The sequence below is a fragment of the Blautia sp. MSK20_18 genome (assembly GCF_020553125.1).
In the GTDB taxonomy this organism is placed as follows: Bacteria; Bacillota; Clostridia; order Lachnospirales; family Lachnospiraceae; genus Blautia_A; species Blautia_A fusiformis.
This window is the reverse complement of record NZ_JAJCGR010000003.1, coordinates 1-115,343: the sequence shown is the minus strand read 5'-3', so window position 1 is coordinate 115,343 and position 115,343 is coordinate 1. Positions and strand designations below refer to the sequence as shown.

Below are 115,343 nucleotides of genomic sequence, written 5' to 3'. Positions count from 1 at the left end.
ATTATTACTACCGGAAAAAAATATCCGAGGGTGAAAAAACAACTCCTCTGTGTACCGGATTTCAGATCGATCCCCAAAAGATCGATGATACTTATAGGGACAGCATTAAGGATTTTGAGATCAATGTTTATGAGGAAGCTGTACAGGCAGAAGGATTTTCAGATTATGAAAGTGCGTGGAGGTATTTTTCAGATCCGGTTTCTGCTCAGGCAGAAAGGAGGGGGAATGCTTGAAAAAACACCTTAAAGCCCTGCTGGCAGGTGCTGCTGTGGCAGGCAGTATCCTGGCGTGCACGGCTACTTATGCCAGATTTTCAGATTCCGTGACAGTGACCAATCACATATCAGTGGGAGATATCAATATTTCTCTTCGGGAACTGGAAAAAAAGGACGGCCGAGAAATGAAATATCAGGATCGCCGGATCGTTCTTCCGGGAGATGAGATATCCAAGATTCCCAGGATCACCAATCACTCAGAGCCATGCTGGGTAAGGGTGAAGATCTCTTATACAGATGATCTGGAAGGTTTGGATGGTCTGGATGACAGGAATCTTACAGGAATGTCACCGAGATGGATCCGGAAGGGAGAGTATTTTTATTATACCAGGAAGCTGGAACAGGGAGTCAGCGTGGATATTTTTACCGGTGTGACTGTACCATCCCAATGGGATGAATCCTACCAGGATAAGAAGCTGGGGATCACCATCGTGGCGGATGCTGTCCAGGCGGCAAATTTTGCACCGGATTTCCGTGCCATGTCACCCTGGGGAAATCAGAAGATCTTAAGATGTATCCACGATACCGATGGTCTTGTGGTTCAGAAAAAAAGTCCGGTGGATCTGAAGGTGGAGTTTGAAGGAAATGCGCACAAACTGATCGCGGCTCCGGAAGACTTTTTTTCCGGATTTTCCACGGCAATGCCGGGAGATGTTTTTCATGATTCTGTAGAGATCCGTAACACAACGGAGCATGCTGCAGAGATCTTCTTCCGCACATCACCGGAATGTAAATCGGTAAAGGATCAGGAATTTCTGAAAAATCTGAAGCTGGTGATCACCATGAATGATAAAAAGCTGTATTCCGGGGATCTTCTGGCTGCATCTCTCAATAAGGCCGTGTCCCTGGGGGAATTTTCCAGCGGAGAAAAAGGAAACATGAGATTTGAGGTTACGGTTCCGGCAGAGCTGGATAATTTATATGCTCTTCGAGCTGCAGATGTGAAATGGATCTTTTCTGTGGAGGAGGATCAGGAGACGGCAGATACCAGCCCTGTTCCACGCCGGAATGGCAGGAAAGAAGCCACAGAAAGAGCTTCCGGAAATAACAGTTCTTCGGTAAGGACAACACCAGTGAAGACCGGAGATGAATCTCCTGTGATCCTGTTTGCACTGATGGCTGGTATGGCGCTGCTTACCTGCAGTCTGACGCTATGGAAAGGAGGACGAAAAAATTGAAAAGAAGAATGATCGGTGCATGGATGGCATTGATGATCACAGCTTCTTCTCTTGTGGTTTCGGCCAGTCCTGCAGCAGATATGAGTTCGGTATCAGCAGATCCGCAGCAGGAACAGACAGAACCGGAGGAAGAAGAGGAGGCCCCGGATATTCCGGTAACAGATCAGCCTGGGGAGGCTGAGATGCCGGTTCCGACAGCCTTGCTTGAACCGGAACCGGTGGAGGAAGCTTTTGAAGAAGGTAAAGATAATACTGAAAATACGGATAGTGATGAGCTGATCGAACCGGAAGAAGAACCGGAAGCTGCTTCAAAAGAAGGAGAAAATATAGCTCTGACAGAGATACCGGAGCAGACAGAGGATCCGGGATTTACTGTATTCACGGAAGAAAATGCGGAAATCCTTACAGGAGAAAGTGAAGAGGATCAGGAACTGATCCAGGATATCGAAAACGGAGAGATCATTGCTCTTTCTGCAGCACTTCCCGGGGAGTTCCGGGAAGCTGGCAGTGCGGAAGTAATCTCAGAAGGAGAGGATGCTATCGCAGCTACAGCACTTTCCCCGTCCCAGTATTATCTGGACAGCTGGACCAGGGTTTACTGCGATGAGATCTGGACAGCTGCCAATGATTTTCTTGGTCCCGGAAATAAAACCCGTATGGGATGTACGTATCGTTCTGTACATTATATCGATGATACAGGAGAGGAAAAGGTTTCACCTCTCTATTGCCTGAAAGCAACTCAGGATGGACTGGACAGTATGACGCTGAAGAATGAGGCAGTAAAAGCACTGACTAATTCTGTGATCCAGAAGCTTTTGTACTTTGGTTACGGAGGACCGGGGGATCTGGGGACCGGATACGACCCCTCCTGCAGTCACATAGACTGGTCAAAATGGCAGAACCGTTATGTATTTACGCATATTGCGCTGTCAAAGGTATATTTTAATGACTGTGGATATGCCACAGCAGCAGAAGTAGAACATACAGGAATAAACCGTCTGATCGATAAGATCCAGACATTGACGATCCCTGCAAGAAACAAAGCTGCCGTTTATGTTTCCGAAGACGGTTCCTGGGCAGCAGCATCCGGAAAGACGATCCCGTTAAGTGTATTTCGAAGCAGACCTGCAGGTTTTCCCTTTGTTCCGGACAGTATGAAGGACGGATTTCAGATGAGTACTCTTATGAAAGTGACGGATGGAGCAAAAGCAGGAAACGGGATCACCATAACAAGAGGATCCGCAGAAAAATGGCAGCTGGCCTACTGGACAAGTGCAGCGGATTATAATTCTCACAAAACCAATCCCAAAATGATGTCGGGGACAAGCCTGAGCCTTAAGGATGGAGCATATTTTTTTCTGATCTTTCCGTTAAATGCATCTGCAACAAAGAAGTTTTCCTGCAAAATGCTACTTCAGCCGGTTTCCTATATCCTGGTTGACGGAAGTGCCCAGGCAGGAAAAGATGGAGTACAGGATTTTGGCGCTTACGTATACCAGGGAACAAGAGGAAGCCTTTCCTTTTCAGTAAAGCCATCGGTTTACGGCAATGCAAAGCTGGTCAAGAAGGAACCCAACACGGGAAAACTGATCCAGGGAGCGCAGTACGGACTGTTTGCAGCAGAAGCTCTGACCTCCGGATACCGGACTATGTACAGTAAGGATCAGAAGGTTTCAACCGGAACAACAAACGCCAGTGGAGAGATCCTTTTTTCAAAACTGGTTCCGGGAAAATACTATGTGAAAGAAACGAAAGCCGCTGCAGGCTATAAACTGAACACCGCTATCAAAAATCTTACAGTAACCGGTGGAAAGACAACAACCGTCAACGTAACGGATATCATGGATATCAGCGGAACAGTATCCATCAGAAAGAAAGACGGAAATACCGGTGATCCACTGGCAGGAGCTGAATTCACCCTGTATCAGTGGAGTAAAAAAAGCAAAAGCTATGTAACCTTAAAAAAACTGACTTATGATGGACAGAAACGTACCTATAACTCCGGGAAATTTAATTATACCGAAGACAATCAGGGAAAATTCCGTGTGCGTGAGACAAAAGCTCCTCCCAATTACACCGGAAACTGGCAGAAGAATTTTACGCTGGAAAAGCCGGGAGAAAAGCAGGAATTCCTGTTTGAAGCAGTGAACTACCAGAACGAAAAACGAAGGATAGAGGTTCGTAAGATCGATGCGAAGACCGGTGAGGTCCTGAAGGGTGCGGAATTTACACTTTATGAATACAGTGCAGCCAAAAAAGCTTATAAAGAAAAAGGAACTCTTCTGGATTATGACATCTCCAGTGAACTTTATGTAAGTGGTGAACTTTTGAAGACTTCGGACAATGAGGGAAAATATAAGATCGTGGAAACAAAGACTCCGCCCGGATATACAGGAAACTGGGAAGAAGAGGTGGATATCACAGACAAGGATGCACGCCTTTCCTTTGAAGTTGTCAATGAACATGAAAAGGAATATACAGGGGTGATCCGTCTGAGAAAAACAGATATCTATACCGGGGAAGTTCTGGAAGATGCGGAATTTACCGTGCTTCAGTGGAATAGAGGGAAGCAGACTTACCAGAATGACCTGGGCGGGCAGAGCATCCTGAAGTTTGACATAGAAACCGGATGGTACTCTACGGAAGAGCTGGTGCTTACAGATGCTAATCAGGGAAGGTTCAAAGTAGTGGAAACAAAAAATCCGGAAAACTATACAGGCAAATACGAAAAGGAGGTAATCTTCCAGAAAAAAGAAAATACAGATACGGATACTGTGGATCTGAAAGCAGAGAATACTCCGGTGACACTTCCACTGGGAAGCATCACCATCATAAAAAAGATCAAAGAGGAGGATATTACCTGGGCTCATGGAAATCCAACCTTTTCCTTTGTGGCAGAAGGTACGGATCTATCCGGAAATCCTCACAGATATGAGGATTATGTGACCTTTACCAGAGGAAGCTATGAAACCGATAAAAATGGCTATGCAACATTATCGGTCACTCTCAGGAATATCCCGCTGGGGCAGTATACGGTCTGGGAAAAACCGGTACTACGCTACTATCTGAAAGATGTACGGGCAAATACAGAGAATGTCCGCATCATAAAAGGCGCTGCACCTGCATATGGTACAGATCCCCGGAAGATTGCTTCCGGTACGGCTGCTCTGACAATGCAAAACAAAAATGCATCGCTGACTTTTGTAAATGAGAAATCCAGATATGATCGATATTCCCATAATGACAGCATAAAAAATACCATACCTGTATCATTTTCCTGAAAAAATACAGAGGGGCAGGAGTAATCCTGCCCTTAGCTGCGTATTTTATATAGTAAAAAACAAACTGTAAAAAGAAATAAAAGAACTACATATATACCCAAATATATGGTATACTTTTTACAAATATTGTGAACTCAAGAACTCTCTGGGAGGTCGATGATGAAAACAGACGAAAAAAATCCTGTTTTTGATATTCGGGATACATTGGAAAAATACGCTTGCATTTATCGAAATACTACACTGAAGCTTTTTCAGTACTGTCAGGAGACGGACATATATGAACGTTTGGATGAATACCTGAGACCTGTAAAAAATATTACGGATTTTAAGACCAGTGGACAGAAATACAGCAATGTTTATAAAGACGACTGGAAGTTTCTGACGGATTTTCTGACATCCCGGGAAGGCGGGACGATAGAAGTGCGGTGTATCAATAAAGACGGTAATGCGAGTCTTCTGACAGTACGGGGATTTATAGCACAGGATAAAAATACCGGATATCATTATTTCATAGGAAGCTCCAGAGATATCACCAGGGAGAAGCTGCAGGAAGAATTTCTTGAGGAACGTGCCCAGAAAGATCCTCTGACCGGAGTGTATAACCGCTTTTTCGGAAAAGAACTGATCGATGAATACCTTGCATCCAGAAATCCCTATGCAGGATGCGGGATGATGGTGCTTGATGTAGATTATTTTAAAAATGTAAATGATACTTACGGACATATGTTCGGTGATGAAGTCCTGAAACGTTTTGCGGAGCTGTTTGTGGCTTTGTTCGACATTAATGATGTGATCATGCGTCTGGGTGGCGATGAATTTGTGATCCTTTTGAAGGATATCAGCCATGCAGCGATCATGAAAAAGGCAGGAAAACTGATACGGGAAGTGCAGAAACTTAAATTTCCGGGAACCACGTATCTGGCAACCTGCAGTGTGGGGATCTGCTTTCTTCCGGAAAATGTTTCCGGATATACATATCAGCAGCTCTTTGAAAATGCAGACTGGGCACTTTACCAGGCAAAGAAAAATGGAAAAAACCGCTATGCTTTCTGTGATAATCTGAGACATTTTGAGGATAAGGCCGGAAAAGAGCAGAAATTTTACGAAGGTGTGGATATCGATGCCAGATATCTCCACAATGACATTGTTTCTTCCGCATTTGAAATATTTGAAAAAATGAGCAGCTTTCAGGCAGCGATTGAACTTCTGATGAAAGTGATCGGTCTGAAATTCCGGCTTAACCGGATCACAGTCCTGCATACCAAGGTGGCAGAGCAGAAAATAAACAAGGTTTTTCAATGGGTTTCGGAAGAAGAATACAGGCTTTTGATAGATGAGATACATTTCTCAAAAAGTGATTTTATCACATTGTTTCGCCGCAATGATGAATATGGTACTGTGGTGATTCAGGAGAATGATCTGGCTGAATATTCGGAACAGGGAAGAAAGAATGTGTTACAGTGCGGAGCAAAAACTGTAGTCTGTGCTGCTATGTATTGCGAGGGAAGCTATACAGGGGCCATTGCATATGTGACCTGCCAGGAAAAAAGGCTCTGGTCCAGAGAAGATCGTAAGCTGTTGGGAGAAGTGACCAAGATCATTTCCGCGCATTATGCCAAGAACCAGGCATTTAACAGTGCTTATCGTAGCATTGCTGCAGAATCCGGATGGGATCAGCTTACCGGATTGTCTTCTTTTTCAAGATTTCGCGAAAATGTGGAGAAAATGCTGATCGGAGGTTACGGGCCGGGACATGCAGTGATATATACCGATTTTGGAAAATTTAAACGTATCAATGCAAAATACGGATATCGTGTGGGAGACCAGATCCTGCGGCAGTTTTCCGAGTATGTGATAAGCGTTCTAAAAACAGATATGGATGTATATTTTACTAGGGCGATCTCTGATCATTTTATCCTTTTCACTCCATGTGATATGGATGTTGATCCGGAAACAGCTGTTTTAAAGACCAATCAGGAGTTCTTACGGCAGATGAAAGAGAAATATCCGGATATGGAGCTCTGTGTCCGCACTGGGATCTATCTGATCACCAAAGAATGTGACAATGCATCTGAGGCGATCGATGCAGCGAATTATGCAAGAAAATATGCTGCTGGAAATTGTGAAACAGGTGTTAAGCTGTATGACGAAGAACTGAAAAAGCAAAGCGATGCAGAGTGAAAGATACAGGAATACGGACCGGAATCTATGCTTTTTCAGAATTTCAGGAATAATCTTTCAGGAAAGCTTTTACAATAGAACAGAGATGTTTGCGGCAGGAGTGAGCTTATGAACAGAAGTGTTCCGGAAAGTCTTTTAATCTGTATTTTAGTCTTATGCCTGGCTCTGACACCCGTTGGTGTCAGGGGAGAAACGGAAGATAGTGGAAAAGCACAGCAGCTGATCGAAGCGCCGGGTGCAGTCCTTATGGAAAAAGAAACCGGTACAGTGATCTATTCCAGGGATCCTGACACCCGAAGAAGCCCGGCCAGTATTACAAAGATCATGACATTGATCCTGATCTTTGATGCTATCCGTGAGGGAACCCTGCATCTGGAGGATAGCATTACCACCAGTGCTTATGCCAGATCCATGGGAGGGTCTCAGGTATTTCTGGAAGAAGGAGAAAAGCAGACAGCAGAAACCATGATCAAATGTATTGTGATCGCTTCCGGAAATGATGCCAGCGTAGCTATGGCGGAGCATGTTGCGGGAACAGAACAAGCCTTTGTGGAGAGGATGAACGAGAGGGCGAAGAATCTTGGAATGAAAAATACCCATTTTGTGGATTGCTGCGGGCTGACGGAATCACAGGAGCATTATACAACTCCCTATGACATTGCACTTATGAGCAGGGAGCTCATCAGCAGATATCCAGAAGTTCTTACATATTCATCTGTCTGGATGGAGGATATCACACACGTTACCAGAAAAGGATCCTCGAAATTTACACTGACCAACACAAATAAACTGCTGCGCAGCTATGAGGGGTGTATGGGACTTAAAACAGGCAGCACCAGTATTGCAAAATACTGTTTCAGTGCTGTGGCAGAACGAAATGGGATTACACTGATCGCCTCAGTGATGGCCGCACCAGACCCGAAAACAAGATTCCGGGATGCAGCAGCTCTTTTAAATTACGGCTTTTCTAAATGCACATTGTATCTGGATGATGCTCTGGAGCCACTGAAACCTATGAAGCTCCGCAAAGGAGTCAAAGAGCAGGTTCCGCTTGTATATAGAGGGAAATTCCGATATATCAGCACAGATGGAACGAAACCTGACAATGTTAAGAAAAAGTTGATCCTTCCCAAAGAACAAAGTGCGCCGGTGAAAAAAGGGCAGAAAGCAGGGGCACAGGAATACTATCAGGATGGGAAAAAGATCGGTAGTCTGGATATCCTGTACGGGGAAACAATAAAAAAGGCCGGATACCATGACTGGCTGGAAAGAACCTGTCAGGCATTTCTTTTGTGATGCCTGCAACATATTTTGACAAAAAGGGCAGACTGGATGTATAATACAACGGATTGAAGAAATAACAGAACAGGGAAGGGATTTTGGATGAAAGAGATCAGAACAGAAGATGCAGTGGGACACATTCTGTGCCATGATATCACGCAGATCATAAAAGATGAGAAAAAAGGCGTTCTTTTCAAAAAAGGGCATGTAGTGAAAGAAGAAGATATACCACTGCTGCTTTCTGTAGGAAAAGAACACCTTTTTGTGTGGGAGAAAAACCCGGGGATTCTTCACGAAAATGAAGCTGCAGAGATCCTTTACAAAATCTGTGCTGGAAACTCTTCCAAAGTACATGGAACTGAGATCAAAGAAGGTAAGATCGAGGTGGTATCAAAGATCGATGGTATTCTGAAAATACGTCGTGATGCACTTGGGGCTGTGAATTCTCTGGGAGAAATGATGATCGCTTCCAGACATGGCGATTTTCCGATAAAGAAAGGTGATAAGGTTGCAGGAACCAGGATCATTCCGCTTGTGATCGGGAAAGAGAAAATGGATGCAGCAGAGAAGGCAGCAGGAAATCTTCCGATCTTTGACATTCTCCCTTACCAGCAGAAAAAAGTAGGGATCGTCACAACCGGAAGTGAGATCAAAAAAGGACTGATCCAGGATACCTTCACACCGGTACTCCGGGAAAAGCTTTCCGGGTTTCCGACAGAAGTGACAGGCCAGGTGATGCCGGGAGATGATAAGGAAGAGATCACAAAGGCAATTCTTTCTTTCGCAGATGCAGGAGCAGATCTGATCATCTGTACCGGCGGAATGAGTGTGGATCCCGATGATCGTACTCCGGGCGGGATCCGGGATACCGGAGCAAAGATCGTAACCTATGGAGCACCTGTACTTCCGGGAGCTATGCTGCTTGTGGCATATCTTGAGAGGAACGGAAGATCCATACCGGTACTTGGACTTCCGGGCTGCGTCATGTACGCAAAAAGAACAGTATTTGATCTGATCCTGCCCAGAGTGATGGCAGATGATGAGATCAAGGCAGAGGAGATTGCCGCGCTGGGAGAAGGCGGACTATGTCTGAACTGTCCGGTTTGTACTTTCCCGAACTGCGGATTTGGAAAATAATATGAAAAAATTCAGAATCAAACAATATGAGATCCATACGGACAAGATCCATGCTCCACAGGGCGTGCGGATGATCCTTCTTGCAGATCTTCACGGAATATCCTACGGAAAAGACAATATCCGGCTGACAGAGACGATCCGAAAGCTTGCCCCGGACGTGATCCTTTCTGCCGGCGACATGGCTGTACGCACAGAAACGAATACTCTGGTAACTGCATGTAAGCTGCTGACAGAGCTTGCCGGAGATTTTCCCGTGTATTATGCACTTGGCAATCATGAATATAAAATGTTCCTTTCCGAAGAATACCGGCCATATTATGCAAAATACGAAAGAGCACTGAAAAAAGCCGGTGTGCATATTTTAAGGAACGGACGTGAAGATATGGTCCTGCAGGGAGAACACTTCTGTTTCTGGGGATTGGAGCTTCCCATCGAATATTATCACAAACCAAGATCACCGAAGCTAAAAAAAGAAGTGATGGAAGAAATGATCGGAAAACCTGAAGATAAAGGGATGCAGATCCTGCTGGCACATAATCCGAAATACGGAAAAACCTATTTTGAATGGGGCGCGGATCTGATCCTGTCCGGACATTATCACGGAGGCGTTGTCCGTCTCAGCGAACATTACGGCCTTTCATCTCCTCAATATCTGTTTCTCCCGCCGTTTTGCTGCGGAGACTTTCACAAAGGGGATCAGCATATGATCGTCAGTGCTGGACTTGGCGAACATACCATCCCCCTTCGGATCCATAATCCAAGGGAACTGCTGGTGATCGATATAAAACCTTCCGAAAAAATGAAATGAGGAAACCCTATGGCATTATCTGTTAAGCTGAATGTATTTGAAGGCCCTCTGGATCTTCTGCTTCACCTGATCGACAAAAACAAGATCGATATCTATGATATTCCCATTGTGGAGATCACAGATCAGTATATGGAATATCTGCATTCCATGGAAAAAGAGGATCTGGGAATCATGAGCGAATTTCTTGTCATGGCAGCCACTCTTCTGGATATCAAATGTAAAATGCTTCTTCCGAAAGAAGTGAATGAGGAAGGAGAAGAGGAGGACCCCAGAGCAGAGCTTGTGCAGAAGCTGCTGGAATATAAAATGTACAAATATATGTCCTATGAATTACGGGACAGGCTTGGAGATGCGGCAGGGGTTTATTACCGAAAACAGGATCTTCCGGAAGAAGTGCTGCAGTATACTCCACCGTCTGATCCCCAGGAACTTCTCCGGGGTCTGACACTGGAGCGGATGAGTGCGATCTATCAGGCTTTGATCCGCAGACAGGAAAATAAGATCGACCCAATCCGAAGTAAATTCGGAAGGATCGAAAAAGAGGAAATATCACTTTCCGATAAATTGCTGGAAATGAAGGAATATGCAAAAGCTCACCGAAAATTCAGCTTTCGCAGGCTGATGGAAAACCAGCATTCCAAAATACAGCTGATCGTGACCTTTCTGGCGATTCTGGAACTGATGAAGATGGGACATGTTCATGCAGAACAGGAAGAGCTTTTTGATGATATTCATGTGGAAGTTATCACGGATCCGGACACATGGAAGAATCTGACAGAGTTCGCAGATGAATAATATAGTAGGAATGAGGATAATAAGTGGAAATCAAACGAATTGAAGGAGAAATCGAAGCCATCCTGTTTGCAATGGGAGAAGCTGTGGAATTACCCCGTATTGCCAGAGCGATCCGTCAGGATCCGACAACAACGGAAAATATCATCCGAAATATGATGATCCGTTATCAGGAAGAAGAGCGGGGGATCCAGATCATAGAGCTCGAAAACTCCTTTCAGCTTTGTACAAAAAAAGAATACTATGATTCTCTTATCCGGATCGCAGCGCAGCCAAAGAAACCCACGCTGACAGACGTTATGCTTGAAACCCTTTCGATCATTGCCTACAAACAGCCTGTTACAAAAGCAGAGATTGAAAAGATCCGAGGGGTAAAATGTGATCATGCCATCAATAAGCTGATGGATTATGATCTGGTGAGAGAACTTGGACGTCTGGATGCTCCGGGTCGCCCGATCCTCCTGGGAACCACCGAAGAATTTCTGCGCTGCTTTGGTGTCCATGGGCTGGAAGACCTTCCGGAAATGGATCCGGTCCAGCTGGAGGATTTCAAGGCGGAAGCAGAGGAAGAGATCCAGCTGAAGCTGGACGTATAACAAATAACACGGACAGATGCCGGTTTACCGGGACCTGCCGGACAGATCAGAAAACAGAAGAGGAGTGACGAAAATGCCCACAACATACGCACATGATCTTTTTGGAAAAAGGGTTTACCGGAAACTTTCCGCAAAATTACAGCATCTGATCCGAAGCAACGGAAATCTGTACCGGATCGGACAGCATGGTCCGGATATCCTGTTTTATTATTTTATATCCAAAAATCCGGTGACACAGTACGGAGTGCAGATGCATGGACGGAAAGCAAGAGAATTCTTTGAAAAGGGCATGGCGAAGGTCCGGGAGGAAAAAAATCCTGCACTGATGGCTTACCTGTTGGGGTTCGGATGTCATTATATCCTGGATTCTACCTGTCATCCTTACGTCAATCAGGTAGCTGCCGAGGGGAAAATCTCACATACGCTCTTTGAGAAGGAATTTGACCGTATGCTGATGTATGAAACCGGCAAAGATCCATTGCGTTTTTATCCGTCGCATGGGATCCGTGCCAGTTTTCTCAGTGCATGGACGATACACCAGGTACTGCCGGCGATCCGTACCTGGAACATTTATCTGTCATTGAAAATGATGAAGATATTCACCTGTATTTTGGTATGTGATGATGGAGGAAGGAAGAGACGCCTTTCGGAACATGCCCTTTCCCCCGCAGGAAAAAAGATATCTGCGTTTATTACCGAATTTTTTATGAGCCCGGAGCCGGAGATCGACTGTAGGGAGGAGCTTCTTAAGCTGGACAGTCTGATGGAAGAGGCACTTGCCAAGGCGCCGGATATGCTGGAAGAGCTTGCTGCACTTGCAGTCAGGCCAGGACATCTTTCTGACAGATGGGATCTGACCTTTAACGGATGATCGATCCCGGCAGACAATAGATACAAGTGATATCTGAATGCTATCCCCGCATAAAATTAAATATAACAGTTACTGTAAACAGTTATATGAACCGTGTACGGGGTGATGCATTATGAGCAAACGGCGTATGGCCGCTGTCGTGCTGGTGACAGCGGTCCTTATTATTTGTCAGATCTTTCCGGTAAAGGCGGCAGATGACGAAAATCTATATGTATATGCACTTTCTGCAGTTCTCATGGATGGGGAGACCGGCCGTGTGCTGTACGGAAAAGAAGCATACAAGGGACGGCCGAATGCCAGCACCACAAAGGTAATGACCTGTATTCTTGCTCTGGAGCTGGCAAAGGGAGATGATTACGTACAGGTTTCCGGGAATGCGGCATCTCAGCCACAGACACGTCTTGGCATGCGGGAGGGCCAGCAGTTTTATCTGGAGGATCTTCTCTATTCACTGATGCTGAAAAGCCATAATGATTCCGCAGTGGCCATCGCGGAACATATCGGCGGCTCCGTAGAAGGTTTTGCAGAGAAGATGAATGAAAAAGCAAAAGAGCTGGGATGTAAGGACACACATTTTGTTACACCCAATGGTCTGGATGGAGAAGATGAAGGCGGTATCCATCATACAACAGCCCGGGATCTTGCCTTGATCATGGCGTATGCAATAAAAAATGCAACATTTGTCCATATTACCCAGACTAGAGATTATACTTTCACGGATATCTCAGGAAAAAAGCATTATTCGGTACATAATACCAATGCTTTCCTGGATATGGAAACAGGAGTGATCTCCGGAAAAACAGGATTTACAGGAAATGCCGGATATTGTTATGTCTGCGCAGTCCGACAGGACGAGCGATTATTTATCGTGGCTCTTCTGGGATGCGGATGGCCCAGAAATAAAAATTATAAATGGAGCGATACTAAGAAGCTTCTTTCCTATGGCAGGGAAAATTATCAGTATGTGATGCTGCCGGAGCTTCCGCAGCTGCCTGAGATCCCGGTAATAGAAGCAGCACCGGGAAAAGAAGATCCATATCCGCAAAAGTCCTATCGTTCCGGATATCCTCCCAAACAGGTTATGCTGAAAATACACGCAGTACTTTCTGAAAAAGATCGTGAGAAAAGATATCTTCTGAAAAAAACAGAAACGATCACATGGGAAACGGAGCTTCCGGATAAGCTCCCGGCACCAATACAGAAAAACCAGAAGATCGGTACACTCCATGCAAAGCTCAACGGAAAAGAACTCCTTTCCTGCCTTGTAACCGCCGATGACAAAATCGACAGAATTACCTATAAATGGTATGTGGATAAAGTATTTAAGGATTATTTCCATTAATTTAGCGACCCCTGGCATATGTCAGGGGTTAATTTTTTAACGTTCGTGACGAAAAGTATTGAATTTTCTGCAAAAAAAAGGTACAATTATACTCGGCTGAATTTTTGGTTATATTAATAAAAAAATGGAGGGCATAGTATAATGAGTAATGCGACACAAAGCGTAGCGGCTGCAAGGATCGATTCCCTGCTTGACGCCAACAGTTTTGTTGAGATCGGACAGGCTGTCACAGCCAGAGCTACGGATTTCAACATGACTGAAAAAAAAGCACCTTCAGACGGTGTGATCACCGGATATGGTGTGATTGACGGCAGTCTGGTGTATGTATACAGCCAGGATGCATCTGTACTGAACGGAACAGTTGGTGAGATGCATGCCAAAAAGATCGCCAAAATTTATGATCTCGCTCTGAAAGTTGGAGCACCGGTTATCGGTCTTGTAGACTGTGCGGGACTTCGTCTTCAGGAGGCTACCGATGCACTTGAGGCATTTGGTGAGATCTATCTGAAACAGACACTGGCATCCGGTGTTATTCCACAGATCACTGCTGTTTTCGGAACATGCGGCGGTGGAATGGCAGTTGTACCGGCTCTTACAGACTTTACATTTGTAGAGGAGAAGAAGGGCAGACTGTTTGTAAACACTCCAAATGCACTGGAAGGAAACAGAGTGGAAAAATGCGATTCAGCTTCCGCACAGTTCCAGAGCGAGGAGACAGGACTTGTTGACGGCATCGGAACAGAAGAGGAGATCCTTGGACAGATCCGTACACTGGTCAGCATGCTTCCGGAGAACAATGAAGACAATGACAGCTTCAAGGAATGCACAGATGACCTGAACAGAGTATGTGATGATATTGCAGGCTGCACAGGCGACACAGCTATTGCGCTTTCAAGAATCGCTGATAATGGTGAGTTTTTTGAAACAAAGGCAGCTTACGGCCAGGATGTCGTAACAGGCTTCCTTCGTCTGAACGGAGCTACCGTTGGCGCTGTTGCAAACAGAAGCGAATCTTACGATGCTGATGGCAATAAGACAGAGATTTCCGACGGAACTCTTTCTGCAAGAGGTGCAAGAAAAGCAGCAGACTTCGTAAAATTCTGTGATGCTTTTGAGATTCCGGTACTTACTCTTACTAATGTAACAGGATTTAAAGCTACACTCTGCAATGAGAAGATGATGGCTAAATCTGTAGGTGAGATGGTACATGCTTATGCATCTGCAACTGTACCGAAGGTAAATGTTGTAATTGGTAAAGCATACGGAACTGCATACGTTGCCATGAACAGCAAATCTGTCGGAGCAGATATGGTTTATGCATGGGATACAGCTGAGATCGGTATGATGGATGCTTCCCTTGCAGCAAAGATCATGTATGAGGGAGCTGACGCTTCTACACTGAATGAGAAGGCAGCTGAGTACAAAGAACTCCAGAACGGTATCGCATCTGCAGCAGCAAGAGGATATGTGGATACTGTGATCAAAGCAGAAGATACAAGAAAATATGTAATCGGTGCTTTTGAGATGCTGTTCACAAAAAGGGAAGACCGTCCATCCAAAAAGCATGGAACAGTCTAAGTGAGGTGAGCGTATGAGACAGTTTTATAAAAAGATCTCTTCTGTCTGCATGGCACTTCTTTGCATAGCTGCACTTCTGATCGGATGCACAGCTACTGCATGGGCTGCTGATAAGATTGATGATTCTGTAAAGAGTCAGCTTGTCACAACAACCAAGGGCCTGACGGATGCGATCATCGCAATGTCCGAGGATGATATCCAGGGATATCTGGAATCAGAGGATGCTTTCACACAGAGCGCAGCAAGTGCATGGGATGGCTCCAGAGAAGAGCTTGGTGAGAAAAAAGGTGATATCAATGAGAAAGATATCACAGTAGAGTATTCCGATGATCAGTATACTGTTGTTGTTCCGGTATCCTTCGAGAAAAACAAAGCGAATTTCACTTATGTATTTGATAAATCAGGAACCCCGACTTCTCTTACAGTTGATGTGAATTATACACTGGCACAGAACATGGAGAAGGCAGCGATGAATACAGTGATGGGTCTCGGAACTGTATTTGTGATCCTGATATTCCTGATCTTCGTGATCTCTCTTTTCAAATATATTCCCGGACTTGTGGAAGGAAAGAAAAAAGAGAGCACACCGGCTCCGGCAGCCGCAGCACCGGCTCCGGTTGCAGCACCAGTTGCTGAGCCTGCTGTTGAGGATGTGACAGATGATGGTGAGCTTATTGCCGTGATCGCCGCAGCGATCGCTGCTTCTGAAGGCAAAACAAGCACAGACGGATTCGTGGTACGTTCCATTCGCAAAGTCAACCGCAGAAAAAGATAATCATTATTTAGGAGGATTTTAAAATGAAGAGTTATACAATTACTGTTAACGGAACAGCATATGAAGTTACTGTAGAAGAGAACGGAAACGCAGCAGCTCCAGTTGCAGCAGCACCAAAAGCAGCAGCTCCGGCTCCTAAGGCAGCTCCGGCAGCAGCTCCTAAGGCAGCAGCTCCGGCAGCAGGCGCAGGTTCTGTTAAAGTTTCCGCAGCCGTTCCTGGAAAAGTTGTAAAAATCGTTGCATCTGTTGGACAGAGCGTAAAAGCTGGTGACAGCGTAGTGATCGTTGAGTCCATGAAGATGGAGATCCCGGTTGTTGCTCCTCAGGACGGAACAATCGCCAGCATCGATGTTGCAGAGGGTGCTGCCGTTGAAAATGGAGATACTCTTGCAACAATGAACTAAACAGGAGGTAGACAAATGTCTTATGTAACAAATACCCTGTCAAACCTGATCCATCAGACAGCATTTTTCAACCTTACCTGGGGAAACTACCTGATGATCGCAGTGGCATGTGTGTTCTTATATCTTGCCATTAAACATGGTTTTGAGCCGCTGCTGTTGGTTCCGATCGCTTTTGGTATGCTTCTGGTAAATATTTATCCGGACATTATGCTGAGCATTGAGGATTCATCCAATGGCGTTGGCGGACTTCTTCATTATTTTTACTTAATGGATGAGTGGAGTATTCTTCCTTCACTGATCTTCCTGGGTGTCGGTGCGATGACAGACTTCGGTCCGCTGATTGCAAACCCGATCAGCTTCCTGATGGGAGCAGCTGCACAGCTTGGTATTTACCTTGCATACTTCCTTGCAATTTTCCTTGGATTTAATGGTAAAGCAGCAGCAGCGATCTCTATCATCGGTGGTGCTGACGGCCCGACTTCCATTTTCCTTGCAGGTAAGCTTGGACAGTCTTCTCTTATGGGACCGATCGCAGTAGCAGCATATTCCTATATGTCTCTGGTACCGATCATCCAGCCTCCGATCATGAAGGCTTTCACAACAGAGGAAGAGCGTAAGATCAAAATGGCGCAGCTCCGTCCTGTTACAAAACTTGAGAAGATCCTTTTCCCGATCGTTATCACAATCGTTGTTTGCCTGATCCTTCCGACAACAGCTCCCCTTGTTGGTATGCTGATGCTCGGAAACCTGTTCCGTGAGTCCGGAGTTGTTAAACAGCTTTCTGAAACAGCTTCCAACGCTCTTATGTACATCGTAGTAATCCTTCTCGGAACATCTGTAGGTGCTTCCACAAGTGCTGAGGCCTTCCTGAACGTAGATACACTGAAGATCGTAGTTCTTGGTCTTGTTGCCTTTGCCTGCGGTACTTTTGGTGGTGTTATGCTTGGTAAGCTTCTCTGCAAGGTTACTCACGGAAAGATCAATCCTCTGATCGGATCAGCCGGTGTTTCTGCCGTTCCTATGGCAGCCCGTGTATCCCAGAAGGTTGGTGCTGAGGCAGATCCTACAAACTTCCTGCTGATGCATGCGATGGGACCGAACGTTGCTGGTGTTATCGGTACAGCGGTTGCTGCCGGTACATTCATGGCGATCTTTGGTGTCTAACCCATTGTCTTATAAAAATTTGTAAGGAGAATAATTATGGCAGAAATAGAGAAAAAACCTGTGAAAGTTGTGGAAACGATCCTGCGTGACGCTCATCAGTCCCTGATCGCTACACGTATGAGCACAGAGCAGATGCTTCCGATCATTGAGAAGCTTGACAAAGTCGGCTACTATGCAGTAGAGTGCTGGGGCGGTGCTACTTTCGATGCTTCCTTACGTTTCCTGAAAGAGGATCCGTGGGAAAGACTTCGTAAACTTCGTGACGGTTTCAAAAACACAAAGCTTCAGATGCTGTTCCGTGGACAGAACATTCTTGGATATCGTCCATATGCAGATGATGTAGTAGAGTATTTTGTACAGAAATCCGCAGCTAACGGTATCGATATCATCCGTATCTTTGACTGTATGAATGACCTTCGTAACCTTCAGACAGCTGTAAAAGCAGCAAACAAGGAGAAAGCACATGCACAGGTTGCAATGGCTTACACACTTGGTGATGCTTACACACTTGATTACTGGACAGATCTTGCAAAACGTATCGAAGATATGGGTGCAGATTCCATCTGTATCAAAGATATGGCAGGACTTCTTGTTCCGTACAAAGCTACAGAGCTTGTTCAGGCTCTCAAAGAGACTGTTAAGATCCCGATCGATCTTCATTCTCACTATACATCCGGTGTTGCTTCCATGACATATATGAAGGCAGTAGAGGCAGGTGTTGACATCATCGACACAGCAATGTCTCCGTTTGCTCTTGGAACATCCCAGCCTGCAACAGAGGTTATGGTTGAGACCTTCAAGGGAACACCATATGATACAGGATTTGATCAGCAGCTTCTCGCTGAGATCGCTGACTACTTCCGCCCGATGCGTGATGAGGCTCTTGATACAGGTCTTCTCAATCCGAAGAACCTTGGTGTAAACATCAAGACTCTTCTGTATCAGGTACCAGGTGGAATGCTTTCCAACCTGACATCACAGCTGAAAGAGCAGCATGCCGAGGATAAATTCTACGAAGTACTTGAGGAAGTTCCGCGTGTACGTAAAGACCTTGGTGAGCCACCGCTTGTTACACCGTCCTCTCAGATCGTTGGTACACAGGCTGTATTTAACGTGATCATGGGCGAGCGTTACAAGGTTGTCACAAAAGAGACAAAAGACGTGTTAAGTGGTAAGTATGGCGCAACAGCCAGACCGTTCAATCCGGAAGTACAGAAAAAATGTATCGGAGATATTGAACCGATCACATGCCGTCCGGCAGATCTTCTGGAGGATGAGCTTGATAAGCTTGAGAGCGAGATGGCACAGTACAAGGAGCAGGATGAGGATGTTCTCACATATGCACTGTTCCCGCAGGTTGCCATGGACTTCTTTAAATATCGCCAGGCTCAGAAGACAAAAGTTGATGAGACTGTAGCAGATACCAAGAACGGCGCATACCCGGTATAAAGCACACATAGAAATGCAGATGCATTTCAAAACAGGAAAAGGAGCTTGCTGTATGCAGGCTCCTTTGTGCATAAAAAAGATAAAAAAGGCAGGATAACAGGTAATGTCCAAAGTTGCGATCATAGGCGGCGGTGCCGCCGGAATGCTCTGCGGTGTATATGCTGCGCGCAGAGGACACCAGGTTCACATACTGGAAAAAAATGAGAAACTAGGAAAAAAGCTTTTCATCACCGGAAAGGGACGATGCAACGTCACCAATGATTCCGATACCGAAGAACTTTTTCCGGCAGTGATGTCAAACCGCAAATTTCTTTACAGTGCTTTCTACACCTATGGAAGCAGAGATGTGATGGGATTTTTTGAGGAAGCAGGAGTGCCGCTGAAAACAGAGCGTGGAAACCGGGTTTTTCCGGTATCAGATCATTCATCAGATATTATCCGTGCGCTTGAGCGGGAACTGAAAAAAGCCGGAGCGCAGATCCATCTTCATACAGAGGTAAAGGAAGTTTGTACACAGGATGAAAAAGTTACCGGTGTATTACTTTCGGACGGTACCTTTTTTGAAGCGGATACTGTGGTAGTTGCCACAGGAGGGCTTTCCTACCCGTCCACAGGTTCCACAGGAGACGGATATCGTTTTGCTGCTGAGACGGGACATAAAGTTGTTTCCCAGTCACCATCACTGGTACCACTGGTGGCAAAAGAAGATTATGTCTCCAAACTTCAGGGCCTTTCCCTTCGGAATGTGGAGCTTACAGTAAAATCCGGCAAAAAAGTTCTCTATAAAGATTTCGGCGAGATGATGTTTACTCATTTCGGAGTGACAGGACCGTTGATCCTTTCCGCCAGTGCCCAGATCGGCAAAAAGCTGGAAAAGGAGCCTTTGGAGGCTTTCCTGGATCTGAAGCCGGCGCTTGATGCAGAACAGCTTGACGCCCGGATCCTGCGTGAATTTGATGCAAATCATAACAAGCAGTTTAAAAATGTGATCGGTGTTCTTTTTCCGTCTTCTCTGACTCCGATCATGATCGAAATTGGCGGTATCCCCGGGGAAAAACCGGTACATGAGATCTCCAGGGAAGAGCGTCAGGCTTTTGGCCGTCTGATCAAGGCTTTTCCGTTTACAATCACGGGAATGGGAGAGTTTAAGGAAGCGATCATCACAAGAGGCGGTGTGTCAGTAAAAGAGATACAGCCATCCACAATGGAATCCAAAAAAATAAAAAATCTGTATTTTACAGGTGAAGTACTGGATCTGGATGCAGTGACCGGTGGCTATAATCTTCAGATCGCATGGTCTACAGCGTATGCGGCAGCTCAGGCGATAGAATAACAGAAAAGAGGAAGGAGCAACGATTATGGGTATTAATATTGCAATTGACGGACCGGCAGGTGCAGGAAAAAGCACAATTGCAAAAAAAGTGGCAAAGGAGCTGTCCTTTATTTATGTAGATACAGGGGCAATGTATCGTGCCATGGCACTTTATCTTCTGGAAAAAGGGATCAGCGGTGACAAAAAAATCTCTGAAGCCTGTCACGATGCGGATATCTCTATCCGTTATGAGAACGGTGAGCAGCAGGTGATCCTTAACGGAAAGAATGTAACTGCGTTCCTCCGTAAGGAAGAGGTAGGAAATATGGCATCTGTAAGCTCTGCAAATCCGGAGGTGCGTGCACATCTTCTGAAGCTGCAGCGCAATCTTGCAGCCGAGAATAATGTAGTTATGGACGGAAGAGATATCGGAACCACCATTCTTCCCAATGCGGAAGTGAAGATCTTTCTGACTGCAAGTGCAAAGACCCGTGCTAGCAGACGATACCTGGAGCTTACAGAGAAGGGTGAAGCCTGCGATATGGATGAGATCCTGAAAGATATCGTTGACAGAGATGAGAGAGATATGAACCGCGCGGTTTCTCCGCTTAAAAAAGCAGAGGATGCTGTTCTTGTTGATTCATCTGAGATGGGAATTGACGAAGTGGTTGAGAGTATCCTTTCCGTATACAGAAAAAGGGTGAATGGATGAATGTAAAAGTTGCAGAAACTGCTGGCTTCTGTTTCGGCGTACAAAGAGCAGTTGACCGTGTTTATGAGCTGATCGGTTCCGATGCAGCACCGATTTATACACTAGGCCCGATCATCCATAATGAGGAGGCTGTCTCAGATCTCGAAAAAAAAGGTGTGGCTGTGATCTGTGAGAAGGATCTTGGCAGCCTGAAGGGCGGCACTGTTGTGATCCGTTCCCATGGAGTAGGCCGCAGGGTTTATAACACGATCAAAAAATATGGTCTCGGATATGTAGATGTTACCTGTCCTTTTGTGCTGAAGATCCACAAGATCGTTGAGAGAGAAAGTTCTAGAGGTGCCCATATTGTGATCATCGGTGATCCGGACCATCCGGAAGTCCAGGGGATCTGCGGATGGTGTCAGGGACCATATACAGTGATCAGAAATGCTGAGGATGCTGAAAAATTCAATATTTCTCCGGAAAAAGAAGTATGTGTAGTGTCCCAGACGACATTTAATTACAACAAATTTCAAGAATTAGTTGAAATTCTCCGCAAAAAGAGTTATGATAATAATGTTTTAAATATTTTAAATATTTTAAACACTATTTGTAATGCTACCGAAGAACGGCAGAAAGAAGCTAAAGCGATAGCCGGAGAGGTAGACACTATGCTGGTCGTAGGTGGCCGACATAGCTCCAATACTCAAAAGCTGTTTGAAATATGTAAAAAGGAATGTGGAAATACTTACTATATACAAACACCTGTAGACTTGGATTCTGAAATGTTCCAATGCAGTAGTTGTGTAGGTATTACAGCAGGGGCTTCCACCCCAAAGAAAATTATTGAGGAGGTTCAAGAACATGTCAGAGTTAAGTTTTGAACAGATGCTGGAAGATTCCGTAAAAACAATCAGAAATGGAGAGATCGTACAGGGTACCGTCATCGATGTTAAAGATGATGAGATCATCCTGAATATCGGCTATAAAGCAGACGGTATCATCACAAAGAACGAGTACACAAACGATTCAAGCGTTGTGCTTACAGACGTTGTTAAACCTGGCGATACCATGGAAGCAAAGGTTCTCAAAGTAAACGACGGAGAGGGACAGGTTACACTTACCTACAAACGTCTTGCAGCAGAGAAAGGCAACAAACGTCTTGAGGAGGCATTCGAGAACCAGGAGGTTCTGAAGGCTCCTGTAACACAGGTACTTGACGGTGGTCTTTGTGTCAATGTTGAGGAAGCAAGAGTATTCATTCCTGCAAGCCTTGTATCTGACACATATGAGAAAGATCTTTCCAAATATGCAGATCAGGAGATCGAGTTCGTTATCACAGAGTTCAACCCAAGAAGACGCCGTATCATCGGTAACCGCAAACAGCTTCTTCTTGCTGAGAAAGCTGAGAAACAGAAAGAGCTTCTTGCTAAGATCAACGTAGGCGATAAAGTTGAGGGCGTTGTTAAGAATGTTACAGATTTCGGTGCATTCATCGACCTCGGCGGAGCAGACGGACTTCTTCACATCTCTGAGATGTCCTGGGGCAGAGTAGAGAACCCGAAGAAGGTATTCAACGTAGGTGATAAAGTTACAGTTCTTATCAAAGATATCAACGGAGACAAGATCGCACTTTCCCTTAAATTCCCGGAGGAGAACCCATGGCTTACAGCTGCTGAGGACTTCGCAGTAGGAAATGTAGTAAAGGGCAAAGTTGCACGTATGACAGATTTCGGTGCATTTGTTGAGCTTGCACCTGGAGTAGATGCTCTTCTTCATGTATCTCAGATCTCCAGAGAGCACGTTGCGAAACCATCTGATGTACTTTCCATCGGTCAGGAGATCGAGGCTAAGGTTGTTGATTTCAATGGCGAAGACAGAAAGATCAGCCTCAGCATGAAAGCACTCGAGGATAATTCTGCAGAGCAGACAGAGGAGTAATTTCTCAGAAGCTGTACAGCAGTTGAATATTTTGAATTTCAGAGGCCGTCACATTTATTGTGACGGCTTTTTTTTGATTGGAATTGCGTAACAGAGATATTATTTAAGAACAGAAAGATAATATGGCAGGCAGTGTTTCAGATAGGTTTTCTGTTTTAAAGGATCATGCAGAAAAGCTTCTGTTACAGGGAACCAGGTGTAACAGGTTTCCCTTTTGGCAGGTCTTCGGAGCTTTTTATCCATGCAGGCACTTAAGGTTTTGGGTATTGCAGTGTCTTCGGAAGGGATGTAATCGTAATCCTTATAATTGGAGTAGTATTGCTTTAAACGTCCATTTTGAGACTTTACAAGAAGACGGACACGGTTATTCTGTCCGATTATGTAGAATTCTTCACTATGATTTGAAAATTTAACAGGCAGATCGTAATTAGTTTTAATGGTAAAGGCCAATTGATCGTTTTGAATTTCACAATTTAGTGCTTCGTAATCTTCATTGAAAAGAGCAAGATAGGATAGCATGGAGAAAATTTTTCCAAGTCCCAGAAGATCTTCCTGATTGTGTCCCATAACGATCTCTGCCGCTTCCGGTTTCTTTCCGGAAGCGAATTGTTTGTAAAGACGGATGCAGGCACCTCCATCACAGTAGTTCCGTTCAGTGATACCGAGAAATGATTCCATAGAAGGCTGATTCATCCGTGAAAGCTTTAGAAGTCCCTTGAGCGGCTTTAGTTCCCGGTAAAGGTCCAGAGAAGGTAGCTCCGCAAAAGGGGAAGAGAGTCCGTGGACCTGATATCGTGCATCCAGATAAGGCTGGTCAAAGCTGTCACCGTTATATTGGATCGTACATGAAAAATTCTGAAGGAATTCAGAAAATGTTTTCAGAAGTTCAGGTTCTTCCTCTTCGTTTTCAATCATCCACTGGTACATCTGCCAGTTGTTTTCTTCGTAGGCTACAGCACCGATCAGATACAGAAAAGTGGAATTTCGTGATAGTCCTGTAGTTTCAATATCATAGAAAAGCGGTACAAAACGCTCTGAAAATCCATGATTTTTAGTCAATTTTTTAACAGTCTTAAAGTCTGGAAACCCTTGTAAAATCGGCATTTTTTTAACGATCATGTTAATTTTCTCCTTTATGGATTGTATCTGATTATACACAAAAAAATTGCTTTTCAATAGTGCAATTTAATGTGAAATGAGTTATAGTTATTAGTAGAGTTGATGATAAAAAACAGGAAATGGTACTGGATTTATGTAGGGATTGACAGTGAAAAAATGACTATTATCGCTTCATAAATTAGTTATTCATTTACAGCTTTTTATGAGCTGGTGAATATCTTCTACTGAAGTATATCACAGGATCGTGTCTGGATTCAATCTTTCATACATATCCTGCTCAAAGCAGAAGCTACTTTGTTACTGTTCGCTGGTAATGTTTCGCGAAATGATTTATGGGAGCGAAATAGATCTTGTTTGTCTTGGATGAAATAAGAAAAGGAAAATCAGAAACACAGAATCAACTTTAAAAAAGAGTATATGCGCAACGCAGAAATACCATGTACATGTACTTGCAAAAATAAAGGAGGAGATGAGATCTATGGCATTTTTAACCTTCAGGGGTGGTATCCATCCTTATGACGGCAAAGATTTGTCAAAAAACTGTCCTGTCGAGAAGTATCTGCCGAAGGGAGATCTGGCAATTCTTGTTTCTCAGCACATCGGAGCTCCGGCCAAGCCGATCGTAAAAAAAGGTGATCATGTGCTTGCAGGACAGAAAATCGCAGAAGCAGGAGGATTTGTTTCCGCACCGATACACTCGTCTGTATCAGGAACCGTAAAGGGAATCGAGAAACGTCTGACCGCAGTAGGCGCCATGGGTGATGCGATCATCATTGAGAATGACGGTCTGTACGAATCTGTGGAATATGCACCTGCAAAGCTTTCGGATCTTTCCAAGGAGGATATCCTGAAAAGGATTCAGGAAGGCGGAGTTGTTGGTCAGGGTGGTGCAGGTTTCCCGACACATGTAAAGCTTTCACCAAAGGAACCCGACAAGATCGATCATATCCTGGTCAACGGTGCGGAATGTGAGCCTTATATCACCAGTGACTACCGAAGGATGATGGAAGAACCGGAAAGCATTGTTGGTGGTCTGGAAGTAATCCTGAAAGCTTTCCCGAAGGCAGTGGGATGTATCTGTATCGAGGACAACAAACCGGATTGTATTGCCAGGATGAAAGAAGCCATCAAAGGCAAAGAGCGTATGGAAGTAAAAGAGCTTAAGACCAAATACCCTCAGGGTGGTGAGCGTACACTGATCTATGCGGTAACAGGCAGAGAGATCAATTCCACCATGCTTCCGGCAGACGTAGGATGCGTGGTTGATAACGTAGAGACCGTCACTTCTGTTTATAAGGCAGTGATCCTTGGACAGCCGGTTATCAGCCGTAATGTAACGGTTACCGGAGATGGTATCCGTACACCGAAGAACTTTTCCGTTCTTACAGGAACAGATCTGTCTGAACTGGTAGATGCTGCAGGCGGACTGAAGGAAAAGATTGCAAAAGCAATCTCCGGCGGACCGATGATGGGATTTGCGCTGTATGATCTTCATATTCCATGTACGAAGACAACTTCTTCCCTGCTTTTCCTGGAGCGTGACGCAGTTTCCGAGGCGAAGCAGATCCAGACTGCATGTATCAATTGCGGACGTTGTGTAAGCGTCTGTCCGGGCCATGTGGTTCCGGCCCGTCTTGCAACTCTTGCAGAACACGGTGATATGGCAGGCTTCGAAAAAATGGATGGTATGGAATGCTGCGAGTGCGGCTGCTGCAGTTACATCTGTCCGGCCAAACGACCTCTGACTCAGAGTATTAAATCTATGAGAAAAATGGTTCTTGCAGAGCGCAAGAAAAAGAAATAGGGGGAGGAATAACAATGGAACAAATGTATAACGTATCATCTAATCCCCATATCAGGGATAAAATGACCACCAGCCGTATTATGCAGCTGGTAGTAATCGCACTTCTGCCGACAACACTTTTCGGTATCTGGAACTTTGGAGTGCATGCACTCCTTGTAGTGCTGGCGACGGTTGCATCCAGTGTGTTTTTTGAATGGCTGTATGACCGACTGATGCATAAAAAGAATACAACTACTGATTTCAGTGCAGTTGTAACAGGACTTCTGCTTGCACTGAACATGCCGCCCCAGATCCCGATCTGGATGCCGATCCTTGGCAGTGCTTTTGCGATCATTGTTGTAAAACAGCTGTTCGGTGGACTTGGACAGAACTTTATGAACCCGGCTCTTGCAGGAAGATGTTTCCTTATGATCTCTTTTGCCGGAAAAATGACCAACTTTGCAGTTTCCAAAAGCTCCCATGCTGTTGTAGATGCGGTTACACAGGCAACACCTCTGGCAGCGCTTAAAAGCCAGGGATTCATTGAGGGGACTTCTATTCCTGTAAAGAATCTCTTCCTTGGTAATATCCAGGGTACCATCGGTGAGACTTCTGCCCTGGCGATCCTCATCGGTGCAGTGATCCTTCTCGCATTTAAGATCATCGATCTGAAGGTACCTCTTACATATATTGGAAGTTTTGCAGTATTTGTCATTTTCTATATGTTGGGAACAGGCAAAGGCTTTGATGTAAACTATCTTTTCAGTCATATCTTTGGAGGCGGTCTGATGCTTGGTGCCTGGTTTATGGCAACCGATTATGTGACGACTCCGATCACTCCGAAAGGTCAGCTGGTATATGGCTGCTGCCTCGGTATCGTGACAGCGGTATTCCGTCTCTTTGGTGGTTCCGCAGAGGGCGTTTCCTATGCGATCATTTTCTGCAATCTTCTGGTTCCGCTTATTGAAAAAGTAACAAAACCGGTTGCTTTTGGAAAAGGAGGCAAGAAATAATGGGTAAGATTATCAGAAATACATTGATCCTTACGATCATTACAGTAGTTGCCGGCCTTGGCCTTGGACTGGTTTACGAAGTTACCAAAGAACCCATTGCAAGAACCGAGGAACAGGCAAAAAAAGAAGCATGGCAGACTGTATTCAGTGATGTAAGCCTGGAAGATTTTAAAGCTGTAGATGTAGACAAGGAAGCAGCAGATAAAACAGCTTCAGATCTTGGAATCAAAGCAATCGTAGATGAAGTCTGTGAAGCAGCAGATGAAGGCTATGTGGTAACTGTAACCGATAAAGAGGGTTACGGCGGTGATATCCAGATCACAGTTGGTGTAACAAAAGACGGTACCGTCAGCGGCGTTTCCATTCTTTCCATCAGTGAGACTGCCGGACTTGGAATGCGTGCTACAGAAGCGAAGTTCCAGGAACAGTATGTTGGAAAGAATACCGATAAATTCTATGTATCCAAGGACGGCGGCGAAGGTGAGCCTATTGATGCTATCAGTGGTGCGACCATCACATCCAGAGCTTTTACCGGTGCAGTCAATACAGCTATCGGCTATTGCAAAAACGCATTTTAGGAGGGTAGTTGAATATGAATAATTGTGGTGAAAGATTAAAAAACGGCATTATAACCGAAAATCCGATTTTTGTCCTGATGCTTGGTATGTGTCCTACCCTTGCGGTAACGACTTCTGCGATCAATGGTATTGGTATGGGACTTTCCACAACCGTAGTTCTGGTTATGTCAAACATGCTCATCTCCATGCTGCGTAAGGTTATTCCGGACTCCGTCAGAATGCCGGCCTTTATCGTAGTTGTAGCATCTTTTGTAACTATCGTACAGTTTCTGATGGAAGGCTTTACTCCTTCTCTTTATGAGTCACTTGGAATTTACATTCCACTGATCGTTGTTAACTGTATCATTCTGGGACGTGCAGAGAGTTATGCTTCCAAGAACCCTGTCCTTCCGTCTATCTTTGACGGACTTGGAATGGGTCTTGGCTTTACAGTGGGCCTGGTTGCCATTGGTCTTGTAAGAGAGATCCTTGGTTCCGGAAAGGCTTTCGGAACACAGATCATTCCGGTTGCTGATGCAGCTACCGGTGCTGCCGGCTATACCCCGATCACTATCTTTATCCTTGCACCTGGAGCATTTCTGGTTCTTGCCGGACTTGCAGCAATCCAGAACAAAGTAAAGATCAACATGGCAAAGAAGGGCAAAGATGTTTCCAAGATCCAGTCCGGCTGTGGCTCCAATTGTGCGACCTGCGGCGGATGTCCTTCCGACAAAGAATAAAAAGGGGGAATAGAAAATGGCAAGCTTGATGTTGATCGCAATTGGTTCTGCGCTTTGCAGTAACGTTGTATTGAGTCAGTTCCTGGGAATCTGTTCTTTCCTTGGAGTTTCCAAGAAAACAGAAACCGCAGCCGGCATGGGTGGTGCAGTTGTGTTTGTTATTACTATTGCATCTTTTGTTGCAGGACTGCTTTATAAATTCATCCTGGTACCGACCCATTTTGAGTATCTGAAAACGATCGTATTTATCCTGGTTATCGCGGCACTGGTACAGATCGTAGAAATGTTTCTCAAGAAATTTGTACCATCCCTTTACAAGGCACTTGGTGTATACCTTCCTCTGATCACAACAAACTGTGCAGTTCTTGGTGTAGCACTGAACAACGTTAAATATGAATACAGCATTCTTGAAAGTGTTGTCAACGGATTTGCCACAGGTGTAGGTTACCTGATCGCAATTGTATTACTTGCGGGAATCCGTGAAAAAATGGAATACAACGATATTCCGGAATCCTTCCAGGGTATGCCGATCGTTCTGCTTACGGCAGCACTGATGGCTATTGCATTCTTTGGATTCTCCGGAATCGTATAGGAGGAAGAAGAGCATGAGTATAACAGGAATTATTATGGCTGCAGTCATTGTCGGCGGTACTGGTTTATTCATTGGTATCTTCCTCGGACTTGCAGACAAGAAATTAACCGTTAAGGTAGATGAAAAGGAAGAAGCCATTCTCGGCGTTCTTCCAGGAAATAACTGTGGTGGTTGTGGATATCCGGGATGTTCCGGACTCGCTGCCGCAATTGCAAAGGGAGAAGCTCCTGTAGATCAGTGTCCGGTTGGCGGTGCTCCTGTTGCAGCCAAGATTGGCGCGATCATGGGACAGGAAGTAAAAGAAACCGCACGTCAGGTTGCTTTTGTAAAATGTGCGGGAACCTGTGATAAGACGACTGTGAAATATGAGTACACAGGTGTGGAAGACTGCGAGATGATGGCTTTCATCCCTGGCAGCGGTGCAAAAAACTGTACATTTGGATGTATGGGCTTCGGAAGCTGTGTAAAGGCATGTCCATTTGATGCGATCCATATAGTGAATGGTATTGCGGTCGTAGATCAGGAAGCATGTAAAGCCTGTGGCAAATGTGTTGCCAAATGTCCGCGTCACCTGATCGAGCTGGTACCATATGACAAACAGACACGTGTAGCCTGCAGCTCCCACGCAAAAGGTAAGGCAGTTACAACTGCCTGCGAGCTTGGCTGTATCGGCTGTAAAAAATGTGAGAAGAATTGTCCGTCCGAGGCGATCATAGTTACCGATTTCTGTGCACACATCGATTACAATAAGTGTACAGGCTGCGGTAAATGTAAGGAAGTTTGCCCAAGACATGTGATTCTGTAAAACAAAAAGGACTGCCTGTCACGGAAGTTTTCCGAGTGACGTGGCAGTTCTTTTTTGGAATAAAGCATGTTGTGCCCGATAATGCATAAATAAATACGTACAAGCTTTTGGTTATATTTCAATGAAAAATTGCAGTTTCCGGTTAAAAATATTTGACCGGTGAATTTCAAGGGGCTATAATAGGATATAAATATTCAGTATACTTCAAGGAGAACGAAATTCATGAGTAAGATTATTTTAACTGGCGACCGCCCGACGGGGCGCCTTCATGTAGGTCATTATGTTGGATCTCTGGCAGAGCGTGTGAAGCTGCAGAATTCCGGCTTATATGATGAGATTTATATTATGATCGCAGATGCCCAGGCACTTACAGATAATGCAGAGCATCCGGAGAAAGTACGCCATAACATTCTTCAGGTTGCTCTGGACTATCTGGCATGCGGGCTTGATCCGGAGAAATCCAATATTTTTATCCAGTCCATGGTTCCGGAGCTGACAGAACTTACCTTTTATTATATGAATCTGGTTACGGTAGCACGAGTACAGCGTAATCCTACCGTTAAATCCGAGATTAAGATGCGTAATTTTGAAGCCAGCATCCCGGTAGGCTTTTTCTGCTATCCGATCAGTCAGGCTGCTGATATTACTGCTTTCCGTGCAACACATGTACCGGTAGGTGAAGATCAGCTTCCGATGCTTGAGCAGTGCAAGGAGATCGTCCATAAATTCAATACCGTTTACGGTGATACGCTGACAGATCCGGAAATTGTTCTTTCTTCCAATAAAGCATGCTTACGTCTTCCGGGAATTGACGGAAAGGCTAAGATGAGTAAATCTCTCGGAAACTGCATCTATCTGTCTGATGAAGAAGATGTTGTGAAGAAAAAGATCATGTCCATGTTCACAGATCCGAACCATCTTCGTGTTCAGGATCCTGGTCGTGTAGAGGGAAATCCGGTATTTATCTATCTGGATGCCTTCAGCCGCCCGGAACATTTTGCTGAATTTCTGCCAGAGTATCAGAATCTGGATGAACTTAAGGCTCACTATCAGAGAGGTGGCCTTGGTGATGTGAAAGTCAAGAAGTTCCTGAATAATGTTATGCAGGCAGAGCTTGGACCGATCCGTGAAAGAAGGAAAATGTGGGAGCAGCGAACCGAAGATGTGTTTGATATCCTGAAAGCCGGTACAGAGGTTGCCAGAGAAAAAGCTGCCGCAACGCTTCATGATGTCCGTTCTTCTATGCGGATCAATTATTTTGAGGATCAGGATTTCCTTAATCAGTGATAGAAAACAGCGAGAGGAATCACAGGCTTGTATACAGGATCAACCCGGAGATTGTATTCCGGGTTGATTTTTTTTGAAAATTATGTTACTATTGCGTTCATATGGGAAACAGATGTTCAGCTGTTTCAGGGAAGGAGCCTTGAGATTTGATTTCTTTTGTAAAAGGTACCGTAGCAGATATCGGTGAAAATTGTCTGGTTGTGGAAAATGGCGGAATTGGTTATGAGATTTATATGACAGGACAGGATCTTGGGAAAGCACGGATAGGCGATGAAAAGAAGATCCATACCTTTCTCTATGTGCGGGAGGATATTCTGCAGCTATATGGTTTTTTTTCGAAGGATGATCTTGGCATGTTCAAGCTTCTGATCGGTGTCAACGGAGTCGGACCTAAAGGCGCTCTGGGTATCCTTTCCGGGATCAGTGCAGACGAGCTTCGTTTTGCAGTGCTTTCCGATGATGTAAAAACAATCTCCAAGGCCCCTGGAATCGGGAAAAAGACAGCCCAAAAAATGATCCTGGAGCTGAAAGACAAGCTGAAGCTGGAAGATGCTTTTGAGATGAAACTGGCGCATCAGCAGGAAGAAGCAGCTGAGGGAGCATCTGATCTGAGGGATAGTCGTCAGGAAGCGGTGGAGGCGCTTGTCGCATTAGGATACAGTTCTGCAGATGCCCTTCGTGCAGTACGAAAGGTACCGGCAGATGTGCCGGCAGATGATGTAGAAGCAATTCTTCGGGCTGCACTGAAAAATTTTTAACGCCGTGAGTAAGAGCAAACATGCTCGCACTGAAATGAAATAGAACGGAGCATAGTAAATGGATAACAGGATCATTACAACAGATGTTACAGAAGAGGATTTTTCCCTGGAGGGAAATTTAAGGCCTCAGAGTCTGGATGAATATATTGGTCAACAGAAAACAAAAGATACCCTGAAGATTTATATCGAAGCAGCAAAGCAGCGCCATGATTCACTGGATCATGTGCTGTTTTATGGACCTCCGGGGCTGGGAAAGACTACACTTTCCGCGATCATTGCCAATGAGATGGGAACACATATGAAGGTAACATCAGGTCCTGCGATTGAAAAGCCAGGCGAAATGGCTGCGATCCTGAACAACCTTCAGGAAGGAGATGTGCTGTTTGTAGATGAGATACACAGACTGAATCGACAGGTAGAAGAGGTTCTTTACCCGGCAATGGAAGATTTTGCTATCGATATCATGATCGGCAAGGGAGCATCCGCCCGTTCCATTCGTCTGGATCTTCCGAAGTTTACATTGGTAGGTGCAACAACGAGGGCAGGTCTTCTTTCCGCGCCGCTTCGTGATCGTTTTGGCGTAACACAGAGACTGGAGTTTTATGATAAAAAAGAACTGACGACGATCATTCTCCGTTCCGCTCAGGTGCTTGGCGTGGAAATCGAACCCAATGGAGCTGCCGAGATCGCCAAGCGTTCCAGAGGAACCCCCCGTCTGGCCAACCGTCTTCTGAAGAGAGTACGTGATTTCGCCCAGGTGAAGTATAATGGTGTGATCACCTACGATGTTGCCTGCTTCGCATTGGATCTTCTGGAAGTAGATCAGTATGGCCTTGATAAAACAGACCGCCGCATTCTCCAGACCTTGATCCTGAATTTTCAGGGCGGACCAGTGGGGCTTGAAACACTTGCCGCATCAATCGGAGAAGACTCCGGAACACTGGAAGACGTGTATGAACCCTATCTTTTGCAGACAGGTTTCCTTAACAGAACTCCACGTGGAAGAATGGCTTCCGTGCTGGCATATACCCATCTTGGATATCCTCGTCCTGATTTATCGACAAAATAATAGAAAAACTTCTATACATTTTTGCGGGAATCAGTTATAATAAAAGAAATTGCGGGTTGTAAGACCGGTAATGCAGAGGAATGTTATTGAGGAAATTACCAGTAACAGATAAATTCAGGAGGCTTTACGAATGGCGGTAAAGAATACAGCACAGGTTGTTATCGATGGAAAGATCATTACTCTGGGCGGGTATGAGTCCGAGGAATATTTTCAGAAGGTTGCAGCCTATATGAATAATAAGATCAGTGAGCTGAGTCAGATGCCGGGATACTCCAGACAGGCCATGGAGACCAAGCATACACTGCTCAGTCTGAATATTACAGATGATTATTTTAAGGCAAAAAAACAGGCGGAGATTTTTGAACAGGATCTGCAGCAGAAAGACCAGGAGATGTATGATCTGAAACATGAACTGATCTCTTTGAAAATGCAGATTGAAGAGGCGAAGAAGGCAGAACAGGAAGCTCAGGAACAGAAGAATCTTCTGGACGGTAAGGTGAAGGAGCTGGAGAAAGAACTTGATGAACTGCTTAAATAAGGAGGGGGGATTGCTTCGGTAATCCTCTTTTGTTTTATGGTCATCGGATTGATTAACAGATGGGAGATGAGGGAATACTTTGAAAAATATGATAACAGAACTGCTCTCGCCGGCAGGTTCTTATGAAAGCTTTGAGGCAGCTATTGGTGCCGGGGCTGATGCGGTATATGTAGGGGGACCGGCTTTTGGAGCAAGAGCTTATGCGCAGAACTTCACCCAGGAAGAGCTGATCACTGCCATTGAGACCGCACATATCCATAACCGTAAATTATATCTTACTGTGAATACACTTTTGAAGAACCGTGAACTGGATGATCAGTTGTTTGAATATCTGCTTCCGTATTATGAGGCAGGGCTGGATGCGGTGATCGTACAGGATCTGGGAGTATTTTCTTTTATACGCCGGAATTTTCCGGATCTGGATATTCACGCAAGCACACAGATGACAGTAACCGGACCGGAGGGAATGCGGTTTCTGGAGGAAAAGGGAGCAACTCGTGTGGTTCCGGCCAGAGAGCTTTCCCTGGAAGAGATATCTGCCATGCATAAGGCAAGTCCTCTGGAAATAGAGACTTTTATCCATGGAGCTCTCTGTTACAGCTATTCCGGCCAGTGTCTGATGAGCAGTATTTTCGGTGGAAGAAGCGGAAACCGTGGCCGCTGTGCACAGCCATGCAGGCTTCCTTACAGTGTAACCATGGATCACAGAAAATATAAAGGAGACAAGGATTTTTGTGCATTAAGCCTGAAAGATATCTGCACTCTGGATATTCTTCCGGATATCCTGGGGGCGGGTGTTATGTCTCTGAAGATCGAAGGGCGTATGAAACAGCCGGCGTACACAGCGGGCGTCACGGCAGTATATCGAAAATATCTGGATATGTATTTAAGTGGAAAAGAATATCATGTTCAGGAAAAAGACCGGAAGTATCTTCTTGAGCTTTTCAGTCGTGGAGGATCCTGCAAAGGATACTATGATATGTATCGCGGGCCGGAAATGATGGCTTTTGCCAATGAAAAAAAATCCGGTAATATCCAGCCGGAGATCAGAAAAATAAAAGAAAAAATTCATGGGAATTTAATACTTTCTCCTGAAAGTCCTGTTATACTGGAAATAACCTGCAAGGGCCAGACAGTAACTGCTATGGGCGGTGAGGTACAGTTTGCTAAAAATCAGCCAATGGAAGAACAGAGGATCCGTCAGCAGATGGAGAAACTGGGAAATACAGATTTTCAGTGGGAGGATCTGAACATTGAAATAAATGGAAGGATTTTTGTTCCGGTTAAAGTTCTCAATGAAGTACGAAGAGATGCTCTGAGTCAGCTGCGAGAAGCACTGATCGGATGTCAGAAGAGAGCACAGGTTACGAAGCAGCCGACGAAATCTAAGGATCAGGCTGCCTGCCACAGAAGGGTAACAGACAGCCTGCCTGTGTATGTATCCTGTGAACGTTCGGATACTGCGGAAGTACTTTTGAACGAACCGGGGATTACAGGTTTTTATTTTCCTTTTGATACTATGGAAAAATATTTTTCACCGGAACTTGCTGCAAGCAGTGAATTATATCTTTCTACTCCACATATCCATCGCGGAGAAATCCCCGAAAAGTGGCTTCGATCAGCTCAAAAATGGTTGGAGCAGGGTATGAAGGGTTTTCTGGTAAGAAACCTGGAATCTTACGCCGTACTGAAAAAAATGGGATATGGCGAAAAATGTATCCTGGATGCATCCATGTATACCTGGAATGATCAGAGTGTTGATTTCTGGCGGGAAGAGGGAGTTCTTCGAAATACAGTCCCCCTTGAGTTGAATGAGGGTGAACTGAGACACAGAGATAATACTTCTTCGGAGCTGCTTTTATATGGTTATATCCCACTGATGCTTTCCGCGCAGTGTGTAAGGAAGAATCTTTTCGGATGTACAGGAAAATATGAGACGGCTTATCTGAAAGACCGCTATAACAGTGAATTTCCGGTAAAATGTAGCTGTGATCCATGGGGAAAAAACATCTCCGAAAAAGCAAAATACTGTTATAATATCATTTATAATAGCATTCCTTACGGACTTCCGGGTGAAAAAGATCAGGTAAAAAAACTGAACCTTCACTCTTTGCGACTGGCATTTACGATCGAAGAGCCAGAGAAAGCAAAAGCGATCTTGAAAGAATTCCGGACGGTTTATCAGGAAAACGGAAAACCTTCCGGACGCAGGTATACAAAAGGCCATTTTAAAAGAGGAGCCGAGTAAAAGTGTATGATTAATGTAATTACAGAATTATCTAAGTATGTGATCCTCACATTGATGATCGTCTATACCTTTCATTGTTTTTATATGGTGTGGCGGCAGGATGAGGAAGAAAAGAGAGAACTGCTCCATCAGCAGCTGACCATGATCTTTTTTATTGATTTTACAGCATTTCTTGTGATCTATTTAAAAAGCATGGATTTCAGGGTCATCCTGTTCTATATCGAAATGATGATCTTTTTTGCAGCGATCCAGATCCTTTATCGAATTATTTATCAGAATGCATCGCTGCTTCTTTTAAATAATATGTGTATGCTCCTGAGCGTAGGATTTATCATGCTCTGCCGGCTTTCACTTCCGTCTGCAACTAAGCAGCTTCTGATCGTGGCCGCAGGTAGTGCAGTATCACTGGTGATACCGGTAATGATACGAAAAATGAAATTTTTAAAGGATCTTACATGGGCTTATGCCGGAATTGGTATTGTACTTCTGGCGGCAGTTCTTGTTCTGGCAAGCACAAGCTACGGTGCAAAGCTTTCTCTTATGGGAATCCAGCCTTCCGAGGTGATCAAGATAACCTTCGTATTTTTTATGGCATCACTTCTGTGTACCAAGGTGGATTTTCGCAAAGTAGTACTGGCTACGATCGTTGCAGTGATCCATGTAGGAATCCTGGTTCTTTCCAGGGATCTGGGTAGTGCAGTAATCTTTTTTGTCACCTACCTTGTACTGATCTATGTGGCAACCAGAAATCCGAGCTATTTATTTCTGGGACTTGGCGGAGGATGCGTTGGTTCGGTGATCGCATATCATCTTTTTGGACATGTCCGTCAGCGAGTCAGTGCCTGGAAGGATCCGATGGCTGTCTATCAAAATGAAGGTTATCAGATTGTGCAGTCTCTGTTTGCGATCGGAACCGGAGGCTGGTTTGGAATGGGACTTTGTCAGGGCTCTCCGGAGAAGATTCCGGTCGTAAAAAATGATTTTATCTTCAGTGCTATTTGCGAGGAACTGGGTGGCATTTTTGCCATCTGCCTGATTCTTGTATGCACAAGCTTTTTTCTGATGATCGTTACTATTGCACTAAAGATCAGGAATCCGTTTTATAAACTGATCGCACTGGGGCTCGGAACAGAATATGCTTTTCAGGTATTTCTGACCATCGGCGGTGCAACCAAGTTTATTCCAATGACAGGAGTTACACTTCCGCTGGTGAGTTACGGAGGCAGTTCTGTCATGTGTACCATCCTGATGCTTGCGATCATTCAGGGACTGTATATTCTGAGGGAAGATGAGGACGAACAAATTGAAACGCAGCGAAAAGAAACGATTGAAAGAAGAGGAAAGAGAGCAACGCCTGAGAGAAAAAGAAATCGCCAGACTCCGTAGAAAAAAGAACCGGCCTTTAACTTTTGTATCGGCCTTCTTTATATTGATCTTTGTCAGTCTGATCGGATATCTGGTTTATTTTGACGCCATAAAAAGCGAAGATTTTATCAACAGCCCGTACAACACCCGTCAGGATACATTTTCGGACCGGGTAGTACGTGGAAGTATCCAGTCTTCGGATGGTGAGGTTCTGGCACAGACCAATGTGTATGAAGATGGAACAGAAGAGAGAACGTATCCGTTTTCCAATATTTTTGCACATGCAGTAGGATATGATACCAATGGTAAGAGTGGTTTGGAATCGGAAGCAAATTTCCAGCTTCTCACCTCCCATTCATTTTTTCTGGAACAGATGAAAAATGAATTCCTGGGAAAAAAGAATCAGGGTGATACCGTGATCTCCAGTCTGAATGCAGATCTTCAGACAACGGCATACAATTCTCTGGGAGACCGGAGAGGAGCGGTAGTTGTACTGGAACCATCCACCGGACGTATCCTGGCTATGGTGAGCAAACCGGATTTTGATCCGAACACGATCGCACAGAACTGGGATACCCTTGTTAATGATGAAAGTAACAGCAGCCTTTTAAACCGTGCAACCAATGGAGCTTATCCTCCGGGATCAACATTTAAGATCGTCACGGCACTGGATTATTTCAGACAAAAGGGATCACTGGAGGGATATTCCTATTTGTGTCAGGGAAGTATCACAGTGGATGACCACACGATCCAGTGTTACAATGGGGCAGTACATGGACAGGAGGATTTTTATTCCGCATTTGCACATTCCTGTAACTGTGCATTTGCAGATATGGGACTTGGTCTGGGAGGAGATACTCTGAAAAGTACTGCAGAGGATCTGCTCTTTAATAGGGCGCTTCCGCTGAATTCCTATAAAACCAGTCGCTTTACCCTTGATAAAGATTCTCCGAATGCACTTGTGATGCAGACCTCGATCGGCCAGGGTAACACTCTTGTTTCTCCGATGCATATGGCATTGATCACAAGTGCCATCGCCAATGATGGTGTACTGATGAAGCCAACTATGATCGATAAGATCGTGAATAATTCCGGTGATACGGTCAGGGAAACAGAAAAAACAGAATACAAACGTCTGATGACAAGAAATGAAGCCAATATCCTTGGAAAACTAATGAAAAATGTAGTTGAAAACGGTACGGCTTCTGCATTGAACGGACGAGGATATACTGTTGCCGGAAAAACCGGTTCTGCGGAGTTTGATGAAAATGGCTCCAGTCATTCCTGGTTTGTGGGTTATTCTAATGTAGATGATCCGGATATCGCCATTGCAGTGATCGTGGAAAACGGCGGAACCGGAAGTGAAGCGGCAGTTCCCATTGCGGCCGATGTTTTTGATGCATATTATTTCGATTAAATTGAGAACAGTATCTGCTTCTTGCCCCTTGCCTATAAGGTGAAAAAGAGGTATACTATAGCCAGTGCAAAAGACACACGCATTACAGGAGGATTGCAATATGATAGAAGCAACAAGCTGTGGCGGTGTGGTAATTCATCGGGGTAAGATCCTGGCATTGTATAAATCCTACAGGAACCGTTATGAAGGATGGGTGCTTCCCAAAGGAACTGTAGAAAAAGGAGAGACTTTTGAGCAGACTGCTTTACGTGAAGTAATGGAAGAAGCAGGTGTTCGGGCCTCTATCGTGAAATATATCGGCAAGAGCCAGTATAATTTCACCGTTCCGGAGGATGTGGTAATGAAAGAGGTACACTGGTATCTCATGATAGCTGATAATTATCATAGCAAACCCCAGCGAGAGGAATATTTTGTAGATTCCGGATACTATAAGTTTCATGAGATCTATCACCTTCTCCGTTTTTCCAACGAGAAGCATATCGTGGAACAGGCCTATCAGGAGTATCTGGAAATGCGAAGTGAGGGCGTCTGGGCGAAACAGCAGAAGTATTTTTAACAACAGGACAGGGCTGTGTACATACGCAGCCCTGTTTGGCATTATAACGGAGGTGATGGCAGATTGCTGAAATGGATGAAAAACTATTACATAGGAAATGATGTAAAAAATCCTACTAGAATAAGAGCCAGGATCACTGCTGGCAAATTCGTGCCGGATATCTACGTTGTTACTTTGTCTGATAATCCCGGAAATATTTTGGAAATTCTTCCCGCAGGCATGCTTGTACAGCGAAGCGCCAGAGCCACCTGTCCTTTGATCGTTGGAATGGCCAGAGGGAAATCCGGTGCTATACAGATGGTACAGGATATGATCGAACAGGTTTATACCGAAACTGGAAATTTTAAAATAAAAGAATATCTGAAAAACAGGTGAACCAATGTTGCATATATTATGGCTGATAATAAAATGGATATTGATCCTTCTGGGGATTCTGATCGGGCTGATCTTTCTGATCCTGCTGCTTCTTTTATTCTGTCCGATCAGATACAGAGGGAAAATAAAAAAAGACCGAACGGATAGTCTTCGGGAAATACATGCTTTCGGTGAAGTGAGCTGGCTGCTTCATATAATTTCTGCACAGGTATTCTGGGAGCAGGGCGTTCTGAAAACAAAAATATGTTTGTTAGGGATTCCGTTGGAAAAATTAAAAAATCTGTTTCGTAAAAAAAAGGAACCAAGAGCTCTTTCCAACTCCGGAAATCAAAATGAAAAAAAACAGACAGAGGCTTCTGGAAGTCATGAAAAGACATCAAAAAGCGAAAATCAGAACGATACCGCAGAGCTGCAAATGTCTGAGCCTCAGGAAGATACTGTTGAAGATATAAATGAAATTTCGGAAAATGTAATAATGGAGCCGATATCGATTTCCGAAGAAATATCGGAAGATGAAAAAAAGCTTCGGACAAAGATTGCAGATTTAATTTCGAATATAGTGGGAAAAATAAAAACGGCAGTTGGAAAGCTGATCCGAATCGTACAGAATTTTCTTGGAATCCCCAAAAAGATTCTGAAAAAAATGCAAAGTTTTGCATTAACAATCCGGAATTTCTGTGATAAGATAAACTGGTGGAAAGAATTTTTAGACCATCCCCGAACCAGAGAGGCTCTTTCCTTTCTGTGGAAAAATGCAAAAAAACTGATTTATCATGTGCTTCCGACAAGGATCACCGGAAAAATCACATTTGGCAATGAAGATCCGGCAGTTACAGGTATGGTATTGGCTGTATTAGGAATGACGATTCCTTTTCATAAAAACAAGATCGAAGTAGCGCCCCTTTTTGATGATGAAAATGTTCTTGAGGGAGAGATCCTGTTAAAGGGAAGGATTTATGGAATTGTAGTTCTCAAAACAGCAGCAGAGCTTTATTTCAATAAAAATATAAAATACGTCATCCACCGATGGAGACATAAGGAGGTAAATCATGGAGAAAGAGAATAATTTCAAAGATACCGTGAATTCATTATTTAAAGGAATGGATGGCTTTGTATCGGCCAAGACAGTGGTTGGCGATGCCATTCATGTAGGTGATACCATTATCCTTCCTCTGGTCGATGTATCCTTCGGCGTGGGAGCCGGAGCTTTTGAAGGAGATAAAAAGAATAACGGCGGCGGAGGTCTTGCCGGAAAGATGTCTCCTTGTGCAGTACTTGTGATCCAGAATGGAAGCACCAAACTTGTAAACGTAAAAAATCAGGATGGCCTTACCAAGGTTCTGGATATGGTGCCGGATTTTGTGAACCGTTTTGCGCCAGGTGCAGGCAATGCTGAGGATACAGACGGGAAAGAAGAGTAGTATTCCATTTAGATTTCATGCATATACTGTAATAAAAAACAGGAAATGAGCAGACAGGAGTGGGAAAGCTAACTGGTTTTATGCTGTTTTTTATTGGTGTGGGCATGGTTCTTGGCATCCTTATTACAGAAAATTTTATTGTGATCGCAATGGCAGTCATATGTCTGCTATGCGGATATCATATGTTTTGCAGATAAGCGGGAAGTGTGCACTTGGCATGCTTCCCGCTTGTGATTTATCTGTCTTGAAGATAAAAAAACAGCCCCCGCATTCTACGGGGGCATACGATATTACTTACGCTCTTTCAACTTTTCCGGATCTTAAACAAGAAGTACATACATACATTTTCTTTGCTCCGCCGGCAGTTGTTTTTACTCTGACGGATTTAACGTTAGATTTCCACATTTTGTTGGATCTTCTATGGGAATGACTCACATTGTTTCCGAAATGAGCTCCTTTATCGCAGATTGCACATTTAGCCATGAATAGCACCTCCTTTTATCAACAGTCACCATTTTAACAGATGAATTGCTCTTTTGCAAGCAAAAAAAGGAAATTTATCAAAAATTCTGCAAAGAGTTTTAAGGAAAGTATTCCATACCTCCGGGAACAGGGCGGATCATGGTGGAATTAAGCGTTGTGTGTATGGTTTAGATCAATTTGAAACATAGAAAATTACCCAGTGCGAATTAATTTATCGTTTTTTCTTTGGCCTGGTCTCTTTCCTGAATCTGAATAGAACATATTCTTGTTGAACTGGCATATGAGGATAGGAAAAACGGGAAAATGCAAAAGAATTTGGCAGGTAGTTCGGAATCCGAAAATGTGGTATGATTATAGGTAGGATATCAGAAACGTCAGGAGTTGAATAGCTTGTGAAGAAAGAAGAAATTTTTAAATATGTGCAGAAACAGTACGGAACAGTCCCGGAATATTTATGGAGTAAATCGCCAGACAGTGCAGTACTCCGACATAAAAACGGAAAATGGTATGCAGTGATCATGACTATTGAAAAATCAAAACTGGGATTAGAAGGAAAAGATCCGGTTGATATCATGGATGTAAAGTGTGATCCGGACATGACGAATATGATTATTCAGACGCATGGATTTTTACCTGGATACCATATGAACAAGCAGCACTGGATCACGATTTTACTGGATGGTTCGGTCAGTAAAGCAAAGATACTGGACTTTTTGGACATGAGTTATGACTTGATTGATGGCACAGGCAGAAAGGAAAACAAATGAGAAAAGCAATCGTATATGCATCTGTACATCATGGAAATACAGAAAAATTAGTAAAGAGCATAGCAGAAGAGTGTCAGGTTGATTTGATTGATGCTGTAAAACAACCCGATGCAGATCTGAGCAGTTATGATATGATTGGGTTTGCATCAGGAATCTATTTTTCAAAATTTCATCAGTCGATATTGGGATTTGCAGAGAAGAATCTACCGGACGACAAAAAGGTATTTCTGATCTGTACTTATGGTGGAAGTGCGAATTATAAATCCATTGAGCAGATTTTGGACAAGAAGCTTTCCAAAGTGATAGGAAAATTCGGGTGCAAGGGTTATGACACATTTGGTCCATTTAAACTGGTTGGTGGAATTGCAAAAGGGCATCCAGATGAAGAAGATATAAAAAATGCAGTTGCGTTTGTAAAAGGATTATAAGTAAATAAACGAAAAAGAAAAACCGGCTTCATAGTATCGGTCGGCATGCTCCATCACAATCCGGGATTCCCCTTCAATAGAGTGGATGAGCTTAATTTTCTATAAGATAAAACAAGTTGAACTCTATCATTGCGTAATTATAAAAAAAAGGTTATAATAGTTTTATATAATTTAATCTGAATGAAACAATGGAGGTAACCATATGAATGGACGTATAGATTCTGGATTGGGTCAGATCGTAATTGATACGGATGTCATTGCGACTTATGCCGGCAGTGTGGCGGTAGAGTGTTTTGGTATCATCGGAATGGCAGCTATCAGTATGAAGGATGGCCTGGTCAAGCTTTTGCGTATTGACAGCCTGAAACATGGTATCAGTGTTAAGATCACGGATGATAATAAGATCCGGCTGAATTTTCATGTCATCGTAGCATATGGCGTGAATATCAGTACTATTGCGGACAATCTTGTCAACAATGTAAAATATAAAGTCGAAGCCTTTACAGGAATGGAGATTGAAAAGATCAACATTATGGTTGAGGGCGTGCGTGCAATAGATTAGTTTTAGAGGAGGAACTTGTGGTGAATAACAAAACCATAGATGCTAAAATACTTTCCAGAATGTTTCTGTCCGGAGCAAAGAATCTGGAAGCGAAGAAAGAGTGGATCAATGAACTGAATGTGTTTCCTGTACCTGATGGAGATACGGGAACCAATATGACGCTTACCATCATGTCTGCTGCTTCTGAAGTAGGTGCTCTTACAGATCCGGATATGGAATCCCTGGCAAAGGCAATTTCTTCCGGTTCCCTCCGTGGAGCCAGAGGTAATTCCGGTGTTATCCTGTCACAGCTTCTGCGTGGATTTACCAGAGGTGTGCGTAAACTTACAGATTTGGATGCACCTGCCATTGCCGCAGCTATGGAGCGAGGCGTTGAAACTGCATACAAGGCAGTTATGAAACCAAAAGAGGGAACCATTCTTACTGTAGCCAGAGCTGCAGCAGACAGAGCAGCAGAGCTTGCTGATGCTGCAGAAGATCTGGATGCTTTTTTCGATGGGATCTTTCAGCATGCAGAGGAAACTCTTGCCAGAACACCGGAGATGCTTCCAGTCCTGAAAGAAGCAGGTGTTGTGGATTCTGGCGGACAGGGACTTCTGGAAGTTTTCCGTGGTGCCATCGACGGATATCATGGAAAAGAAGTGGATTATTCCCAGTTTGAAGCAACAGCTCCTAAGATCACAAAGATTTCTCCTCAGGCAGAGGCAGATATCAAATTTGGATATTGTACAGAGTTTATTATCCTTCTTGAAAAACCGCTTCCACAGGATGAGATCGACCGTTTCCGTGAATTTCTGGATTCCATCGGTGATTCTATTGTTTTGGTGGCTGATGATGAGATTGTCAAGGTACACGTGCACACCAATCATCCGGGACAGGCTTTTGAACGCGCACTCACGTATGGTCAGCTTTCCCGTATGAAGATTGACAATATGAGAGAAGAACATCAGGAAAAACTGATCAAAGATGCGGAAAAACTTGCAAAAGAACAAGCAGAAAACAAAGAACCTCCAAAGGATCATGGATTTATTTCCGTATCCGTAGGTGAGGGACTTTCTCAGATTTTCCGTGAGCTTGGCGTAGATTATCTGATTGAAGGCGGTCAGACTATGAATCCGAGTACCGAAGACATGCTCAATGCTATTGAGAAAGTAAATGCAAAAACAATTTATATTTTCCCGAATAACAAGAATATTATCCTTGCAGCTAACCAGGCAAGAGATCTGACTGAGGACAAGGAGATCATTGTAGTACCAACCAAGACAATCCCACAGGGAATTTCCGCAATGATCAGCTTTGTTCCGGAGAAGGGCGGCGAGGAGAACCTTGCTTCCATGACCGATGCGATTTCCAGAGTGAAGACCGGACAGATTACTTATGCAGTCCGTGATACACGCATTGATAACAAGGAAATCCATGAGGGAGATATCATGGGAATCGGTGATGCAGGTATCCTTGCAGTAGGCAGAGATCGACTTCAGGTAGCGGAGGAGATGGTAGCAGAGATGGTTGACGAGGAATCTGAGATCATCAGTGTTTACTATGGTGAAGATGTATCTGAGGAAGATGCAGAGGCACTTTCTGATTCTCTTATCGAGAAATATCCGGAGTGCGAGGTTGAGCTGAACCAGGGTGGACAGCCAATTTACTACTATCTGATTTCTGTAGAATAAAGAGCACAAAAAATGAATGATAAGACACCTTTACGTGAATTAAAAGGCGTGGGTGAGAAAACAGAGAAGCTTTTCCAGAAGATCGGGATCACGACTGCGGAAGAGCTTCTCCGTTATTATCCGCGGACTTACGATATATATGAGGAGCCTGTGGAGATTGCATCAGCAGAGGAGGACAAAACAGTCTCTATCCGTGCCACTATAGCAACAGGTATTTATATTAACCAGATACGCAATCTCCAGGTTCTGACAACAACTGTGGCAGATGCAAGCGGCCGATTGCCGGTTGCCTGGTTCAATGCGCCTTATTTAAGGGGAACACTCAAAAAGGGCAGTGTGTTTATCCTCAGAGGAAAGATCATCAGAAAAAAAGGCCGTCCGCAGATGGAACATCCGGAGATTTTTACCCCGGCAGCTTATGAGGAGATCATTCACAGTATGCAGCCTGTATATGGTCTGACGAAAGGACTTTCCAACAAGATGATCACGAAGTTGGTCCATCAGATTTTGGATACAAGGCCTCTCCATGGGGAATATCTGCCGGAGGAGATACGGGAACGCTATCAGCTCGCAGATGCTAATTATGCGATCCGGACTGTTCATTTTCCGAAAAATATGCAGGAGCTTCTCACAGCCAGGAAACGTCTGGTATTCGATGAATTTCTGCTTTTTGTGCTGGCAATACAGCTCTTGAAGGAGAAAACAGAAGAGGCTCCAAACACTTTTCCAATGAAACCAGTATGGACAACCGAGGAAATCATAGAAGGGCTTCCCTATGACCTGACCGGAGCCCAGAAGAATGTCTGGCATGAGATCGAACGGGATCTGAGCGGTCATAAGCTGATGTCCAGGCTTGTACAGGGGGATGTTGGTAGCGGCAAGACCGTGATCGCATTTTTAGCTATGGTACTTTCAGCAGAGAATGGATTTCAGAGTGCATTGATGGTACCGACAGAGGTTCTGGCAAATCAGCATTACGAAGGCTTTCTGAGGCTGATGGAAGAACAGAATATCGCTTCCTGCCATCCGGTGCTTCTGACAGGATCTACCACAGCCAGACAGAAGCGTGAGATCTATCAGAAGATTGCAGACGGTGAAGTGAATGTGATCATCGGAACTCATGCCCTGATCCAGGAAAAGGTGGAATATAAGAATCTGGGGCTTGTGATCACAGATGAGCAGCACAGATTCGGCGTTCGCCAGAGGGAAGCGCTGACGACCAGAGGAAATCCGCCTCATGTACTTGTTATGAGCGCAACCCCCATTCCCCGGACACTGGCGATCATTTTATACGGAGATCTGGATATTTCGATCATTGACGAGCTTCCTGCAAAAAGACTTCCGATCAAGAATTGCGTAGTAGGAACTTCCTACCGTCCCAAGGCGTATTCTTTTATTGAAAAGCAGGTGCAGATGGGAAGGCAGGCTTATGTGATCTGTCCTATGGTGGAAGAGAGCGAAGGCCTGGAGGCAGAGAATGTTACAGATTATGCCAGAAAGCTTCAGGAGATCCTTCCGGGGGAGATCAAAGTAGAAATCCTTCACGGAAAGATGAAGCCAAAAGAGAAAAACAGGATCATGGAGGCGTTTGCTTCCGGCGAGATCCAGGTACTGGTATCTACCACAGTTGTGGAGGTTGGAGTGAATGTGCCAAATGCTACCGTCATGATGGTAGAAAATGCAGAACGTTTTGGGCTTGCCCAGCTTCATCAGCTTCGGGGCCGTGTAGGGCGTGGAGAGCATCAGTCTTACTGCATTTTTATCCAGGGAAATAATGAAGAAAATACTTCTAAACGTCTGAAGATCCTCAATGAATCCAATGATGGATTTTATATAGCCGGAGAAGATCTGAAGCTTCGGGGCCCAGGAGATCTTTTCGGTATCCGCCAGAGCGGACTGATGGAATTTAAGATCGGTGATATCTACAATGATGCCGGAATTTTGAAGAATGCAAGTGAAGCAGCTGGTGAGATCCTGGCACTGGATTTTGATCTTATCCTGCCTCAGCATAAGGCTTTAAAGGAGCATCTCAAGGGGTATATGAGTGAAGAACTGGAAAATCTGGGGATCTAATTGGATGGAGCAAAGCGAAGAATCAGAACTTCGTTTTAGTATAAAAAGAAAAAGGGAGAAAACAGGATGAGGAGAAAAATGATCAAAAAACTTCTGTGTGTCGTTTTATCAGGGTCTATGATCTTTGGCAATGCAGGGATAACCATGGCTTCAGAGACAGAACCGGAAACAGTCCAGGAAAATGTAAATGAGGAGACTGACAGTCCAGAGGAAAGTTTTTCTGAGGAAGATATTTTTGAAGATGGAATCTCAGCAGACGATGAAGCAGCAGAATTACCTGATAGCACAGAACAGGAATTAGAAGAAGAGCCGGAAGAAGCGGATAATATAGAAATGTCGGAGGACACTGAAAATCTTTCGGAAGAACCGGAAACAGAAGAAATGGCAGAAAGTGATGACTTTTCTGATGGAGAAGAAGATGCTGTAAGTGCTTCCGCAAGCATGATGGATGGAGGAATCACCGGAGATATTGCTTGGTCAATTGATACATCCGGATGTCTTACATTAAAAGGAAACGGTGACTATGATACCTCAGATTATTATTGGGATGCAGAAAGGGGCTGGAGTAAATGGCAGGATGATATTAAAACAGCCATAGTTGAAATTTCCGGAATCACAAAGACAAGAGCTATGTTTAAGGGATGCAGGAATCTTACCAGGATCACTTTTAAAAACTGTGATTTCAGTAAGGTGACAGACATGGCCTTTATGTTCTCAGATTGTGAAAGCCTTACACGGCTGGATACTGGTTCATTGAAAACCGGAAATGTATCTCATATGCAGGGAATGTTCCGAAATTGCAGTAAATTAAAAACTCTGGATGTCAGTAAATTTGATACTTCAAAAGTTAATGATATGAATAGCATGTTTTTAGGCTGTGAAAGCCTTACACAGCTGAATGTCCGGAATTTTAATACTTCCAGAGTGACAAGGATGAGCGGAATGTTCCGTGAATGTCGGAATCTTAAACAGTTGGACGTCAGTAGATTTAATACAGCGAATGTTACGACTATGGAGGAGATGTTTTATTGCTGTGAAAGCCTTACACAGTTGAATGTCAGTAATTTCAATACAGCAAATGTTGTATATATGAACGGTATGTTCGAACGGTGCGAAAGTCTTACACAGTTAAATGTACGAAACTTTAATACATCAAATGTAGAAGATATGGGCAAAATGTTCTGTACTATGAGCAAGCTCAAGTCTCTGGATCTGAACAGTTTTAATACTTCTAATGTACAGAATATGTATTTCATGTTTTATGGAAATGAGTCTTTAACAAGCCTCAATATTAAAAATTTTGATACATCCAAGGTAGTAGATATGAATTCTATGTTTGGCGAGCTTAAAAAAATGACTTCTCTGGATGTTTCTGAATTTAACACATCAAAAGTAAAATCTATGGAAGGAATGTTTTCACGCTGCTATGCGTTAAAAGCTGTGGACGTGAGCCATTTCAATACTTCTGAAGTGGTAAAGATGGGATATATGTTTAACTCCTGTAGCAGCCTGGAATCTCTAAACCTCAGTAAGTTTAATACATCTAGCGTCAATGATGCAAGATATATGCTGTACTATATGGATAATCTTAAAACACTGAAAACGATCCCGAACCTGAAGTGCTCTATAGAACTTCCATTTACCATGTCAGACAGCTCAGGCAAAAAATATACGACCATGCCAACGAACAGTAAATGTATCACTTTAAAGGTAGTTGCTTCAAAACCAGTAGTTAGAAAGAGCATCAAAACGGCAAAGGTAACTGTAAAAACCGCAACTTACAATGGAAGTCCGCAGAAGCCAGGTGTAACTGTTAAACTTGGAAATACAACATTAAAAAGCGGCACAGATTATACAGTAACTTATTCTAATAATACAAAAACGGGAACAAAAGCTGTTGCAAAAATCACAGGAAAGGGAAGTTACAAAGATTCTGTTTCTAAATATTTTACCATCAAAGCATGCAGTCTTGACGGTAAAGTTCAAGTTAATTTGAAGACAACGATTTACACCTGGGATGGACAGGCAAAAACTCCCGCATTTTCTATTTATATGCCGAAAGCCAATGCGGCCGGAATGATCTCATTACAGAATGAAAAAGATTATACATATAAATATCTTAATAATAAAGAACCTGGAACAGCAACCTTACAAATCACAGGAAAGGGCAATTTTACAGGTACAAAAAAAATAGCTTATAAGATCAGCAAAGCAAAACAGCCGGTAAAAGTTACACCAGGAAGTATTACAAAACTTTATACAGACAAAGGCAAATCCTACAAAATCAGTGTTTCAGGAAAAAAAGAATTTGCAAAAGTGACATATTCAACCACTAATGCAAAAATTGCATCTGTAAAAAATAGCAAGATTATGCTTAATGGAGAGGGAGTGGCAACAGTTACTGTAAAAGTTGCGGCGACCAAACATTATCAGGCACAGAATATTGCAATTAAGATTAATGTGCTGAAAAGACAGAATATTACCACTGCTGTAAAGAATGGGGCAAAAATAGCGTATTCCACTACAATGAAATCTCTTGGTGCCAAAGTTCCTTCAGAAGGTGGGAAACTTACTTATAAGTCCTTAGATACCAGTATTGTTTCTGTGGATTCCAAAGGTAATTTGAACTTTAAAAAGGCAAAGAAGCTTGGAAAAGTTACAATCCAGATCACTGCAGCGAAATCTTCTTCCTATGCTCCGGCAACCAGGAAACTGACGATCACTACGGTAAAAGGAACTCCATCTGTCAGCTGTGTACAGCAGCAGGAACGTAAGATCTATGATGGAGCATTCAATCTCGGGGCAAAAGCAGATCAGAATGCAACATTGGTTTATTCCAGCAGCAACAGTGCTATTGCATCGGTAGCTTCTGATGGAACGGTTACTTTGAAGGAATGGCAAGAAAACGATATTCAGAGAGAAGTGCAGATCACAGTTACTACAAAAAGTACAACGTTTTATAATGCAGCGAAGCCGGTAATTGTTAATCTTACTGTTATTAAAAAGAAAAATCTGCAGCAGAGAATTGAAGATGAAAAAATCAAATTTCCTGATGGGAAATTTTGGAACCATGTTGTAAACAGTTATTCAGATCTGACAGATAATCTGGACAGCAGCGGAGCTCCTGAAAGATTTCAGGATACGATCAGTGATGTTCCATGCAAACATCACGGAACTCAGAGCGGAATTGATCCGATACCAGGTAATGGCGAGTATGATTGCAATAAGTTTGACGGGGCTATCCAGTGTGATGGGTTTGCAAGAAAAGTATTTTATGATATCTGGGAAGGGCAGAGAGTATCAGGCCTTCAGAGAATATATGATAATAATGTTCAGGTAGGAGACTATGTGCGCATCAATAATAATGGACATTCGGCTATCGTTACAGAAGTTTACAGTGATTCATTTAAAGTGATAGAGTGTAATCTGGATGGGGACGGACGTCATCATAATTGTCTGCTGCGTCATAACTGGACATATAGTAAAAGCAGTGTAACTTATCGTGTACATGCTGTAAATTACAGCCTTAACTAATAGACTTTTGAAACTTTTCTTTACAAAACTTTCAAATCGTAGTATTGTATTGCATGAGAAAAGATTAACAAATCCCTTGTAAGGAGGCTATAAACATGGCTAGAACAAAGAAAGCTGCAACCAAGACAACTGTAAAAACGGCTTCAATAAGCGAGACTCCTGCAAAATCTGTAGTAACCGCATCCGAAGAGAAAGCCGTTAAGGCTGAGACAACGAAGACAGACGATGCAAAAGCTTCTGTAGAAACAAAAGCAGCTGAGAAGACAGCTGAGGTAAAACCTGCCGCTGAGAAACCAGTAGAAGAAAAAACAGCAGAAGTAAAATCTGCTGAAGAGAAAACAACAGCTGTAAAATCAGAAGAGCCAGCTAAGAAAACCGCTGCCAAGAAGACAACAACACGAAAAACAACTGCAGCTAAGAAAACAACAACCAAGACGGCTGCTAAGACAACAGCAGCTAAGAAAGCTGAGCCAGTGACAGAAGTATATGTTCAGTACTGGGGCAAAGAGATACATACTTCAGAGGTTGCTGACAGGATCAAAAAGATCTGGACAGAGGATATGGGCAAAAAAGCTTCTGAACTGAAAGATCTCAAAATCTACATTAAACCCGAAGATAATGGTGCACATTATGTGATCAACGGAGATGTTACAGGATTTATCGGACTGTAAACAAAATCTTCATCGAACAGTATTTTAAAAGATATATATTGGCCTGTTATAGAGAATGTCTATAGCAGGCTATTTCTTTTGCATATTTGACCAATTCCAAATAGCATGTTATTATTCATTTAAGTAATAACATACTAAATAGATAGGGATATGGTAAAATGAAACAGATATTATGCTTTGGAGATTCCAATACATGGGGATATGACGGAGAGAGCAGAGAGAGACTACCGTGGGGAGTACGCTGGACAAGCCTTCTCCAGGAAAAACTGAATAAAGAAGAATATCGCGTGATCGAGGAAGGACTGTGCGGAAGAACAACGGTTTTCGAAGATCCGCTCCGCGACGGAAGAAAAGGAACTGCACTTCTTCCCACACTTCTGGAAACACATGCCCAGGCGGATGTGATCACTCTAATGCTGGGAACCAATGACTGCAAAACTGTTTTTGGAGCATCCGCAGATGTAATTGGAAAGGGAATCACAAGACTGCTGGATCAGATCCAGGAATACGCACCAAGAGCGAAAGTCCTTCTCATGTCTCCCATCTATCTGGGAGAAAAAGTATGGCAGGAAGGATATGACCAGGAGTTTTCCAGAGAGTCTGTGATCGTTTCCAGAAATCTGCAGCCTGTTTATGAAAAAATCGCAGCTGAACGTCATATCAGTTTCCTTCCGGCAGCATCCTATGTACATTGCTGTGACGCAGATCAGGAACATCTGAATGCAGCAGGACATAAGAAATTTGCAGAGGTTGTATATCGAAAAGTACAGGAATTGCTGTAAATGAATATAGGATTTTAAGACTTTTGGATCTTATATAAAATAAAAAAGATGTTGTCTGGCAGGTTTTCAGTTCTGTCAGACAGCATCTTTTTTGCATGAGCTTAGATCAACTCAGCATAGTAATAGATCTACCTGCGCGTACAGATTTAGTACTGCTGGCCGCCCTGGGAGCCGCTGGACATCTGGCGTTCCTGTGCTTCGATCATCTTTTTGACCATATATCCACCTACGGATCCGTTCTGTTTGGAAGTCAGGTTTCCGTTGTATCCGTCTGTAAGCGGAACACCCAGCTCGTTTGCTACCTCATATTTGAAACGGTCAAGTGCGCCCTTTGCTTCCGGTACAACTGCTTTGTTAGAAGAAGTGTTACTTGGCATAATTCATTTCCTCCTTGGTTGTTATTTAGTTTACTGTTACATTGCTAGTATGTGAAAACCATAAAATAATACACTGGCAGTTAAAGGAAATTTAACATATAAAAATATTTCCGTCCATAAATTATACCGCGGTAAAAAGCCGAATGTATGGTTGCTTTTTGACGGGAGTTGCGGTTATAATAATCTCTGCATCACATATAATATCTGTCAGACAAAAAAAGTAAGGGGGTCCCGTGAAAAAGAAGCGTTATCCTACATACAAACGAAAATATAAACGAAAAAAACAGCCCAGGCGAAAAATACTCACAGCCATTATCCTGTGTGTCATCCTTGCAGTATGTAATGGCTGGATGCCGCCGCGGAGCCTGAAAGAGGTAAAAGATCAAAGCCGGATCTTCGGACAGGTATTTCTTACATATATAGAAGAAAATGCACAGATCCTCTGGGAAGATATTTCGGAATCCGCTTCCGATGCAGTGACAGGATTACTTAAACAATCTCAGACGAAGACAGGAGGGCAGACAGAATCTGTTTCTCTGGATCAGATTCCGGAATACAGCGGCAGTCCATATGTGGAGATCAATGGAAATATACCCTCTTTTTCTGATGAAAAAAGCGCAGGACCTGCATACGAATTTTATAGTGAACTAGATTCCCTGGGACGCTGCGGTTATGTAGAATCCAAGATCACACCGGAGCTGATGCCTGTCGAAGAGCGAGGAGCGATCGGAATGGTAAAGCCTACAGGATGGCATACTGTAAAATATGAAAATGTAGATGGCCGGTATCTGTATAATCGCTGCCATCTTATCGGGTATCAGCTGACTGGAGAGAATGCAAACAAGAAAAACCTTATCACAGGAACCAGATATCTCAATGTGACGGGAATGCTTCCTTTTGAAAATGAGGTTGCAGATTACGTGCACAGTACAGGAAATCCCTGCATGTATCGTGTAACTCCGTTTTTTAAGGGAGATGAACTGGTAGCCCGGGGTGTGGAAATGGAAGCCGAATCCGTTAAAGACCAGAAGATATCTTTCCATGTTTTTGTTTATAACATACAGCCGGGAATTGAAATTGATTATACTACAGGAAACAGCTGGGAAGAATAGAGTATATGGAGTAACGTCGGGGAAAATATTAATTTTTCATGAATTTACATGAATTAAATTGCACTTTTTTGGGCGTTATGCTAGAATCAGTTACAGAGTTATATGATTTTACCTATATAAAGGGGAGAAAAGGGATGTAACCCAAGGGCAGAATGGAGAGGTGAATTATGAATTTAGGAATTATTGCGCATAACAGTAAGAAAGTTCTGATTGAAGACTTCTGTATTGCATACAAGAATATCCTTGCCAAACATGAAGTATATGCAACCGGAACAACAGGAAGAAGAATCGAGGAAGCAACCAGTCTTCACGTTCACAAGTTTCTTGCCGGAAGTATAGGCGGAGACAAGCAGTTTATGGAGATGGTAGAGCGTCAGGATCTGGATATGGTGATCCTGTTTTATAACCCTGTCATGATGGACCCGGTAGAGCCGGATATCATGAGCATTGTCAAACGCTGCGACCAGTACAACATTCCGGTTGCTACAAATATTGCCACTGCGGAACTTCTGATCCTTGGACTGGCCCGCGGTGATCTGGATTGGAGATTAAATCTGAAATGAGAGTCATAGCAGGAAAAGCACGTAGATTAAACTTAAAAACCATTCCCGGAAATGAGACACGACCAACAACAGACCGTATTAAGGAAACTCTTTTTAACATTCTCCAGCCTGAAATACCGGGTTGTCGGTTTCTGGATCTGTTTTCCGGAAGCGGAGCGATCGGTATTGAAGCTCTGAGCCGTGGAGCCGAGTATGCCGTATTTGTGGAAAAAAATCCCAAAGCATGCACTTGTATCCGCGAAAATCTTTCATTTACAAAACTCACGGATGGTGGTAAACTGCTGAACATGGATGTGCTTCAGGCACTGCGTTCACTGGAAGGCGGAGAACCATTTGACTGTATTTTTATGGATGCACCATACGAACAGCATCTGGAACAACCAGTCCTTGAGTATCTGGCTGACAGCACTCTTGCAGATGAAAACACGCTGATCGTTGTGGAGGAAGATCTACATACGGATTTTTCTTATGTAGAGGACCTTGGATATCATCTGGTACGTTCCAAGGAATATAAAACCAACAAGCATGTTTTCCTAAAAAAATGAAAGAGAGACAGACATATGATAACAGCAGTATACCCGGGAAGCTTTGACCCGGCAACCTATGGCCATCTTGACATCATTAAGCGGGCAAGCATTTCATTTGACCGGGTTATAGTGGGAGTTTTGCATAATTCTGCAAAAAGTCCGTTGTTTTCTGTAGAAGAACGTGTTAAGATACTAACAAAGGCGACAAAAGATATCCCGAATGTGGAGGTGAAAGCATTCGAGGGCCTGTCAGTGAACTTTGCCAGGGAAAACCATGCCCAGGTGATTGTTCGAGGGCTTCGTGCTGTCACGGATTTTGAATATGAACTGCAGATGGCCCAGACTAATCGTGTTCTGGCACCGGATGTGGACACCGTTTTTCTTACAACCAGTCTGGAATATGCATACTTAAGCTCCACGATCATGAAAGAAGTTGCTAATTTCGGAGGAGATCTGAGCAAATTCGCTCCACGTGAGATTACGGATGCAGTCGAAGAGAAATTGAAAAAAAGAGAAACAGAGAAATAAGGAGAGTGTATTATGAGCAGCAGAATTGAACAGATTATTCAGGAGATTGAAGAGTATGTGGACAGCTGTAAATTCCAGCCTCTTTCCACTACCAAGATCGTAGTGAACAAAGAAGAGATTGAGGAGTATTTACGTGAACTTCGTCTGAAAACTCCGGATGAGATCAAACGTTATCAGAAGATCATCAGCAATAAGGATGCGATCCTTGAGGATGCTCAGGCTAAAGCTGACAGTCTGATCGCAGATGCTCAGGCCAAAGCTCAGGAACTTGTTACACAGCATGAGATCATGCAGAAAGCATATGCACAGGCAAATGAGACCATAAATGCTGCAAACAAGCAGGCTCAGGAGATTCTTGATTCTGCAACACAGGATGCAAACAGCATTCGTCTCAGTGCGATCACATACACAGATGATATGATGGCTAATATCGGTTCTGTCCTGAATCAGACACTTGAAGATGCCGGTGGTAAATACAAAGCATTTATTGATGCTCTGCAGAGCTGCCTTGAGGTTGTTAATCATAATCGTCAGGAGCTTGCACCACAGACTGCTCAGGCAGCGGCAATTTCCAATACCTTCCAGGATGATGACAGTTCTTCTATAACAAAAGAAGACGAAGATCTGTTAGACGATATCGGAGAAAACTAGGATCAGGAATATCGCACTGGCGTTCAGACATTTTGAAATAGCGTAGGGGATCAGTGACAAACTGTTTTCCAATACGCTTTTTGTCTGAGCCATGACGCAAAAGCCACCAAAAGAAGTCAGGAGCATAGAAGCAAGGTATCTGCTTTTCCATGGCAGTGGTGCGCCGGCAATCTGTTTCAGCCCGGTAGTTAGTTCCAGTGGTGCTGTGAACAGCATACAGCTTTGTGCATGAAATGGCCAGTAAAAGCTGATACTGGCGAGTATCAGTGAGAAGAGGAGAATATAGCCCCCGAGACGTGTGATGGTTTCAAATCCGTCCATGATCGAGACATCCAGGATGACTCCTATGGAGTCCTGTTGGTATGTCTCTTTTTTTATCTTGTTTACGCAGACAGAGTCCACGGTATGCCCGCGATATACAACGAAACGAAAAAACAGCATACAAAAGAGATCTGCCGCCAGAAAAGTGAGGATCATCTGTACTGCTGATATCTTATTTTTCAAGAGTATCCCGGAAAGATAGGAAATGATAAATGCGGGACTTGCATTACAGCTAAACGTAAGAAGATATTCCCCTTCTCTGCGGGAAATCTGCTGGTCTATGTACAGATCATGTGCCAGTTTGGCTCCCATAGGATATCCGCATAACAGACCCAGGATCAGAACATAGGCTCCAGCAGGTGAAAGCCCGAAAAACGTTTTCCAGAAGAAAGCAGATGGTTTCAGAAGCTTCCGGATATTTCCAGTTTTTAATAATGCTCCTGTCAGGATCAGAAATGGCAGCAGAGTGGGAATCATGATATTCAACCACAATCCAAGTCCATTTTTTACTCCGGTAAGAGCTTCTTTTGGGTGAAAAAGCAGAAAAAACAACAGGCAGATATAGAAAAATATGATTATTTTTCGTTTCATAAAAACAGGTCCTTGCTTTTTTTACAGTATATGATTATTATAAAAGACAAATGAATTTATGAAGCAGAAGGAGGCAGAATTTATGCCAGTATTAGAAAATTGTGAACCAAAGAGAGTTTTTCATTATTTTGAAGAAATCTGCAAGATTCCTCATGGTTCCAGAAATACAAAACAGATCAGTGATTTCCTTGTGGAATTCGCGAAGGATCATGGATTCAGATATGTACAGGATGAGCTGAATAATGTAGTGATCTACAAGCCAGGCACACCAGGATATGAGAATTCTCCCACAGTGATCATCCAGGGCCACATGGACATGGTATGTGAAAAACGACCGGATGTAGATCATGATTTTACAAAAGATGGTTTGAACATCTCTGTAAAAGATGGTTATATCACAGCCAACGGAACAACTCTTGGCGGTGATGATGGTATTGCAGTTGCTTATGGCCTTGCCCTTCTTGACAGTACAGATATTCCACACCCTCCTCTTGAAGTACTGCTCACGGTTGATGAGGAGATTGGTCTTCTTGGTGCAGTCGGTCTGGACTGCAGCGTGCTGAAGGGAAGAAGATTTATCAATCTGGATTCTGAAGCGGAGGGAAGTCTCTGGATCAGCTGTGCCGGCGGTCTTTCCGGTATCAGCCATATCCCTGTCCAGCGCGTAGAAGGAGAAGGAGAAAAGGTACAGGTCAAAGTCTGTGGACTTATGGGCGGACATTCCGGTGCCGAGATTGACAAGAACAGAGCGAATGCCAATAAACTTATGGGACAGTTTCTTTACGGACTTAAGAAAAAAGCGGAATATGCCCTTATTTCTCTTACAGGCGGACAGAAAGACAATGCCATTACAAGAGAGTGCACCGCAGAATTTCTTACGGATTCCGTTGCTGAGGTAAAAGCTTACGCAAAAGAGCTCCAGGAGCAGCTCCGTGAAGAATATACTGGTTCTGACGAAAACATTACTTTTGAAATAACAGAAAAGGGTACTGCAACAGCAGAGGTTCTTCATCCTACAAGTCAGGAAAAGATCGTATTTTATCTGCAGAATGTACCATTCGGAATCCAGAAAATGAGCGGAACCATCAAAGGCCTGGTGGAAACCTCCAGCAATATCGGTATCCTCCGTCTGGATAAGGACGAGCTTTTTGCAAGTTCCAGTGTAAGAAGCTCTGTAGACGCTGCATGCAGTGCATTATCTGATAAAATTGAATATCTCACAGAATTTCTTGGTGGTGACTATGAAGTACAGGGGGCATACCCGGCATGGGAGTACAGAAAGGAATCTCCATTACGAGATAAAATGGTTGCAGTTTTTGAGGAAATGTACGGACATAAGCCTGAAGTCGTAGCGATCCACGCAGGCCTTGAATGCGGGCTTTTCTATAAAAAAATGGAAGGACTGGACTGTGTATCTCTTGGACCGGATATGAAGGATATCCATACATCCGAGGAGGTTCTCAGCATTGCTTCCACAGAAAGAGTATGGAACTATCTTGTACAGGTCCTCAAAAATCTGAAAGACTGATCCCGTTCGGAGTATGTTCGAACTTTTACCCTGGAGAGACGTAAGGTTTCTCCAGGGTATTTTTATGCCCTGATAAAAAAATATTCATAAAATACAGAATTATACATATATATAGATTTGTGGATGCATCACACAAAAAGGAAAATAATTCTATAATTTTTTAATAAAAAATTGATAAACAATCCCTTTTTTTTCAAAACATATGTTATAATAAAAAATGTATGCCGCTGTCACCAAAACCAAAAAGAGACTGACGGCAGATGATAAGGAGCGAGCAACATGGAAATACAGTTATGGCGAAGTATTTTGTGCCCTTACGAGCTGGCTGTCAAAGAACTGACAGTCAAGTTTAAACATATGATAGAAGAGTATCACGAAAATGATCGTTATTCTCCCATTGAACAAGTCAGTGGAAGAGTAAAAAGTGTTTCCAGTATCCTGGAGAAAATGCAGCGTAAAGATATCCCGATCGAACAGCTGGAAACAGAAATGGAAGATCTGGCAGGAGTACGAATCATTTGTCAGTTTGAAGAAGATATCGATACCGTTGCTGCGATCATCCGAAAAAGAACAGATATGGAAGTCAAAAGTGAAAAGAACTATCTGACGCATATCAAGCAGAGCGGTTACCGGAGTTATCACATGATCCTTTATTATACAGTGGAGACTATTCATGGGCCGAAACGGCTTCAGGTAGAAATACAGATCCGTACCATGGCAATGAATTTCTGGGCAACGATCGAACATTCCCTTCAGTATAAATACAAAGGTGATATGCCTCCTCATGTAGCAGAACGTCTTAGTAAAGCATCCGATGCGATCATTTCGCTGGATCATGAAATGTCTTCTGTGCGCAATGAGATCATGGATGCCCAGAATTCATCTCAGATGCAGTCCAATCTTGTAAAGGATATTTTGAATAATATTGAAAATCTCTACCGTGTTTCCAGTGAACGGGAAGTCAGCAAAATACAGGATGAGTTCCTGCGGGTATTCAAAACCAAGGATCTGCGTCAGCTGGAACGCTTCCACAGGCAGCTGGATATCATTGCAGAGGGTTATCGTGCCCAGGCAGTCCATCACAGCATATGAACACAGGGCAGACAGTACTAATACACATACATACGAGGAATTATAAATGCAGGATTTTTTACCAGTTACAAGAGAAGATATGAAGTCAAGAGGCTGGGATGAGTTGGATTTTGTCTACGTGACAGGAGATGCCTATGTGGATCATCCGTCTTTTGGATCTGCGATCATTGGACGTCTTCTGGAAAGCAGAGGATATCGTGTAGGCATGATCCCTCAGCCTGACTGGCGAAAGAAGGAGAGCATCCAGGTGTTCGGGGAACCGCGCCTGGGTTTTCTCGTTACAGCAGGAAACATGGATTCCATGGTGAATCATTATACGGTTTCCAAAAAGCACCGAAGCACAGATGCCTATTCTCCGGGAGGAAAAATGGGATTAAGACCGGACAGGGCTTCTGTTGTATACAGCAATCTGATCCGGCAGACCTATAAACATACGCCTATCATTCTTGGCGGGATCGAAGCCAGCCTTCGAAGAATGGCACATTACGATTATTGGGAAAATAAGGTCAAGCACAGTATTCTGATCGATTCCGGTGCGGATCTGATTTCTTATGGAATGGGGGAACATTCCATCCTGGAGATCGCAGAAGCCCTGCAAAGCGGGATTCCGGTCCAGGAGATCACATATGTGGCAGGGACGGTTTTTAAAAGCCACGATATCAGCAGGGTTTACGATCCGGTGGTCCTTCCGTCATTTGAACAGGTACAGACTGATAAAAAAGCTTACGCGGACAGCTTTGCCATTCAGTACCGAAACACGGATCCATTTACAGCAAAGCCTCTGGCAGAATCTTATGGGAACCGTGGATATGTGATACAGAATCCACCATCTCAGCCTCTGACGCAGATGGAAATGGACGATGTTTACGATCTGCCTTATACAGGACGATATCATCCCATGTACCAGAAAGAAGGCGGGATCCCGGCACTGAAAGAGATCAAATTCAGTCTGACCAGCAACAGAGGATGCTTTGGAAGCTGTAATTTCTGTGCGCTGACTTTTCATCAGGGCCGCATCCTTCAGACAAGAAGTCACGATTCCATTCTGAAAGAAGCTGAAAAGATGACGGAGGATCCGGATTTTAAAGGCTATATCCATGATGTAGGAGGCCCTACGGCTGATTTTCGTTATCCTTCCTGCAAAAAGCAGCTGACAAAAGGAGTCTGCAAGGAGCGGCAGTGCCTGTTTCCTTCTCCGTGTAAGAATCTGACGGTAGACCACAAGGATTATCTTCAGCTTCTCAGAAAGGTCAGGAATATCCCCAAAGTTAAAAAAGTTTTTGTCCGTTCCGGCATTCGGTTTGATTATCTGATGGCAGACCCGGATAAAACTTTTCTTAATGAGCTTGTGAAATATCACGTCAGCGGTCAGCTGCGAGTAGCACCGGAGCATGTTTCTGATGAAGTCCTGAAGTTTATGGGCAAACCCAGGCACGAGGTTTATGAGGGCTTTCTGAAGGAATATGAAAAAGCAAATGCGCGGACTGGTAAGCAGCAATATGCCGTTCCGTATTTCATGTCGTCCCATCCCGGGTGTACAATGAAGGAAGCCGTGAAGCTTGCGGAATACGTCCGTGATCTTGGATTTACGCCGGAGCAGGTTCAGGATTTTTATCCAACGCCATCAACACTTTCTACCTGTATGTATTACACAGGAATCCATCCGCTGACAGGCGAAAAGGTATATGTGCCGAAAAATCCACACGAAAAAGCAATACAGCGAGCACTGATGCAGTATAAAAATCCGGAAAATCGCGAACTGGTCCTGGAAGGACTTAAGATGACCGGACGTATGGATCTGGTCGGCTTTGGACCGAAATGTCTGATCCGTCCCAGAGAGCTTCATAAAAAAGCCAAAAAAACACAGACAAGGAGTTCGGCACATGAAAGATACCAGAAAAAGAAAAACAAAAAAAGGTGATTTCGGTTATTTTAACAGCGAAAAAAAACGAAGACTCCTGATCACCGCAGGATTATTTTCGCTTCCACTGCTCATTTTCTTTGTGGCGTGGGCCGTCAACGGAACAAGAATGACAGTCTGGACGGTTCTGACCGTAGTAGGCTGTCTGCCAGGATGTAAATCCATGGTAAGCCTGATCATGATCCTGTTACGTCATCCTATGGATGAAAAGCTCTATAAAGAGATCCGCAAGCATGCCGGTGACCTGGTCATGTCCTATGAAATGTACATGACTTTTTATGAGAAAAGCGGTTATCTGGACGCTGTTGCCGTGTGCGGAAATACAGTAGTGGGTTATACCAGTGATCCAAAAGCAGATATCGCCTACCTTGCAGAGCAGTCACAGAAAATCATCCGTAAAAACGGATATAAAGTAGATGTAAAGATCCTGAGGGACCTGAAACCCTATCTGGAACGTCTGGATTCCATGAATGAGCACAAAGAATCTTTAAGAAATGGGATTAAATTCACGCCGGATGAGCGATACCCGGATCTTTCCAGGGAAGAACTGATCAAACATACGATCCTGGCAATCTGTCTGTAGGAGCATTATATAATGAAAGAATTTATCATTAACGAAAACGAGGCCGGACAGCGTTTTGACAAATATCTGGCCAAGCTTCTCCGTGAAGCTCCAAAGAGCTTTTTCTACAAAATGATGAGGAAAAAAAATATCACGCTCAATGGAAAAAAAGCCACCGGGAATGAAAAGCTGTTTTCAGGAGATCATGTAAAACTGTTTTTAAGTGATGAAACATTTGAAAAATTCAGCGGAAATGATTCTGCTCCACGGGCACATTATGCTCTGGATATCATTTACGAGGATGAAAATATCCTGTTGATCAACAAACCGGCAGGAATGCTTTCTCAGCCTGCTGATGACGGAACCCCTTCACTGGTAGAATATCTGACCGGCTATCTTCTGAAAAATGGCTCTCTTACAGAGAATGATCTGAGAACCTTTCGTCCTTCCGTATGCAACCGCCTTGACCGCAATACCAGCGGGCTGATAGCGGCAGGCAAAAGCCTTTCCGGTCTGCAGGAACTTTCAGGGATGTTCAAGTCCAGGGAACTTCATAAATATTACCTCTGTCTTGTGGAGGGAGTTTTAAAAGAAGAAAGATATATCAAAGGTTATCTGGCAAAAGATAAAAAAAGCAATAAAGTAACCATCTATAAACAAGAGAAAGAAAATGCCCTTCCAGTGGAAACAAAGTATTATCCGTTGGGTACCAATGGAACCCGTACCCTTCTTAAGGTTGAACTGATCACAGGACGTGCACATCAGATCCGAGCTCACCTTGCTTCGGAGGGACATTCGATTGTTGGTGATCCCAAATATGGAAAAGCCGATAAAAAACTGAAAGGACAGCTGCTTCATTCTTTTCGAATGGAGTTTCCATCTATGAAAGGAAGCCTGTCATATTTATCCGGGAAGGTCTTTACGGCACCGCTTCCGGAAATCTTTCTCAGAACACTAAAAGAGGAAAAGTTGGAGGAGAGTTATTATGAAAATCTGGAATGAAATATGGGATTACGTCAAGATGATCATCATCGTGGTAGTTGTAGTCCTGGTTATCAACAATGTAGTACTGATCAATGCAAAGATCCCGTCAGAATCTATGGAAAATACCATTATGACCGGAGATCGTATCTTTGGCTATCGTCTGGCCTATGGTCTGAATATGGATGTATTTGGTCACGAGATCTCAAAAAAATGGAAAGATCCGGAACGCTTTGACATTGTGATCTTCAAATATCCGGATGATGAGTCCCAGCTGTTCATCAAACGTATCATCGGTCTTCCAGGAGATAAAGTAGAGATCAAAGATGGTAAAGTTTATATCAATGATTCAGAGACACCTCTGGATGATTCCTTTGTGCCGGAAACTCCTCTTGGAAGCTTCGGACCATACGAAGTACCGGAAAACTGTTACTTTATGATGGGAGACAACCGTAACAATTCCAAGGATTCCCGATACTGGCAGAATACGTATGTACAGTTTGATCAGATCGTCGGAAAAGCGGAGATCCGTTATTTCCCATCCATCAAACTTCTAAATTAAAGGGCAGACTTTATGGCAACATGGAACAGCAGAGGACTTCGTGGTTCTACTCTGGAGGAACTTATCAATCGTACCAATGAGCAGTACAGGGAAAAGGGACTGGCCCTCATACAGAAAATTCCGACACCTATCACTCCGGTTAAAATGGATAAAACCTCCAGGCATATCACGCTGGCATATTTTGAACAGAAAAGTACCGTAGATTATATCGGAGCAGTACAGGGAATCCCTGTCTGCTTCGATGCAAAAGAATGCTGTGTAAAAACTTTTCCCCTTGCGAACATTCATCCTCATCAGGTAGCATTTATGGATGAGTTTGAAAAGCAGAAGGGGATTGCTTTTTTTCTGATCTATTTCAGCGCAGATAATGTTTTTTATTATCTTACCCTTCGTAAGCTGAAGGAATTCTGGAAAAGGATGGAAGACGGCGGACGAAAAAGTTTTCGTCGGGAAGAGCTGGACGAGGAATTTTATCTTTCCGGAAAAAATGGATTTCTGGTTCCTTATCTGGAAGGGATCCAGAAAGATCTGCAATTACGGGATTGACTTTTGGAAAGGTTTCCTATATAATCAAATTTAAGTTTTTCTGTGGTAGCATGGTAGCGAATTAAAGTGAAACACAGGAAATCTCAAAACGTGTTACGGAGGAAATGAACATGCAGCGTATTTTTCATACACCTGAAGGTGTGCGGGACATTTATGGAGAGGAATGCAGCCGCAAAAAACGGCTCCAGAAGGAGCTCCACCAGGTGTTTTCAAGATATGGATATGAAGATATAGAAACACCGGGATTTGAGTATTTTGAAGTGTTCAGCAATGAAGTAGGAACGATCCCATCCAAGGATTTATATAAATTTTTTGACAGAGAGGGAAACACACTTGTTCTCAGACCTGACTTTACACCGTCTGTTTCCAGAGCATGTGCAACTTATTTTGATCCGGAAAAAGGACCTGTAAGACTTTGTTATACCGGAAATACATTTATCAACAATTCCAGTTACAGAGGTCAGATGAAGGAAAATACTCAGATGGGTGTTGAGCATATGGGAGATGATTCTGCAGCAGCAGATGCTGAGATCCTTGCTATGACTGTGGAGTGTCTGAAGGCAGCAGGACTTACCGAATTCCAGGTTAGCGTAGGCCAGGTAGATTATTATAAATCCCTGCTTGCAGAGGCAGATCTGGAGCCGGAGATAGAAGAGCATCTTCGTGAGCTGATCTCTCAGAAGAATTATTTTGGTGTGGAAGAGCTTCTTAAGGGACAGAATTTAGGCGATAACCTTTCCAAGGCTTTTGCTGAACTGCCTCAGATGTTCGGTTCAGCAGAAGTGCTGGAAAAAGCAAAAAAGCTCACCTCCAATCCGGAAGCACTTTCTGCAGTAAAACGACTGGAAGAAATTTATGAGATCCTGAAAGTATACGGCTGTGAGAAATACATTGCTTTTGATTTTGGAATGCTCAGTAAGTTCCGTTATTATACAGGGATCATTTTCCAGGCTTATACATATGGAACCGGTGAACCCCTGATCAAGGGCGGACGCTACAACGAATTGATGAAGCATTTCGGAAAACCGGCCTCTTCCATTGGATTTGCCATTGTGGTTGATAACCTGATGCTCGCGCTTTCCAGACAGAAGCTGACCGTTCCGGCTGGCGATAAAACCATTGTGATCACTTATGATCCGGGAAATCTGAAAAAAGCGATCCAGGAAGCAATGGAGCTTCGGAATAAAGGTAAAAAAGTGGCATTGTGCCCGGCAAAGGAGGAGCAGGACTGATGAGATATCTTACATTTGCCCTCACAAAAGGGCGTCTGGCCAGCAAAACACTGGATATGTTTGAGAAGATCGGTATTACATGTGAGGAGATGCGTGACAAAGATTCCCGAAAGCTGATCTTTACCAATGAGGAACTGAAGCTGAAGTTTTTCCTTGCAAAAGGTCCGGATGTGCCGACTTATGTAGAGTATGGTGCAGCAGATATCGGTATCGTAGGTAAGGATACCATTCTGGAAGAAGGAAGAAAGCTATATGAGGTTATGGATCTTGGATTTGGAGCATGCCGCATGTGCGTATGCGGCCCTGAAAGCGCCAGAGAAGTCCTGAATAACAATCAGCTGATCCGTGTAGCTACAAAATATCCAAATATTGCAAAGGATTACTTCTATAACAAAAAGCATCAGACTGTGGAGATCATTAAGCTGAACGGTTCCATCGAGCTTGCACCGATCGTAGGACTTTCCGAGGTTATCGTGGATATCGTGGAAACCGGAAGCACCCTTCGCGAGAATGGCCTGAAGGTGCTGGAAGAAGTCTGCCCGCTGTCTGCACGTATGGTAGTCAATCAGGTCAGCATGAAAATGGAAGATGAACGGATCCGCAAACTGATCACAGAACTTCGAGGTGTGATCAAATAAACTGAATAACAGATGAACCTCCAAAATACAGAAAGAAGGCAGAATTTATTATGCGTAAGGTAAAACTCACCAAAGAATCTACAAAAGATATTCTGGAAACTCTCTTAAAAAGAAGCCCTAATAATTATGGAAAATACGAGGATGCAGTAGCAAATATCCTTGCCAAAGTAAAAGCAGAGGGAGATACCGCGTTATTTGCATTTACCAGAGAATTTGATAAAGTCGAAGTGACAAAGGATACGATCCGTGTAACCCCTGAGGAGATCGAGGAAGCATACAAGCTGGTAGATCCTTCCCTGATCGATGTGATCAAAAAAGCATTGGTGAATATCCGCAGCTATCACGAAAAGCAGCTTCAGAACAGCTGGTTCACAAGCACAACAGACGGAACCATGCTTGGTCAGAAGGTAACCGCTCTGAACTGTGTAGGTGTTTACGTTCCCGGTGGAAAGGCTGTATATCCGTCTTCCGTGCTTATGAATATCGTTCCTGCAAAAGTTGCCGGTGTTGACCGTATTGTAATGACAACACCTCCTGGAAAAGACGGAAAAGTAAATCCAAGCACACTTGTTGCTGCCAACGAAGCCGGAGCAGATGAAATCTATAAAGTGGGTGGTGCACAGGCCATCGGAGCACTTGCATATGGAACCGAGAGTATTCCAAAGGTTGACAAGATCGTAGGACCCGGAAATATTTTTGTTGCGCTTGCAAAAAAGGCAGTTTATGGATACGTAAGCATTGATTCTATTGCCGGTCCAAGCGAGATCCTCGTTCTTGCAGATGAGACTGCAAATCCTCGTTATATTGCAGCAGATCTTCTTTCTCAGGCAGAACATGATGAGATGGCATCTGCGATCCTGATCACAACAAATGAGGAATTTGCAGATCAGGTAGATAAAGAAGTCAGAGGTTTTGTTGAGGTACTTTCCAGAAAAGCCATTATTGAGAAATCCCTGGAGAACTTTGGTTATATCCTGATCGCAGAAGATATGGACGAGGCCATTGAGGCTGCCAATGAAATTGCTTCTGAACATATGGAGATCGTCACAAAGAATCCTTTTGAAGATATGATGAAGGTACGAAATGCAGGTGCGATCTTTATCGGAGAGCACAGCTCTGAACCCCTTGGAGATTATTTCGCAGGACCAAACCATGTGCTTCCTACCAATGGAACTGCCAAATTTTTCTCCGCACTTTCTGTAGATGATTTTATCAAAAAATCCAGTATTGTATATTATTCCAGGGAAGCACTCCGAAAGATCCACAAGGACATTATCCAGTTTGCCACATCGGAACAGCTGACTGCACACGCAAATTCCATTGCAGTCCGTTTTGAGGAAGAGGACAAGGAGAACGAATAATGGCAAGAGAAGCACTGATCGAAAGAAACACAAAAGAAACGCAGATACGTCTGCAACTGAATATTGATGGAACAGGAAGTTCCGATATTGATACAGGCATTGGCTTTTTTGACCATATGCTGGACGGTTTTACGCGCCATGGACTGTATGATCTTACGCTGAGAGTCCACGGTGATCTGAATGTAGATGATCATCACACCATTGAAGATACAGGGATCGTCCTTGGAAACGCTATCCGTGAGGCAGTTGGCGACAAAAAAGGAATCAAACGTTACGGCAGCTGTATCCTTCCTATGGATGAAGTGCTTGTGCTCTGCGCAGTAGATCTTTCCGGAAGACCTTATCTTGGATGGGATGCAGCGTTTTCTACGGAAAAAATAGGAGATATGGCTACAGAGATGGTAAAGGAATTCTTTTATGCAGTATCCTATTCCGTAGCAATGAATCTTCACATCAAGGTTCTTTCCGGAGGAAACAGCCATCATGTGGCAGAGGCCATGTTTAAAAGCTTTGCGAAAGCCCTTGATGCAGCAACACAGTACGATTCCCGGATCACAGACGTGCTTTCTACCAAGGGAAGCCTCTGATACAGAAGGAGACCACTTATGAACAAACAGTTGATCCCATGCCTTTATCTTCATTCAGAAAAGGCGGTAACCGGATTTGGACAGAGAAATCTTTTCGGAGACGGAAATGTAGAAACACTTGCAAAATTTTACGGTGACAATGGGGCAGATGAGCTTCTGGTATTTGACTTTTCTTCCGCAGATGCAGAGCATGACCGTGCGATCGGAAAAATCCGTGATATCTGTCAGGTATCTGAGATCCCGGTGATCGCAGCGGGAAATATCAAACGTATGGAAGATGTAAAAAAGCTGATCTATGCGGGATGTGCCAAAGTTGTACTGAATTTTTCGAAAGAGAATAATATCAAGCTTCTGGAAGAAGTATCCCGGCGCTTTGGAAAAGAGCGTATGATGATCAGCATCTCTGATCTGAGAGAATTCACAGAAAATCAGGATCTGATCGAAACATATGCAGACACTGTTCTGGCTTTGGACACTGTCGAAAATGAAATTGCAGAGATTTCTCAGATTTCCATTGTTCTTCATACCGATGAAAACAGATCTGAGAACGTTCTGGAGCTTTTAGGAGAACCAGCTGTGTCCGGACTTTGCGGTGCTTATGTAAGCAGTCTTGAAAATGATCTGCATACATTTAAGGAAACCTGCGAAGAAGCCGGAATTCCGGTAAACACATATAAAAGTAATATTGCATGGTCGGACTTTAAATTAAACAGTGACGGAATGGTTCCGGTTATTGTCCAGGATTACCGGACGGATGAAGTACTGATGCTGGCCTATATGAATGAGCTTGCTTTTAACACAACATTGAAGCTTGGAAAAATGACATACTGGAGTCGCAGCCGGAATGAGCTCTGGACCAAAGGTCTGACATCCGGACACGTACAGTATGTAAAGTCTCTTACTATTGACTGTGATAATGATACGATCCTTGCCAAAGTGGAGCAGATTGGCGCAGCCTGCCATACAGGAAACCGTACCTGTTTCTTCAAACCGCTGCTGAAAAAAGAGTACGATGATACCAACCCACTTCACGTGTTCCAGAATGTGTATGATGTGATCACTGACCGAAAAGAACATCCAAAGGAAGGTTCCTATACCAATTATCTTTTTGATAAGGGAATTGACAAGATTTTGAAAAAAGTCGGTGAAGAATGCACAGAGATCGTCATTGCAGCCAAAAATCCAGATAAAGAAGAGATTAAATACGAAATTTCAGATTTTCTTTATCATATGATGGTACTTATGGTGGAAAAAGGAGTCAGCTGGGAAGAAATCACCAAAGAATTGGTAAAAAGATAAATTATATATCATTCAGGAAAAAAGCTTTTGTACGTCGGATCAGAATGAACGGTTACGAAAGCTTTTTTCTGTTTTCCCGGAATCTTAAAAGAATATGTACAATTTCGGTTAGGCATGATATACTTATCGTCAAAAGTGCGGAAATATAAAAAAGGAAAAGGGAAACAACCAATGATCAAAATTGATGACTGGGTGATTGAAAAAGGAGAGAAGGCACAGGGGAAAATTAAGATCACAGGATACGGCATAGCAATGCCGGCAACTGTGATATGCGGAGTGAAAGACGGACCGACGATACTGATCACAGCGGGAATACACAGTGCGGAGTATGTAGGAATCCAGGCGGCAATGGAACTTGCAAAAGAATTTCAACCGGAAGAACTGAAGGGAAATGTGATCATCGTTCCACTGGTCAATGTCAGTGGCTTTGAGCATCGCACCATGAGTCTGGTCTATGAGGATGGCAAGAACCTGAACCGCGTTTTCCCCGGAGATCCTGAGGGAACAGCTGCAGATCGTATTGCCTATGCTATAGTGACAAAGCTTTTTTCCATAGCAGATTATTATATCGACCTGCATAGCGGAGATGGGTTCGAACAGCTTCATCCCTATGTTTATTATGTAGGGGTTGTAGATGAAAAGACAGCAGAGAAATCATTACATATGGCACGGCATATCGGCGTAAAATATGTGGTCCGTTCCACAACCGCCACAGGTGGCGCCTACAATTATGCTTCTTCTCTTGGAATTCCAAGTATTCTCATCGAAAGAGGCGGACACAGCTACTGGACCTGGGAGGAAGTAGAACAGGATAAAAGAGACGTCCGTCACCTTGTTTTTCATCTCCAGGGAAAGAAATGTCATGGTCTGAAGCATTACCGTCAGATGCTTCTTGAAAATGTAGTCTATGAATATGCGCCGTATACCGGATGCTGGTATCCATCCAAGAAGCCTGGAGAGTACTTCTTTAAGGGAGAAGAATTGGGTGAACTGAGAGATTACTATGGAAATTTACTTTACACATCTATTGCAACTGAAAACGGAGTCGTACTTTATCAGACAGCCAGTCTGAACATTATTGAAGACGGACCAATGATCGCATATGCAGCGATCACGGAGACTCTGACCTGATAGTAAACAACCTTTTCAGAACGCTTCTGTCTGAAATCATATTGAAACAGTAAGAAAACCGGGTTTTACCATTTGCTATTCTATTTGTAAAAATAGCGAGGTAAAATCCGTGTTTTTTTAGCAGATTAGATAAATCCAATTGTCAAATCCCCCATGGGGGATATATACAATTCAAGCATCTTTAACAAAATTTATGAGTTTTCTAAAAATATAACATTTTTCCATAGACATAAACTATAGTTTTATCATATAATGTTTCAGTAATTTGACAGCATTTGCTGATTTTCACATCAGCCGTTGTAAGTTCTGAGTGGATTAATAGGGAAACCGGTGTAAATCCGGTACGATCCCGTCACTGTAAGGGGAAATCCTCAGACAAAGTACCACTGGTCGAGTGCGTGAGAAATAGACCGGGAAGGTGTCTGAGGGTAAGGATCCTAAGTCAGGAGACCTGCTTGCAATTGTTTTAAAATGATTCTTACGGAAGATAGGAAGCATATTTATTTTGTGTGCCCGTATTTCGTCACGGGCTTTTTTCGTGCAAATTTTCTAAAATTCCATGCATATTCTGCATATTAAGAATCCAATAGTTTCTTTTATCTAACTAAATTAAAACGGCAATGTTAAAATCGCATCAAATGAGGAAAGGAGTAAAACGTGACAAAGAAACAAGTAGGAAAAAGATTTCTCCAGATCATCATTGTATTATTTGGAATCAGCTTTTTCACATTTGGACTGACCTACCTGTCACCTGGTGATCCTGCGGAGATCATGCTGACAGAGTGTGGTAATCTTCCTACACCAGAGCTTCTGGAACAGACAAGACATGAGCTTGGCCTTGATCAGCCCTTTCTCGTGCAGTATGGTTCCTGGCTGAAGGGTGTTGTTACAGGAGATATGGGACAGTCCTATTCTTTCAAAATGCCGGTAACAGATAAACTGGTATCCTGTTTCTGGCCGACGCTGAGGATGTCGTTGCTGGCACTTCTGATGATGGTCATTATTTCCATACCGCTTGGAATCCTGGCCGCTGTATATCAGAACAAATTCCCGGATTATTTTGTGAGAGGAATTACCTTTGTGGGAGTATCTGTTCCAAGCTTCTGGCTGGGCCTGATCCTTCTCAGCATCTTTGGTGTTCAGCTTCGCTGGATCAATGTTGCAGGAGGCAGTACGGATTTTAAATCCATGATCCTCCCGGCGCTGACTCTTGCACTTGCCATGTCTGCAAAATATACCAGACAGGTAAGAAGTGCAGTGCTGGAGGAACTTCATCAGGATTATGTCACAGGTGCAAGAATGCGTGGAATCAAGGAAAGCGTCATTCTCTGGAAACACGTCCTTCCTAATGTTATGCTTCCGCTGGTAACGCTGTTGGGACTTTCCCTTGGAAGTCTTCTGGGAGGTACTGCAGTTGTAGAGATCATTTACAACTGGCCTGGAATGGGAAATATGGCAGTAAAGGCGATTTCCTGTCGTGACTATCCTCTTGTACAGGGCTATGTACTTTGGATCGCGATCCTGTACATGTGCATCAACCTGCTTGTGGATCTGTCCTATACTTATCTCGATCCAAGACTTAAGGAGGATAGATAATTGAAAAAGGTATTACGAACATTCAAAGAAAATAAACAGTTCACTCTTTTCTTCATTCTGGGTCTCGTGGTGATCGGAATTGCAATCTTTGCGCCGCAGCTCTCACCATATGATCCACTGAATGCAGTTATGACCGAATCACTGCAGGAGCCAAGCTCCGCTCATCCGTTCGGAACGGATAAGCTTGGACGAGATCTTCTTTCCCGTGTTATCTTCGGAACAAGAACCTCTCTGATCATGACCTTATGTCTGGTTGCAGTGATCTTTGTCATCGGTACATTTTTAGGAGTTATTGCCGGATATTTCGGCGGCGTTGTGGATGCAGTGATCATGCGTATCGCAGATATGATGATCTCCTTCCCTGGGCTTGTACTGGCCATTGCCATTGCCGGTATGCTTGGACCAAACCTGGTCAATGCCGTTATCTCCATTGCGGCTGTAAGCTGGACAAAATATGCCCGTCTTGCACGAAGTATGGTCTTGAAAGTCAAGAAGAGTCTTTACATAGAGGCAGCTATAGTAAACGGAACAAAGACCTGGAAAATTCTTCTTGTACACATTCTTCCCAACATGGTAACCCAGATGGTGGTAACTGCGGCAGCAGATATCGGAACTATGATGCTGGAGCTGGCTTCCCTTTCATTCCTGGGATTTGGTGCAACTGCGCCGACACCGGAGTGGGGACTGATGCTGAATGAAGGAAGAACCTACATGGCAAAGGCGCCATGGCTTATGATCTACCCTGGTATCGCTATCGTAATCTGTGTTGTTGTTTTCAACATGCTTGGAGACAGCATCCGTGATGTACTGGATCCGCGCCAGGATCAATAAAACAACTCTGTAACAAACCAACACCATATGATCAGTATATTATCTTTAGGAGGATGAAATGAGAAATAATGTAGTTAAAAAAGTGCTGGCTGCTACACTTGCATGTATGATGACCCTTTCAATGGCAACAGTGGCTCAGGCAAAAGGTGACAAAAAAAGTGATAAGGAGATCACCATCGGAGTAACAAGCTTTGCAGATACACTGGAGCCGACAGAGCAGTATTTCAGCTGGGTTGTATCCCGTTATGCGATCGGCGAGTGCCTTACAAAATTCGATGAGAACGGTGAGATCGTTCCATGTCTTGCGGAAGAGTGGGAAAACAGTGACGATGGAAAAACATGGACCTTCAAGATCCGTGAGGGCGTAAAATTCTCCAACGGTGACGATATGACACCGGAAATGGTAAAAGCCTCCATCGAACGTACCGCTGAAAAGAGTGACCGTGTTCCGGAATTCTTTGATCTCGACAGCCTCGAAGTTGACGGACAGAACCTGATCTTCCATCTGAACAGAGCAAATGCAAACATGGCCGGATGCCTTGCAGACCCGCTGTTTCTGATCGTAGATACAAATGTAGATGATTCTACATTTGCCATGGAAGGACCGATCTGTACAGGACCTTACGCAGTAGAGTCCTTCAGCCCGACGGATTCCTGTATCGTAGTAAAAAATGAGAACTACTGGGATGGAGAAGTTCCCCTTGATAAAGTTACACTGAAATGTGTGGATGACCAGACAACACGTTCCATGGCTCTTCAGACAGGTGAGATCGATATCGCTTACAACCTGAAAACAGAGAACCTGGTTGAGTTTGAGGGAAATGACAATTACGACATCCAGGAGCTTCAGTCTCTTCGTTCCACCTATGCATTCATGAACCAGAATGAGGATCATGCACTCAGCGATAAGGCTCTTCGCCAGGCACTTCTTCGTGGCCTTGACAAGGAAACATACTGCAACACTCTTCTTGAGGGTGGCGCAACAGCTGGTAAAGCACCGGTTCCTCCAACACTTGACTTTGGATTCGATGATCTGAAGGATGAGAATTCCTATGATCCGGACAGCGCAAAGAAGATCCTTGATGAGGCCGGATACAAAGATGTTGACGGTGACGGATTTGTAGAAACTCCTGACGGAGATCCTCTTGTTCTTGATTTTGTTATCTACACAAGCCGTGCCGAGCTTGGTGTATACGCACAGGCAGCACAGGCCAGTCTGAAGGAGATCGGTATCAACGTAAACCTGAACACAGTAAGTTATGAGACACTTCTTGACATGAGAGATTCCGGTCAGTATGACCTTCTGATCTGGAACGTGCTGGTAGCAAACACTGGAGACCCTGAGAACTACTTAAGAGAGAACTGGTACAGCTCCTCTGCAAACAATACTGCAGGATACAATAACCCGGAGGTTGACAAGCTTCTTGACGAGCTTGCGCAGACATTTGATGAGGACAAGAGAAAAGATCTCATCATCGATATTCAGCAGGATATCATGGATGATGCTGCAACTGTATTCTTTGGTTATGAGACAACCTACCTCTTCTCCAACAAAAAGGTAACAGGTGTTAAGATGTATCCAATGGATTATTACTGGCTGACAAAGGATATCACTCTTGCCGAGTAAAGGAGCGCTTATTTATGCTTGAGATCAAGGATCTTTCCGTTCAGTACGGAAAACAGGCACCTACCATTGAACATTTCAACCTTTCCATGAAGAAGGGGGAGATCATCAGTGTGGTAGGCGAGAGTGGAAGTGGAAAAACAACCGTGATTCGTGCTGTCCTCGGCGCACTTGGCGGAGGTGGCCGGGTCAGCACCGGAGATATTCAGTTTCACGGACATTCTCTGCTTTCCAATACAAAGAATGAATGGAGAAATTTAAGGGGTACCCGCATTTCCATGATCTTCCAGGACTGCGGCGGAACCCTGAACCCTATCCGTAAGATCGGAAGTCAGTATGTGGAATATATCTGTACACATACAGATGTATCCAAAGCAGAAGCATGGAAGAAAGGCTGTTCCATGCTTCAGAAAATGCGTCTTCCGGACGCAGAAAATATCATGAAAAGTTATCCACACCAGCTTTCCGGTGGTATGCGCCAGCGAGTTGGTATTGCCATGGCCATGACTTTTAACCCGGAGCTGCTTCTTGCAGATGAGCCGACTAGTGCGCTGGACGTTACTACACAGGCACAGATCGTACGCCAGATGATGGAGCTCCGTGATGATTTCGGAACCGGTATCATCATTGTTACTCATAACATTGGCGTAGCAGCCTATATGGCAGATCAGCTTGTTGTTATGCAGAACGGAAAAGTTGTGGATCAGGGAACACGAGATGAAGTCATGGAGCATCCGACCAGTGACTATACAAAGAAACTGCTGGCTGCAGTGCCGGAAATGGAGGGACAGCGTTATGTTTAAGGAATCCGATATCGTACTCAGTGCAAAACATATCGTAAAACAGTTCCCGGCTTCCGGCGGCAGAACTTTAACAGCCTGCAACGATGTGAACCTGAACGTTTATAAAGGAAAAACTCTGGGAATCGTAGGAGAGAGTGGCTGCGGTAAATCAACCTTTGTCCGCATGGTCATTTCTCTTGACAAACCGACCAGCGGAGAGATCCTTTACCATGGAAAAAACCTCTCTGATCTTTCCAAAAAAGAAACCTGGCTGAACCGTCAGAACATGCAGATGGTCTTCCAGGATCCGTTGGCGTCCTTTGACCCGAAAATGAAGATCGTGGATATTCTCACAGAACCCCTGATCAATTACGGAAAGCTGAAAAGAAGCGAAAAGGAATCCAAGGCCAGAGAACTCCTGAAAATGGTAGAGCTTCCTGAAGATTTTACAGACCGCTATCCCCATAATATGAGTGGTGGTCAGCGTCAGCGTATCAGTATTGCCCGGGCACTTTCCCTGGAACCGGAGATTCTGGTGTGCGATGAGGCTACCTCTGCACTTGACGTTTCCGTACAGGAATCCGTGATCCGGCTTCTGGTACGTCTCCAGAAGGAGAAAAACATCAGCATGCTTTTTATCTGCCATGACCTGGCTCTGATCCGTTCCTTTGCTCATCAGATTGCTGTCATGTACCTCGGGAATATCGTGGAGGTAATTCCGGGAGAGGATGTTACGGAAAAGTCTCTTCATCCATATACACAGGCTCTTCTGGGGGCACAGTTTTCCATTCATATGGATCAGAACAAAAAGATCGAGAGCATCGAAAGTGAGGCCCCCAGCCCTCTGGATGTTCCTCATGGCTGTCCATTCCAGAATCGTTGCGAACACTGCATGGAGAAATGCAGGACGATCCGTCCTGTGCTCACAGAAGTAGAGTCCGGACATGAAGTAGCCTGCCATTATGTAACGGAAAAATAAAGAAATGCACAAAACAGTATGATTTTTAAAAACTTTCTGCTGCTGTCGAAGACGGAGATATCCAATATACAATAGGTGTTGTAGTATATAATCAGGACAGCCCGGAAATGAACATGTTCATGAATTATTACAGAGAATACATCGCGCTGACAGGTGGTTCCTCCGCAGGAAACTACATGCATCTTCAGAAAACGATCGGTGTTCTGAAAGCTCTGGCTGAGAAGGAGGGGCTGACTTATTCCGAGGATGTTGAGAAGCTTGCATATACAGTGGAAGATGTGCAGAAGCGTATGGAAGAAAAATAAACAGAGATTTTGAAAAAGAGCTGGGCCGCCTTATATGGTTCAGCCCTTTTTCATCATATAAAATACTTTTTTATGTAAAAAAACGAAAAATCCTCTTTACTTTCTAAAGTTAATATAATAAAATCTATAAATATGTGTAAAACTGGTTTAAAAGCAGAAATCATGGGGATGCATAAGCAAAATCCCTCATGTTCTGTAATTTTAAAGCAGAAACATGGAAGGGAGAGAAACAATGACAACAGCACATATTTGTATAATGGCAGCCATTATCGTCTATCTGGGTGCAATGATCTTTGTAGGTTATCTTTGCTCCAAGAACAATAATGACAGTTCTGATTTCTATCTTGGAGGACGAAAGCTTGGACCACTTGTCACAGCTATGAGTGCAGAGGCTTCTGACATGAGCAGCTGGCTTCTGATGGGCCTGCCGGGACTTGCTTATCTTACCGGTATTGCAGATGCAGGCTGGACAGCCATTGGCCTTGCGATCGGAACTTACGTAAACTGGAGGATCGTGGCAAAAAGAATCCGCCGCTACACACATGTGGCAGGAAATTCCATTACATTGCCATCCTTTTTCAGTAATCGTTACAGAGATGAGAAAAAGATCCTGCAGTCTATCGGAGCGATTTTTATCGTGATCTTTTTTATTCCGTATACAGCTTCCGGATTTGCAGCCTGTGGTAAACTTTTTGCAAGTCTCTTCGGTGTAAAATATCTGCCAGCTATGATCATCAGTGCACTGGTCATCGTTGGATACACCACACTGGGAGGATTCCTGGCAGCATCTACCACGGACTTTATCCAGAGTATCATCATGTCCATCGCTCTTGTGATCGTATTTGTATTCGGGATCAGCACAGCAGGTGGTATTGAAGCAGTTGCAGACCATGCAAGATCACTGCCCGGATATCTGACTATGTTTACTACATATGATCCAACAACCGGAACAGAACAGGCATATCCACTGCTTAATATCATTTCCATGCTTGCATGGGGACTTGGATATTTCGGAATGCCGCATATTCTTCTTCGTTTCATGGCGATCGAAGACGAAGAGAAGCTTACACTTTCCAGAAGAGTAGCAACTACATGGGTAGTGATCTCACTGGCAGTAGCAGTACTGATCGGTGTGGTAGGACTTGGAATGACAGCAGCAGGAGAGTTTGACCTTCTGGAAGGCTCCGCATCTGAGACAATTATCGTTCAGATCGCAGATCTTCTCAGTAAACATGGTGTAATTGCAGCAATCCTTGCAGGACTCATCCTTGCAGGAATCCTGGCATCCACCATGTCAACTGCAGATTCTCAGCTCCTGGCAGCATCCTCAGCAGTTTCTTCCGACCTTCTCGGAAGTATCCTGAAGGATAAAGAAACAAAAAAAGAAAGCATGGTAGCCGATAAGATCACGCTTCTTCTCATCGCAGTAGTAGCCATGTTTATTGCCCGCGACCCGAACAGCTCTGTGTTTACTATCGTATCCTTTGCCTGGGCAGGCTTCGGAGCCGTATTCGGCCCGGTGGTACTTCTGGCATTATTCTGGAGACGTTCCAACTGGCAGGGAGCCCTGGCAGGAATGATCTGCGGCGGTTCCATGGTATTTATCTGGAAATACGGAATCAGCACGCTCGGCGGCGCCTGGGGAATCTATGAACTTCTTCCCGCATTCCTGGTGGCTATTGCAGCAAACATCATCGTCAGCCTCATTACCAAGGCACCATCCAAAGAGATCACCGACGAATTCGACCTGGTAAACCAGAAATAAAATATTTTTCGATAATAGTCAATAATTCACACTGATACAAAACAAGCCCGATACAGATTGTAGTAAAGATATCTGTATCGGGCTTGTTATCTTTTTATTATTTAATAAATAAAGTCACACCGCCAAAGTTTTTCCCTCAAGCTTTTTTAACAACTGCTCCATTGTTAAATTCAACACCGGATGCCGAAGATACGGTGCAATCTCCACCATAGGCTTCAAAACAAAATCCCTGTTTTCCATATCAATATGAGGCACATGTAGTTCCACTGTATCAATGATCTCATTATCGTAAAACAGAATATCCAGATCCAGTGTCCTTGGTCCCCAGTGAATGATCCTTTTCCGGTCCGCAGCCTGTTCCAGCACATGCAGCCTGTCAAGAAGCTCCTCCGGAGAAAGCAGCGTCCGGACTCTTAAGGCTCCGTTGAGAAACTCATCCTGCTCCACATCCCCGTAAGGCTCCGTTACAAGATACTCGGAAACCTTTTCAACAACAATCTCTTTCATATCCCGAAGACCCTGGATCGCATTGTCCAGGTATTTCTTCTTATCCCCCATATTGGAACCAAAAGCAATATAAGCCGTATGCCAGCCTCGGGTAATTTCCACAGCAACGGTTTTCAGCGGAAGGCCTACCGGAGCCCAGGGCTTTTCAATACGGAGGGTGATCTTTTTAAGAAGAGGGAGTGAAAGCAGCAGCGTCTCTGCCAGATTCTCCACAGCAGCCTCCAGAAGTTTATAAGTATTTTTCTGAAGAAAATCGGTGATCATATGACTGACTTCTCCATAATTGATGGAAGCAGAAAGATCATCTGTCAGCCCTGCCGGACGTGTTTCTGTATACATAACAGCAGAAACAACAAATTTCTGTCCGAGAGCTGTTTCTTCCGGAAACACGCCATGGTTTGCAAAAATCTCAAGATCTCTGATTTCGATTTTATCCATCAGTTCCTCCTAACGTCCCAGAATAGCTTCTGTCATCTGGATGACGCGTTTATTTTCTTTGATGTCATGAACACGGACAAATGCACAACCCTTCATAACACCGATCACCGATGTGGCAAGAGTTCCCTCTACACGCTGATCTACAGGAAGATCAAGGGCAAGTCCGATCATGGATTTTCTGGAGGTACCAAGAAGCACCGGATATCCCAGCTTCCGGAAAAGCTCCAGATTATCCATGGTCATCAGGTTCATCTCATATGTTTTACCAAATCCGACACCAGGATCAAGGATGATCTTATCATCGGCAATACCGGCACGTTTGGCAATATTGACACATTCCTGGGTTTCTGCCAGCATATCCACAATAAAATTATTGTATTCAGTATTATCTTTGTTATGCATCAAACAGCAGGGAGCTTGATATCTGGCAATGACAGGAGCCATTTCAGGATCATATTTCAGTCCCCAGATGTCATTGATAAGATCTGCTCCGTGTTTCAGGGCTTCTTCCGCAACACATCCCTTATAGGTATCTACAGAGATGGGGATATCAAAACGCCCTTTTACTGCTTCGATAACAGGAAGAATACGCTCGATCTCCTCCTGTGCATCAACCGGTGTATGTCCCGGACGTGTGGATTCCCCACCGATATCAAGAATATCAGCACCTTCGGCGATCATAGCTTCTGTATGTTTCAGGGCATGATCCATATCGTTCCATTTTCCGCCATCTGAGAAAGAATCCGGTGTGACATTTAGGATACCCATAATATATGTTTTGTTTTTTACATCAAACTCACGATTTCCGATTTTCATGGAAAAACCTCCTAATATTGGATCGTCATATTTTTTTTAGCAGGAGACCAGTAACATTCCGGCTCTGCTTTACAGGAAAAACAGTTTCTGGAGCTTTTGTCCGCAGTATAGAGCAGTTTTCCAAGAACTGTCGGATCCGTCTGAGCTCTGTGACCACGTATTGCCGCAATGATTGCTTCCATTTCTTCCATAGAAAATCCAAGCTCGTTTAAGATCTGTCCTGCGATAGCAGCACCGGCCTCATCATGAGGAGTGCCATCTTCATACTGTCTGGCCCGTCCGATATCGTGAAGAAGGGCAGTACAGTAGATCAGTTCCTTTGAAACAGGAGCATTTTCCTCAAGTGCCCGGATATAGGCAAGGCGTGCCACATCCAAAAAATGCTCCGGTGTATGTCTGCAGAATTCACGGTCAGTCTCCAGAAGCTGAAGCTTATTAAGCTCATTCTGATAGAGCGGATGATTCCAGATCTGATTCACTCTGTCCATCAGTCCTTGACCATAGCAAGGAACTGTTTCTGAAGCTCCATATTTTCTTTAAATTCACCTCTGGTAACAGTCGTAACCGTTTTGCTTCCCGGCTTTTTGATCCCACGCATGGTCATGCAGGTATGCTCCGCTTCCAGCATAACCATGATTCCCTTAGGAGCGAGAACACGTTCCAGCGCATCTGCGATCTGCACAGTCAGACGTTCCTGGATTTGCGGTCTTCTTGCATACACATCAACGGTACGGGCCAGCTTGCTTAAGCCGGTAACCTTGCCATTTGGGATATATGCGATATGAGCTTTTCCGTAAAAGGGCATAAGATGATGTTCACACATGGAATAAAAGGTAATATCCTTTTCCAGAACCATTTCATTGTTCTCTACATGAAACTGTTTCTGAAGATGTTCATCCGCTTCATTATCAAGTCCGCCATAAATTTCCTCGCACATGCGGGCGATACGTTCCGGAGTTCCCTGCAGTCCCTCTCTGTTTACATCCTCGCCGATTCCCTCGAGAAGAAGCTTGATCGCCTCTTCAACTTTTGCTTTGTCTACCATAAATAACAACCTCCATTTGTTAAAAAAATCACGTTTTTCGGAGACTGTCTCTTTTATTTTTGCGCATAAAAAAAGATATCTCCAATTGTAATAGAACGTATGTCGAAAAAGCCCTACACAATATGAGATATTCTCTTATATTGCTGCAACGGGTGCGGATTTCATACCGTAAGACGTACTTTTCGTTCTGGCGACAACTCCCCATTCGCCAAACACTTGACGCATAAAATCCTATTTTGCATATCATTCATTTCACGGACAAGTATACCATATACTGATATAAGAAGAAAGGGAAAATGATAAAAAAATATCACAAAAATAGGGAATATGTTCTATGAATTATGCGATAGAATCTATGGATATGTCAGATTTTTGCAGATTATATTCCGACAAATATAAAAAGAATTACAAAGTAGAAAATCCCGGAACAGAAAACCGCTGTTCCGGGATCACAGAGCTGTTAATGACGTATCATTTTCATCAGATTCACAATTCTGTCAAGCTTAGCTGCCTCTGCCGGACTTTTCCCCATTTTCAGAACTTCTATGATAGTGGAGATCTCATCAGAGCTGAAATTTAAGCCCGCATTTTTTCCTTTAGAAGCTGCGCCCATGATAAAAGGCAGAAGTTCGGACGGATTTTTCCCCAATCCCTGATCTGCCAGACCCTGAAGCATGGAAAGCTTCTGAGGGTCCATTCCGGAAAGCCGGGGATTATTTTTCCAGTCATCACTCATGGATTCTCACCTCCTGACGAATCTTCATTCATGATCTGAAGCATCTGGATCGTAGCCATAAGACTGGTGATATGATCGATCTGACGGCGATTTTCTCCGCCACAGCACTTACGGATATCCTGCAGCATTTCCAGAGGATCGGTGCCGGAAAAACCGGTAGCCTGCAGATCGGCTGTTCTACGGCTGCTTTGAAAAAGCGACATGGTATTCCGAAGTTCCCGGACTTTCGTATACACAGATAAAAACCGCTGCCCGGAAGAAGGAAGGTACGGGATCATAGCCTTAAGCATCTGATCCTGGTCACTTTCCACCATTTCATCCAGAGCAGTACGTGCGATAGGCTCCTGTTCCATAAAAAAATCCTTTTTCCTGAAATCTATGAATTTGCAGAAAGAAATATGACAGAAATCTTCTCTGGTCATATTATATATAGAAGAAATTTTTCAAAGGAATATGATTATGGAATCTGAAAAAAAACAGGAACTTGTCATTGATGGAAATTCTTTTTATGAGATAGATCTGAAATGTCTGAAAGAGAAAAAACAGAAACAGGAGGAAGCAGAAAAACGGCAGCAGAAAAGGCAGAGGAAATGACCTCTGCCTTTTCAAAAGATCAGCAGCAATTGTTGCAGCCGCATCCATTTCCGCACAAAAGCAGAAGAAGGATGATGATCCAACAGCTGTCGTTGCAGCCGTTGTTATTACAGCCACAGCCACTGTTGTTTCCACAGCAACACATCAGACAGATGATCCAAAGGATACAGGAGCAGCTGTTTCCACCGTTTCCAAACAGGGAATTTCCGCAGCCATTATTACAGCCACAGTTATTGTTACATCCACATCCTGTGCTACATCCGGAATCACAACCACATCCGCAATCACATCCACAATTGGTAGCCGCTAAGTCACTCATCGATAAGTCCTCCAGCAAATTTTATTTACACTTCATCATATGGCAGGAGTCCGTCCACAGTTACAAAAAAGTTGACAGTGTTTATTCATTACGATATAATAAACGAAATGTAACATTTTTGTAATTTTTGAGACAAACTAGCTTTTATATCTAAAACAGGAAATGGGGAAAATTATGAAGAGTTTCAGAACAAAAAAATGGCTGAAGGGTCTGATGCTTGCTATGCTGCTGATCGTGGGAAGCACAGTCTTTTCTGCTTCTGCAAAAGAGGTACAGGCTGCCACTGCAGGCTTTAAAACTATCGATGGAAAAACATACTACATAAAAAGTGATGGGAGCAAGCAGAAAGGCTGGCTGACCCTGGGCGGATACAAGTACTACTTTAACACAAAGACCGGAGTACAGGTAAAGGGCTGGATGAAGGTCAATGGCAAATATACCTACTATTTTACAAAAGGCAAGGGTGTTATGGCAACCGGCTGGATGACAGATTCCAAAGGCCATAAGCGCTATTTCAATCCCAAAACAGGTAAGCTTACCACAGGCTGGGTAAACTGCAGCAAGGGAAGGAAACGTTATTTCACAAAAGGCGGAGGCATTATGGCAACCGGCTGGCTCACCAACAGCAAAGGGCAGAAACGTTATTTTTACAAAACTTCCGGTTATATGGCAACCAAATGGGTAAAAAACAAATCCAAAAATATCAGCTACTATTTTGCCACCAGTACCGGTTATATGTATACTGGTCTGAAGACGATCAATCAGAAGAACTATTATTTTAAATCCAACGGTGTCATGGCAGTAAGTACCTCCGTGACAGTGAATGGAATTACATACTCCATCGCAGCAGACGGAGTGGCCACTGCGAAGACTACCAAACCAAATCTAAATGTCAGCAATGGAGATGTCAAAGTTTACGATACCAAAAACAGCAGATATTACACTATGGTAAAAGAATATAAGAGCCATCCTGGAATAGCCAACGGCAAGACATCCGATGAAGCACTGCTGGCCGCACTTTGCGAATCGGAGGCAGGCGATCAGGGCAAGATCGGAATGGAAGCAGTAGCACTTTGTGTTCTGAATCGTACGATCAAATCAGACAAGGAATTTCCATCTACGATACGAGGTGTGATCTATGAGAATATCGGAAGCAGCACAACCCCACAGTATTCTGTAGTGCGGAACGGGGCCCTTCTCAAACGTCTCAATGGTCAGTTTGAAAACCGTACTCTTGCTTATCAGGCTGCAAGAGAAGCAATGACTATTTTCAATAAACATGTCACTTCCGGCAAAGCCAGAACACTCAGAGGATTTAAACAGAAAGATTTTAATTATATGTATTTCATGATGACCAGCTATTTCTGGAACCAGAATCTGAATTTCAGCAAAGTGAAATATGAAACTTATAAAGGCCATACATTTTTTGTAGACTGGGTATAAGCAACATAGTCTCCGGCAGTAAACTTTGAACAAACAGGCGTATGGACATAAAATTGAAAATTTAAGGAGAAGCAAATATGCAGGTGAAAATCTATACGGATGGTGCAGCCCGGGGAAATCCGGATGGACCGGGAGGCTACGGAGCAGTTCTTCAGTACATCGATACCAAAGGCCAGTTACATGAACGTGAACTGTCCAGAGGCTACAAAAAAACCACAAACAACCGGATGGAGCTGATGGCAGCCATCGTAGCACTGGAAGCACTGAACCGCCCCTGCCAGGTGGATCTGTATTCCGATTCCAAATATCTGGTAGATGCTTTTAATCAGCACTGGATCGATTCCTGGCTAAAGAAAAACTGGAAACGTGGAAAAAACGAAGATGTGAAGAATGTAGATCTCTGGAAACGCCTTTTAAAGGCCAAGGAGCAGCATCAGGTAAGCTTCCACTGGGTTAAGGGACATGCAGATAATCCGTTAAATGAACGGTGTGATCAGCTTGCCACATCAGCGGCAGACGGCAATGACCTTTACGTAGATGAAGGAATAAATGGCTTACAGAAATAAAAGTTCCACTTATCACTCACAGAAAACCCGAAACATACCGCGCGAATTTATGCGATCAGCGTAAATTCTGTGCATCGCGAAGCGTGTTACTGAGAACAGAGTAAAAAGTAACATTCTGCCACTTTAAGTTGTCAAAGCAATATTAAAATTTCTTGACAAACAAAAAAGCAGTTTGTATACTTCATATAGTATAGTAAAAGGCTTGGAAGGGAAAAAGTAGCTTGAGGAAAACCCCACAGAGAGCAGCCGGCAGGTGAGAGGCGCAGGGTAGAACTTTTGTGAATACATCCCGGAGCTGCGCACCGAATCGGAACTTGATACTGTAAATTATAAACTTTATAATAATAGCGTATTATAGATAGGCTGCGACGGAATGGCACCCGTTATTGTGCTGAAGTGGTTTTATATCTTGATATATATGGATATAACGGGATGTAGATTCACTTTATGAGGCAGGAAATGCGAGTTTTCTGTAAATTTAGGTGGTAACACGGGACCCGGTTCTCGTCCTAAACGGACAGGAACCGGGCATTTTTATTTTTTACGCTGATACTGTAAATTATAAACTTTAATAAAAGCGTAAACATAAAAGCTATACAGGAGGAAAGAACAATGACAGTTTGGGAAGAACTGAAAGCACGTGGCCTGATCGCACAGGTTACAGACGAAGACGAGATCAAAGAGATGGTAAATAACGGAAAAGCCACATTTTATATCGGCTTTGACCCCACAGCAGACAGCCTTCACGTAGGTCACTTCATGGCTCTTTGCCTGATGAAGAGACTGCAGATGGCAGGAAACCGTCCGATCGCCCTTCTTGGCGGCGGAACAGGAATGATCGGTGACCCTTCCGGAAGAACCGATATGCGTCAGATGCTGACCAAGGAGACCATCCAGCATAATATTGACTGCTTTAAGCAGCAGATGAGCCGTTTCATCGATTTCTCCGATGGAAAAGCTCTTATGGTAAACAACGCAGACTGGCTTATGAACCTTAACTATGTAGAGCTTCTCCGTGAGGTAGGTGCTCACTTTTCCGTAAACCGTATGCTGACAGCAGAGTGCTACAAACAGCGTATGGAGAGAGGCTTAAGCTTCCTGGAATTCAACTACATGATCATGCAGAGCTATGACTTCTACATGTTGTACCAGAAATACGGCTGCAACATGCAGTTCGGTGGTGATGACCAGTGGAGCAACATGCTTGGCGGAACCGAGCTGATCCGCCGCAAACTTGGCAAGGATGCCTATGCCATGACTATCACACTGCTTCTCAACTCTGAAGGCAAAAAGATGGGCAAGACACAGTCCGGAGCTGTATGGCTTGATCCGAACAAGACATCCCCGTTTGATTTCTACCAGTACTGGAGAAATGTGGATGATGCAGACGTTATCAAATGTATGCGTCTTCTTACCTTCCTTCCGCTTGAAGAGATCGACGAGATGGCAAAATGGGAAGGCAGCGAGCTGAATAAGGCTAAAGAGATCCTTGCATACCAGCTGACAGAACTTGTACACGGCGAGGAAGAAGCTAAGAAAGCACAGGAAGGTGCCCGCGCACTGTTCTCAGGTGCAGACACTTCTCATATGCCAACAACCGAGCTTGCAGAAGAGGATTTTGACGAGGAAGGAAAGATCGATCTGATCACACTTCTTGTAAAAGCAGAACTGGTACCAAGCCGTTCCGAGGGACGCCGTGCGATCCAGCAGGGTGGTGTATCCATCGATGGTGATAAGATCACAGATATCTATCATACTGTTGAGAAAGATGCTTTTGCAGGAGACGGAATCGTTCTCAAGCGAGGCAAAAAGAAATTCAAAAAGATCTGTGTAAAATAATTTCCCATATCTGTGACATTTCCGGGATAAAGCTACGGCATTCCGGAAATGCTGACAGGTAGGGTTGACACAAGGAGGATAACAACATGAAAAAATACGGAGTGAACGAACTTCGTAAGATGTTCCTTGACTTTATGGAGAGCAAGGGCCATCTTGTAATGAAAAGCTTTTCCCTGGTTCCTCAGGGAGATAAGAGTCTTCTGCTGATCAATGCAGGTATGGCTCCGCTGAAACCATATTTTACAGGTGCTGAGAAGCCGCCAAGAACAAGAGTGACAACCTGCCAGAAATGTATCCGTACCGGAGATATCGAAAATGTAGGTAAAACCGCACGTCACGGTACTTTCTTTGAAATGCTTGGTAACTTCTCTTTTGGTGATTACTTCAAGAAAGAAGCCATCCACTGGTCCTGGGAGTTTCTTACCGAGGTTGTAGGGCTTGATGCAGACCGTCTCTACCCATCCATTTACCTGGATGATGATGAAGCCTTCGATATCTGGAACAAAGAAGTAGGGATTCCGTCTGAACGTATTTTCCGTTTCGGAAAAGAGGACAACTTCTGGGAGCACGGCGCAGGTCCATGCGGTCCATGTTCTGAGATCTACTATGACCGTGGTGAGAAATACGGCTGTGGAAAACCAGGATGTACCGTAGGTTGTGACTGCGACCGTTACATGGAAGTATGGAACAACGTTTTCACACAGTTCGAGAATGATGGAAACGGAAACTATACAACACTGAAACAGAAAAACATCGATACTGGTATGGGTCTTGAGCGACTTGCTGTCGTTGTTCAGGATGTAGATTCTATTTTTGATGTAGATACAATCTGTGCACTTCGTAATCTTGTATGTGAAATCGCACATAAAGAATATGAGAAAAATTATGCAGACGATGTTTCCATCCGTCTGATCACAGACCATATTCGTTCCGCAACATTTATGATTTCCGATGGAATCATGCCGACAAATGAGGGACGTGGATACGTTCTCCGCCGCCTGATCCGCCGTGCGGCACGTCACGGACGTCTTCTTGGCATCGAGGGAACTTTCCTTGCAAAATTAAGTGCACAGGTAATCGAGAGCTCCAAAGCCGGATATCCGGAACTTGAGGAGAAGAAAGAGTTCATCTTCCGTGTACTGACAAATGAGGAGAATCAGTTCAACAAGACCATTGATCAGGGACTTCGTATCCTTTCCGACATGGAAGAGGATATGAAAAAAGCAGGTGAAAAGACTCTTTCCGGTGACAACGCATTCAAGCTTTATGATACGTACGGATTCCCTCTTGACCTTACAAAAGAGATCCTTGAGGAAAAAGGCTACGGCATTGACGAGGAAGGCTTCCAGAAAGCAATGGAGGAACAGAGAGTCAAGGCACGTACTGCCCGTGAAGTAACCAACTATATGGGTGCAGACGCAACCGTATACGATGATATTGATGTAAACGTAACAACAGAATTCGTCGGCTACGATCATCTTACCTTTGATTCCAAGGTTACTGTCCTTACCACAGAAACAGAGATCGTAGATTCTCTCACAGAGGGACAGAAGGGTACCGTATTTGTAGAGCAGACTCCTTTCTATGCAACAATGGGTGGACAGGAAGGTGATACCGGTGTGATCGAGACTGCAAACGGTAAATTTGTTGTTGAGGACACCATCAAACTCCGCGGCGGTAAATTCGGCCACGTAGGACATATGGAATCAGGTATGATTTCCTCAGGTGAGACAGTATCCCTGAAGGTAAACGAAGAAGCAAGAAAAGATACCGAAAAAAACCACAGTGCAACACATCTTCTTCAGAAAGCACTGAAGACCGTTCTTGGTTCCCACGTAGAGCAGAAGGGTTCTCTGGTAACTCCGGACAGACTTCGTTTTGACTTTGCTCATTTTCAGGCTATGACAGCAGAAGAACTCCAGGCAACAGAAGAGCTTGTAAACAAAGAGATCCAGGCAGGGCTTGATGTTCATACAGATGTCATGGATGTGGAAGAAGCCAAGAAATCCGGAGCAATGGCTCTTTTTGGTGAGAAATATGACCAGAAGGTACGTGTAGTATCCATGGGAGACTTTTCCAAAGAGCTCTGTGGTGGTACTCATGTAAAGAATACAAGCTCCATCATGCTCTTTAAGATCGTGTCCGAATCCGGTATCGCAGCTGGTGTACGCCGTATTGAGGCACTTACCGGCAAAGCAGTTATCGAATACTACAGAAAGCAGGAAGAGCTTCTCCATGAGGCTGCAAAAGCATTAAAGGCCAATACAGCCGAGGTTGTAGAAAAAATCAGTCACCTGCAGGCTGAGGTAAAGGCTCTTCAGAGCGAAAATGAATCTCTCAAGAGCAAAGCTGCCCAGAGTGCACTTGGCGATGTCATGGATAAAGTTGTTGAAGTAAACGGCGTAAAACTTCTTGCAGCCAAAGTTGAGGGCGTTGACATGAATGGCCTGAGAGACCTTGGTGACAAACTGAAAGAGCAGCTTGGCGAAGGAGTTGTCCTTCTTGCAGCAATAAACGGCGGCAAGGTAAATCTCCTTGCAATGGCGACTGACGCAGCTCAGAAAGCAGGCGCCCATGCAGGAAATCTGATCAAGGCTGTAGCAGCCATCGTTGGCGGTGGCGGCGGCGGACGTTCGAACATGGCACAGGCCGGCGGAAAGAATCCGGAGAAGGCACAGGAAGCTATGGACGCAGCAGCAGGAATCCTTGAAAAACAGCTCACAAAATAACAAAATTGTGCGTGATCTACAATTTTGACATTTTTTTCATAAAAATCGAAAAAGATGTTGACGAAACCACATGTTATGCTATATAATAACACTCGTGCAAGAAAAATACCCAGACAGTTGTATTTTAGCACAATCTACAACTGGAGGGAGGTTAGGTGTGAGTCTATGTCAAACGTTATCGTAAAAGAGAACGAGACTTTAGATAGCGCTCTTCGCAGATTCAAGAGAAGCTGTGCTAAGGCGGGAATCCAGCAGGAAATCCGTAAGAGAGAGCATTACGAGAAGCCAAGCGTTCGTCGTAAGAAAAAATCTGAAGCCGCAAGAAAACGTAAATATAATTAATTGTGCGCAAAAATCCCTGGCTGTATGGTCAGGGATTTTTAATTAAATAGAAACAGGAACGTTTGACGAAGGAAAGAAATATGAATTTGTTTATTAAACTGATTATCAAACCATTGCGATCGCTCCTTAAATTATTATTTAATCGAATTTTTTATGTAGCTCTGGCTCTTGTTGTGCAGCTGGCATGGCTGCTGATCGCCCTTTTCCGGCTTATGGAATACTCCAGATGGGTGACGATCGGAATGCAGGCCATAGGTTTTCTGGTTGTTCTGTGGATCGTAAATAAAAAGATCAATCCATCTTATAAGCTCGCCTGGACGATGCTGATCCTTATTTTTCCGGTATTTGGTGTTTCCCTGTACCTTCTTTTCGGTAAGTCACGGATCGGCGCTGTAATGGAGCAGCATTATCAGAATCTTATTGATGAAACAGCAGAATACCTGGAAGGCTCAGAGCTTACAAGAAAACGTTTAAACGAGGATGACCGTTCCATGAGAATCCAGTCGGATTACATCTGGCAGTATTCAAGATATCCGGTTCACGAGAATACCACAGCAGAGTATTTTCAGGTAGGAGATGATATGTTTCCGGTTCTGGTGCATGAGCTGGAGCAGGCAAAGCATTTTATTTTTATCGAATATTTCATCATAAATGACGGGGTAATGTGGCAGACGATCCTTAATATCCTTGAAAAAAAGGCTAAAGAAGGAGTGGATGTCCGACTGATCTATGATGGCTTCGGCTGCCTTACCACATTGCCATACAAGTATGATCAGGAGATGCGCCGGCGAGGAATCAAATGCGAAGTATTCAACCGGTTCCGTCCGATTCTTAATATAATCCAGAACAACCGTGACCACCGTAAGATCTGTGTGATCGATGGCTGGACCGGTTTTACCGGCGGTATCAATCTGGCGGATGAATATATCAACCAGAGGAACCGTTTTGGCCACTGGAAGGATACAGCCGTTATGCTGAAAGGAGAAGGCGTCTGGAATATGACAGCTATGTTCCTATATATGTGGGGAATCGTTACCAGAACAGATACTTCTCTTGATTTCGGAAATTATGTTCCGCACAGGTGGCACCCCAACGAATTTCCGGGAAACGGTTATGTCCAGCCATTCTGCGATTCCCCCCTGGACGATGAGATCGTAGGAGAGAACGTTTATCTTAATATTATCAATCGCGCCAAAAACTATGTTTATATCTGCACACCATATCTGATCATAGATAATGAGATGATGACCGCCCTGTGCCTCGCTGCAAAAAGCGGTGTGGATGTGCGAATCATGACACCAGGTATCCCGGACAAAAAAATGGTCTTCCTGCTGACACAGTCTTATTATAAACAGCTTCTGGAAGCAGGTGTAAAGATCTACGAATACCAGCCGGGATTTTTACATGCAAAATCTTTTGTCTGTGATGACAAAGTAGGCGTCGTAGGAACCATAAATCTGGATTACCGAAGCCTTTATCTGCATTTTGAAGATGGTGTCTGGATGTATAAGAATGATGTGATCCTGGACATCCGGGATGATTTTACAGAAACCCTGGAGTACTGTGATCCCATTGATCTGGCATTCTGCCAGAAGAGAAATATTGTGGTACGTGCCATTCAGAACGTACTGAGAGTTTTTGCACCGCTATTATAAAAACTCTTTGACAGACAACTGTAAATTCTGTATGATATATCAGACGGGAGTTCAATGCTCCCGTCTGATATTGTCTAAAGAAAAATAATTTATAGATACATATGAAATTTTTAGTTATTGGAGGAATTGATTTGAGCCAGAACAAAGAAACAGAGATCCAGCTTCAGTACATTGAAAAATGTAAAGAGCTTCTTGCCAAAAGCAGTACGAAACGTCCCACCTTCCACATCCAGAATGAAGGATGCCAGATGAACTCCATCCAGACAGAGTCTATTGCGGCCATCATGGAAAAAATGGGATATGAAATGGTAGATACCGAGGATGCTGATGCAGTTGTATTTAACACCTGCACAGTCCGGGAAAATGCCAATCAGAAGATCTATGGACATCTTGGACATTTAAAGAGCATCAAACGGGAGCACCCGGATATGAAGATCGTACTGTTCGGATGTATGATGCAGGAGCATCACGTAGTGGAAAAGATCCGCAAGGATTATAAATATGTAAATCTTGTATTCGGAACCCATAATATCCACAAATTCCCGGAGCTTTTTTACCGGACGCTGCAGACCGACGACCAGATCATTGATATCTGGAAGGAATCCGATGAGATCGTAGAGGGCATGCCAACTTCCCGCAAATACTCCTTCAAAACAGGAGTCAGCGTAATGTTTGGCTGCAATAACTTCTGCAGCTACTGCATCGTTCCTTATGTCCGCGGCCGCGAAAAGAGCCGCGAGCCACAGGCCATCATCCGCGAGATCGAGGAACTGGTCGCAGATGGCGTTACTGAGATCATGCTTCTTGGCCAGAATGTAAACTCCTACGGTAAAACTCTGGAAACACCGGTGACCTTTGCAGAACTTCTGAAAGAAGTGGAAAAGATTGAAGGGCTGAAGCGTATCCGTTTTATGACTTCCCATCCGAAGGACCTGTCCGATGAGCTGATCCAGACCATGGCAGAGAGCCAGAAGATCTGTCACCATCTGCATCTTCCGCTGCAGTCCGGAAGCAGCAGAGTCTTAAAGGAAATGAACCGCCGTTACGACAAGGAGAAATATCTGGAGCTGGTAAATAAGATCCGTAAGGCGATCCCGGATATTTCGCTGACAACAGATATCATGGTCGGATTTCCGGGAGAAACAGAAGAAGATTTCCAGGAAACACTGGATGTTGTAAGAAAAGCAAATTACGATACTGCCTTCACATTTATTTATTCCAAACGAAGCGGAACCCCTGCAGCCGGCATGGAAAATCAGGTGCCGGAGGACGTGGTAAAAGACCGTTTCAGCCGTCTTCTTACCCTGGTACAGGAAAAGGGCCGGGAAAATTCCTCCCGTTTCCAGGGAACCATTCAGGAAATCCTGGTAGAAGATGAAAACCGTGAGAAGGGTACTCTTACTGGCCGTACCCAGCATAATCTTCTGGTTCATTTCCCGGGAGAAAAAGATCTCATCGGCAAATATGTAAAAGTAAGCCTGGATACCTGCAAGGGGTTCTATTATTTCGGACATATCGTGGAAGAGTAGAATTATAGACAAGTCCCCACCCAATGCTTATTGCTTTTCGCAACCCCGTTGGGGACTTACCTGATTCGGCTAATTATAAGTTTATATTGCCCGCTCATTGCCATTATCGGATGAGCGGGCTTTTTTATTATAAAAATACTGTTTCTATTGACAAATACCCCATAAGGGTATATATTATTCCATATAAATAGGATACCCCATGAGGGTATTTATGGGAAAGGAGAGACAGCTTATGTCTGAAAAGAAAGTCTGTCCCTGCTACTGTGAAAAACACACTGCACGCTCAGAAGAGGAGAAAAAAAAGCTGATCAACCGTCTGAAACGTATTGAAGGCCAGATCAGAGGCATTATAGGAATGATGGAGAATGATGCCTACTGTAATGATATCCTGATCCAATCTGCCGCAGTCAATGCTGCAGTGAATGCGTTTAATAAAGAGCTGCTTGCCAGCCACATCCGCACCTGCGTTGCCCGGGATATCCGGGAAGGTAAGGATGAGACCATTGATGAGCTGGTAGCAACCCTCCAGAAGCTGATGAAATAAAGGGACAAACTGGATTTTAGGAGGTACTGAAAGAAAATGGAACAATATAATGTAACTGGTATGAGTTGCGCCGCCTGCTCTGCCCGTGTGGAAAAAGCCGTATCAAAAGTTCCGGGGGTAAATAGCTGTTCCGTCAGCCTTCTGACCAATTCCATGGGAGTTGAGGGAACCGCTTCATCCGGCGAGATCATTGCCGCAGTGGAAGCCGCCGGATATGGTGCATCCTTAAAGGGCGGAGCTGCCGGAGCAAAGATTTCCATGTCTGCGGCAGAAGAAGCGCTGGAAGATCATGAAACTCCAATCCTAAAGAAACGCCTTATCACATCCGTGGGATTTTTGCTGGTGCTGATGTATTTCTCCATGGGGCACATGATGTGGGGATGGCCACTGCCGAAATGGTTTGACGGCAATCACGTAGCCATGGGACTGGTACAGCTGCTCCTAGCTGGTATCATCATGGTGATCAACCAGAAATTTTTCATCAATGGATTTAAGAGTCTGTGGCGCCGTTCCCCAAATATGGATACTCTGGTAGCTCTTGGCTCCATGGCATCCTTCCTGTGGAGCGTCTATGCATTGTTTGCCATGACAAGAGCACAGGTAGATGGAGATTCTGCTGCAGTTATGAATTACATGATGGATTTTTATTTTGAATCTGCAGCCATGATCCTCACACTGATCACCGTAGGAAAAATGCTGGAAGCCCGTTCTAAAGGAAAGACAACGGATGCACTTAAAAGCCTTATGAAGCTGGCACCCAAAACTGCGGTCGTGGTACGAAAGGGACAGGAATTTACCGTTCCTATTGAGCAGGTTCAGAAAGGAGAAACCTTTGTCGTCCGCCCGGGAGAGAATATTCCGGTGGACGGAATGATCCTGGAAGGAACCACCGCAGTCAATGAATCCGCACTGACCGGCGAGAGTATCCCGGTTGATAAAGAAACCGGAGATATGGTTTCTGCGGCAACTGTGAATCAGTCCGGATTTATCAAATGCGAAGCGACCAGAGTGGGAGAGGATACCACCCTTTCCCAGATCATCAAAATGGTCAGTGATGCGGCAGCCACCAAGGCACCGATCGCAAAGATCGCAGACCGTGTTTCCGGTGTGTTTGTACCGGCAGTGATCACAATCGCAGTGATCACAACGATCATCTGGCTTCTTGCAGGACAGACCTTCGGTTATGCTCTGGCAAGGGGGATTTCCGTTCTTGTCATCAGCTGCCCCTGCGCACTTGGCCTTGCAACACCGGTTGCCATTATGGTCGGCAACGGTATGGGTGCCAAAAACGGAATCCTTTTCAAAACAGCTGTTTCCCTGGAGGAAGCAGGAAAAGTCCAGATCGTCGCTTTGGATAAAACCGGAACCATTACAAGCGGTCAGCCGGAGGTAACAGATATTCTCCCGGCTGAGGGAGTTACAGAAACAGAGCTTCTCTCTCTGGCCTGTGCACTGGAGAAAAAAAGTGAACATCCACTGGCAAAGGCAGTTCTCAAAAAAGCCGAGAAAGAGAACCTTGCCACAGGTGAAGTAACCGGCTTCCAGGCACTTCCGGGAAACGGACTTTTCGCTATACTTGGAAGTGACAAACTGACAGGCGGAAGCCTGAAATTTATCAGCAGCCAGACAAATGTTTCCGCAGACCTTAACAGGAGAGCCGAGCAGATTGCAGAGCAGGGAAAAACGCCCCTTCTTTTCACACGAAACGGTAAACTTCTGGGAATCATCGCAGTTGCGGATGTGATCAAGGAAGACAGTCCCCGTGCAGTAAAAGAGCTTCAGAACATGGGAATCCGTGTAGTTATGCTTACTGGTGACAATGAGCGTACCGCAAAAGCCATCGGAGCTCAGGCAGGAGTTGACGATGTGATCGCAGGAGTTCTTCCGGATGGAAAAGAAAGTGTGATCCGCGCTCTGAAGGAGCAGGGAAAGGTTGCCATGGTCGGTGACGGTATCAACGACGCGCCGGCACTTACAAGAGCCGATATCGGAATTGCCATCGGTGCAGGAACAGATATTGCCATTGATGCGGCAGATATCGTTCTGATGAAGAGCCAGTTAAGCGATGTTCCAGCGGCAGTACGTTTAAGCCGCGCCACACTTCGGAATATCCATGAGAATCTTTTCTGGGCATTTTTCTACAATATAATCGGCATTCCCCTTGCAGCAGGTGTCTGGATCCCACTTTTCGGATGGACCTTGAATCCGATGTTCGGAGCTGCGGCCATGAGTCTTTCCAGCTTCTGTGTTGTAACAAATGCACTGCGTCTGAATCTGTTTCAGATCCACAATGCAGCCAAAGACAAAACGATCAAAAATCCGGTAACATTACACATCAGTCATGATGAAAATATAAAAGAAGAAAAGGAGAACAAAACAATGGTAAAGGTAACGGTCAATGTAGAAGGAATGATGTGCGGACACTGTGAGGCACACGTAAACAAAGCCATCCAGGCAGCTTTCGGAGCAGAAGACGTAGTTTCTTCCCACGAGAACGGAACAACTGTATTCTCTGTACCTGAGAAGGTTGACGAGGCAAAGGTTGAAGAAGTGATCAAGGAAGCCGGTTACGAGTTTAAGGGAATCACCCAGGAATAAACCGGATTTTTAAACCACATATTTGCCAAATGGCCAAAAGAAACAGTTCTGTAAAAGCGGAGCTGTTTCTTTTGTCTCATACAGAAAAAATTTTCCACTTCTATAAATCCGGCTAATATCTTTATAGTTTATTCTGAAAAAGCAGGATTATCCGCCAAATTGGTTTTTATTTTCAATTCTCTTATGCTATACTGATAGCGATTATGGATATAGGAACGATAACAGAAATCGTTAACATCATAGTAGTAGAGAGGAGCGCATTATGAGCGGATTTTTTGGAGTAGCATCGAAGGATGACTGTGTACTGGAGCTTTTTTACGGAGTGGATTACCATTCTCATCTGGGAACACGCCGCGGAGGTATGGCTGTTTACGGAGAACATGGATTTGACCGTGCCATCCACAACATTGAGAACACGCCTTTCCGTACAAAATTTGACGGAGATGTGGGTTCCATGAAGGGAAATATGGGAATCGGATGTATTTCTGATTATGAGCCTCAGCCCCTTCTGTTCAGTTCCAGGATCGGCAGCTTTGCCCTCACTTTTGTGGGAAAGATTAATAATTACGATGAACTTCTGCAGCAGCTGTATGATACGACCAAGGTACATTTTCAGGAGATGACCAATGGAACAGTCAATGTGACCGAACTGATCGCTGCACTGATCTGTGAAAAGGACAACTTTGTGGAAGGTATCCAGTACGTACAGGGACTGATCGACGGCTCCATGACTCTGCTCCTTATGACAAAAGACGGAATTTATGCAGCCCGTGACAAGATGGGCAGAACTCCTGTGGAAATTGGCCGCAAAGAAGGGTCATACTGTATTTCCTTTGAAAGTCATGCCTATATCAACCTTGGATACGAAGATTATAAAGAACTTGGCCCCGGAGAGATCGTATTCGTAACAGCCGACGAAGTCAAAACTCTGGTTGAGCCCGGAAAGAAAATGAAGATCTGTTCCTTCCTCTGGGTTTACTACGGATATCCGACAGCCTCTTATGAAGGTGTAAATGTAGAGGAGATGCGCTACCGCTGTGGAAGCATGCTTGCAAAGAGAGACGGCGATTCCGTGCACCCGGACATTGTAGCCGGTGTTCCGGATTCCGGCATTGCCCATGCCATCGGATACGCCAATGAATCCGGCATTCCTTACGCAAGACCATTCATTAAATATACACCAACCTGGCCCAGATCTTTTATGCCGACCAATCAGAACCAGCGTAACCTTATTGCCAAAATGAAACTGATCCCGGTACGTGCGCTGATCAAGGATAAAAAACTTCTTCTCATAGACGATTCCATCGTACGTGGCACCCAGCTTCGCGAGACAACCGAATTTCTGTACCGCAGCGGAGCCAAAGAGGTTCATGTCCGTCCTGCCTGCCCGCCAATCATGTACGGCTGCAAATATTTAAACTTCTCACGTTCCAAATCTGAGATGGAGCTGATCGCCCGTCAGGTGATCGAGAAGAGAGAAGGCCCCAACTGTCCGCAGGAAGTTCTGGATGAATATGCAGATCCACATACAGAGAAATACGAGCAGATGGTACAGGATATCTGTAAGATGCAGAATTTTACCACCCTTCGCTATCACAGACTGGATGATCTGCTGGAATCCATTGGGATCGATCCTTGTAATGTATGCACATATTGTTTTAATGGTAAAGAATAAAAAACAGAGCTGCTGTTTCAGATGAGCCTCCTTAACTCCCGGTTGCATTTTGGATATCTGAGGCTTATAATAAATGCGGATATATCTTTTGTGATATATCCGCGTTTTTTATATCAGTTTTTTATATCAGTTTTTTATATCAGTTTTTTATGTCATGGGAAATTATTTCGTAATGTTCCAATGACAGAGTATCACAAAAAAAATTTTCAGGAGTATAAACATGATTTTTCCTATAAAAGCCGTGATATTTGATGCAGACGGCATCCTTCTGGATTCGCTCTCTGTTTGGAAGGAGCTTGGAAAACGATATATTACAGATCTGGGATATCAGCCGGTTGCGGAAATGGACGAAATCCTTTTTCCCATGAGTATGGAGCAGGGAGCGGACTGGCTGAAAAACAGGTTTACTCTTGCGTATTCCGAAGAAAAGATCGTGATGGATCTGAAATCCCGGATCCGTAAATACTATTTTGAAGAGGTCCCGGCAAAATCAGGTGCCAGAGAACTTCTTCAATGCCTTGCAGAACAGAAAATCCCGGCTGCGGTGGCAACCTCAAGCCCCAGGGAACATATCTGCCGGGCGCTGGAAAGAAACGGACTTCTTTCCTTTTTTGATAAAATCTATACCACCAGTGAGATCGGAGAAAGCAAACATTCTCCGAGGGTCTATCTTACAGCTGCAGAAGCACTGGGAACGGAGCCATCCCGGACGCTGGTTGTGGAGGATTCACTCTACGCGTTGCAGACTGCCGGAAATGCAGGATTTCTGACTGCCGGTATTTATGACGCATTGGGAGAACCGGATCAGGAACAGCTGAAAAAGGATGCTTATATCTACTGTCGGGATCTGACAGAGTTACAGAACTATATATTCACAGAAAACGGAGGAAACCAAAGATGAAAACAGCATTAACCATCGCAGGCAGCGATTCCAGCGGAGGAGCCGGGATCCAGGCCGATATTAAAACCATGATGGCAAACGGAGTATACGCCATGAGTGCCATCACCGCGCTGACTGCCCAGAACACCACCGGTGTCACAGCCATCCAGAATGCAACCGCAGAGTTCCTGGGTCAGGAGCTGGACTGTATTTTTACGGATATCTTTCCGGATGCAGTAAAGATCGGAATGGTTTCCGAAAGTGATCTGATCCATATAATCGCAGGAAAGCTCCGACAGTATCGGGCAAAAAATATCGTGGTGGACCCGGTTATGGTTGCCACAAGCGGTGCAAGACTGATCAGTGAGGAGGCGGTGGATGTTCTGAAGGAAGAACTGTTTCCTCTTGCAGATCTTCTCACCCCCAATATCCCGGAAACCGAGGTGCTTACCGGACGGAAGATCAAAAGCGCCGATGATATGATCGAAGCTGCAAAACAGGTTTCCGAGCAGTATCACTGTGCAGTTCTCTGCAAGGGCGGACATAAGCTCAATGATGCCAATGATCTTCTCTATGTGAATGGAACATATCAGTGGTTTGATGGAAAAAGGATCGACAATCCCAATACCCATGGAACAGGATGTACTCTTTCCTCGGCCATCACTTCCAACCTTGCAAAGGGATTTTCCATGGTGGAATCTGTAAACCGTGCCAAGGACTATATTTCCGGAGCCCTTGCTGCCATGCTGGATCTGGGAAAAGGAAGCGGCCCTATGGATCATGGCTTTGCGATAAAGAACAATTATACAGAGGAGGCATAAGATTATGACAGTTACAGAACGGATCACAGCTCTTCGAAAACAAATGAAGGAAAAGGGAATCGATGCTTATCTGGTTCCGACCGATGATTTTCATGGTTCTGAGTATGTTGGGGATTATTTTAAATGCAGAAAATACATCACCGGATTTACCGGTTCTGCCGGAACTGCCGTGATCATGCAGGACATGGCCGGACTCTGGACAGACGGAAGATATTTTATCCAGGCTGCACAGCAGTTAGAGGGAACTCCGGTTACTCTGTTTAAGATGGGAGAACCGGACGTACCAACGATCCACAAATTCCTGGAAGAAAATCTGAAAGAGGGAATGTGTCTCGGCTTCGATGGCCGTACCGTAAGCGCAGAAGAAGCAGAGACGCTAGAAAGAATCCTTCAGAAAAAACAGGTACATTTTTCTGTAAATGAGGATCTCATCGGAAATATCTGGGATGATCGTCCGGCACTTTCCTGTGAACCGGTAATGGAATTATCCGAAAAATGGGCCGGAAGATCCAGAGCAGACAAGATCCGTGAGATCCGCAGCAAACTGAAAGAGAAAGGCGCAGACCTCTTTATCCTCACTTCCCTTGATGACATTGCATGGCTTTTAAATATCCGCGGAAATGATATCCACTGCTGCCCGGTAGTTCTTTCCTATCTTGTGCTGGATGACAGTGAGCTCCGTCTTTTTGTCAATGAAAAAGCCTTTTCGGATTCTGTTAAGGAAGCACTTTCCAAAGACGGTATTGCTATTTATCCATATGATGATATTTACACCTATGTACAGACGATTCCCGAAGAGAAAAAGGTATTTCTTTCCAGAAGCAATGTAAACAGCCGGCTGGTCAGCAGTATTCCAAAGCAGGTAACGATCCTGGACGGTGAAAATCTGACCCTTCTCCCAAAAGCCATCAAAAATGAGACCGAAGTCCGGAATGAAAAGACAGCCCATATTAAAGATGGCGTTGCAATGGTGAAGTTTATCCACTGGCTGAAGAAGAATGTGGGAATGAAGGAGATCACCGAGCTTTCCGCTGCTGATAAGCTCTATGAATTCCGTTCCGTACAGGAGAATTTTCAGGGAAACAGCTTTGATCCCATCATTGCCTACGGTGCACATGGAGCCATTGTCCATTACAGTGCAACAGAAGAAACCAATATTCCACTGGAGCCAAAAGGGCTGGTTCTGATGGATACAGGCGGACATTATCTGGAGGGCACTACTGATATCACCCGCACCGTTGTACTTGGCCCGGTTACTGAAAAAGAAAAAAAATATTTCACAGCAGTACTCCGTGGACACCTGAACCTGGCAGCAGCAAAATTCCGTTACGGCTGTACCGGCCTGAATCTGGATGCCCTGGCTAGAGGACCTCTCTGGGCTATGGGAGAGGATTACAACCACGGAACCGGCCATGGCGTAGGATACCTTCTCAATGTACACGAAGGACCGCAGAGCTTCCGCTGGAAAAGCCCTGCCGAGCTTCCGGCTCCTGTTCTGGAAGAAGGGATGATCACCTCCGATGAACCGGGATATTATGCGGAAAATGAATTCGGCATCCGTCACGAAAATCTTGTAGTTTGCAAAAAAGCTGAAAAAACATCCTACGGCCAGTTTATGAAATTTGAGCCACTGACTCTGGTCCCATTTGATCTGGAAGGTATCGATCCGGAACAGATGGAAGCAGGAGAGCGCAAATTGCTCAATCAGTATCATGCCCTTGTATACGAAAAGATTTCTCCGTATCTGAATGAAGAAGAGCAATCCTGGTTAAAAAAAGCCACACAGGAAATATAACCCGGAATTCACATTAATATTTCCTTCCGACAGATACCATAAGAAACGCAAAACCATTTCAGGGATAAGAATAAATCCAACCAGGGAGGTACTTAGCGCCTATGAAAACAGAAAATAGAATTGATCACTACATCGATCTCCACGCACATCTGGACGGCTGCATTACCACAGAGATAGCCAGAAAACTTGCCGCATTGCAGCAGATCACGCTTCCGGCTGCCACAGATGAAGAGCTTCTTTCTCTCCTTTCTGTGCCGGATACCTGCGAAAATCTCAATGATTTTCTGAAATGCTTTGACCTGCCTCTTTCCCTTCTTCAGACAGAAGAGGCATTGGAAGAGGCTGTTTATCTTATCCTTTCTGAAATGAAAGAAGACGGTGTGATCTACGCAGAACTTCGTTTTGCCCCACAGCTCCATACACAGAAGGAAATGACTCAGGAAACAGCGATCCATGCTGCATTACGTGGTCTGAAAAGAGCTCCCATCCCCGGTAATCTGATCTTATGCTGTATGCGCGGTGATCTTAACCAGAAAGAAAATCTGGAAACTCTGGAGCTGGCAAAAAAATATCTTGTTGAAGATGGAGGCGTGGTTGCTATCGATCTTGCAGGAGCCGAGGCACTCTTTCCAACAGAAAATTACGAGGCACTTTTTGCAAAAGCAAGAGAATATCAGGTTCCATTTACCATCCATGCAGGCGAGGCCGGAAATGCAGAGGATGTAAAAACAGCTGTCCATATGGGGGCAGTCAGGATCGGTCATGGTGTGAGGATCGCGGGAAATAAGGAAGTGATACAGCTTGTAAAGGATAAGGGGGTTTTTCTGGAAATGTGCCCTACAAGCAACCGTCAGACAAAAGCTATGGAAGAAATGTCTGCTTATCCTCTGAAAGCATTTCTCGAAATGGGACTTAAGGTAACCTTAAATACCGATGATCCGGCGATTGAAAGAACAACCCTTTCCCGGGAATTCCGATATATGGAATCTCTGTTAGATCTTACCCAGGAGCAGAAAAGGCTGCTGCTTCTGAATTCTGTGGAGGCAGCCTTTACTTCCAGGAACAGAAAATGGAAACTGAAAGAACAGCTTCTTTTCTGAACTGTATGAAAATTATGGTGAGCCGATTATTTACAAACGAATAAAATAGAACATTGACAGGGGGATACTCTGCTAAAAAAGATTGATTTGTTAAGAAGAGTAGAATTCCTAAAGAAAGAGGAATGCTTATGAACATTGTTTTTTCATCTGATAAGAAAGAATATAATACTATTAAAAAAGGTACTGAAATACTGCTGGCTGAAAATGACGGTTTCAACCAAAACATAGAATTGTTTGTTAAATTTCAGGACAGACCAGAAATATTGATAAATAAAAGAGAAAACCAGATTCGTATCATCTGTCGGGAAATATCTCATTATTACCGCGCACTTAATTATGCCATACATCATATGAAAGAGGATGAATTTCAATATCAAGAGCATGTCTGTTTTGAAAGAAACGGTCTTATGCTGGATTGTTCCAGAAATGCTGTATTTACAGTTGAAAAGGTGAAATTCCTGATCAAGACACTGGCAAAACTTGGAATGAATGTACTCATGCTTTATACAGAAGATACCTATGAAGTAGAGGAGCAGCCTTATTTTGGAGCTTATCGTGGAAAATACACCAAGGACGAAATAAAAGAACTGGATGCTTACGCTTCCATGTTTGGGGTAGAGCTTGTTCCGTGTATTCAGACCCTGGCTCATCTGCACAATGCGCTGAAGTGGCCGGGAATGGATAAGATTCGTGATTCTGCGGACATTCTCCAGCCTGAAAAAGAGGAAACTTATCAGTTTATTGAAAAGCTGCTCAGCTCAGTAAAGGAGAATTTTTCTACCAACAGGGTACATCTTGGAATGGATGAGGCTGTCATGCTGGGACTTGGAAATTATCTAAAAGAAAATGGATATAAAAAAGGGTCACTGATAATCAGGGAACATTGTAACAGGGTCGTAGATATTTGCAGAAAATTAGAATTAAAGCCTATGATATGGAGTGACATGTACATTACAGCAAATTCTACAGGCGGATACTATGATCTGCCCGAAAACACGGACTGCTCCAAATGGGAAAAACCGAAAAAAGATCTAGGATTAGTATATTGGGACTATTATCATGCTGATACCAGAACCTATGAAAAAATGCTGGATATCCATGCGCAGTTTTCGGATAACGTTATTTTTGCAGGAGGATCTTGGATTTGGAACGGAATTTCCCCCAATTATTCTAAGACCTATGCGTGTACCAAAGCAGCTCTTTCTACTTGTAAAAAATACAATATAAAAGAGGTGCTCTGTACAGCATGGATGGATAATGGTGCAGAAACCCCGGTGGATGCTTTGCTTCCGGGACTTGTACTTTTTGCACACCTTGATTTTCACAGAGACTATGACGAAACAATCCTTAAGCAGGAGTTCAGGGACTGCACAGGCGGAGAATTTGATGATTTTATGGCACTTGACAATTTTGATTCCTTATTCTTAAATACGAAAGAGAATAAAGAGGCTCAAAATCCTTCAAAATATCTGTTATACCAGGATCCAATGTTAGGCATTTTTGATTATCATGTGAAAGAATCAGGTGTCAATACAAAATCTTACTACCAAAACATACAGAAATGTATGAAGGAATGTGCAAAAAAAACAGGAAAATATCAGCTTTTATTCTCATTTTATGAAAAACTGGCGGCGGTATTAGCTGATAAAGCCGATTTGGGCATGTGTATAAAATCAGCATATGACAGATCGGATAGAGCAGCGTTGAAAAATATCAGTCAGAATGTTATTCCTGGAATCATCTGCAATCTGACAGAGATGAAATCATCAAGAGAAAAAATCTGGATGAACGATGCAAAGCCATTTGGTTATGAGATTTTGGATATAAAAATTGGTGGCGTAATTACAAGACTTAAAAGTACAGGATACCGGATTGACAATTATCTGAATGGAAATGTGCTTCGTCTGGAAGAGCTGGAAGAGGAAAGACTTCCCTATTTTACCAAAGGAATGGACAAGCGGGAGAACTTATGGAATCGCATCATCAGTGGATGTGACTTAAATGACACAATCTGATAAAGGTAAATGAAAGGAATCCGGCTACGTATGGAAACCAAAACTATTCTCACAGAATGGTTTTGGTTTCCTTTTTTGCTGTTACAAATCAGTTACAACTGCAATATAGAATTTAATGTATAATTAACCTGTGAAAAGATAGTTATAAAAACATGTGAGGTGATAATTTTGAAGGCAAGAATTCTTGTGATAGAAGACGAAATGTCAATCAATGACCTGCTATGTATGAATCTGGAGATTGCAGGGTATGAAACAGTAGGATATCTGGATGGAAATGAGGCATATGAAGCAATTATTCAAGATCATGCGTTTCAGTGTGCACTTGTAGATATCATGCTTCCCGGAAGAGACGGCTATAGCCTGTTACCGAAACTGAAGCAGTATGAAATCCCCGTAATATTTCTTACCGCAAAGGGAGATATCGCGAGCAAGATAAAGGGATTAAAAGACGGTGCAGAAGATTATATTGTAAAACCATTTGAAATGCTGGAAGTGATGGTCCGTCTTGAAAAAGTACTGGAACGTAATGGCACTGTACAAGAACAGATTCAAATTGGTGATGTCATCATTGATACTGCTAGTCGTACTGTTACAAAAATGGGCATGGAAATCTATTTAAAGCCAATGGAATATAACTGCCTCATGGTGTTCGCCAAAAATCCGAATAAAGCACTGACCAGGAATCAGATTCTGCAGGAACTGTGGAATGAAGAGTTCTGCGGAGAAACAAGAACTGTGGATGCACATGTGGGTCGTATCAGGAAAAAGCTTGGCTGGCAGGATAAGATTAAAACAATTCCCAGAATCGGTTACAGACTTGAGGTGGATTTATGAAACTCTTAATAAAGATCTTTTCTCAGACTACATGTATCATTTTGTTGGTATCGTCAGGGATCTTTCTCTATACCACTTATTGTTGGAAAAATCAGAGTATACAGAATATCAACAGTTATGAAAGCAGTATATTCAGAACAAATATCTTACAGTTTGAAAATAAAACAAGCCTTTCTGACAATCAGAAACAGAATGCCGACAACGAAATGCGCCCCCAAATAGTTACTTATGCTTTTCGGCAGGTTTTTCATGACAGCGCGGTTTTATATCTTGATGGAAAAATGATCTATAATGGAACTGTTTATGAATTCGATGTAAAAAAGTTAAGAGAATTATGTGAAAGTAAGGCAAACATGGTGGATCATGGCAGCAACAGTGACGGTCATGGCCCTATGATCAGTCAGATAAATGGAAGGACACTTTTGTTATTTTACTATGGCAATGTAAATATGGGATATCAGATTATTACTTATAAAGATATAACAGATGTAATAGAAAAAAGTCATCTGCTGTTTTTTCAGACGGGTGGATTTACTTTATCTTTGATCGTGGTGATGGGAATTATCCTTTATTTGAGCCTTCGAAAAATCACAGCACCGCTTACAAGCCTAAGAGAAGCTACGCTTCTTGTTTCTGAAGGTATTTATGATTTTAAAGTACCGTCAGAGGGAAATACAGAACTTGCACAGGTAGGTGCAACCTTTAATTTTATGACAGGTAAAATAAAAGAACAAATTGAAAGTCTTTCTAACATAAACCGGACACAAAAACAGCTTATTGGAAGTCTGGCTCATGAGCTGAAGACCCCAATGACTGCAATCATAGGCTATGCAGATACATTGCTTACTGTGCGCCTAACCCCGGAAAGGCAGGAGAAGGCTCTGATTTATATTGAAAATGAATGTCGCAGGCTTTCAAGACTTTCTATGAAAATGCTGGAATTAACCGGACTCTACGAAGCTTCGGAAGACTCATTCAATCCAGCTGAAATACAGGTGGATAACTTTCTGAAAGAAGTAAAAGAACTCATTGATTGCAGGCTTCAAGAAAAAAACATCTCTCTTGATGTATTTTGTGAACCAAAAGAATTGGTAAAGAAGTTTGATCAGGACTTAATGATAAGTGTAGTGACAAATCTAATTGATAATGCAGTCAAAGCTTCCAGGAAAGAATCTAAAATTGTGCTTGAGGCAACCCCAGACCATCTGATGGTTCAGGATTTTGGAAAGGGAATACCGAAAGAGGATCTGGAAATGGTGACGGAACCATTTTATATGGTAGATAAATCTCGTTCCAGGGCAAAAGGAAGTGTAGGACTTGGTCTTTCTTTATGTCAGAAAATTATAGAACTGCACGATTTCCAACTGAAGATTGAAAGCAATCCGGGAAAAGGAACTACCGTCTCTGTTTTCTGGTAATCACACTAACGTTTACATATCAGTTACAAATCGCGAAAGATTTGGTGTAATGCTCGATGATATACTTATAACAACCTTAGAAAGGAGATATTACCAGAAATGAGAAAAAACATAAGAAAGTTTGCAGGAATAGTGCTTTGTATTGGAATGTTTACAGGATGCGCACAGACCCCGGATTCTTCTTTGGTAAAGCCGAAGGGGAGCAAGGCTGTAGATGCTTATACGGAAGCGGATGATGTTAGCGGTTCTAAAGGAGAAGCATCTGAAAGTAAGAACGATGACGGTTCAGAGTCAAAGACAACCATCAGGAATCTCATTGATGCTCCTCAAAATTATAAAAGCCATGTGGAAGATGACAGTGCCAAGCTCGTGGTAAATACAGATGCAAGCGTAGAAATTCCGGAAGTGGAAAAGATATCTGCTATTTCTGTCACCGCGGCAGAAGTTACCCAGGAGCTTCTCGACCGTATTACAAACGCATTCTTCTCAGAGGCAAAACTTTATACCATGGATAGTTATTACGTGAAGACAAAGGATGAAATTAAAAAAACTCTGGATGAACTAAAAGAAGACGTTGCAAACGGAAACCTGGATCCGTATAACTATGGAACAAATGATGATGGGAATTATGTCTATGATATCTATGAAGATATTGAGACATGGGAACAGGAATACGAAACTGCTCCGGAAAAGAAAACCCTGACAGAGGCAAAACCTGTTGCCGGAAATTTTTTCGATTGTATTGCACAAATGCCAGACGATTCACAATTCTATTATAAAATATCTTCCGATGGCTCCGATACCTTGTCAGTCAAGATCAAGAAAGCAGCAAACAAGGGCGGGGAAAAAATACCGGAGGATGCAATGTGGTGTGATTACGGATATTCTGAAGAGGAAGAAAAACCCACAGAAGAATCTATCGGGCTGTCCCTGGATGAAGCAAAAAAACTTGCAAAGGAAAAAGTTGAAAAAATGGGCATCACAGATTTACAGTTTTCTAACTGGAATTACGCGGTGTGCAAAAGTTTTGAAGGCGATAATAGTTCAGGTAATTTTGGAAATGGATATAGAATTGACTATGCACGTACCATAAATGGTGTGCCGGTAACTCAGACAATTGCAGACGGTGGGGCATTGGAAGATATGGATAGTACAATGGAAACATGGTCTTATGAAAGTCTCTGTTTCTATGTCGATAAAGATGGCATAGAAAGCATGACTTATTCAAATCCCTACACAATTGGTAACATAAAGACAGAGAATTTAAATCTTCTTTCATTCAGCGAGATTATGAAAATTTATGAAAAAATGATGGTGGTAACAAACGCTGATAATATGCAATATGAAAATTCCAGGATCTATAATATTGATCGGATCGTTCTTGGTTATGCCAGAATATATGAGCCGTCTACTGACGCACACACAGGTATTTTGATCCCCGTCTGGGATTTTTTCGGCAGCATGACTTCAGAAAGTGAATATAACGGAGAAACAGAATCAAATACCAGTAAAGATCCGAATGAAAGTTTCCTTACCATTAATGCCGTGGATGGCAGTATCATAGACCGGAATCTGGGTTACTGACATGAGACAGGTATTTGGAATTGTAAGGTACAATTTCTTCGGATTTTTACGCAATCCCAAAGTTATTTTTGTATTTCTGTTAGAATTTGTACTTAGTTTCCTGCTTACAGGCAGAATCATGGTTGTAATGGAGACCTACGATACACCGGTACAGGCCATTGAACCATTTATCTGGACATTTGGGGATGGGATAGCAGTACTGTCCAGTTCGCTGCTCTTGCTTCTTATGTTTTCTGACCTGCCGAAGATGACACCTATTACTCCATACCAGCTGACCCGGACAACCAAGAGGAAATGGCTTTTAGGTCAATTCATTTATGTTATTCTTGTAACTGTTTTATATACGGTTTTGATGCTGCTGTTTACGGCCGTGCTGTGTATGAAAAAGAGTTATCCAGGTAACCTGTGGAGCGAAACTGCGGCCATGCTTGGTTATTCAGAATTAGGAAAAAACCTGCAGGTCCCTTCTACAGTAAGGGTCATGGAAAGTATCTCACCCTATGGCTGTATGCTGCAGGTTTTCTTCCTTCTGTTTTGTTATTCGTTGACCTTAAGCTTTGTAATCCTTGTAGGAAATCTCTATAAAGGGAAGACTAAGGGGATGATTTTTGGCCTTCTTTACAGTGTCTTTGGTTTTTTATTGGACCCGAAAGTACTGGCTACAATTTTACATAAAGAAAAATACGAAATGTATCAGGTAAATGTATTAATCTGCTGGATCAGTCCTCTGAACCAGGCAGTATACGGAAAACATAACTTAGGTTATGACCCATTGCTTCCGAAAATCACGCATTCCTACATGTTTTTTCTGGGTATTTTAGTTCTTCTTGCAGTTTTTGCAATTAACCGGATGAAAAAATATACCTTTGAATTTCTTGGAGAAAAGACATGATCGGAAGGGGGAAAACCTATGTGGGGTGAAACAAAACGTATGTTTTTTAATAAGAATTTTCTGGCAGCATGGCTGATAGCCTGCATTTCCATAGCCATTGGACAGACTTATCCCAGCTTAAAAAAAGCACTGACATGTAGTACTTTTATCAGTATACTGGAAGGTTCCTTAAAAAGTCAGGCAGTATCTTTTGCCATTCCGGTAGCAGCCGTATTGCCATGGAGTGATTCCATTCTGCAAGAATATAAAAGTGGATTTTTAAAGGAGATACTTCCCAGAACGACTCGCAGACAGTATATCGAAGGTAAAGTTTTTTCCATTATGGTATCTGGTTTTATGGTCTGGACGTTATCTATACTAATGGTACTTTTTATCAATTTTATTGTGTTCTATCCGCTGGAGATAAAGGGTGCTATTCAGAAAGAAGCACTTCTGGACTTACTCATGAAGGCATTTCGGACAGGACTTATCGGAAGTATCATAAGTACTTTCGGTGGAAGCTGCGGGATTTTATGGGATTCTGCTTACATGGCATATGGAATCCCTTTTGTAAGCTTTTATTTCGGAATTATCCTTCATGACCGCTATTTTAAGAATCAGATATGGTTTTATCCAGTAGAATGGATACTGGCTGATGAAAATTGGGGACCGGACAAAATAGGAGTTTGGCTATTTCTACTGTTGTTTTTATTAGTAATGCTGGGAATTCTGGGAGGTGTTTTATATGGAAGATTGGAAGAAATCTGAAGGGATATTTAGTCTGGTCTGTGATCTGGAAAGAGCAAGTGGAATGATGCAGAACACCTGCGTAAAAATAGAACACGTGACCAAACGTTTCGGTGAAGACATCGTGTTACAGGAAGTAAATCTTTCCTTGAAAACAGGGAACGTCTATGGGATTGTTGGAAATAATGGTTCAGGAAAGACCGTCCTTATGAAATGCATCTGTGGGTTTCTTCCTGTAACTACGGGCACTATTTTTGTATTCGGGAAAAAAATAGGCCATGATGTGGATTTTCCTGAGAGTCTTGGAGTTATTATCGAGACTCCCGGCTTTCTTACACAATATACGGGCTTTAAAAATCTGGAGATCCTGGCAGACATGAATGGCCGGATTTCGAAGGCCGATATCCGCATAGTCTTAAAAAGGGTAGGATTGGATCCGGACATGAAGAAACCAGTCGGAAAATATTCCCTTGGAATGCGTCAACGCCTTGGTATAGCACAGGCCATTATGGAAGATCCTCTTTTTTTGATCCTGGATGAGCCGTTTAATGGACTGGATAAACATGGCGTGGAAGAAATAAGAGAACTGCTGCTGGATTTAAAAGCAGCAGGAAAAACCATTTTGCTGGCAAGCCATAATGAAGAGGACATCAGAATCTTATGTGACCACGTATATGAAATGGATGGAGGAATCTTAAGAGAAAGGACTGCCTGATAATGAGAAATTTATTTGTAAAAACGGCATTAGTATTGTGTACGACAATAATATTTCTTCCAGCTACCGTTTTTGCCACAGAGCCTCAAAACACGGAGATTACATCTGCTGAAGAAGGATTTACGGACTCGGATCCGTCCGTATCTTATGAGAATGACAACTCGTTAACCCTTGATGAAAAAGAGGATGAATCTACGAGTACCGAACCTCCGAGTACCGAACCTCCGGCAGAGGATGAAAAGACTCCTGATAAAGCTGATAACGATAAAGAAAATCCGGATCCGGATATTTTTACATCAGGAGATGACTTTGGTGATGGTTCTAAATCGAATCCTTTTCATGTTGTAATAGACAGTGATAATCAGGAGGACGGTGACGCCCCACAGATAACAGATCCGGTTATAGACAACGGAGGGTATTCGGGCGGTGGGGGAGGAGGTAATTCAACATCAGACTCATCAAGTGAAAAAATATTACATAAACCGCAGGTATTATTAGAAGACAGCAATCTTTCAGGTGGACGATTGGAGGCTGGTTCTACAACAGAAATGTCGCTGACATTTCGAAATAAAAGCTGCAGTCAAAATGTATTTGGTTTAAAAATTTCCCTTTCTACAGAGAACAAAGGAATCGAATTTGAGAAAAACTCTTTTTATGTACAAGTCCTGGCTCCTGGTGAAGCAATTACTTTGGAACAGATGATTACTATAACAGAAAACTGTGATCCTGGCCAGGCTGTCATTACTTTTTCTCTGGATTATGAAGATTCGAAAGCAACGGCAACTACCGGTACAGAATTACTGTCTTTTCAGATCATCCAACCGGTTCGTGTTAAATTGGAAGCTTCAGATATTCCATCTGTTTTATACGCTATGGATACAGTAGAAATCCCGGTAAAAGCAATGAATCTAGGAAGAGACAAAATATATAATGCAAGTGTCAGCTTAAAAGCTGATGAATTAAGCTCAAACGATACTGCATTCTTAGGGACCATAGAGGCCGGAGATTTATCCCAGGGAAGTCTTCGCATATATGTAAAAGGAAAAACAGGAAAATGTGCAGGTCAATTAATCCTTACGTATGAGGATGCCGATGGCAAATCGTATGAGGAAGAAATAAAATTTGATTCTGAAATCAAAGAAACCCAGATAAAGTCTTTAAAGGTTGAAGATGACCAGGAGAAAACCAATAACTGGTGGTATTCCATAGCTGCAGTTGTTGCAGTACTGCTTATTTCCATAATCCTGATTCTGGTCAGAAAGCTTCATAAGAAAAATATCCTTCTTGAAGAAGCGAGAAAGGCGGCTTCTCATTGAAAAGAAAAAAAATAGACAGCTTTACCTTATTTGTCATACTTCTGCTGACATTGACACTTACATTATCAGGAATTCTGCTGGCAGGCATGAAAGAAGAAAAACGGCAATTTACTGTGCTGCTCCCACTTGGAGATCTGGCTTATGATGAAGATTTTTTGCAGAAAGCGAAGAAGATAAAAGGTATAAAAGAAATCTGGCCAGTCATAGAAGTCCCGGTTGTCATCAAAATTGAAGATTATACGGAAACAACGACTTTTTCAGGAATTGATATGAATGCGTTTGGAAAAAATCCAACTCAGAATGAACTGGGGAAGATGCCGTTGTTATTGCTGGGAAATGGTTCCCTACGGGATATGAAAGACTATAATAATCATGCCATTTCAAAAAAACAACAGGAAAAATTTTTAGAAATGGGTGAAAACCTGAATATTTTTTATTCCCTGGATGAAAAAGAGAAGGAAACTTCCAAAGCCATAGATGATCTTACCACTTTATCCGGCAATTCCGCAAGAGGACCGCAAACCTCATATATGCCCTGTAAAGCCGCTGTAGTAACAGAAGGCAACGAAATCTACATACCCATTTCCCAGGCACAGGATCTCTGCAGAGAAATAGGAGAGCCTTCTGAGATCAGTAAAGTATATCTAAAAATAAATGGAAAAAATAACCTGGAGAACGCAAAGAAAATACTTTCAGGAATTTAACATAATATATAGCAATTCGGCGATTGCCTTCGAAATGGTCTCGCGGCGGGCCGCTGCTTTAAATGGGCGTATCAATTTGTCTGCTGTACGACGGTTTTTTTTCTTTTGCCATCGACCGGCAGAATGGCTTAGTTATTATTTCTGAACGGAGTCCGCTTCTTCTTGTGTGAGTTGACCATTTTTAACTGCATCAGAAATAGCTTTGTCTAATTCCTCAACTGTGGAATAATCCCCGATGTGTACTGCTTTTCCGTTATCTTTTGTTATATCAACACTATAAGAGGAAACTACATCTTCAGTAGGTGGAATCATGGAGTAGGTATCGCCGTCACCGTTGTCTTTGGAATACAATACTCCTTTTTTGATACTTTCCAGAGTTCCTTTATAGCTGTCCATCATAGCAGCTACGCTTTCCTGTGTAAATTCATGGAATACGCCTTCCCCATCATACCAACCATCTCCGGTTCCAATCAAAGATTCCATTTCTTTTTTCTGTTCGTTCATCCACGCCTCATATTCATCAGCTGTCCACCACTGCACATCTGGTGCTGCATTGTTCTTCTCATAATCTGCCTCGGTAACCCAATTTTTACCGTCAACGCTGATTTGTCCACCGTCTGTATCCTGATAGAGAATATCTGCGCTGGATGTGTTTCCCGTTTCGGATGTTGAAACCTTTGGTGTGTCCGAAGCCAATGCGCTTGCATAAGTAACCCCTGCAATGCTTAAACAGATTGCTCCGCACAAGCCTATTGCCAAAATTTTTTTGTTCTTCATAGATAAGACCTCGCTTTATAAGAATTATAGCTGCCCTCTTGAGGACAGCTATAATATAACAAAGCAACTTGGATATAGTTTGCATGGATTATGGATTTTAGATGGAGTTGTCTACTGGCTGTTTACAAGGCAATTCAAACCAAAACAGTACACCATTGTTTGTATTTGAAATGCCGTAATTTGCTCGATGCATTTCCATGATTTTGCCAACAATATAAAGCCCTAATCCGCTTCCACCGGTATTACGGTTACGAGATGTATCTGCTCGGTAGAAGGCTTCAAACAAATGTGGAATAGAATCGTCAGGCACACGGACACCTGTGTTTTCAATTTCACCACGAATTATACCATGCGTTTCGGACAAAGATATACGAATCAGTTCACCACTTGGAGAATAGTGAGTTGCGTTTACCAATATATTTTGAATCGCCCGTTCCATCTGTGCTTGTTCCACTTCACAATAAAGACGGGTAGGAATATTTGCTTCAAGGCACTGTTCCTTTTCTTCCAATAAATCTGTTACAGTGGCAATCTGTACCCGAAATATTTCCGCAAAATTAATGGTTTTATATTCGGATTTTTGAGTTCCCTCTGCTTTAGAAACATACAGCAGCTCTTTTACCAACTTTTCCATCCTATCAACAACGGCCAGGGAACGCTCCATGTACTTTATATGGTTTTCATAACCGCAGACTCCGTTCAGCATTCCCGCCAAATGTCCTTTCAAGATGGTTAGTGGTGTTTTCAGTTCATGGGATGCTGCCGAGAAAAAGTCTACCCGCTGTCTTTCTAACTCCTGTTCCTTTTCAATATCTGTTTTGAGCTGTTGGTTGGCAGTTTGAAGATCGTTCAATGCAGTGGATAGCGAAGCAGATAATGAATTTAGATTTTGCGCCAAACACCCTAATTCATCTTCTCGTTCTGTACCACATTGACCGGAAAAATCCAATTCTGTCATTTGCTTTGAAATCTTGCTCAGTTGCACAATAGGTCTAGTGATATACCGTGTATAGAGCCATGCACAAAGGAGCGAAAGCAGAAAGACCATTAGGATAACATACGGAAGAATAGACAGCAATACCTTTGTTGCCTGCTGTACAACGAACAAATCTGTTTGAACTGCCAACGCATAAGCAGTGCCGTTTTTTAACGTGAACGGGTAAAAATTTGTCGTGGTTTCCCCAGACGGTTGCATATCTATGAACGATTCATCTTCATCGAATGTAACTGTGCAATCTGCCGAAGTAGTAGAGGTTTCCGTTGATGCCTCGTCGGGATATATCATACGACCGTTACTATCCTCAATCCAAAAAGCGGCATTTGTTTCCTTTGAAAAATTAGATATATCATTTTCGCAATCAGATATATTGTCAAAAGCTGTCATTTGCTCAACAAGGTGCATAGCGGCTTTCGCTGTGGACACATTTATCAAATTGGAGTATGTCGCAGGTAACAGCTTTGAAATGAAAAAATATGTTCCGCTACAAGCTGTACCCAGTAGAAAAAATGTAATTATAAAAATCTTAACGGATAAACGTTGCTTAATGTACTTTGTCAACTCTGTATCCCACTCCTCTGATTGTTTTTATATAGTCAGCATTTAATTTTTTGCGAATGTTCTTTATGTGACTGTCAATGATCCGATCTTCGACCTCCAAATCGTCCTCCCACAATCGGTCAAGTAGCATTTGCCGAGTAAAGACCTTTCCCTGATTTTCAAGCATAAGCCTAAGAAGCGCAAACTCTTTGCTGGTTAAAACAACCTCGTTTCCGCCTTGATATACATGGAATCCGTCAACGTCCATACTTAGCTCTTTATAAGTAAGCAGGGATTGATTTTGAGTTTCCACAGTCCTACGGCGAAGAATAGCCGCAATCTTGCACAGCAGGATTTTGGGCGAAAAGGGCTTTGGAATGTAATCGTCAATCTGCTGTTCAAAACCCCGCAACTGGTTTTCTTCATCCGAAAGCGCAGTAAGCATAATAATAGGGACTTGTGACCGCTTACGAATGACCTCACATACACCATAACCGTCGATTTTAGGGAGCATGATGTCTAACAGCACAAGGTCGATGGTATCCCCAAACATTGCAATGCCCGCCACACCGTCAGAAGCAACAGCGACTTCATATCCCGCATCAATCAGATGGTTCTTTAATATATCCTGAATGTCAATATCGTCCTCAACAATTAAAATCTTCTGCATTGTTCCACCTCCAACTTTTCAAATATAGCAGAGAAATATGTATCTATTATGGAGTCTCAAATTTTATCCGCATTTATTTTACCCCCATCCTTTCAATCTATCAATGTTGTCATCGAGTATGTAGATAAAATACTACTAAAACATAAAACTGCGTATCGTCCTCATAATCAAACCTGAATACCTTTTACCAAATCGTCACCTTGCTGGACATTTCCGTAGACCAATTCTTTTATCCTGACAGGCAGAACAGCGAAAGTAACTGCTGCCAGCACATTGATGTCCTTTTAAACTCTAATGAAAAAGAATTTGTCGTGATAGAAGCCACAGCCGAGGGCATTAAGAAAGCCAGAGAAACGGAGGTTCCAGGAAAATCTACATACCCATTTTCCAGGCACAGGATCTCTGCAGAGAAATAGGAGAGCCTTCTGAAATCAGTAAAGTATATCTAAAAATAAATGGAAAAAATAACCTGGAGAACGCAAAGAAAATACTTTCAGGAATTTAACATAATATATAGCAA

107 protein-coding genes, 2 pseudogenes and 2 riboswitches (1 of these 111 running past the window's edge) are annotated in these 115,343 nt (G+C 43.5%); of the genes and pseudogenes, 95 read left to right on the top strand and 14 right to left on the bottom strand.

Annotated features, from left to right (window positions below; all coding sequences use genetic code 11):
* From LI091_RS03095 to rpsA, 20 genes are all read left to right on the top strand, one after another.
* On the top strand, window positions 1–233 hold the 3' portion of the coding sequence (locus LI091_RS03095; RefSeq protein WP_021650527.1) for a hypothetical protein. Its footprint begins 352 nt before the window's first position; the window shows 233 of its 585 coding nt (coding positions 353–585); its start codon lies off the left edge, out of view; the stop codon is at window positions 231–233.
* Window positions 230–1,453, top strand: a complete 1,224-nt coding sequence (locus LI091_RS03090; protein WP_265190786.1) for a hypothetical protein — start codon at window positions 230–232, stop codon at window positions 1,451–1,453. The genes LI091_RS03095 and LI091_RS03090 overlap by 4 nt, the downstream gene beginning before the upstream one ends.
* The gene (locus LI091_RS03085; RefSeq protein WP_265190785.1) at window positions 1,450–4,734 is read left to right on the top strand and encodes a SpaA isopeptide-forming pilin-related protein; all 3,285 of its coding nucleotides are present in this window, start codon (window positions 1,450–1,452) and stop codon (window positions 4,732–4,734) included. The genes LI091_RS03090 and LI091_RS03085 overlap by 4 nt, the downstream gene beginning before the upstream one ends.
* Before the next feature lie 156 nt (window positions 4,735–4,890).
* Window positions 4,891–6,915, top strand: coding sequence for a diguanylate cyclase domain-containing protein (locus tag LI091_RS03080; protein ID WP_265190784.1), 2,025 nt, complete (start codon window positions 4,891–4,893; stop codon window positions 6,913–6,915).
* A 108-nt stretch (window positions 6,916–7,023) separates the two neighbouring features.
* Entirely contained in the window at window positions 7,024–8,211 is a 1,188-nt protein-coding gene (locus tag LI091_RS03075; protein WP_265190783.1) for a D-alanyl-D-alanine carboxypeptidase family protein, read from the top strand.
* Window positions 8,212–8,298: 87 nt separating this feature from the next.
* A complete protein-coding gene (locus LI091_RS03070; RefSeq protein WP_265190781.1) occupies window positions 8,299–9,333 on the top strand; it encodes a molybdopterin-binding protein in 1,035 nt (344 codons plus the stop codon).
* 1 nt (window position 9,334) lies between these two features.
* Entirely contained in the window at window positions 9,335–10,141 is an 807-nt protein-coding gene (locus LI091_RS03065; protein ID WP_022426765.1) for a metallophosphoesterase, read from the top strand.
* Window positions 10,142–10,150: 9 nt separating this feature from the next.
* Window positions 10,151–10,936, top strand: a complete 786-nt coding sequence (locus tag LI091_RS03060) for a segregation and condensation protein A (protein ID WP_021650519.1) — start codon at window positions 10,151–10,153, stop codon at window positions 10,934–10,936.
* A 23-nt stretch (window positions 10,937–10,959) separates the two neighbouring features.
* Complete coding sequence (gene scpB / locus LI091_RS03055; RefSeq protein WP_021650518.1) at window positions 10,960–11,529, top strand: SMC-Scp complex subunit ScpB; 570 nt, start codon at window positions 10,960–10,962, stop codon at window positions 11,527–11,529.
* A gap of 73 nt (window positions 11,530–11,602) precedes the next feature.
* Window positions 11,603–12,400 (top strand): zinc dependent phospholipase C family protein, encoded by a 798-nt coding sequence (locus LI091_RS03050; protein WP_044960811.1) that lies wholly within the window; start codon window positions 11,603–11,605, stop codon window positions 12,398–12,400.
* A gap of 112 nt (window positions 12,401–12,512) precedes the next feature.
* Entirely contained in the window at window positions 12,513–13,742 is a 1,230-nt protein-coding gene (locus LI091_RS03045) for a D-alanyl-D-alanine carboxypeptidase family protein (protein WP_265190780.1), read from the top strand.
* 141 nt (window positions 13,743–13,883) lie between these two features.
* Window positions 13,884–15,320: an acyl-CoA carboxylase subunit beta gene (locus tag LI091_RS03040; protein WP_173722265.1), complete on the top strand. Its 1,437-nt coding sequence runs from the start codon at window positions 13,884–13,886 to the stop codon at window positions 15,318–15,320.
* Between the two features lie 13 nt (window positions 15,321–15,333).
* Entirely contained in the window at window positions 15,334–16,095 is a 762-nt protein-coding gene (locus LI091_RS03035; RefSeq protein ID WP_265190779.1) for an OadG family transporter subunit, read from the top strand.
* Window positions 16,096–16,118: 23 nt separating this feature from the next.
* Window positions 16,119–16,499 (top strand): biotin/lipoyl-containing protein, encoded by a 381-nt coding sequence (locus tag LI091_RS03030; RefSeq protein ID WP_015524870.1) that lies wholly within the window; start codon window positions 16,119–16,121, stop codon window positions 16,497–16,499.
* Between the two features lie 15 nt (window positions 16,500–16,514).
* Window positions 16,515–17,663, top strand: coding sequence for a sodium ion-translocating decarboxylase subunit beta (locus tag LI091_RS03025; RefSeq protein WP_118168967.1), 1,149 nt, complete (start codon window positions 16,515–16,517; stop codon window positions 17,661–17,663).
* Between the two features lie 36 nt (window positions 17,664–17,699).
* Window positions 17,700–19,112 carry an oxaloacetate decarboxylase subunit alpha gene (locus LI091_RS03020; RefSeq protein WP_015524872.1) on the top strand — a complete coding sequence of 471 codons (1,413 nt, stop codon included), beginning with the start codon at window positions 17,700–17,702 and terminating at the stop codon, window positions 19,110–19,112.
* 103 nt (window positions 19,113–19,215) lie between these two features.
* Window positions 19,216–20,445, top strand: a complete 1,230-nt coding sequence (locus LI091_RS03015) for an NAD(P)/FAD-dependent oxidoreductase (RefSeq protein ID WP_265190778.1) — start codon at window positions 19,216–19,218, stop codon at window positions 20,443–20,445.
* Window positions 20,446–20,470: 25 nt separating this feature from the next.
* Window positions 20,471–21,136, top strand: coding sequence for a (d)CMP kinase (gene cmk / locus LI091_RS03010; protein ID WP_265190777.1), 666 nt, complete (start codon window positions 20,471–20,473; stop codon window positions 21,134–21,136).
* Window positions 21,133–21,999: a 4-hydroxy-3-methylbut-2-enyl diphosphate reductase gene (gene ispH / locus LI091_RS03005; RefSeq protein ID WP_265190776.1), complete on the top strand. Its 867-nt coding sequence runs from the start codon at window positions 21,133–21,135 to the stop codon at window positions 21,997–21,999. The genes cmk and ispH overlap by 4 nt, the downstream gene beginning before the upstream one ends.
* Window positions 21,980–23,056, top strand: coding sequence for a 30S ribosomal protein S1 (rpsA, locus tag LI091_RS03000; RefSeq protein WP_015524876.1), 1,077 nt, complete (start codon window positions 21,980–21,982; stop codon window positions 23,054–23,056). The genes ispH and rpsA overlap by 20 nt, the downstream gene beginning before the upstream one ends.
* A 99-nt stretch (window positions 23,057–23,155) precedes the next feature.
* Here the strand turns inward: rpsA and LI091_RS02995 are convergent, their stop codons facing one another.
* A complete protein-coding gene (locus LI091_RS02995; RefSeq protein ID WP_265190775.1) occupies window positions 23,156–24,175 on the bottom strand; it encodes a ribonuclease H-like domain-containing protein in 1,020 nt (339 codons plus the stop codon).
* 478 nt (window positions 24,176–24,653) lie between these two features.
* Between LI091_RS02995 and rsxC the strand changes: the two genes are divergently transcribed.
* The 17 genes from rsxC to LI091_RS02910 all read left to right on the top strand — a co-directional run bounded on the left by rsxC (window position 24,654) and on the right by LI091_RS02910 (window position 40,699).
* Complete coding sequence (gene rsxC, locus LI091_RS02990; protein WP_021650509.1) at window positions 24,654–25,979, top strand: electron transport complex subunit RsxC; 1,326 nt, start codon at window positions 24,654–24,656, stop codon at window positions 25,977–25,979.
* 14 nt (window positions 25,980–25,993) lie between these two features.
* Window positions 25,994–26,971, top strand: coding sequence for an RnfABCDGE type electron transport complex subunit D (locus LI091_RS02985; RefSeq protein ID WP_021650508.1), 978 nt, complete (start codon window positions 25,994–25,996; stop codon window positions 26,969–26,971).
* Complete coding sequence (locus LI091_RS02980) at window positions 26,971–27,549, top strand: RnfABCDGE type electron transport complex subunit G (protein WP_147602992.1); 579 nt, start codon at window positions 26,971–26,973, stop codon at window positions 27,547–27,549. The genes LI091_RS02985 and LI091_RS02980 overlap by 1 nt, the downstream gene beginning before the upstream one ends.
* A gap of 14 nt (window positions 27,550–27,563) precedes the next feature.
* Window positions 27,564–28,268 carry an electron transport complex subunit RsxE gene (rsxE, locus tag LI091_RS02975; protein WP_265190774.1) on the top strand — a complete coding sequence of 235 codons (705 nt, stop codon included), beginning with the start codon at window positions 27,564–27,566 and terminating at the stop codon, window positions 28,266–28,268.
* Window positions 28,269–28,284: 16 nt separating this feature from the next.
* On the top strand, window positions 28,285–28,860 hold the full coding sequence (locus tag LI091_RS02970) for an electron transport complex protein RnfA (RefSeq protein ID WP_015524884.1): 576 nt from the start codon (window positions 28,285–28,287) through the stop codon (window positions 28,858–28,860).
* Window positions 28,861–28,873: 13 nt separating this feature from the next.
* Window positions 28,874–29,665 (top strand): RnfABCDGE type electron transport complex subunit B, encoded by a 792-nt coding sequence (locus LI091_RS02965; RefSeq protein WP_015524885.1) that lies wholly within the window; start codon window positions 28,874–28,876, stop codon window positions 29,663–29,665.
* A 222-nt stretch (window positions 29,666–29,887) separates the two neighbouring features.
* Complete coding sequence (gene trpS / locus LI091_RS02960) at window positions 29,888–30,952, top strand: tryptophan--tRNA ligase (protein ID WP_015524886.1); 1,065 nt, start codon at window positions 29,888–29,890, stop codon at window positions 30,950–30,952.
* Between the two features lie 146 nt (window positions 30,953–31,098).
* Window positions 31,099–31,710 carry a Holliday junction branch migration protein RuvA gene (gene ruvA / locus LI091_RS02955; RefSeq protein ID WP_178528957.1) on the top strand — a complete coding sequence of 204 codons (612 nt, stop codon included), beginning with the start codon at window positions 31,099–31,101 and terminating at the stop codon, window positions 31,708–31,710.
* A 58-nt stretch (window positions 31,711–31,768) separates the two neighbouring features.
* Complete coding sequence (gene ruvB, locus LI091_RS02950) at window positions 31,769–32,779, top strand: Holliday junction branch migration DNA helicase RuvB (protein ID WP_092070622.1); 1,011 nt, start codon at window positions 31,769–31,771, stop codon at window positions 32,777–32,779.
* Window positions 32,780–32,909: 130 nt separating this feature from the next.
* Window positions 32,910–33,317, top strand: a complete 408-nt coding sequence (locus LI091_RS02945; protein WP_015524889.1) for a cell division protein ZapA — start codon at window positions 32,910–32,912, stop codon at window positions 33,315–33,317.
* Window positions 33,318–33,405: 88 nt separating this feature from the next.
* Window positions 33,406–35,565, top strand: a complete 2,160-nt coding sequence (locus LI091_RS02940) for a peptidase U32 family protein (protein WP_265190830.1) — start codon at window positions 33,406–33,408, stop codon at window positions 35,563–35,565.
* A 6-nt stretch (window positions 35,566–35,571) separates the two neighbouring features.
* Entirely contained in the window at window positions 35,572–36,951 is a 1,380-nt protein-coding gene (locus LI091_RS02935) for an FtsW/RodA/SpoVE family cell cycle protein (protein ID WP_015524892.1), read from the top strand.
* Window positions 36,854–38,347, top strand: coding sequence for a peptidoglycan D,D-transpeptidase FtsI family protein (locus LI091_RS02930; protein ID WP_173739968.1), 1,494 nt, complete (start codon window positions 36,854–36,856; stop codon window positions 38,345–38,347). Before LI091_RS02935 ends, LI091_RS02930 begins: the two co-directional genes overlap by 98 nt.
* A 100-nt stretch (window positions 38,348–38,447) precedes the next feature.
* Window positions 38,448–38,903 (top strand): NUDIX hydrolase, encoded by a 456-nt coding sequence (locus tag LI091_RS02925; RefSeq protein WP_015524893.1) that lies wholly within the window; start codon window positions 38,448–38,450, stop codon window positions 38,901–38,903.
* A gap of 63 nt (window positions 38,904–38,966) precedes the next feature.
* Window positions 38,967–39,278: a hypothetical protein gene (locus tag LI091_RS02920; protein WP_059085676.1), complete on the top strand. Its 312-nt coding sequence runs from the start codon at window positions 38,967–38,969 to the stop codon at window positions 39,276–39,278.
* Window positions 39,279–39,282: 4 nt separating this feature from the next.
* Window positions 39,283–40,344, top strand: coding sequence for a DUF2953 domain-containing protein (locus LI091_RS02915; RefSeq protein WP_265190773.1), 1,062 nt, complete (start codon window positions 39,283–39,285; stop codon window positions 40,342–40,344).
* A complete protein-coding gene (locus LI091_RS02910; protein ID WP_015524896.1) occupies window positions 40,328–40,699 on the top strand; it encodes a GerW family sporulation protein in 372 nt (123 codons plus the stop codon). Before LI091_RS02915 ends, LI091_RS02910 begins: the two co-directional genes overlap by 17 nt.
* Window positions 40,700–40,993: 294 nt before the next feature.
* Here LI091_RS02910 and rpmB read toward each other — a convergent pair whose 3' ends face one another.
* Window positions 40,994–41,182, bottom strand: a complete 189-nt coding sequence (rpmB, locus tag LI091_RS02905) for a 50S ribosomal protein L28 (RefSeq protein WP_015524898.1) — start codon at window positions 41,180–41,182, stop codon at window positions 40,994–40,996.
* Window positions 41,183–41,574: 392 nt separating this feature from the next.
* Here rpmB and LI091_RS02900 point away from each other — a divergent pair, with 392 nt between their 5' ends.
* The 8 genes from LI091_RS02900 (at window position 41,575) to LI091_RS02865 (ending at window position 51,672) form a co-directional block, all read left to right on the top strand.
* Window positions 41,575–41,949, top strand: coding sequence for an MmcQ/YjbR family DNA-binding protein (locus LI091_RS02900; RefSeq protein ID WP_265190772.1), 375 nt, complete (start codon window positions 41,575–41,577; stop codon window positions 41,947–41,949).
* Window positions 41,946–42,377 (top strand): flavodoxin family protein, encoded by a 432-nt coding sequence (locus tag LI091_RS02895; protein WP_265190771.1) that lies wholly within the window; start codon window positions 41,946–41,948, stop codon window positions 42,375–42,377. The genes LI091_RS02900 and LI091_RS02895 overlap by 4 nt, the downstream gene beginning before the upstream one ends.
* Before the next feature lie 202 nt (window positions 42,378–42,579).
* Window positions 42,580–42,939, top strand: coding sequence for an Asp23/Gls24 family envelope stress response protein (locus LI091_RS02890; protein ID WP_015524900.1), 360 nt, complete (start codon window positions 42,580–42,582; stop codon window positions 42,937–42,939).
* A 20-nt stretch (window positions 42,940–42,959) separates the two neighbouring features.
* Window positions 42,960–44,612, top strand: a complete 1,653-nt coding sequence (locus LI091_RS02885; RefSeq protein ID WP_265190770.1) for a DAK2 domain-containing protein — start codon at window positions 42,960–42,962, stop codon at window positions 44,610–44,612.
* Between the two features lie 12 nt (window positions 44,613–44,624).
* Window positions 44,625–46,685, top strand: coding sequence for an ATP-dependent DNA helicase RecG (gene recG, locus LI091_RS02880; protein ID WP_173733331.1), 2,061 nt, complete (start codon window positions 44,625–44,627; stop codon window positions 46,683–46,685).
* A 78-nt stretch (window positions 46,686–46,763) separates the two neighbouring features.
* Window positions 46,764–50,219 (top strand): BspA family leucine-rich repeat surface protein, encoded by a 3,456-nt coding sequence (locus LI091_RS02875; RefSeq protein ID WP_161215681.1) that lies wholly within the window; start codon window positions 46,764–46,766, stop codon window positions 50,217–50,219.
* 95 nt (window positions 50,220–50,314) lie between these two features.
* Window positions 50,315–50,890, top strand: a complete 576-nt coding sequence (locus LI091_RS02870) for a DUF6465 family protein (RefSeq protein ID WP_173733329.1) — start codon at window positions 50,315–50,317, stop codon at window positions 50,888–50,890.
* Window positions 50,891–51,048: 158 nt separating this feature from the next.
* Window positions 51,049–51,672 carry a GDSL-type esterase/lipase family protein gene (locus LI091_RS02865; protein WP_015524905.1) on the top strand — a complete coding sequence of 208 codons (624 nt, stop codon included), beginning with the start codon at window positions 51,049–51,051 and terminating at the stop codon, window positions 51,670–51,672.
* A gap of 146 nt (window positions 51,673–51,818) precedes the next feature.
* On the opposite strand, the gene LI091_RS02860 is transcribed toward LI091_RS02865, so the two are convergent.
* A complete protein-coding gene (locus LI091_RS02860; protein WP_021651493.1) occupies window positions 51,819–52,049 on the bottom strand; it encodes an alpha/beta-type small acid-soluble spore protein in 231 nt (76 codons plus the stop codon).
* A gap of 476 nt (window positions 52,050–52,525) precedes the next feature.
* On the opposite strand from LI091_RS02860, the pseudogene LI091_RS02855 reads away from it, so the two are divergent.
* The 5 genes and pseudogenes from LI091_RS02855 to LI091_RS02835 all read left to right on the top strand — a co-directional run.
* Window positions 52,526–53,155: pseudogene (locus tag LI091_RS02855) on the top strand (DNA/RNA non-specific endonuclease); the annotation flags it as partial.
* A 173-nt stretch (window positions 53,156–53,328) separates the two neighbouring features.
* On the top strand, window positions 53,329–53,724 hold the full coding sequence (locus tag LI091_RS02850; protein WP_015524908.1) for a methylglyoxal synthase: 396 nt from the start codon (window positions 53,329–53,331) through the stop codon (window positions 53,722–53,724).
* Complete coding sequence (rsmD, locus tag LI091_RS02845) at window positions 53,721–54,269, top strand: 16S rRNA (guanine(966)-N(2))-methyltransferase RsmD (RefSeq protein WP_015524909.1); 549 nt, start codon at window positions 53,721–53,723, stop codon at window positions 54,267–54,269. Before LI091_RS02850 ends, rsmD begins: the two co-directional genes overlap by 4 nt.
* Window positions 54,270–54,284: 15 nt before the next feature.
* Window positions 54,285–54,779, top strand: a complete 495-nt coding sequence (gene coaD / locus LI091_RS02840) for a pantetheine-phosphate adenylyltransferase (protein ID WP_015524910.1) — start codon at window positions 54,285–54,287, stop codon at window positions 54,777–54,779.
* Between the two features lie 12 nt (window positions 54,780–54,791).
* Window positions 54,792–55,430, top strand: coding sequence for a hypothetical protein (locus LI091_RS02835; RefSeq protein ID WP_015524911.1), 639 nt, complete (start codon window positions 54,792–54,794; stop codon window positions 55,428–55,430).
* On the opposite strand, the gene LI091_RS02830 is transcribed toward LI091_RS02835, so the two are convergent.
* Window positions 55,407–56,342, bottom strand: a complete 936-nt coding sequence (locus LI091_RS02830; protein WP_021651491.1) for a sporulation integral membrane protein YlbJ — start codon at window positions 56,340–56,342, stop codon at window positions 55,407–55,409. The genes LI091_RS02835 and LI091_RS02830 overlap by 24 nt on opposite strands.
* A gap of 82 nt (window positions 56,343–56,424) precedes the next feature.
* On the opposite strand from LI091_RS02830, the gene LI091_RS02825 reads away from it, so the two are divergent.
* From LI091_RS02825 to putP, 20 genes are all read left to right on the top strand, one after another.
* Window positions 56,425–57,870, top strand: a complete 1,446-nt coding sequence (locus LI091_RS02825) for an aminoacyl-histidine dipeptidase (protein WP_118753140.1) — start codon at window positions 56,425–56,427, stop codon at window positions 57,868–57,870.
* A 279-nt stretch (window positions 57,871–58,149) separates the two neighbouring features.
* Window positions 58,150–58,962, top strand: coding sequence for a GTP pyrophosphokinase (locus LI091_RS02820; protein WP_015524915.1), 813 nt, complete (start codon window positions 58,150–58,152; stop codon window positions 58,960–58,962).
* A 46-nt stretch (window positions 58,963–59,008) separates the two neighbouring features.
* On the top strand, window positions 59,009–60,883 hold the full coding sequence (locus LI091_RS02815) for a YgiQ family radical SAM protein (protein WP_059085707.1): 1,875 nt from the start codon (window positions 59,009–59,011) through the stop codon (window positions 60,881–60,883).
* On the top strand, window positions 60,846–61,466 hold the full coding sequence (locus LI091_RS02810) for a hypothetical protein (RefSeq protein WP_021651487.1): 621 nt from the start codon (window positions 60,846–60,848) through the stop codon (window positions 61,464–61,466). Before LI091_RS02815 ends, LI091_RS02810 begins: the two co-directional genes overlap by 38 nt.
* Window positions 61,467–61,478: 12 nt before the next feature.
* Window positions 61,479–62,447, top strand: coding sequence for an RluA family pseudouridine synthase (locus LI091_RS02805; protein ID WP_021651486.1), 969 nt, complete (start codon window positions 61,479–61,481; stop codon window positions 62,445–62,447).
* Complete coding sequence (gene lepB, locus LI091_RS02800) at window positions 62,431–62,988, top strand: signal peptidase I (protein WP_118623957.1); 558 nt, start codon at window positions 62,431–62,433, stop codon at window positions 62,986–62,988. Before LI091_RS02805 ends, lepB begins: the two co-directional genes overlap by 17 nt.
* A 12-nt stretch (window positions 62,989–63,000) precedes the next feature.
* Window positions 63,001–63,534, top strand: a complete 534-nt coding sequence (locus LI091_RS02795) for a Holliday junction resolvase RecU (protein ID WP_015524919.1) — start codon at window positions 63,001–63,003, stop codon at window positions 63,532–63,534.
* A 110-nt stretch (window positions 63,535–63,644) separates the two neighbouring features.
* On the top strand, window positions 63,645–64,766 hold the full coding sequence (gene hisZ, locus LI091_RS02790; protein ID WP_114002513.1) for an ATP phosphoribosyltransferase regulatory subunit: 1,122 nt from the start codon (window positions 63,645–63,647) through the stop codon (window positions 64,764–64,766).
* Window positions 64,766–65,404 (top strand): ATP phosphoribosyltransferase, encoded by a 639-nt coding sequence (gene hisG, locus LI091_RS02785; protein ID WP_015524921.1) that lies wholly within the window; start codon window positions 64,766–64,768, stop codon window positions 65,402–65,404. The genes hisZ and hisG overlap by 1 nt, the downstream gene beginning before the upstream one ends.
* 50 nt (window positions 65,405–65,454) lie before the next feature.
* Window positions 65,455–66,765: a histidinol dehydrogenase gene (gene hisD / locus LI091_RS02780; protein WP_015524922.1), complete on the top strand. Its 1,311-nt coding sequence runs from the start codon at window positions 65,455–65,457 to the stop codon at window positions 66,763–66,765.
* Entirely contained in the window at window positions 66,765–67,352 is a 588-nt protein-coding gene (gene hisB / locus LI091_RS02775; protein WP_161209507.1) for an imidazoleglycerol-phosphate dehydratase HisB, read from the top strand. The genes hisD and hisB overlap by 1 nt, the downstream gene beginning before the upstream one ends.
* Window positions 67,353–67,370: 18 nt before the next feature.
* Window positions 67,371–68,651, top strand: coding sequence for a bifunctional phosphoribosyl-AMP cyclohydrolase/phosphoribosyl-ATP diphosphatase HisIE (gene hisIE / locus LI091_RS02770; RefSeq protein WP_092070566.1), 1,281 nt, complete (start codon window positions 67,371–67,373; stop codon window positions 68,649–68,651).
* A 171-nt stretch (window positions 68,652–68,822) separates the two neighbouring features.
* On the top strand, window positions 68,823–69,782 hold the full coding sequence (locus LI091_RS02765) for a M14 family metallopeptidase (protein ID WP_015524925.1): 960 nt from the start codon (window positions 68,823–68,825) through the stop codon (window positions 69,780–69,782).
* Window positions 69,783–70,066: 284 nt separating this feature from the next.
* Window positions 70,067–70,255, top strand: a riboswitch (cobalamin riboswitch).
* 184 nt (window positions 70,256–70,439) lie between these two features.
* Window positions 70,440–71,378, top strand: coding sequence for a nickel ABC transporter permease (gene nikB / locus LI091_RS02760; RefSeq protein ID WP_021651480.1), 939 nt, complete (start codon window positions 70,440–70,442; stop codon window positions 71,376–71,378).
* The gene (gene nikC, locus LI091_RS02755; RefSeq protein WP_021651479.1) at window positions 71,379–72,209 is read left to right on the top strand and encodes a nickel transporter permease; all 831 of its coding nucleotides are present in this window, start codon (window positions 71,379–71,381) and stop codon (window positions 72,207–72,209) included.
* A gap of 58 nt (window positions 72,210–72,267) precedes the next feature.
* Window positions 72,268–73,836, top strand: coding sequence for an ABC transporter substrate-binding protein (locus LI091_RS02750; protein WP_021651478.1), 1,569 nt, complete (start codon window positions 72,268–72,270; stop codon window positions 73,834–73,836).
* Window positions 73,837–73,850: 14 nt separating this feature from the next.
* Complete coding sequence (locus tag LI091_RS02745) at window positions 73,851–74,636, top strand: ABC transporter ATP-binding protein (protein ID WP_129975489.1); 786 nt, start codon at window positions 73,851–73,853, stop codon at window positions 74,634–74,636.
* The gene (locus LI091_RS02740) at window positions 74,629–75,594 is read left to right on the top strand and encodes an ABC transporter ATP-binding protein (protein ID WP_114002515.1); all 966 of its coding nucleotides are present in this window, start codon (window positions 74,629–74,631) and stop codon (window positions 75,592–75,594) included. Before LI091_RS02745 ends, LI091_RS02740 begins: the two co-directional genes overlap by 8 nt.
* A 107-nt stretch (window positions 75,595–75,701) precedes the next feature.
* Window positions 75,702–75,899: a hypothetical protein gene (locus LI091_RS02735; protein WP_173758729.1), complete on the top strand. Its 198-nt coding sequence runs from the start codon at window positions 75,702–75,704 to the stop codon at window positions 75,897–75,899.
* A 232-nt stretch (window positions 75,900–76,131) separates the two neighbouring features.
* A complete protein-coding gene (gene putP / locus LI091_RS02730; protein ID WP_110103526.1) occupies window positions 76,132–77,664 on the top strand; it encodes a sodium/proline symporter PutP in 1,533 nt (510 codons plus the stop codon).
* Between the two features lie 114 nt (window positions 77,665–77,778).
* Here putP and folK read toward each other — a convergent pair whose 3' ends face one another.
* The 6 genes from folK to LI091_RS02700 all read right to left on the bottom strand — a co-directional run bounded on the left by folK (window position 77,779) and on the right by LI091_RS02700 (window position 81,559).
* Entirely contained in the window at window positions 77,779–78,609 is an 831-nt protein-coding gene (gene folK, locus LI091_RS02725) for a 2-amino-4-hydroxy-6-hydroxymethyldihydropteridine diphosphokinase (RefSeq protein WP_092070551.1), read from the bottom strand.
* 9 nt (window positions 78,610–78,618) lie between these two features.
* Window positions 78,619–79,425, bottom strand: coding sequence for a dihydropteroate synthase (folP, locus tag LI091_RS02720; RefSeq protein ID WP_015524933.1), 807 nt, complete (start codon window positions 79,423–79,425; stop codon window positions 78,619–78,621).
* A gap of 11 nt (window positions 79,426–79,436) precedes the next feature.
* Window positions 79,437–79,913 carry an HD domain-containing protein gene (locus LI091_RS02715; protein WP_021651470.1) on the bottom strand — a complete coding sequence of 159 codons (477 nt, stop codon included), beginning with the start codon at window positions 79,911–79,913 and terminating at the stop codon, window positions 79,437–79,439.
* Window positions 79,913–80,470: a GTP cyclohydrolase I FolE gene (gene folE, locus LI091_RS02710; protein WP_015524935.1), complete on the bottom strand. Its 558-nt coding sequence runs from the start codon at window positions 80,468–80,470 to the stop codon at window positions 79,913–79,915. Before folE ends, LI091_RS02715 begins: the two co-directional genes overlap by 1 nt.
* Window positions 80,471–80,614: 144 nt before the next feature.
* A riboswitch (THF riboswitch) is annotated at window positions 80,615–80,711 on the bottom strand.
* 219 nt (window positions 80,712–80,930) lie between these two features.
* Entirely contained in the window at window positions 80,931–81,206 is a 276-nt protein-coding gene (locus tag LI091_RS02705; protein ID WP_015524936.1) for a hypothetical protein, read from the bottom strand.
* Window positions 81,203–81,559 carry a hypothetical protein gene (locus LI091_RS02700; RefSeq protein WP_022426549.1) on the bottom strand — a complete coding sequence of 119 codons (357 nt, stop codon included), beginning with the start codon at window positions 81,557–81,559 and terminating at the stop codon, window positions 81,203–81,205. The genes LI091_RS02705 and LI091_RS02700 overlap by 4 nt, the downstream gene beginning before the upstream one ends.
* A gap of 106 nt (window positions 81,560–81,665) precedes the next feature.
* Between LI091_RS02700 and LI091_RS02695 the strand changes: the two genes are divergently transcribed.
* The gene (locus LI091_RS02695; RefSeq protein ID WP_021651468.1) at window positions 81,666–81,800 is read left to right on the top strand and encodes a hypothetical protein; all 135 of its coding nucleotides are present in this window, start codon (window positions 81,666–81,668) and stop codon (window positions 81,798–81,800) included.
* Window positions 81,801–81,819: 19 nt separating this feature from the next.
* On the opposite strand, the gene LI091_RS02690 is transcribed toward LI091_RS02695, so the two are convergent.
* Window positions 81,820–82,119, bottom strand: coding sequence for a hypothetical protein (locus LI091_RS02690; RefSeq protein ID WP_015524939.1), 300 nt, complete (start codon window positions 82,117–82,119; stop codon window positions 81,820–81,822).
* Between the two features lie 174 nt (window positions 82,120–82,293).
* Here LI091_RS02690 and LI091_RS02685 point away from each other — a divergent pair, with 174 nt between their 5' ends.
* From LI091_RS02685 to LI091_RS02575, 23 genes are all read left to right on the top strand, one after another.
* Window positions 82,294–83,562: a cell wall hydrolase gene (locus LI091_RS02685; protein ID WP_179976481.1), complete on the top strand. Its 1,269-nt coding sequence runs from the start codon at window positions 82,294–82,296 to the stop codon at window positions 83,560–83,562.
* Window positions 83,563–83,639: 77 nt separating this feature from the next.
* Window positions 83,640–84,128 (top strand): ribonuclease HI, encoded by a 489-nt coding sequence (gene rnhA / locus LI091_RS02680; RefSeq protein WP_114002518.1) that lies wholly within the window; start codon window positions 83,640–83,642, stop codon window positions 84,126–84,128.
* A gap of 612 nt (window positions 84,129–84,740) precedes the next feature.
* Window positions 84,741–85,967, top strand: coding sequence for a tyrosine--tRNA ligase (gene tyrS, locus LI091_RS02675; RefSeq protein ID WP_148447839.1), 1,227 nt, complete (start codon window positions 84,741–84,743; stop codon window positions 85,965–85,967).
* 86 nt (window positions 85,968–86,053) lie between these two features.
* On the top strand, window positions 86,054–88,696 hold the full coding sequence (gene alaS / locus LI091_RS02670; protein WP_265190769.1) for an alanine--tRNA ligase: 2,643 nt from the start codon (window positions 86,054–86,056) through the stop codon (window positions 88,694–88,696).
* A 165-nt stretch (window positions 88,697–88,861) separates the two neighbouring features.
* The gene (rpsU, locus tag LI091_RS02665) at window positions 88,862–89,038 is read left to right on the top strand and encodes a 30S ribosomal protein S21 (RefSeq protein ID WP_004222305.1); all 177 of its coding nucleotides are present in this window, start codon (window positions 88,862–88,864) and stop codon (window positions 89,036–89,038) included.
* A gap of 80 nt (window positions 89,039–89,118) precedes the next feature.
* A complete protein-coding gene (cls, locus tag LI091_RS02660; RefSeq protein WP_265190768.1) occupies window positions 89,119–90,693 on the top strand; it encodes a cardiolipin synthase in 1,575 nt (524 codons plus the stop codon).
* A 101-nt stretch (window positions 90,694–90,794) separates the two neighbouring features.
* Window positions 90,795–92,222, top strand: a complete 1,428-nt coding sequence (miaB, locus tag LI091_RS02655) for a tRNA (N6-isopentenyl adenosine(37)-C2)-methylthiotransferase MiaB (RefSeq protein ID WP_129975873.1) — start codon at window positions 90,795–90,797, stop codon at window positions 92,220–92,222.
* 232 nt (window positions 92,223–92,454) lie between these two features.
* Complete coding sequence (locus LI091_RS02650; RefSeq protein ID WP_129975875.1) at window positions 92,455–92,766, top strand: metal-sensing transcriptional repressor; 312 nt, start codon at window positions 92,455–92,457, stop codon at window positions 92,764–92,766.
* A 36-nt stretch (window positions 92,767–92,802) separates the two neighbouring features.
* Complete coding sequence (locus LI091_RS02645; RefSeq protein ID WP_265190767.1) at window positions 92,803–95,364, top strand: heavy metal translocating P-type ATPase; 2,562 nt, start codon at window positions 92,803–92,805, stop codon at window positions 95,362–95,364.
* Between the two features lie 262 nt (window positions 95,365–95,626).
* Window positions 95,627–97,039: an amidophosphoribosyltransferase gene (locus LI091_RS02640; RefSeq protein WP_265190766.1), complete on the top strand. Its 1,413-nt coding sequence runs from the start codon at window positions 95,627–95,629 to the stop codon at window positions 97,037–97,039.
* Window positions 97,040–97,259: 220 nt separating this feature from the next.
* A complete protein-coding gene (locus LI091_RS02635; protein WP_265190765.1) occupies window positions 97,260–97,940 on the top strand; it encodes an HAD family hydrolase in 681 nt (226 codons plus the stop codon).
* On the top strand, window positions 97,937–98,740 hold the full coding sequence (gene thiD, locus LI091_RS02630) for a bifunctional hydroxymethylpyrimidine kinase/phosphomethylpyrimidine kinase (RefSeq protein WP_265190764.1): 804 nt from the start codon (window positions 97,937–97,939) through the stop codon (window positions 98,738–98,740). Before LI091_RS02635 ends, thiD begins: the two co-directional genes overlap by 4 nt.
* A 4-nt stretch (window positions 98,741–98,744) precedes the next feature.
* Window positions 98,745–100,535 (top strand): aminopeptidase P family protein, encoded by a 1,791-nt coding sequence (locus tag LI091_RS02625; protein ID WP_265190763.1) that lies wholly within the window; start codon window positions 98,745–98,747, stop codon window positions 100,533–100,535.
* Between the two features lie 101 nt (window positions 100,536–100,636).
* Window positions 100,637–101,635, top strand: a complete 999-nt coding sequence (gene add / locus LI091_RS02620; RefSeq protein ID WP_173734100.1) for an adenosine deaminase — start codon at window positions 100,637–100,639, stop codon at window positions 101,633–101,635.
* A 128-nt stretch (window positions 101,636–101,763) separates the two neighbouring features.
* Window positions 101,764–103,650 (top strand): beta-N-acetylhexosaminidase, encoded by a 1,887-nt coding sequence (locus LI091_RS02615; protein WP_049946998.1) that lies wholly within the window; start codon window positions 101,764–101,766, stop codon window positions 103,648–103,650.
* A 168-nt stretch (window positions 103,651–103,818) separates the two neighbouring features.
* On the top strand, window positions 103,819–104,484 hold the full coding sequence (locus tag LI091_RS02610; protein ID WP_005423065.1) for a response regulator transcription factor: 666 nt from the start codon (window positions 103,819–103,821) through the stop codon (window positions 104,482–104,484).
* Window positions 104,481–105,902 (top strand): sensor histidine kinase, encoded by a 1,422-nt coding sequence (locus LI091_RS02605; protein WP_015524958.1) that lies wholly within the window; start codon window positions 104,481–104,483, stop codon window positions 105,900–105,902. The genes LI091_RS02610 and LI091_RS02605 overlap by 4 nt, the downstream gene beginning before the upstream one ends.
* A 99-nt stretch (window positions 105,903–106,001) precedes the next feature.
* Window positions 106,002–107,486 carry a DUF6034 family protein gene (locus LI091_RS02600; RefSeq protein ID WP_265190762.1) on the top strand — a complete coding sequence of 495 codons (1,485 nt, stop codon included), beginning with the start codon at window positions 106,002–106,004 and terminating at the stop codon, window positions 107,484–107,486.
* Between the two features lies 1 nt (window position 107,487).
* Window positions 107,488–108,378 (top strand): hypothetical protein, encoded by an 891-nt coding sequence (locus LI091_RS02595; protein WP_015524961.1) that lies wholly within the window; start codon window positions 107,488–107,490, stop codon window positions 108,376–108,378.
* Window positions 108,379–108,396: 18 nt separating this feature from the next.
* Window positions 108,397–109,125, top strand: a complete 729-nt coding sequence (locus tag LI091_RS02590) for an ABC transporter permease (RefSeq protein ID WP_244091979.1) — start codon at window positions 108,397–108,399, stop codon at window positions 109,123–109,125.
* Between the two features lie 43 nt (window positions 109,126–109,168).
* Complete coding sequence (locus tag LI091_RS02585) at window positions 109,169–109,819, top strand: ATP-binding cassette domain-containing protein (RefSeq protein ID WP_044925097.1); 651 nt, start codon at window positions 109,169–109,171, stop codon at window positions 109,817–109,819.
* Between the two features lie 2 nt (window positions 109,820–109,821).
* Window positions 109,822–111,135 (top strand): hypothetical protein, encoded by a 1,314-nt coding sequence (locus tag LI091_RS02580; RefSeq protein WP_118753120.1) that lies wholly within the window; start codon window positions 109,822–109,824, stop codon window positions 111,133–111,135.
* Complete coding sequence (locus LI091_RS02575; protein WP_227574034.1) at window positions 111,132–111,839, top strand: hypothetical protein; 708 nt, start codon at window positions 111,132–111,134, stop codon at window positions 111,837–111,839. Before LI091_RS02580 ends, LI091_RS02575 begins: the two co-directional genes overlap by 4 nt.
* Window positions 111,840–111,974: 135 nt before the next feature.
* Here LI091_RS02575 and LI091_RS02570 read toward each other — a convergent pair whose 3' ends face one another.
* The 3 genes from LI091_RS02570 to LI091_RS02560 form a co-directional block, all read right to left on the bottom strand.
* Window positions 111,975–112,616: a hypothetical protein gene (locus tag LI091_RS02570; protein WP_265190761.1), complete on the bottom strand. Its 642-nt coding sequence runs from the start codon at window positions 112,614–112,616 to the stop codon at window positions 111,975–111,977.
* 97 nt (window positions 112,617–112,713) lie between these two features.
* Window positions 112,714–114,174: a sensor histidine kinase gene (locus LI091_RS02565; protein WP_174096142.1), complete on the bottom strand. Its 1,461-nt coding sequence runs from the start codon at window positions 114,172–114,174 to the stop codon at window positions 112,714–112,716.
* Complete coding sequence (locus LI091_RS02560; RefSeq protein ID WP_173738962.1) at window positions 114,158–114,823, bottom strand: response regulator transcription factor; 666 nt, start codon at window positions 114,821–114,823, stop codon at window positions 114,158–114,160. Before LI091_RS02560 ends, LI091_RS02565 begins: the two co-directional genes overlap by 17 nt.
* Window positions 114,824–114,996: 173 nt before the next feature.
* On the opposite strand from LI091_RS02560, the pseudogene LI091_RS02555 reads away from it, so the two are divergent.
* Window positions 114,997–115,239, top strand: a pseudogene (locus LI091_RS02555) (hypothetical protein); the annotation flags it as partial.
* Window positions 115,240–115,343 lie beyond the last annotated feature (104 nt).

Excerpts from the sequence above, each read along its gene's own strand:
- LI091_RS02650 (WP_129975875.1), top strand. The coding sequence starts at position 92,455 with ATGTCTGAAAAGAAAGTCTGTCCCTGCTACTGTGAAAAACACACTGCA.
- LI091_RS03020 (WP_015524872.1), top strand. The coding sequence starts at position 17,700 with ATGGCAGAAATAGAGAAAAAACCTGTGAAAGTTGTGGAAACGATCCTG.
- LI091_RS02925 (WP_015524893.1), top strand. The coding sequence starts at position 38,448 with ATGATAGAAGCAACAAGCTGTGGCGGTGTGGTAATTCATCGGGGTAAG.
- LI091_RS02640 (WP_265190766.1), top strand. The coding sequence starts at position 95,627 with ATGAGCGGATTTTTTGGAGTAGCATCGAAGGATGACTGTGTACTGGAG.
- hisD (WP_015524922.1), top strand. The coding sequence starts at position 65,455 with ATGCGTAAGGTAAAACTCACCAAAGAATCTACAAAAGATATTCTGGAA.
- rsmD (WP_015524909.1), top strand. The coding sequence starts at position 53,721 with ATGAGAGTCATAGCAGGAAAAGCACGTAGATTAAACTTAAAAACCATT.
- LI091_RS02830 (WP_021651491.1), bottom strand. The coding sequence starts at position 56,342 with ATGAAACGAAAAATAATCATATTTTTCTATATCTGCCTGTTGTTTTTT.
- cmk (WP_265190777.1), top strand. The coding sequence starts at position 20,471 with ATGGGTATTAATATTGCAATTGACGGACCGGCAGGTGCAGGAAAAAGC.
- LI091_RS02810 (WP_021651487.1), top strand. The coding sequence starts at position 60,846 with ATGAAAGATACCAGAAAAAGAAAAACAAAAAAAGGTGATTTCGGTTAT.
- LI091_RS02915 (WP_265190773.1), top strand. The coding sequence starts at position 39,283 with ATGTTGCATATATTATGGCTGATAATAAAATGGATATTGATCCTTCTG.
- rpmB (WP_015524898.1), bottom strand. The coding sequence starts at position 41,182 with ATGGCTAAATGTGCAATCTGCGATAAAGGAGCTCATTTCGGAAACAAT.
- LI091_RS02930 (WP_173739968.1), top strand. The coding sequence starts at position 36,854 with ATGAGGACGAACAAATTGAAACGCAGCGAAAAGAAACGATTGAAAGAA.
- LI091_RS02705 (WP_015524936.1), bottom strand. The coding sequence starts at position 81,206 with ATGAGTGATGACTGGAAAAATAATCCCCGGCTTTCCGGAATGGACCCT.
- LI091_RS02795 (WP_015524919.1), top strand. The coding sequence starts at position 63,001 with ATGGCAACATGGAACAGCAGAGGACTTCGTGGTTCTACTCTGGAGGAA.
- thiD (WP_265190764.1), top strand. The coding sequence starts at position 97,937 with ATGAAAACAGCATTAACCATCGCAGGCAGCGATTCCAGCGGAGGAGCC.
- ispH (WP_265190776.1), top strand. The coding sequence starts at position 21,133 with ATGAATGTAAAAGTTGCAGAAACTGCTGGCTTCTGTTTCGGCGTACAA.
- LI091_RS02605 (WP_015524958.1), top strand. The coding sequence starts at position 104,481 with ATGAAACTCTTAATAAAGATCTTTTCTCAGACTACATGTATCATTTTG.
- LI091_RS02765 (WP_015524925.1), top strand. The coding sequence starts at position 68,823 with ATGATCAAAATTGATGACTGGGTGATTGAAAAAGGAGAGAAGGCACAG.
- LI091_RS02985 (WP_021650508.1), top strand. The coding sequence starts at position 25,994 with ATGGAACAAATGTATAACGTATCATCTAATCCCCATATCAGGGATAAA.
- LI091_RS02945 (WP_015524889.1), top strand. The coding sequence starts at position 32,910 with ATGGCGGTAAAGAATACAGCACAGGTTGTTATCGATGGAAAGATCATT.
- LI091_RS02940 (WP_265190830.1), top strand. The coding sequence starts at position 33,406 with ATGATAACAGAACTGCTCTCGCCGGCAGGTTCTTATGAAAGCTTTGAG.
- ruvB (WP_092070622.1), top strand. The coding sequence starts at position 31,769 with ATGGATAACAGGATCATTACAACAGATGTTACAGAAGAGGATTTTTCC.
- miaB (WP_129975873.1), top strand. The coding sequence starts at position 90,795 with ATGAAATTTTTAGTTATTGGAGGAATTGATTTGAGCCAGAACAAAGAA.
- rsxE (WP_265190774.1), top strand. The coding sequence starts at position 27,564 with ATGAATAATTGTGGTGAAAGATTAAAAAACGGCATTATAACCGAAAAT.
- LI091_RS02740 (WP_114002515.1), top strand. The coding sequence starts at position 74,629 with ATGTTTAAGGAATCCGATATCGTACTCAGTGCAAAACATATCGTAAAA.
- LI091_RS03040 (WP_173722265.1), top strand. The coding sequence starts at position 13,884 with ATGAGTAATGCGACACAAAGCGTAGCGGCTGCAAGGATCGATTCCCTG.
- coaD (WP_015524910.1), top strand. The coding sequence starts at position 54,285 with ATGATAACAGCAGTATACCCGGGAAGCTTTGACCCGGCAACCTATGGC.
- trpS (WP_015524886.1), top strand. The coding sequence starts at position 29,888 with ATGAGTAAGATTATTTTAACTGGCGACCGCCCGACGGGGCGCCTTCAT.
- LI091_RS03030 (WP_015524870.1), top strand. The coding sequence starts at position 16,119 with ATGAAGAGTTATACAATTACTGTTAACGGAACAGCATATGAAGTTACT.
- recG (WP_173733331.1), top strand. The coding sequence starts at position 44,625 with ATGAATGATAAGACACCTTTACGTGAATTAAAAGGCGTGGGTGAGAAA.
- LI091_RS02600 (WP_265190762.1), top strand. The coding sequence starts at position 106,002 with ATGAGAAAAAACATAAGAAAGTTTGCAGGAATAGTGCTTTGTATTGGA.
- lepB (WP_118623957.1), top strand. The coding sequence starts at position 62,431 with ATGAAAATCTGGAATGAAATATGGGATTACGTCAAGATGATCATCATC.
- LI091_RS02965 (WP_015524885.1), top strand. The coding sequence starts at position 28,874 with ATGAGTATAACAGGAATTATTATGGCTGCAGTCATTGTCGGCGGTACT.
- LI091_RS02695 (WP_021651468.1), top strand. The coding sequence starts at position 81,666 with ATGGAATCTGAAAAAAAACAGGAACTTGTCATTGATGGAAATTCTTTT.
- rnhA (WP_114002518.1), top strand. The coding sequence starts at position 83,640 with ATGCAGGTGAAAATCTATACGGATGGTGCAGCCCGGGGAAATCCGGAT.
- LI091_RS02890 (WP_015524900.1), top strand. The coding sequence starts at position 42,580 with ATGAATGGACGTATAGATTCTGGATTGGGTCAGATCGTAATTGATACG.
- folE (WP_015524935.1), bottom strand. The coding sequence starts at position 80,470 with ATGGTAGACAAAGCAAAAGTTGAAGAGGCGATCAAGCTTCTTCTCGAG.
- LI091_RS02690 (WP_015524939.1), bottom strand. The coding sequence starts at position 82,119 with ATGAGTGACTTAGCGGCTACCAATTGTGGATGTGATTGCGGATGTGGT.
- LI091_RS02625 (WP_265190763.1), top strand. The coding sequence starts at position 98,745 with ATGACAGTTACAGAACGGATCACAGCTCTTCGAAAACAAATGAAGGAA.
- LI091_RS02580 (WP_118753120.1), top strand. The coding sequence starts at position 109,822 with ATGAGAAATTTATTTGTAAAAACGGCATTAGTATTGTGTACGACAATA.
- LI091_RS02590 (WP_244091979.1), top strand. The coding sequence starts at position 108,397 with ATGTGGGGTGAAACAAAACGTATGTTTTTTAATAAGAATTTTCTGGCA.
- LI091_RS03015 (WP_265190778.1), top strand. The coding sequence starts at position 19,216 with ATGTCCAAAGTTGCGATCATAGGCGGCGGTGCCGCCGGAATGCTCTGC.
- LI091_RS03075 (WP_265190783.1), top strand. The coding sequence starts at position 7,024 with ATGAACAGAAGTGTTCCGGAAAGTCTTTTAATCTGTATTTTAGTCTTA.
- LI091_RS02850 (WP_015524908.1), top strand. The coding sequence starts at position 53,329 with ATGAATTTAGGAATTATTGCGCATAACAGTAAGAAAGTTCTGATTGAA.
- LI091_RS02895 (WP_265190771.1), top strand. The coding sequence starts at position 41,946 with ATGAGAAAAGCAATCGTATATGCATCTGTACATCATGGAAATACAGAA.
- LI091_RS03080 (WP_265190784.1), top strand. The coding sequence starts at position 4,891 with ATGATGAAAACAGACGAAAAAAATCCTGTTTTTGATATTCGGGATACA.
- LI091_RS02700 (WP_022426549.1), bottom strand. The coding sequence starts at position 81,559 with ATGGAACAGGAGCCTATCGCACGTACTGCTCTGGATGAAATGGTGGAA.
- LI091_RS02645 (WP_265190767.1), top strand. The coding sequence starts at position 92,803 with ATGGAACAATATAATGTAACTGGTATGAGTTGCGCCGCCTGCTCTGCC.
- rsxC (WP_021650509.1), top strand. The coding sequence starts at position 24,654 with ATGGCATTTTTAACCTTCAGGGGTGGTATCCATCCTTATGACGGCAAA.
- LI091_RS03025 (WP_118168967.1), top strand. The coding sequence starts at position 16,515 with ATGTCTTATGTAACAAATACCCTGTCAAACCTGATCCATCAGACAGCA.
- LI091_RS02735 (WP_173758729.1), top strand. The coding sequence starts at position 75,702 with ATGAACATGTTCATGAATTATTACAGAGAATACATCGCGCTGACAGGT.
- hisB (WP_161209507.1), top strand. The coding sequence starts at position 66,765 with ATGGCAAGAGAAGCACTGATCGAAAGAAACACAAAAGAAACGCAGATA.
- add (WP_173734100.1), top strand. The coding sequence starts at position 100,637 with ATGAAAACAGAAAATAGAATTGATCACTACATCGATCTCCACGCACAT.
- LI091_RS02570 (WP_265190761.1), bottom strand. The coding sequence starts at position 112,616 with ATGAAGAACAAAAAAATTTTGGCAATAGGCTTGTGCGGAGCAATCTGT.
- LI091_RS03035 (WP_265190779.1), top strand. The coding sequence starts at position 15,334 with ATGAGACAGTTTTATAAAAAGATCTCTTCTGTCTGCATGGCACTTCTT.
- LI091_RS02745 (WP_129975489.1), top strand. The coding sequence starts at position 73,851 with ATGCTTGAGATCAAGGATCTTTCCGTTCAGTACGGAAAACAGGCACCT.
- LI091_RS02715 (WP_021651470.1), bottom strand. The coding sequence starts at position 79,913 with ATGGACAGAGTGAATCAGATCTGGAATCATCCGCTCTATCAGAATGAG.
- LI091_RS02825 (WP_118753140.1), top strand. The coding sequence starts at position 56,425 with ATGCCAGTATTAGAAAATTGTGAACCAAAGAGAGTTTTTCATTATTTT.
- LI091_RS02615 (WP_049946998.1), top strand. The coding sequence starts at position 101,764 with ATGAACATTGTTTTTTCATCTGATAAGAAAGAATATAATACTATTAAA.
- folP (WP_015524933.1), bottom strand. The coding sequence starts at position 79,425 with ATGAAAATCGGAAATCGTGAGTTTGATGTAAAAAACAAAACATATATT.
- LI091_RS02970 (WP_015524884.1), top strand. The coding sequence starts at position 28,285 with ATGGCAAGCTTGATGTTGATCGCAATTGGTTCTGCGCTTTGCAGTAAC.
- LI091_RS02870 (WP_173733329.1), top strand. The coding sequence starts at position 50,315 with ATGGCTAGAACAAAGAAAGCTGCAACCAAGACAACTGTAAAAACGGCT.
- LI091_RS03045 (WP_265190780.1), top strand. The coding sequence starts at position 12,513 with ATGAGCAAACGGCGTATGGCCGCTGTCGTGCTGGTGACAGCGGTCCTT.
- hisG (WP_015524921.1), top strand. The coding sequence starts at position 64,766 with ATGAGATATCTTACATTTGCCCTCACAAAAGGGCGTCTGGCCAGCAAA.
- LI091_RS03060 (WP_021650519.1), top strand. The coding sequence starts at position 10,151 with ATGGCATTATCTGTTAAGCTGAATGTATTTGAAGGCCCTCTGGATCTT.
- LI091_RS02815 (WP_059085707.1), top strand. The coding sequence starts at position 59,009 with ATGCAGGATTTTTTACCAGTTACAAGAGAAGATATGAAGTCAAGAGGC.
- LI091_RS03070 (WP_265190781.1), top strand. The coding sequence starts at position 8,299 with ATGAAAGAGATCAGAACAGAAGATGCAGTGGGACACATTCTGTGCCAT.
- LI091_RS03065 (WP_022426765.1), top strand. The coding sequence starts at position 9,335 with ATGAAAAAATTCAGAATCAAACAATATGAGATCCATACGGACAAGATC.
- tyrS (WP_148447839.1), top strand. The coding sequence starts at position 84,741 with ATGACAGTTTGGGAAGAACTGAAAGCACGTGGCCTGATCGCACAGGTT.
- hisIE (WP_092070566.1), top strand. The coding sequence starts at position 67,371 with ATGAACAAACAGTTGATCCCATGCCTTTATCTTCATTCAGAAAAGGCG.
- rpsU (WP_004222305.1), top strand. The coding sequence starts at position 88,862 with ATGTCAAACGTTATCGTAAAAGAGAACGAGACTTTAGATAGCGCTCTT.
- LI091_RS02585 (WP_044925097.1), top strand. The coding sequence starts at position 109,169 with ATGATGCAGAACACCTGCGTAAAAATAGAACACGTGACCAAACGTTTC.
- LI091_RS02560 (WP_173738962.1), bottom strand. The coding sequence starts at position 114,823 with ATGCAGAAGATTTTAATTGTTGAGGACGATATTGACATTCAGGATATA.
- LI091_RS02805 (WP_021651486.1), top strand. The coding sequence starts at position 61,479 with ATGAAAGAATTTATCATTAACGAAAACGAGGCCGGACAGCGTTTTGAC.
- LI091_RS02750 (WP_021651478.1), top strand. The coding sequence starts at position 72,268 with ATGAGAAATAATGTAGTTAAAAAAGTGCTGGCTGCTACACTTGCATGT.
- LI091_RS02860 (WP_021651493.1), bottom strand. The coding sequence starts at position 52,049 with ATGCCAAGTAACACTTCTTCTAACAAAGCAGTTGTACCGGAAGCAAAG.
- folK (WP_092070551.1), bottom strand. The coding sequence starts at position 78,609 with ATGGATAAAATCGAAATCAGAGATCTTGAGATTTTTGCAAACCATGGC.
- putP (WP_110103526.1), top strand. The coding sequence starts at position 76,132 with ATGACAACAGCACATATTTGTATAATGGCAGCCATTATCGTCTATCTG.
- hisZ (WP_114002513.1), top strand. The coding sequence starts at position 63,645 with ATGCAGCGTATTTTTCATACACCTGAAGGTGTGCGGGACATTTATGGA.
- LI091_RS02980 (WP_147602992.1), top strand. The coding sequence starts at position 26,971 with ATGGGTAAGATTATCAGAAATACATTGATCCTTACGATCATTACAGTA.
- alaS (WP_265190769.1), top strand. The coding sequence starts at position 86,054 with ATGAAAAAATACGGAGTGAACGAACTTCGTAAGATGTTCCTTGACTTT.
- LI091_RS03050 (WP_044960811.1), top strand. The coding sequence starts at position 11,603 with ATGCCCACAACATACGCACATGATCTTTTTGGAAAAAGGGTTTACCGG.
- LI091_RS02835 (WP_015524911.1), top strand. The coding sequence starts at position 54,792 with ATGAGCAGCAGAATTGAACAGATTATTCAGGAGATTGAAGAGTATGTG.
- LI091_RS02865 (WP_015524905.1), top strand. The coding sequence starts at position 51,049 with ATGAAACAGATATTATGCTTTGGAGATTCCAATACATGGGGATATGAC.
- LI091_RS02595 (WP_015524961.1), top strand. The coding sequence starts at position 107,488 with ATGAGACAGGTATTTGGAATTGTAAGGTACAATTTCTTCGGATTTTTA.
- cls (WP_265190768.1), top strand. The coding sequence starts at position 89,119 with ATGAATTTGTTTATTAAACTGATTATCAAACCATTGCGATCGCTCCTT.
- LI091_RS02875 (WP_161215681.1), top strand. The coding sequence starts at position 46,764 with ATGATCAAAAAACTTCTGTGTGTCGTTTTATCAGGGTCTATGATCTTT.
- rpsA (WP_015524876.1), top strand. The coding sequence starts at position 21,980 with ATGTCAGAGTTAAGTTTTGAACAGATGCTGGAAGATTCCGTAAAAACA.
- LI091_RS02935 (WP_015524892.1), top strand. The coding sequence starts at position 35,572 with ATGATTAATGTAATTACAGAATTATCTAAGTATGTGATCCTCACATTG.
- LI091_RS02910 (WP_015524896.1), top strand. The coding sequence starts at position 40,328 with ATGGAGAAAGAGAATAATTTCAAAGATACCGTGAATTCATTATTTAAA.
- LI091_RS02995 (WP_265190775.1), bottom strand. The coding sequence starts at position 24,175 with ATGATCGTTAAAAAAATGCCGATTTTACAAGGGTTTCCAGACTTTAAG.
- LI091_RS02685 (WP_179976481.1), top strand. The coding sequence starts at position 82,294 with ATGAAGAGTTTCAGAACAAAAAAATGGCTGAAGGGTCTGATGCTTGCT.
- LI091_RS02820 (WP_015524915.1), top strand. The coding sequence starts at position 58,150 with ATGGAAATACAGTTATGGCGAAGTATTTTGTGCCCTTACGAGCTGGCT.
- LI091_RS02635 (WP_265190765.1), top strand. The coding sequence starts at position 97,260 with ATGATTTTTCCTATAAAAGCCGTGATATTTGATGCAGACGGCATCCTT.